Genomic DNA, 112,885 nt, shown 5'->3' on the forward strand with positions numbered 1-112,885 from the left:
AAGACCTTGCCCTGGGCGACCGCGACCCCGCGGTTCACGTTCCCGCAGCACAGCGACACGTCGAAGGGAACGGCGTGCTTGTACCGCCAGATCTCGTTGCCCGTTCGGGCGTCGAGGGCCCATGCCCAGCCGTCCCAGCCGCTGACGAACATCACGCCGTCGACGACGATCGGGGTGGCCTCGAACGCGTACGTGGACGCGCCGGCGATCATGCCGCTCGTGCCGGCCTGGAAGATCCACGCGGGCACGATGCGCTTGACGTTCTCCGTGTTGATCTGGTCGAGCGGGCTGTACCGCTGCCCGTCGTACGCCCCGTAGTAGGTCAGCCAGTTGTGGGGTTCCGAACGGGCGTTGCGGATGCGCTCGTAGTCGAGGCGGGCCGCCACCGGTGGAGCGGTACCGTGCTTGCCGCTCAGCGTTCCCTGGTCGATGGCCTCGCCCGCGTCGACGTAATCAGCAGTCGTCATGACCTCTCCTCCCTACGGCCGCGGCTGGTCGGGTCGGTCGAGCTTGGCCTCGGGTGGGACGTCGCCCAGCACGACGATGGCGCCGGTGAGTCCCCGGCCCTCGTCGTTGCCCGTGGGTGAGCTGTACCAGTAGTAGCCCGGCCCGTCGAGGTTGAGCGTCGCCCGGCCCCGGGAGTGGTTGACCAGCCAGATGAACTTCCGGTCGCCATTGCTCGGCAGCAGCGCGCAATGCGTGTTCCGGTCGTCGTTGATCAGCGTGAGCTCGAGATCGCCACCGTGGGGCAGGACCAGGATCTGGGGATCCCAGGTCAACTCGTCCTCGTTGATCCGGACGGTCGCCTCCATCCGGCCGTCGCCCCGTTCCGTGGCCTGTCCGATGTTGCCGGTCCCCAGCACGTGCCCCAGGGGCCCCTTGTTCTGCGCATCCAACCCGAGCTTGCTCAGCAGGGCGGACCGCTCCTGCGCGGTACTCGTCACCGACTCCTACCTCCTGTTGCGGTTGTCCTCGTCGACAATCCGACCGATCTCGATCTTTCGATGCCTCCTCCGATGGCTAGGTGGGGCACAAGATGCGCCGTCGCGTCGCGCGTTCAGCCCCTAGGAGGACCGTCACCCGGGTGGCTAGCCTGGTGTGCGGCTGGTCGTGCCGCACAGGATGTTGCCCATTCGGGTAATGGCCACTCGGTGCGCGCGCCCGATGATCCGATCCTGGATCGCGACATGCCGCGTCCAAAGGGGGATGGGGTGAACGGCGCACAGGAGCGAACGAGCGGGGCAGCACGCGCAACGAACGGCGTGGTGCTGTCCGACGACGCCCTCCGCACGACCATCGCCGCCTGGGAGCGCTTCGCAGCCGGAGCAGAGTCGGTGCGGGGGGTGCGGCCCGAGATCCTCATGTCCTGGTACCGGTGCCGCGAGGAGTACGCCGTCGACCCCGAGCTGGACCGGGCACCACCCGCGGCCGAGGTGGGCGCCCACTCGATGGACCACGACGTGGTGTACACCGAGCTGGGCGGTCAGGCCGCGTCCGCCGCCCGGGAGCTCGGCGGCATCGACGGCGTCGTCACCGTGACCGACGGCGACGGCCGGATCCTGGGCACCTGGGGCAGTAGCAAGTACATCCTCAACCTGGCGACGGAGAGCAACCTCGCCCCGTGGGCCACGTGGTCGGAGTGGGCGAGCGGCACCAACGGCATGGGCACGGCCCTGGAGAGCCACCGCCCGGTGCTGGTCCGCGGACCCGAGCACTGGTGTCGCGGCTTCCAGGGATGGGTGTGCGCCGGGGTCGCGGTGCGCGACGCCGTCACCCACGACCCGCTCGCCGTCCTCAACATCTCCAGCTGGCAGGCGTCGCTGTCGGACGCGGTGCTCCCCTGGCTCGGCCGGGTGGCCGCCACCACCGAGGCGAAGCTGCGGCAGCGGGCACACCTCAGCGGCACGCAGCTGGCGGCCGCCCTCACCGACTTCCGCGCCGCGCCCGCCACCGCAGTGGCCGCCGTGGACCTGGCCGGGAACGTCGTGCTCGCCAACAGCGAGGCCGCCATGCTGCTGGGCACGCCGGCCGACCAGCCCGCCTACTCCCCCACCCACCGCTGGACGCCCCAGCTCTCGACGCTGCCGCGCCTGGTGCGGCGCGCCGTCGAGCGGGCCCGCAAGGACCCGAGCTGGACGGGCTCGACGCTCGTGTTCGTACCGTTCCTCGGGGTCACGATCCCGGTGGCGGTGCACCCGGTCTTCACCGGCACCCAGCTGATCGGCGTCCTGCTCGCGTTCGGGGCCTCCGACGACGCCACCGCCATCGACGCGCCCCCGGCCGAGCCCGCCCCGGGCCTCCCACCCAGCCCGGTACCGAGCCGCGTCGTCGCCCAGCGGGACGACCGCTGGGTGCTGCTCGACCCGCGCGAGATCCGCTTCGCGGAGGCGGACCACAACACCGTCTGGTTGACCACCGACCAGGGGCGCCTGGTCGCCACCACCCGCGGCCTCGACCGCCTCGAGCAGCAGCTCGAGGACAAGGGCTTCCTCCGCGTCCACCGCCGCTTCCTGGTGAACCTCGGGCGGGTGCGCGAGGTCGAGCAGGGCTTCAAGGGCGCGCTGTTCCTCGCCACCGACGCACGCACGCGCGAGACCATCCCGGTCGCGCGCCGGCACGCCACGCGGCTGAAGCACGCGCTCGGCCTGTGACCTGGCGGCGCGCGCCGGTCACCTCGGCGTGGGCTCGCCCGGGTGCCGGGCAGGTCGGGCTGTACCTGGTCGGTGGGCCTCCGGTGGCGCCGCGCATCGTGCGGGGCCGCCGCCCCTCACCTCTGCGACCCCTACGGCAGGCTGCGCGGGTAGGCCGGGGCCTGCCCGGTGGGTGCGCGGCGCCACCGGAGGCGGCCTCTTCGTGATCAGCTGTGGCCGGGCGCCCTCGGGTGGGCGCTGCGGCGAATCTCGGACCGATCATGACGCGTTGATCGTTGCGAGGTCCCGCTCATGGCCCTCCCGGGGGCGGTCGCAAGCATGTGATCAATGGGAAGCGCTGTCCGCGGCACGCGGGTGCCCGCCTCGCAGGGCGGATGCCCAGGGGACGGTAGTGAACCCGACCCAGCCGGCCACCCGAGGCGGCGAACCGGAACCAGCCGGGGCGTACGCGCGCGACACCACGGCGAGACGGGGAATCAGGCCGCGACCGGCCGGGCACGGCGCGCCCACCGAAGCGAGAACGCCGGCTCGCTCGCGGATCCCAGGAGACCGCGCGGCCCCTTCAGCCCGCTCCGAGTGTCCCGAACCGGAAGTCCGGTGCATAAATCGGCGGACCAGGTTTCCGCCGGGTGCGCCGGCGGGGCGGCCTCGTACCGGGCGTACTCGGACGGTTCGCCGGTGCGGCCAGCGGGAAGCTGGATCCGCCGAGGTATGTGGTGGGCTTCCGGTTCGGATCGCTAGAGCTTGAGCAGCACGTTCGAGCAGGTCGAGAGGTCGATGCCCTTCTCGTCGACGTCCAGGCTGCTCAGCACGCCGTCCTCGATGATCGCGGCGTAGCGCTTCGAGCGCCGGCCGAGCCCGAAGCCGCTGCCGTCCAGCTCGAGGCCCATGGCCGCCGTGAACTCGCCGTTGCCGTCGGACAGCAGCAGGATGTCGTCGCCGACGCCGTAGGCCTTGCCCCACGCGTCCATCACGAACGGGTCGTTGACCGCGACGCACGCGATCCTGGTGACGCCCTTGGCCTTGAGCTCGTCCGCCCGCTCGACGAAGCCGGGGAGGTGGACGTTGGAGCAGCCCGGCGTGAACGCGCCCGGCACGGCGAAGAGCACGACCTTGCCGGTGCCGAGCACGTCGGCGCTCTTGACGACGGTGGGGCCGTCCGGGGTCATCGTGCGCAGCTCGGCGTCGGGGAGCCGGTCGCCAGCGGAGATCGTCATGCGTTCAACCTACGTCGTGCTCCGCGCGTTCTGCGAGCGCCTGTGCCGCACCGCGCGGCACCACGACCACCGGTACCGGTGAGTGCCGGACGATCCGCGACGAGCGCGAACCGATGAACACGCGCTCGAGGGGGCCCGCGACGCTGGAACCGACGGCGAGCAGCTCGCCGTCGCCCCACCCGATGTCCTCGATCGCGGTGGTCCAGTCGGTGCCGTGCCCCACCAGCGCCTCGATCCCGAGCGGCTGCCGAGGCAGCCGCTCCACCTCCTTCAGCACCGCGCGCTGGGCCCGCTCGACGTCCGCGGTCCACTCGCCCGCCACGGCGTCCTCGGCCCGGGAGCCGATCCCGGCGGTCAGCGGGGTGTGGGGCCGCACGGCGAACGACGCGACGCGCAGCGCGGCGGACGCCCGCGCGGCCACCCCGGCGACGGCGACCACGAGCTCGCCCGCGCCCTCGGTGGCGCCGAACGCCACCGTCACCCGGCGCACCGTGGTGTCGCTGCGGCAGCGGAACCCGCGGGGCCCGAGCACCACCGGGATCGGCGCGCTGTGCAGCAGCCGGTCCGCCACGCTGCCGAACGCGACCCGGCCGAGCACCCCCGCCGTGGACGAGCCGAGCACCAGCAGCCGGGCGCCGCGCTCCCGCGCGACCTGCAGGAGCCCCGCCGAGGTCGACCGCGCCCTGGCGGTCACGAACTCGGCGGGGCGGTCGCCGGGCACCATGCGCCGGGCCTGCTCGATGGCCTCCCGCGCGCTGCGGTCGAGGAACTCCTGGTACTCGGCGTCGATCCGGGCCATCCCGGGCGGCCACGGCGGCGGCACCACCGTGCAGACGACGAGCTCCCGGTCGAGCGAGCGGGCGAGCATCACCCCGAGCTGCACGGCCGCCGCGGCGCGCTCGTCGCGGGGCAGGCCTACGAGGACCGTCATGACACGTCCCCCGGAACGTCACCGGCGCGCAGCCGCGAATGCCGGATCCCGTAGGTGAAGTACCAGACCAGGACGATCGCCACCCAGATCCCGAACACCGCGATCGTGATCGGCCGCAGGTTGTTGATGATCCAGAGGCATCCCAGCACCGACAGGACCGGGACGACCGGGTAGCCGGGCACCCGGAACCCGCGCGGCAGGTCGGGCGCGGTGCGCCGCAGGACGATCACCCCGATGGAGACGACGAGGAACGCCACGAGGGTGCCGATGCTCGTCATCTCGGCGAGGAAGTTGATCGGCAGGAAACCGGCCAGCAGCGCGATGGCGACCGCGACGACGATCGTGTTGTTCACCGGCGTCCTGGTGCGGGCGTTCACCTGCTGGAAGAAGCCGGGCAGCAACCCGTCCCGGCCGATCGCGAACAGGATGCGGGTCTGGCCGTAGATCACCACGAGCGTGACGCTGAAGATCGAGACGATGGCCCCGGCCGCGAGCACGGTGCCCGGCCAGCTCGCCCCCACCACGTCCTCCAGGATGGCCGCGAGCCCCGCCTCCTGGCCCTCGAATCCCGCCTGCGGCTGCGCGGCGACCGCGACGAGCGCGACCGCCACGTAGACGAACGTGACGATGAGCAGCGCCAGGATGATGGCCATCGGCATCGTGCGGCGGGGGTTCTTGACCTCCTCCCCGGCCGTCGACACGGCATCGAGGCCGACGTAGGCGAAGAAGATGATGCCGGCGGCCCCGGTGACGCCCGTGACGCCGTAGGGGGCGAAGTCGGCGAGGTTGTCGCTGTTCCAGCCCGTGACGCCGATGAGGACGAACATCACCAGCACCGCGATCTTGATGATCACCATGACCGCGTTGACCGTGGCCGACTCGCTCGCCCCGCGGATGAGCAGCAGCGCGCACAGCGCGATGAGCACCACGGCCGGCAGGTTGATCAGCCCGCCGCCCTCCGGCGACTGGGACAGGAGCTCGGGGATCTGGAACCCGAACAGGTTGCCGAGCAGCTGGTTGAGGTACTGCGACCACCCGACCGCCACCGCCGCGCCCGACACGCCGTACTCGAGCAGCAGGCACGCCGCCACCGCCATGGCGACGACCTCCCCGAGCGTCGCGTACGCGTAGGAGTACGACGACCCCGACACCGGGACGGCGCTCGCCAGCTCCGCGTAACACAGCGCGGTGAGGCCCGCGACGACCCCGGCGATCACGAACGACCAGACCACGGCGGGCCCCGCGACCGGGACGGCCTCGGTCAGGATGAAGAAGATGCCCGTCCCGATCGTCGCGCCGACCCCGATCATCGTGAGCGGGAACAGCCCGATGGTGCGGGCCAGCTGCCCACCGCCGTGCCCGTCGGCACCGGTCTCCGCGGCCATCACCTCCACCGGCTTGCGCCGGAAGGCCTGCTGCAGCAACGGAGCCATCGCCATCTCCTCGGTCGCAGGGCTCCCCACGATCCAGGTCGGCGAGGCGGGAGGCGAGCCCCCGAACGGAGGTTGCGCCTGAGCGGCGGGCGTGCTCGGAACGATCACGGCGCCAACCACGCACCGGGCTTCTCCAGATCGGGCAACTCGAGGCCGCGTCGAGCGAGGTCGTGCAGCCGGCACGGCCAGAGGTGGTGGCCCGACTGGCCCCCGAGCGTGCAACGGCGGCAGCGCCCGCGCCCGTCGTCGAGGTGATCGGCGAGCAGGCGCTCCGCGGCTCCCGGCAGGGATGCGATCGCCGCTGCCAGCTCGTCGGTCATCGATCGGCGCGGGGTGGGACGCGCCCACCGCCGGATCGCCCTCGTGCGCGTGATCGCGGCCCGGAGACAAGACGGCGGAACCATCGAACCAGCAGATGCCGGCGGCGTGGGACCCGCTCCCGGACAAGCATGGCCGTCCTCCTAGTGTCGGATGACGGCGACTATGCATAGTTGAGCCGTGCATAGCAATGCGCCTTCTCAGTTGACTCACACGTTGAGGAGTGCCAGGCTCGGTCGACGAAGAGCGACGAGGGGGTCACCATGCGCATCACAGGCAGGCTTCGCGGCGAATGCGGGGACGGCAAGACCTGCCCGGCTGTCCACGAGACCGACAGCGCGGAGGACGTGCTGGTGCAAGGCCCTCGGGTCACGGATCACCCGGTGCTGGCGCAGGTGCGGCTGCCCGACCACGAAGCCCTGGTCCAGGTGCCGCGGGCGTTCTTCGGTGACCGGTTCATGGTGCCGGAGGAGTTCTCGCGCTGGTACGACGCGCACCTCACGCACGACATGCTGCGGCTGGAGACGCTCGGCTACTACGACGCGGACGCCCGGGAGTTCGACGCCTGGCAGCGGGGCGATCAGCAGCCGGACTGGGAGGCGAGGCAACCGTGGCTGGATCGCGTGCGCAGCGACAGCACCGCCGGCATCACGCGTCGTCGAGTGCGGATCGTCCGTGGCCCACTCACCGAGTACGAGCGCTACGAGTGCCAGTGGGGTTATATCCCGCTGATCGCACACGGGGAGGACATCCGCATCGTCGACCTCACCGAGACACCGTTCCCGCTGGCTCCGGTCGGCGACTTCTCGGCGTTCGACGACATCCACGTGATCCGGATGGATTACGGCCCGGCCGGCGCGTTCCGCGGGGCATGGGTGGTGGCGGAGCGGGATGCGCCCTACTACACGGCGCTGCGTGACCTGCTCTGGCATGCAGCCGAGCCGTTCCCGGACTGGTGGGCGCGCCACCCCGAGCACCACCGGAAGGGCGCATACCCTACGTGAGATGTCCCCGGACGACTCCGATCTCAGCGCGACCGAGCAGCTGACGGCGGCGCTGCGCCGACTGCGGGCCGATGCCGGGGTGTCGGGGGCCGATCTCGCCGCCCGGATCGGGACATCGCAGGCCACGATCTCGCGCTACGAGTCAGGCAGGCTGCAGCCGAGCATGCTCATCGCCGGCCGGATCGGCTGGGCATTGCGCGCGCCGAAGCAACAGCGCCAGCGGCTCGTGGAGCTGGCCAGGGCGGCCGCCGAGGAGCGGGCCGGGCTCGTGCCGAAGCGAGTGCTGCTGCAGCAGGGGGTGTCGCAGCTCCAGCGGCGGATCCGGCTGCAGGAACGCCGGGCGCGCCAGGTACAGACCTTTCACCCGTCGATCGTGCCGGGCCTGCTGCAGACCGAGGGCTACATGCGGGCGATCGTCAGCGGCCCACCCGCCACCTCGGACGCGGAGAACGAAGCCTGGATGCGGGAGCGGCTGGCTCGGCAGCTGCACATGTCACAACCCGGCCGGACAGCGGTGCAGATCGTCGCTGAAGCGGCGCTGCACTGGGGTGTGGCCGGGAGCGCGGTGATGGCGCAGCAATGCGCCCACCTCGCCGAGCTGGCCGTCAAGCGACCCGCATGGAAGGTCGGGGTCGTACCCCGGATGCCGGCCGACCCCACACCCCTCTTCGTCACCAACGGGTTCACCATCCACGACTCGACGAGCGTGCACATCGGAACGACGGCGGGGAACGCGCTGGTCACCGATCCCGAGGTGGTGGCCGACCACGTCGAGCTGTTCGACCGCATCGAGGCGATGGCCCGGTTCGGCGAGGACGCAGCGGCGATCTTCACCCGCGTCGCCGAGCTCTACCTCTCGTAGCCACCCCGACCCTCCCACTCGTCACGGAGGGTGGGAGCCTGATCACATGTCCGACCCGATCGCCGAGCTGTTCGACCGGATCGCCGACGGCTACGACGAAGAGGTGCCGTTCTACGCCACGATCGGTCGCCTGCTCGTGCAGTGGGCGGCACTGCCGCCGGGCGCGCGGGTGCTGGACATCGGGGCGGGCCGGGGCGCGATCACGCGGGCGCTGGTCGAGTCCCGCGGGCCGGACGTGTCGATCGTCGCGGGCGACATCTCGCCGAGGATGGTGGAGCGGCTGGCCGCGCTCCAGCTCCCCGGCGTGCAGACCCGGACGTTGGACGTCCGGCGGCTCGACCTGCCCGATGCCTCGTTCGACGTGGTGTTCGCCGGGTTCGTCCTCTCGGCCATCCCCGACTCCCCCACGGCCGTCTCCGAGCTGGCGAGGGTCCTGCGACCGGGCGGCGAGCTGGTGCTGTCGGCGCCCGGGCCGTGCACCGCGGACGGCTGGTGGGAGCGCTACGGGGAGATCGTCGACGACCTCGTCGGCCGCTCGGGCGGCGGCCCGGCACCCGCGCCGGAGCCGGTCCCGGCGGCCGACGCGGCGGCCGAGCTGGAGGGGATCGGGCTGCGACCGGCGGGCCACACCCACGTCGAGGTCGACCTCCCGATCGACGGTCCGGACGCGTACTGGCGGTGGCTGCAGATGCACGGCAACCAGTGGGTCCACGACGCGCTGCCCGAGCCGGACGGCGCCGAGTTCCGCCGGCGGGTGCTCGACAGCCTGCACGAGCACCACCCCGCGGCCGGCAAGCGCCTGATCGCCGGGGCCGTCTTCGAACGGCTGGTACGCCTTTGACCCCTCGGCCGCGGCACCCGGCTGCGCACCTGGCGAACCTCGACCTGAACCTGCTGGTCGCGCTGCGCGAGCTGCTGCGCGAGCGGAACGTGACGCGCGCGGCGGCGCGGATCGGTGTGTCCCAGCCGGCGGCGAGCGCCTCGCTGTCGAGGCTGCGCCGGCACTTCGACGACGAGCTGCTGATCCGGGCGCGCTCGGGCTACCGGCTCTCGCCCCTCGCGATGCAGCTGGCCGAGCAGGTCGAGACGGTGTGCGCCGCGGCCGAGCGGCTCTTCGCCACGGGCAGCAGGTTCGACCCGAGCACCTCGCGGCGGGAGTTCACGCTCCTCATGGCCGACTACACGATCGCCGTGCTCGGCAGGCACCTGTCGACGGCGATCGGCGCGCAGGCTCCGGGGGTCGACCTGCACGTGCGGCTCGTGCGGGAGGCGTTCGCGCTCGACTTCGCCGAGACGATCACCCTGATCGACGGGATGGTCTCGCCGCCCGTCGACCGGTTCGAGCTGTCGTCCGTGCACTCGGTCGAGCTGTTCACCGACCGCTGGGTCTGCATCGCCGACGCCGCCAACCCGGACGTCGGCGACGGGATCAGCGTCGAGCGGCTCGCCGAGCTGCCGTGGGTGGCGCCGTTCCAGCCCGACCGCGGCAACCCGTCGGGCGCCCCGATGAGCCGGCAGCTCTCGCTCTTCGGCATCCGTCCCGACATCCGTGTGCGCGTCGAGAGCTACCAGGCGGTGCCGTACCTGGTGGCCGGCACCGACCGCGTCGCCCTGTTGCAGGAGCGGCTCGCGAGGCAGGTCGCCGACCAGCTCGGGCTGCGGGTGCTGCCCTGCCCCGGCGACCCCGAGCCGATCGTGGAGCGCCTCTGGTGGCACGCCGACCGCGACGGCGACCCGGCGCACCAGTGGCTGCGCGAGACCGTGATCGCCGCGGCGGAGCTCGTCTGAGCTGCGCCTATCCGTTCAACTGATGGGGCGCAGACGGATTCACTATTTCCGCGCGCCCGCCGCGGGTTCCTACCGTGTGACGCATGCCGCACCCGCTCACGGACCTCCCGGTCCGCACCGTCACGCGCCCGCAGGCGAGCGCGACGCACGAGGTCACCGCCGACGTGTGCGTCGTCGGCGCCGGGATCGCCGGCCTCTCCGCGGCCGTCGAGTCGGCGCGGCTGGGCCGGTCCGTGGTGCTGGTCGACGCGCTCCCCGTGCTCGGTGGGCAGATGGTCAACTCGCTGATCGGCCTCTTCTGCGGCGTCTTCGGCAACGCCCCCGGCCACCGCCGGTTCACCCACGGCCTGTTCGACGACCTGTTCGCCGACCTCGAGGCCTCCGGCGACCTGTTCTACCGGCGCAGCCACACCACCACCGTCGGCTACGACGAGGTGCGCCTCGGCAGGTGGGTCGAGCAGACCGTCGCCGCCCACGGCATCCAGGCGATCACCGGCGCCGTGATCGCCGGCGTGACCCGCTCGGCCGACCGGGTCGACGCCGTCCGGTTCGCCACCCGCTACGGCAGCATCGACGTCACCGCCACCGGCTTCGTCGACGCGAGCGGTGACGCGGCGCTGGCCTGGGAGGCCGGCCTACCGTGCCGGCTGCCCGAACGGGAGATCTACGGCAGCCAGCAGCTCGTCGTCGAGGGCGTCGACGAGAGCCGCCGCCCCGACCCCGGCGAGCTGGCCGCGCGGATCGGCGCGAAGGCCGAGGGGTTCGGCCTGCACCGCCGGGACGGCCTCGCGTTCTTCTTCCCGGGCCGGGGCACCGCGGTGCTCAACATGACCCACATCGAGGCCCCGCTCGACCCGATCGCGGCCGCCGACGCGCAGATCCGCGGCAAGGAGCAGGCCGACCGCGCCGTCGCGCTGCTGCGCGCGGAGTACCCCGAGGTCTTCGGCGACGCGCGGGTGCGCAGCTACGGCTTCCCCGGGCGCCGCCAGACCCGGTGGGTGGCCGCGGTGCACCAGCTCACCGTCGACGAGATCCGCTCCGGCACCCGCTTCCCCGACGCGGTGGCCCGCACGGCGTGGCCGATCGAGCTGCACGACACCCGCCAGGGATACGTGTGGGAGACGTTCGGGCCCGACCACGTGCACTACGTGCCGCTGCGCGCGATGACCCCACCCGACGTGCACAACCTGCTCGTCGCGGGCCGGTGCATCGACGGCGACGCGGCAGCGCTGTCCAGCGTGCGGGTCATGGGCCCCTGCGGCGCCGAGGGCTTCGCCGCCGCGCACGTGCTCGACCTCGTCGGCAAGGACAGCGTGCACGACGTCGACCTCGGCGCCCTCGCCGAGCGCGTCGCCGAGAACGTCGAGGGCTGAGTCGTGAAGCTCACCGACGACGACAAGGCCATGCGCGACGGGGCCGAGGGTCCGGCCGTCGCGGCGGCGATGGACCTGCTGATCCGCTACGGCGAGGCACTGGACGCCGGGGAGCTCTGCGACGTGCGCAACGTCGCAGGCACCACCACCCAGCCCTCGCCGGCCAAGGCGAAGCTCGTGGCCGAGGGCGGCTGGGAGAAGGCGTTCTCGGTGATCAACCTGGACGCGGACGAGGCCCTTCCGGTCCCCGACATGAAGGTCCCCACCTGCCAGCTGCAGCAGGGCTTCGGGCCGGACTCCGTCGGCATCGCGCCCTACCCGGAGAAGTTCGTGGAGCTGCAGTCCGACGCGGAGGCCTTCTACGGCAGGCGCGGGGTGCACATCCTCGCCACCTGCACGCCCTACCAGGTGGGGAACCTGCCGACGCGGGGCGAGCACTGCGCGTGGATGGAGTCGTCCGCGGTCGTCTACGCCAACTCCGTGCTCGGGGCCCGCACGAACTGCGAGGGCGGGTCGTCGACGGGCGCCGCGAGCCTCACCGGGCGGATCCCGTGCTGGGGCAACCACCACGACGTCCACCGGCGCGGCACGCATCTCGTGCGCGCCGAGGTCCCCGTGTCCGGGTTCCGCGACTGGGGCATGTTCGGCTACTTCGTGGGCGAGCTCGTGCAGGAGGCGCGCCCGGTGGTGGTCGGCGACCTCGCCCGGCCGGACCTCACCGAGCTCAAGCACTTCGGCGCCGCCGCGGCGTCGTCGGGCGGTGTGGAGCTCTACCACGTACCCGGCGTCACGCCGGAGGCGCCGGACGTCGAGGCGGCGTTCGGCGGCGCCGTCCCCGAGGCGGTGGGCTACGGCGCGGCGGAGCGCAGGCGCGTCTACGAGACCCTCAACGACCAGGGCACCAGCACCGACGTCGACTTCGTGCTGCTGGGCTGCCCGCACGCGTCGCTGGACCAGATCCGGGCGGCCGCCCGTGCCCTGGAGGGCCGCCGCCTGCATTCCGGCACCCAGCTGTGGATCATGGCGCCGCGGGCGCTCAAGGACACGGCCGACCGCAGCGGCTACACCGCGGTCATCGAGGCGGCGGGCGGGAAGGTGCTGGCCGACTCGTGCCCCGCGATGTCGCGCTCCGCCCCGCCCGGCACGTTGGTCTTCGCCACCGACTCGGCCAAGCAGGCGCACTACCTGCCGGCGATCCTGGGCATCGAGGCCTGGTTCGGCACCCTCGACGAGTGCGTCGACGCCGCCGTCACCGGGCGTTGGAGGGGCGGGCTGTGACGGTGCCGACCGTGCTGCGTGGCCGGACCGTGGTGCCCGGCGTCGTCGAGGGCGAGGCGCTGGTCTCGCACGAGACGATCTCCGGCTGGGGCGGGATCGACCCGGCCACCGGCACGATCATCGAGCGCCGCCACGAGCTGTGCGGCGTGTGCTTCACCGGCAAGATCCTGGTGTTCCCCGGCGCGAAGGGGTCGTCGGGCTGGTCGGGCTTCTTCCAGACCACCCGGCTGCTCGGCACCGCGCCCATCGGGATGATCTTCACGGTCATGACGACGAAGGCCGCCCTGGGCGCGGTGGTCACGCGGGTGCCGGCGCTGTCGGACCTCGACCGGGACCCGACGGCGGTGATCGCGACGGGCGACCGCCTCCGGCTCGACGCGACCGCGGGGACGGTCGAGATCCTGCGCTAGTCCGTGTCCCGTGGATCTCGGGCTGTGTACTCGGCCGAACCGACGACGCAGCCTGGGGCCCGTGATCGAATAGCCATGGTGTCGACCTGACCATGACCGCCCTGCGGTGAGCGCGCCGTACCCGGCCGGCAACCCTCTGCCCCGCACACCTCGACCAGGCCCCGCGGCGCAGTCACCCGGTTCGACCCGCGGCAGAACCCGCTCACACACCAACATCCGCGCTCACACACCAACTGCAGTTGCTGTGCCGACCACCAAGTTGGTGTGCGACCGCCGTCCCGGCGCCGCGCAGCATGACGGGGGGCGGCTCAACCGCCGCTCGCCCGCACCAGCGTCCGGATCTCCCGGAGCGCGACCGAGACGGTGGCCAGGTTCGACCGGCCGCTCGCGGCGATCTCGTCGAGCAGCCGCAGGCAGCGCATCGCGGCGGTGTCGGTCGTCGCGATCCAGTCCCGCACCTGCTCCCGGCCGTCACCACCCGACCAGCCGGAGCGCACGACCTCAGCCGTGATCGCCGAGTGGACCACGTGCAGATCGTCCCGCAGCGCCGCCCGGGCGAGGGCGGGCCAGCGCTCGTCGCGTGGCAGGTCGAGGATCCGGCCGCGCAGCCAGCCGAGCCGCAGGTGGTCCTCCAGTGCGAAGTGGACCACCGCCACCTCCCGGACCGGACGCCCGGTCGAACGGGACACGCAGGTGATGTCGAGGGCCGAGATGAGGTCGGGCGCCGTCCGGACCGCCCTCGCCAGCTCCTCGGGCACGCCCGCCTCCACGTGGCCGCGGACGGTCCCCTCCAGGCTGCCCCGCCGGTCCTCGCCGACCAGCTCCGGGATCAGCGGCGTGAGCTCCCGCACCCCGGGCCCGATGTGCTCGACGGTCTCGGCGATGTCCAGCGGCTGCTCACGGTTGCGCAGCACCCACCGGGTGGCCCGCTCGGCCAGCCGGCGCAGCTCGAGGAAGAGCGAGATCTGCATGCGGGTGGCGATGACGCCGTCGAGGGCCTCGAGCCCGGCCCACAGCGCGTCCAGCCCGAAGATCTCCCGGGCGGCCGTGTGCGCGCGCACCACGTCGGGCGCCGAGAGGCCCGTCTCCTCCGTCAGTCGCGACACGAACGTCATGCCGACGCGGTCGACGACGCCGGTCGCGACGCGGGTCGCGATGATCTCCCGCCGCAGCGGGTGCTCCCGGATCTGCCGCCGGTACCGGTCGCGCAGCGCGGCGGGGAAGTACCGCTGGAGCTCCTCGCCGAGGAACGGGTCCTCCGGCACGTCGGAGACGAGCAGCTCGTCGTACAGCTCGATCCTGCTGTGGGCCAGGAGGAGCGCGAACTCCGGCAGCTGCAGCCCACCGTCGATCTCCGCCCGGTCCATGAGATCGGCCGTGCCGGGAAGCTCCCCTGCGGCCCGGTCGATCCGGCCCGAACGCTCCAGGGCGTCGAGGTAGCGGGCGTGGACGTCGCGCATCGCCGGGGCCTGCGCGGAGTCGAGGTGGACCGCCCGGGTCAGGCCGTCGCTGTCGGCCAGCACGTGGGCCGCGACGTCGTCGGTGACCGCCGCGAGCAGCTCGTCGCGCTGCTTGCCCGTGAGGTCGCCGGCGCGCACCACGCCGTCGAGCAGGATCTTGATGTTGACCTCGCGGTCGGAGCAGTTCACGCCGGCCGATCCGTCGACGACGTCGGCGTTGATCTGGCCGCCGAGCAGCGCGTACTCGGTGCGGCCACGCGCGGTGAACCCCCGCTTCCCACCCTCGCCGACCACGCGGCACCGCAGCCCGGCGGCGTCGACCCGGACGCTGACGTTGCGCTTGTCGCCGACATCGGCGTCCGGTTCGGCCGACGCCTTGACGTACGTGCCGGCGCCGCCGTTCCACAGCAGGTCGACCGGGGCTTCGAGGATCGCCCGGACGAGCTCGTCCGGGGAGACCACGTCGGCGTCGACGCCGAGGGCCCGCCGCATCGCGTCGGAGAGCTGCACCTCCTTCTCCGACCTGGAGAACACCCCGCCCCCGGGGGAGATGACCGCGCGGTCGTAGTCCGCCCAGGTCGACCCGGCCGCCCGGAACAGCCGGGCGCGTTCGTCGTGGCTGCGCGCCGGGTCGGGGTCCGGGTCGACGAAGACGTGCCGGTCGTCGAACGCGGCGACCAGCCTGATGCGCCGCGACAGCAACATGCCGTTGCCGAGGACGTCCCCTGCCACGTCCCCGATCCCGACGGCGGTGACGTCCTCGTTCTGCACGTCGATGCCGAGCGCCCGGAAGTGCCGGCACACCGAGACCCACGCGCCGCGGGCGGTGATCCCCATCGCCTTGTGGTCGTAGCCGGAGGAACCGCCGGAGACGAACGCGTCGCCGAGCCAGAAGCCGCACTCGTGGGAGATCGCGTTGGCGGCACCGGCGAACGTCTCGTCGGCCGCGACGACGAGGTACGGGTCGTCTCCGTCGTGCCGGACGACGCGTGCCGGCGGCACGACCCGGCCGTCGACCACGGTGTCGGTGACGTCGAGCAGCCCACGGACGAACGTGCGGTAGCACTCCACGACGTCGGCCTGCCGGCGCACGACGAACGCACCCGCCGCGCCGACGGGCACCGCGACCGCGTTCCCGACGGTCTGCGCCTCGACCAGACCGAGGATCTCCGCGCGGAAGTCCTCGGGCCGGTCCGACCAGCGCAGCGCACCCCTGGCGATGGGACCGCCGCGCAGGTACACACCCTCCACCCGCGGCGAGTAGACGAAGGTCTCGAACGCCGGCCTCGGCAGCGGCAGGTCCGGGACGGCCTTCGGATCGAGCTTGATGGCGAGCGAGGTGGCGCCGTCGGTGAAGAAGTTGGTGCGCAGCGTCGCCGTCACCAGGTGCAGGAGGCTGCGCAGGACGCGGTCCTCGTTCAACCGCGCCACCAGGTCGATGCGCCGCTCGATCTCGGCGACGGTCTGTTTTGCGGCGAGACCGCGATCCTCGCGCGCGTCGTGGTCGGGATCGAACCGGATGGCGAACAGCTCGACGAGCAGCCCCGCGATCCGGGGGTTGTCCGCGAGCGTCCTGGCCATGACGTCCCGGCTGAACGGCGTCCCGGCCTGCCGCAGGTACCGGACGTACGCCCGGAGGACGGTCACATCCGGCGCGCGCAGGCCGGCGCGCAGCACGAGCCGGTTGAACCGGTCGTTCTCGACCTCGCCGCGCCACACCGCGGAGAGGGTCTGCTCGAAGCGGTCTCGCACGGCGGCGACGTCCAACTCCCCCGCGTCCTCGTACCGCAACCCGAGGTCGTAGATCCACACCGGCTCGGCGCCCGCCGGCCTGATCTCGTACGGCCGCTCGTCGACGACCCGCGTACCCGTGTTCTCCAGCAGCGGCACGACGTCGGAGAGCATCAGCGGCTCGCCGTGCCGGTAGAGCTTCAGGCGGGGAACCGGCTCGATGCTGTCGAGCACGGAGTACAGGTGCATCGCGAGGCCGTCCGGCGGGTCGCCGGCGAGCAGGGACTCGAGCCGTCGGATGTCGCCGACCGCCGTCCGCGGCGTGTGGTCGTCCTGGTAGCCGGAGGGCAGCGCGCTCGCGTAGCGACCGAACAGCAGCAACCCCCGTTCCTCGCCGAGCTCCTCGACGAGCGCGTCGGCGAGGTCGTCGGTCCACGTGCGCAGCGCCGCGCCGAGCCGGGCCTCGATCGCGGAGGCGTCCAGGTCGGGAACCGTGCCGGGCTCCACGTGGACCACGTAGTGCAGGCGCGCCACCGCGGCGTCCGTGACGAGCGTCGACTCCTCCGCGTGCACGCCGTGGAACGTGCTCATCAAGGTGTCGCGGATGCACACCCGCGCCGCCTCGTCGAGCCGCCCGAGCGGCAGGTCGACGAAGCAGGAGAAGAACCTCCCGAACCCGTCCCGACGCACCCGCAACCGCAGCCGCTGCCGGTGCTGCAGCTCCAGGATCGCGATGGCGTCGCCGTACAGCTCGTCCGCCGTGGACTGCAGGATCTCGTCCCTCGGGTAGCCGTCGAGGATGTCGACGAGCACCTGCGCCTCGTAGGTGTGCCCGGGGTCGGCGGCGCGGTCGAGCACCGCCCGCAGCTTCCGCCGCACGATCGGGACGTCCGCGAGCGGGGCCTTCGCCACGCTCCTCGGGTAGAGCCCGAGGAAACGGCGCTCGCCGACCGCCCTCCCGTTCCCGTCGAACCGTTTGACCCCGACGTAGTCGAGGTGGCTGCCGCGCTGGACCGTCGCACGCGAGTTGGCCTTCGTGATGTTGAGCAGGACCGGTTCCTGCAGCTTCCGCCGCACGTCGGGCGGCAGCGTCGAGACCGGGTGGGCCGCGGCGTTGCGCCTGCCGGTGCGCAGGATGCCGAGACCCGACCCGTCGACCGCCCGCAACACCTCCTCGCCGGTCCCGCCGACCAGCTCGTACTCGCGGTACCCGAGGAACGTGAAGTGGTCGTCGGCGAGCCAGCGCAGGAACTCCGCCGCCTCCACCCGGTCGCCCGGATCGACGACCTGCGCCTCCCCCGGGAGGGCCTGCGCGATCTCGACCGCCCGCTCGCGCATCGCGGTCCGGTCCTCGTGCACCGCGCGTACGTCACCGAGGACGCGGTGCAGGTCCCGCCGGAGCCGGTCGAGCACGGCGGGGTCGGCCTGGCGGTCGATCTCGATGTGGTGGAACGACTCGCGGACGGTCTCGCCGCTCGCCCGCTCGTTCTCGCCGAGCACCGCGAGCAGCTCGCCACCCGCGCCACGCGCGACCTCGAAGACCGGGTGCAGCGCCAGGTGCACGCCGAACCCGTGCCGGGCGAGCTCGGTCTCGAGCGAGTCCGGGATGAACGGCATGTCGTCGGCAACGACCTGCACGACGGTGTGCGGGCACGCGAAGCCGTCCTCGTCGAACGTCGGCGAGCACACCGCCACCGCCGGCTCGCCGGGCCGGCGGCGACGCGCCAGCCGCAGGTGCGCGAGCGCCGCGCCGAACAGGTCGGGGACGGCGCGGGCGGCGAGGTCCTCGCCTGCGACCCGCTCGTAGTAACGGTCGACGAGCGGGAGGTACAGCCCGGCGTCCCCGCCCATCCGCCTCGACGCGTACTGCCGCACGCGTTCGATGACCTCGGACCGATCGTCGTGCGGGGTGGCACGCATGTCTCGCTCCTCCCGGCTCGCCTCGCCGAGAAGGCTCCACCTTCGAGGCCGCGCTCGGCTACCGGTAACCCCGCTTGAGCAGGTACCTGGCTCCTGCGTCGAAGCCCTCGCTGCTGAGCAGTTCGAACCCGAGGGCGTCGGCGAGCCGGTTGGTGGTGTTGAAGGCGGCGCAGACCGCCAGCGCGTCCCGGACCTGCTGGGGTGAGACACCGGCGGCCAGCACCTCCCGCATCTCCTCGGCACCCACCGTTCCCGCCCGGGTGAGGGTGCCGAGCATCCGCAGCGTCGCGCGCAGCGGCTCCGCGACGGGCGCCGACTCCAGGTCGGCCAGCACCGCCGCGACCCGGGGCCCGTCCCCGTACGCCTGCGTCGCGGTCGCGGTGTGGGCGCCGACGCAGAACGCGGACCCGTTCACCGTGGACACGTACGCCGCCATCAGCTCCCGATCGCCCACCGACCAGGCGGACGGCCCGCGCATCGCCTCGTGCGTGAGCTCCTTCGCCCGGGCGCCGTAGAAGTCGGGCCGGTAGAAGGTGACCTTGGCGGCGTCCGGGACCGGGTGCCCGGAGAACAGCCGGATGATCGCGAACAGCAGCTTCGTCCCGAGGCCGTAGCCGCGGTCGAGGACGTCAAGACGCATGGTCCGGCCTCCACTCGGCGGTCGCCTCCGCCAGGGCCGCCAGGCCGGCGTCGTACAGCCGGGTGGACGCGCCGACCGCGGCGCACACCACCAGCTCGAAGAGCTGGTCCTCGGTGCAGCCCGCCGCCTGCGCCGCAGCCAGGTCCGCCCCGGTGACCTGCGCGGGGTTCTCGACGACCTGGCCGATCAGCGCGTCCAACGGCGGTGGGAGACCGTCGTCGGCGAAGGCCCGGGCCCGCAGCTCCGCGGACACCTCGCCCTCCCCGTGCAGCACGCGATCCACCAGGTCCTGGTGCGCTGCTCGCTTCCTGTCCTCGTCCGGCACGGCGCTCGTCCGCCTCCCTCGTCCGCGGCTGGGCTGTCTGCCCTCGTGGAGAAGACGATCGGCAGGCCGCCGGATGCGACACGCTAGCGCTTGACGGCCCGCAACAGCGTGACGCCGAACCAGGGGCCGCCGTACCAGTACTCCGGACCGAGTGGGCGCAGCGCGCCATGGCCGATGTGCGCGGCGTATTTCCTGGCCATGGCCGAGATGTCGGCGACGAGCAGCTGCCCGCCCGGGCGCAGCACCCGCATGGCCTCGTCGACCGCGCGGTACCGCGCCGCGAGCGACGGGATGTTGTGGATCGCCAGCGCGCTCGTCACGACGTCGAACGAGTCGTCCGCGAACGGCAAGGCGGTCATGTCAGCGGTGCGGACCTCCACCCGGTCGGCGACCCCGGCCGCGGCGGCGTTCACGAGCGTGGCCTCGGGACCGTTGCCGCTCTGGTCCCTGGACCACAGGTCCACGCCGACCGCATGTCCCGACGGAAGCCGCTTGGCCGCCGCGATCAGCACGGCGCCGCGGCCGCAGCCCAGATCGAGCAGCTGCTCGTCCCCCTCCAGGCGGGCCCGGTCCAGCTCCCGCTCCCAGACCCGCAGCTTGCCGCGCAGCGTGGTGTGCAGGTACACGGCCGTGCTCGCCACCAGCGCCGCTCCCGCGGCCCCGAGCGGGATCCGGCCCCGCCGCCATCGGACGGCGGCCAGGGAGCCGGCCACCCCGGCGGCACCGAGGACCACCGGGACCGGTGGCGCGTCGACCCCGTACCGGGGCCGACTGAGCACTCTGTTCTCTGACATGATGTCAGTGTTAGTCAAACTTTGACAGCTTGTCAATTTTATTGCCGGCAGGTAGGTTCTCCTCGATGGCTGACACGCTCGACGGCGCCCCGCCGACCCGTCGCCGCCGGTCCGACGCCCGGCGCAGCATCGACGCCATCCTCAACGCGGCCCGCACCCTGCTCGGCGAGCGACCCGACACGAGCATGGAAGACATCGCCACCGCGGCCGGCGTCAGCCGCCAGACCGTCTACGCCCACTTCCCCTCACGCGACGGCCTGGTCGCCGCCCTCGTCGAAGCCGCGAGGACGGAAGGCCTCGCCGCCATCGACGCCGCCGGCCTCGACACCGCGCCGCCCACCGACGCGCTGAGCCAGTTCCTCCACATCAGCTGGCAACTGCTCCGCCGCTACCCCCTGCTGCTCGACCCCGCGGTCAACCGGATCCCACGACTCGACGGCAGCGACCCGCACCTCGCCGTCACCGACGTCCTCGAGCGGCTCATCCGGCGGGGCCAGCGCGCAGGCGAGTTCGACCGCGCGCTCTCCGCGAGCTGGCTGGCCGCCGCCATCCTCGAACTGGGCCACACCGCCGCCGAGCAGGTCGTCGCAGGCCGCCTCACCACCGGCGAGGCGACGGCCGTACTCCTGGAGAGCTCCCTGCGACTCTGCGGCGGGGTCGCTCGCTAGCGCGGTGACCGCATACGTTCGCCGGGTTCGGCCGGAGCGCAGCGAGCGGCACTTTGCCTGCCAGGTGCGTACCCGGGTTTCGCGCGGATCGGCGCCTGGTGATCGATCTGAGACGCCCTGAACTGCCCTCACGCGGACGCAAACCGTGGTCTCGCAACGATCAAGATCGCATGATCGGTCCGAACCGCGGTGGATCGCCCTGTGCCGCTGTGGTCGGCGCAACCGGCCACCGACGTGCTCCGCAAGGTCGTCGACGCGATCCACAACGACCCCGGCGGCCGCCACAGCATCGCCGACCTGGCGTCCGTGGCCGGGCTCTCCACACGCCACCTGCAGCGGCGGTTCACGAAGGAGATCGGCGTCCCTCCCGCCGCCTACGTCGAACGGGCCCGCATCGAGGCGGCGCAGCGCGCTCTCACCGAACGCGACGACCCGGTCGGGGCCATCGCGCGCCGCTACGGGTTCGGCACGGCCGAGACGCTCCGCCGCGCGTTCCACCGCCTCGTCGGCATCGCTCCCTCCGACTACCGGGACCGGTTCCGCACGGCGTACACGTAGACGTCAGCGCACGACCCCGCGGCGCGCCGCCACGTCCGCCCGCAACGCCTTCTTGTCGATCTTCCCGACCTTCGTGGTGGGCAGCTCGCCGACCAGCTCCAGGTGCTCGGGGAGCTTGAACCGGGCGACGCCGGCGGCGTCCATCGCGCCCCGCACCTCGTCGAGCGTGACCGTCGCGCCGGCGCGCGGCACGACGTACACGCAGACCCGCTCCCCCAGCACGGCGTCGGGCATCGCGACCGCAGCGACCTGGCTCACGGCCGGGAGCCGGTAGACGAGGTTCTCGACCTCCTCTGCGGAGATCTTCTCCCCACCACGGTTGATCATGTCCTTGTCCCGGCCCTCGACGAGGAGGTTGCCCTCCGGGGTGCGGCGGCAGATGTCGCCGGAGCGGTACCAGCCGTCCGCGGTGAACGCGCGGGTGTTCTGCTCGTCGGCGCGGAAGTAGCCGCGCGGGGTGTACGGGCCGCGGGTGAGCAGCGACCCCGGCTCGCCGTCGGGCACGTCCTCGTCGAGCTCGTCGACCAGCCGCACCTCGTCGTCGGGGGACAGGGGCCGGCCCTGCGTGGTACAGATGATCTCCTCGGGGTCGTCGAGGCGCGTGTAGTTGAGCAGACCCTCGGCCATGCCGAACACCTGCTGCAAGGTGGCGCCGAGCACCGGGCGCACCCGGCGGGCCAGCTCGTCGGCGAGCCGCGCTCCGCCCACCTGCAGCACCCGCAACGACGCGAGTGGGCCGTGCTCGGCGGCGTGCTCCAGCCAGCGCCCGGCCACCGCCGGCACCACCGCGGTGTGCGTGACGCCCTCGGCCGCGATCGTCGCGAACGCCCGCACCGGCTCGGGCGAAGGCAGCATCACGACGCGGCCGCCGGAGAGCAGCGTGCCGAGGATGCCGGGGCAGGCCAGCGGGAAGTTGTGCCCGGCCGGCAGGCTCACGAGGTACACCGTGCCGGCGTCCAGCCCGCACAGCCGCGCGCTGGCCAGCGCGTTGTAGGCGTAGTCGTCGTGGGTGCGGGCGATCAGCTTCGGCAGCCCGGTGGTGCCGCCGGACAGCAGGAAGACCGCGACGTCCCGGCTGTCCGGGTGCGGGCCCGGCCACGCGGGGCCGGGCGCGCCCAACGCGCGCAGGTCGTGGTGGCCGTCGGCGACGTCGTCGCCCGCCACGAGCACGTGCCGCAGCGACGGCACCTCGGCGACGAGCTCCGCGGCGAGCGCCTGGTGGTCGAAGTCGCGCAGCCGGTCCGGCACCGCGATCGCGGCCGCCTCCGCGTGCCCGGCGAGGTACCCGAGCTCCGCACGGCGGTGCGCCGGCAGGGCCATGATCGGCACGATCCCGGTGCGCAGGCAGGCCAGCGCGAGGACCACGAACTCCCAAGTGTTCGGCAGCTGCACCACGATCCGGTCGCCCGGCGCCAGGCCCAGGCCGATGAGGCGGGCAGCCATCGCGTCGGCGCGGCCGGCCAGCTCGGCGTGGGTGAGCCGCAGGTCGCCGTCGACCAGCGCGATCGCATCCGTCCGCGCGACCAGCAGCTCACCGAGCGCCCGGCCCTGCCAGTGGCCGGCCGCGACGTACCGCCGCGCGAACTCCTCCGGCCAGGGGACGACACCTTCGCGGACCATCACGTGGCCTCCGTATCGGCGGTGATCACGGCATCGAGCGCGACGAGACCGGCCGCGGTGACGCGCAGCGGGTTGACCTCGACGTCCTGCAGGTGCGGGTGCGCGTGCAGCAGCGCCCCGAGCGCGGCGACGAAGCGGCCGAGCGCGGCGCGGTCGAGCACGGGTCCGCCGCGCCGGCCGTCCAGGAGGGCGCGCCCGGCCAGCTCGTCGACCATGCCGGCCGCGGCCTCCGGGGTGACCGGCGCGACGCGGACCGCGACGTCGGCGAGCACCTCGGCCATGGTGCCGCCCAGCCCGACGAGCACGACGGGCCCGAACACCGGGTCCCGGCGGGCGCCCACGACGAGGTCCACCCCCGGCGGCGCCATCGCCTCGACGAGCACCCGCCCGGACCCGATCGCAGCCCCGATCGCGTCGAGCGCCTCGTCGAGCTCGGCGGGCGTGCGCACCCCGAGCCGCACGCCCCCGACCTCGGTCTTGTGCAGCACGGCCGCGTCGAGCACCTTGACGGCGACGGGCCCGCCCAGCGAGGCGAGCGCCCGATGCGCAGCGAGGCGGTCCGCGCAGACGCGCCGAGGAGGGACGTCGACGCCGAAGGCGGCCACGACGCCCTTGGCGAGGTCCTCGTCCCACGGCCCGCCCCCGACCCGTACCGCAGCATGGTGGCTTTGCTCCGGTTGAACCGGAGTATGGCCACCATGCTGCGGTCCGGCCGGGGAGCGGGTGACCGCGTCGGAGAGCAGGGCCGTCACCGCCGTCGCCACGCCCGTTCCGTCGGGCATCGCTGGGACGCCCCGGGCCAGCAGTGCCTCGCGGGCCGCCCTCGCCTCCCGGCCCGCGCCGCCCACGGCGACGACCAGCGGCACCTCCGGCCGGGCCTCGTCCACCGCCGCCGCGAGGTCGAGCGCGTCCGGTTCGTGCAGCGCGTAGCCGGCCACGACGTCCACGCCGGGGTCGGCGGCCACCGCCCGCAGCACACCCGCGAAGGCGGGGCCGGGTCGACCGGTGTCGACCGGGTTGCGCTGGTAGGTCAGCGGCGGGAGCAGCTCTCCCACGGCGGCCCGCGTCGCGGGCGTGAGCTCGGGGACGTCGATGCCGCGGCCGCGCAGGTCGTCGAGCAGCAGCAGGCCGGGCCCGGCCTGCGCCGTCAGCACCCCGACCCCGGACGCGCCCGCGGGCAGCCGCACGAGCGAGAGCGCCGCGACGGCGTCGACCAGCTCGCGCTCCGAGCCGGCGAGCACGGCGCCGGCCTGGCGCAGCGCGGCCCGGGTGGTGCGCCACGAGGTGGCGAGGGCCCCGGTGTGCGACCGCGCGAACGCGCCCACGTCGTGCCGGCCGACGACGAGCGCGACCACCGGTTTGCGGGCGGCCAGCCGGGCCACGGCGGCGAGCAGCCGCGGGCCGTCGGCCACCGACTCGACGTGCAGCGCCACCGCCGCGGTCGCGGGGTCGGCGGCGAGGTGGTCGAGCACGTCGGGCGCGTCGACGTCGACGGCGTTGCCGAGCCCGACCGCGAGGCTCACCCCGTGACCCGCCTCCGCCAGCAGGAACGCCAGCGCGTGGTTGACCCCGCCACTGGCCGCGACCACCGCGACCCGCCCCGCGGGCACGTCCGCGGCCCCCGGCACGAAGCTCGGCGTGAGCCCGCCCGCCGGTGCGAGGAAGCCGGAGGTGTTGGGGCCCAGCACCCGGATGCCCGTCTCGGCTGCGACGCGGGCGAGCGCGACCTGGTGCCGCTCCCCCTCCGGCCCCGCCTCGGCGAACCCGCCGCCGCACACGACGGCGGCGCGCGCTCCGCCCGCCGCCGCTTCCCGGAGCGCGACCGCGGAGACGGCGGCCGGCACGCACAGCACGGCGAGGTCGATCGGCCCGTGCCCGGCCGCCGCGGCGACGGACGGCGCCATCGCGGGATCCCGCGGGTTGACCAGCGCGAGGGCCCCGGGGAATCCGGCCAGGGACCGAGCCATGACGGCGCCGAGCTTGGAGGGGTCCCGAGAGGCCCCCACGACAGCGATGCCACGTGGCGAGAAGAGGCGCGTGATGGCTCCACGCTGCTCTTCCGACGGCCCCTCAACAGCAGCATGGCGCCACGACGTCCTCATCGGGGGGCCACCCCGTCCGCTCGGCCCGAGAGGACCATCGTCAGCGGGTCTGCCGTGTCGTCCACCAGTACCGCTGCTCGGCGGTGCACCAGGCGGATCTCCTCGCAGAGCAGGGTGCGGGTGAACGGCGCCCCTCCGTGGACGGCCACCAGCTCCGCTCCGCCGGCCACGACCTCGCGCACCCGGGCCAGGGCCGCCGGCAGGCCGGCCTCATCGGCCGGGGCCTGCACCCGCGCGGCGTCGGCCGGGACCTCGGTGAGCAGCCGGGCGCGGAGCCTCGTGCCGCCCGCCGCGAGCGGCGTGTCGAGCGGCTCGGCGCCGTACCGCTGCACCCACGCGCGGTGGGTGTCGGCGACGAACCGGGGGTCGCGGCGGGCGAGTCGCGCGTCGGTGATGCTGCGGGACAGGAAGTGGTAGGCGAACTGCCAGGGCTCGAACGCGTCGTGGTAGTGCCCGAAGTGCTCCCACCAGGACAGGGACGGGCGCGCGGAGCCCTGGATCGCGTCGACCGACGGCCGGGCCGCGGCCTCGTACGCGGTGAACGCGGCCGGCAGGTCGCCGGGGTGCGCGGTGAGCGCCTCCGCGAGCGCGACGGCGTCCTCCATCGCCATCTTGGTGCCCGAACCGACGGAGAAGTGCGCGGTGTGCGCCGCGTCGCCGAGCAGGGCCACCGGGCGGGGGTCGACCGTGGTCCAGCGGGCGGTGCGGCGGGTGCGGAAGTTGCCCCACCGCGAGTTGTTCACCAGCAGCTCGTGGCCTTCGATCTGCTCGGCGAACAGCTCTTCCAGGTACGCGCGGGACTTCTCGTCGCTGGGTCCCGGCGGCCGGGTCACGTCGAACTCGTCGAGGCCCGCCGCGCGCCAGGACGCCTCGTCGGTCTCCACGATGAACGTCGACGCCTTTGATCCGATCGGGTAGCCGTGCACCGCGAACACGCCGTGGGGCCCGCGCTCGTGGACGAACGTGAGGCCGTCGAACAGGTAGTCGGTGCCGAACCAGATGAACTTGGCCGTGGCGGTGTCGACGGTGGAGCCGAAGGCCGGTTCGAGCGCCGTGCGGATCTGGGACCCCGTGCCGTCGGCGGCGACGACGAGGTCGTACCCGTCGAGGTCGGCGAGGGCGACCTCGGTGGAGAACCGCAGGTCGGCGCCGAGCCCGCGGGCGCGCTCCTGCAGCAGCCCGAGCAGCGTGCGCCGCACGATCGCGGTCATGCCGTTGCCGCCGCAGCGGATCCGCTCCCCCTTGAGCCGCACCTCGATGGCGTCCCAGCGCCTGCCGTGCTCGTCCAGGGCCTCGCGCAGCACCGGGTCGGCCTCGAAGATCCCGGCGAGGGTGCGGTCGGAGAACACAACGCCGAACCCGAAGGTGTCGTCGGCCCGGTTGCGCTCGAACACGGTGACCTCGACGGACGGATCGAGCTTCCGGATCAACGCGGCGAGGAACAGCCCGCCCGGCCCCCCACCCGTGACGGCGACGCGCATCGGACCTCCGATCGTTCGTACCCCGCCGCAAAGCTACAACACTATATGGACGGCCGTCCAGGTTCTGTAATGCTTTGCCTAGGAGGCCTTTGCGAGCTCCTCCAGCACGCCGTCGACGAACGCCTCGGCCGGCGCGCGCAGCAGCCCGTGCGCCTCGAGGAACACCTCGTGGGCCGCCCGTCCCGACCAGCCCCCGGGCAGCAACTCCGGCGGCAGGTCCGGGTCGCGGAACGGGAACCGCCGGTAGTCCTGCACGAGGCGCATGCGCGCGACGAGGGCCTCCCGGCCCGCCGGCCCGCGGCGGTAGCCGGCCAGCCGGGGCCGGTACTCCTCCAGCAACACGGCGTAGTCGCGGTCGAGACCGGCGAGGTCCCAGGCCCGGCTCGCCATGTCCCGGTCGGCGGCAGGCCCCTCCGACCGGGACCGCAGGACGTCCAACCGCACCGAGGCGTGCTCCGCCAGGTGGCTGCGCACCTCGCCCGTGCGGTCGTGCGGGCTGATCCACACCGACGGCGCGAGCGGTCCGAACCCCAGCCAGGCCAGCTGCTTGCGCAGCCCCTCCCGCAGCGCGCGCTCGGTCTCGGGCACCTGGTAGATCACCGTGTGCCACTGCCCGTCCCACGGCCCGCCGGCCCGGTCGAAGATCCGGGAGCGACCCTCGTCGAGCAGCCGCCAGGCGGTGTCGGTGAGCACGTAGACGGTCTCGCGCCCGTCGCGGCGGCTGGCCAGCCAGCCCTCCTTGCGCAGCCGGGCGGCCACCACCCGCACCGTCGGCTCCGGCACGTCGAAGCAGGCCATGAGCGCCACGAGCGCGCGCAGCCGGACCTCGCCGCCCCGGTAGCGCAGGTAGTCGCCGAACAGGTCGAACACGAGCGAGCGCGCCTTCACGCAGGTCAGCATATCCGCGACAACAAGCGGACGGGCGTCGAGCGATCGTCCGGCCCGGCTAACCAGCCGGTGCTGCAGCGCTGTCCCGGACCACCAGGCGGGTCGGCATGGTCTCGAACGTGGGCGCGCCGTCGTCCCCCCCGAGCTGCGCCAACAGCAGCCGCATGGCCGCGCTCCCCATCTCGTAGGTCGGGATCGCCACGGTCGTGAGGGTGGGCCGGACGTACCGGGCGATGGGGGTGTCGTCGAACCCGACGACCGAGACGTCGTCCGGGATCCGGCGCGCGGTGTCGGCGGCCGCGGCGTAGGCGCCCAGCGCGACGCGGTCGTTGGCGCAGAGCAGCGCCGTCGGCGGCCGGAGCGACCTGAGGATCTCGCGGGCCAGCGCGTACCCGCTCTCCTCGGTGAAGTCGCCGTACCGCACGGCCGGCGCGAGCCCCTCCAGCCCGGACGCCTTCAGCGCGTCCCGGAAGCCCTGGGCGCGGTCCTGCACCGTGGTCGACGACGCGGGCCCGCCGACGAACGTGATCCGGCGGTGCCCGAGGCCGATCAGGTGCTCGGCCGCGGCGCGGCTCGCCGCCACGTTGTCGATGCGCACCGACGGGTGCGCGGTGAGGTGCCGGCCGACGGCCACCAGCCCGGTGCGGTACCTGCCGAGCACCGCGGTGTTGTCGGGCACGTCGGCCCACCCGCCGCCGGCCACCACGATCCCGTCGACGCGGGTCTTGATCAGGGTGTCGAGGTAGCCGGTGATCTTGGCCGGGTCCCGGTCGGTGTTGCAGAGCACCACCCGGTAGCCGTGGCTCGACGCCGCGTCCTCCACCCCGCGCACCAGGGGCGGGTAGTAGGGGTTGGAGATGTCCGGGACCACCAGCCCGATCGTGGCCGTCCGGTGCTGGAGCAGGGCGCGCGCGAGGTCGTTGGGCCGGTAGCCGAGCTCGTCGATGGCGCGCTGGACCTTGTCCCGGGTCTCCTTGCGCATCGGCACGTCCGCCGTGGCCGGGCTGAGCACGCGGGACACCGTGGCGACGGACACGCCCGCCGCGGCGGCCACATCCCTGATGCTGACCGCGCCCTTGCTCCTCGGCATCCCACGCGCTCCCTGTCGTTCCCCCGCTTAAGGAACGAGGACGACCTTCATCGGGTCACCCTCGCGCTCGCGAACGACTCGGAACGCGTCGGCGATGTCCTCGAGGGGGATCCGGTGCGTGATCAACTCCTCGCCGCGCAGACCGCCGGAGGCGGCCATCGCCATCGCGCGCTTGACGTTGTTGCCGCCCTCCCCCCGGGAGGTGAACATCGAGATGTCGCTGCGCACCGCGGCGGAGAGGTCGAGCGTCACCGGGCCGGGGTAGAACGCCACGAACACGATCTTCCCGGCGCGCTTGGTCATCGCGATGCACTGGTCGGGCACGCCCGGCCCGCCGGAGGTCTCGATCACCCAGTCGGCGCCGTCGCCGCCGGTCAGCTCGCGCACACGCTCCACCGGGTCGGTCTCCCGCGCGTTGATGATCTCGGTGGCGCCCAGCCGCTCGCCGAGCTCCAGGCGCGAGGCCCGGGTACCGACCAGCGTGACGCTGCGGGCGGCGAGCTGGCGGCACAGCTGCACGGTCATCAGGCCGATCGGGCCGGGCCCGACGACCACGACGTCCTGGCCCGCCATGTACCCGCCGGCCACGTCGATGCCGTAGAGGCCGGTGCCCGCGGTGGTCACGAGCACGGCGTCGGCGAACGAGATGTTGTCCGGCATCTTGTAGAGCGCCTTGACGTCGTGCACGGCGTACTGGGCGAACCCGCCGTCCACGGTGATGCCGCTGGCCCGCTGCCCCTTGCCGGGCTTGGCGTAGTTCAGGCAGGCGGTGTACTTGCCGATGATGCAGTTGTCGCAGCGGCCGCACCCGGCGTGCACCTCGATGGCCACGCGGTCACCGATCGCGAACTCGTCGACGGACTCGCCGAGGGCCACCACGGTGCCGGCCCACTCGTGGCCGGGGGTGAACTCGCCGAACGGCGGGGTCTGCGGGAAGTGGCCGTCGAAGATCTTCAAGTCGGTGCCGCAGGTGCCGCACATCGCGACCTCGACGAGCACCTGGTGCGGACCGGGCTGCGGCACCGGGCGGTCGACCACCCGGATGTCGCCGGGGCCGAAGAGCACGGCGGCGCGCATGGAGTCCGGGATCGGGCGAGTGCCGGTGGGGGCCGCTTGGACGTCGGCGGTCATGTCACTCCTCGGGTCGCGGTCGCGCGGTCGGTCGCGCTGGAGGGCAGGTGCCGCAGCAGGGCCTCGGCCGCCTCCACCGCGAACCGCGGATCGTTGATCGGCAGGTCCAGCTCGCGGTGGTCGACGTGCGGGCCGAGGTCGGACCGCAGCCGGGCGACGAGCGCGGCGTTCGCCTCAGGATCATGCAGGATGCCGCCGGGCGAGCCGATCTGGGACCAGCCCTGCATCGGGACCAGCACGGTGGTGGGCCCGGTGGCGGCGTTCGCGCGTTCGGCGAACAGGGCGCCGAGCCGGTCGAGCTCGGCCGACCCGGCGCGGACGTTCGTGTTGTGCGGGTTGTGGTGGTGCACGGGCCGGTCCCGAAGGTGCTGCGGGATCGTCTCCTCGGCACCGAAGCAGAAGTACTCGCACCCGCCGGGCACCAGGACCTGCGGGATGCCCCGCTCGCCCGCCGCAGTGAGCCGGCCCGGGCGGACCGGGGCGTAGATGTCGGCGGGCTCGATCTCGCCGAGCAGCTCGTGCGTGGTGAGGTCGAGCACCCCGGCGAACACGCCCTCGGCGACCAGCCGCTCCATCGCAGAGCCGCAGGCGCCGGAGGCGTGGAAGGCGACCGTGTCGACGCCGGCGACCTGCAGCCGCTCGATGGCGGTGGTGACCGCCGCGTGGGTGTTGCCGAACGCCGTGATCGCGACGAGCGGGCGGGCACCGGGGGGTGGTGCCGGCCTGCCCGCCGCGACCATCCCGGCGACCGCGGCCGCCGCCCCGCGCAGGACGGGGGCGGTGACCGCGTTGGGGCCGCCGAGCAGGTCCGCGACCGAGAACATCATCGTGACGTCACTGTCACCGACGTAGCCGCGGACGTTTCCGGAGGCGACCGTGGACACGATCACCTTGGGCACGCCGTACGGCAGCGGCCGCATCGCCGCGGCCGCCACCGCCGTGCCCTGGTTGCCGCCGACGGCGAGCACCCCGCTGAGCTGCCCGGCGTCGCGCCAGACGCGCAGCAGGAGTCCCGCGCCTGCGGCCATCTCCGCCATCGCCCGGTCCCGCCGGGTGTGCTCGCGGAGATCCGCGAGCGACGCCCCGGCGGCGTGCGCCACCACCTCGGCGGGAACGTCGCGCTCCGGGTCGGCGAGCTCGGTGGCCCGCAGCCCGATGTCGACGATCCGGGTGGGGTGCCCGAGCTCGGCGAGCACGTCGCGGAGGTAGTGCGCCTCGCCGGCCTTGGTGTCCAAGGTGGCGAGCACCGCGACGAACGGGTCCATCAGCGGACCTCCGCCAGGGGGTCGGTGTCGTCGGCGAGCGGGATCTTCGCCGGCGACGTGCCCCGGATGGCCGCCGCGAGCGACGCCACCTGCGCGCAGTCCTCCAGGTACTCCGTGCGGAAGTACGCCGTGCGCAGGTCCGGGCCGATCGTGATCGACCCGTGCTCACGCATGACGACCGCACGGACGTCCGGATCGGAGTACGCCCGGACCACCGCCTCGGCCAGCTCGGGAGAGCCGGCCGGCAGCAGCTCCACGTACCCGACCTTCTGGAGGTGACCCCGCGCCGCCGCGTGGACGAGCGGGAGCGGCTCGTCCGCCACGGCGAACGCCACGACGTGCGGCGGGTGCAGGTGCACCACCGCACCCGTCTCCGGCCGCGCCTGGTAGAGCGCGGCGTGCCAGCGCCACTCCTTGGAGGGCCGCCGGCCCGGGTCGAGAACCTCACCGTCGAGGGCCATCAGGACGGTGTCGGTGAGATCCATGTCCCCCTGGCACCCTCCCGTCGCCTTGATCAGAATGAGGTCGGTGCCCGGCACCCGCAGGCTGTTGTTCCCGCTGACGCCGGCCACCAGCCCCCGCTCGTAGCCGCGCCGGGACCAGGCGACCAGTTCCTCCCGCAGCAGCTGGAGGACCACCGGGTCCGGCTCGGTCATGGCAGCGCCCACTCCTCGGCGCCCCTCAGGCCCGCGACGGGTAGTCGCTGTTGGTGATCTCGACCTTGAACTGGCGTGCCTCGTTGACGAAGTCGGCGAGGTGGGCCGACATCCGGTCGAGCATCTTGAGCCCCTTCTCCCTGGAGGAGCGGAAGGGGTTGCCGATGGTGGCGGTGTCGCTGTACTCGTGGTGCTCCATCGGCACCCAGATGTTCTCCGAGCCCTGGAACTTCACCGTGGACGTGCCGTCGATCTTGGAGAACTTGTCGGTCATGTAGGCCGGCGCGTGCGCCCGGTCCTGCACGGCCCGATCCATGTGCACCAGTCCGTCGGCGGTGGCCATGAGTGCCGAGGTCTCGAGCTCGCTGGAGTGCCAGCCCGGGGTCTCCTCCGGCGGGTTCTCGAACAGGTCCTGCACCACCGACGCGTCCCGCTCGGTCGGGGTCTTGTAGTAGGAGATGAAGGCGCCGGTGTCGTAGCGCAGCTGACGCATCACCTCGTCGATCGGCTTGATGTTCGAGCCGTGGTGCGAGACGAAGATGATCTTGCGAAAGCCGTGGAAGATGAGGCTACGAGCGACATCGCTCATGATCCGCCGGTAGGTCTCGGCCCGCAGCGTGATCGTGCCCGAACCCTCGAGGTGACGGCCCATGTGGTGCGGCGAGTAGCCGAAGGGCACCAGCGGCGAGTACAGGACGTCGGCGGCCTTGGCGGCCCGCTCGACGACCTCCATCGTCACGTAGCTGTCGGTACCCAGCGGGATGTGGGCGCCGTGCTTCTCGGTGCTACCCAGCGGCACCATCACGACATCCTGGTCGCCACCCTCCGCGAGCCGCTCCTTCACCTCCGCGTAGGAGAGAGCGAGGATGTTGTGCTTGCGGTCGATGTTGGCGTCCGCGTCGACGTAGTCCTTCTCGCCAACCTTGTCGGTCATGAACCGTGCCTTTCTGTCGGGGTTCTCGTGGAGTCAGCGCCAGCGCGCGTCTCCGGTCTGCACGCCCAGCGAGTCGACGGCGTCGATCACGGGACCGGCGTCGACGAGCTGGTCGTAGTCGGGAGCCTGGTTCTCGAGGATCCCGAGCGCTTCCATCCGCCGCATCGTCGCCTTGATGCGGGCCTTGTCGAGCCCGGTGTTGACCGGGAAGGCGCCCTGCTTGCCCAGCAGGCGGTCGTACGCCTCCGAGATCACCGCCTCGTCGAACTCGGTGGTCTTGGCGACGATCTTGACGGTCTCGTCCTTGTTCTCGTACATGAACCGGTGGGCCCGGGTCAGCGCCGTCAGGAACTTGACAGCGGTGTCGCGGTTGGCCTCGAGCCACGGGCGCGACACGAAGTAGGTGCCGTAGTGGTACTCGGGCACGATGTCGGACATCTCGGCGATCACGTGCATGTCCGGGTGGTCGCGCTGGACCGCCACGGCCTGCTCGGTCTGCAGGATCGCGTTCTGGATCCGGCCGTCCACCAGCGCGGCGTTGTAGGACTGCGCGTCGACCGGGATGTACTCGACGTCGTCCGGGGTGAGCCCCGCCGACTGGAGCACGAGGCGGGTCATCACCTCGCGGAACGCACCGACCTCCTGCACGCCCACCTGGTGGCCGCGCAGGTCGGCCGGGGTCTGCACCGACGCGGGGGCGACCGAGGAGACCGTCAGCTTGTCGGTGTAGGCGCCGATGATCGCGACGTCGCCACCGCCCGCCGAGGCGTTCACGACGGGCTCGATGCTGGCGCCCCCGATGTCGAGGGCGTTGGCGACGACCCCCTGGACCACGGACACGCCGGAGCGGAGGTTCTGCGTCTCGACGTTCAGACCGACCTCGGAGAAGAAGCCCTTCTCGGTCGCGACGGCGATGTCGGAGTTGGCGAAGCTGGTGACCCCGGTGGGAAGGCCCACCCGGAGCGTCTGCTGCCCGTTCTCGTCGGGCCCTTCGGCACTGCTGGACGGGGAATCCCCGAAGGCGCCGCACCCGGCGAGCAGGCCGGTGACGGCAACGGCGGCGAGTAGAGGGCGGAGTCGTCTCATGGATCAGTCCTTTGCTGCCCACCGCACGACTCTGCGCTCGGCCCACTCGAGCAGCGCTGTCAGCGTGATGCCGAGCAGCGCGATCAGCAGGATCGGGACAAAGGTGCGGTCGGTCCGGAAGCTGTTGGCGTTGGTGACGATCAGATTGCCGAGGCCAGCGAAAGCCGTGAAGAACTCCGCGACGATCACACCGATCAACGCGCGTCCGATGGCCAGGCGCAAGCCGGTGACAACATACGGCAGCGCCGACGGCAAGATCAGGTCGATCCACATCCTGCTCTCTTTGGAGCAGAAGGACTGGGCCACCTCGATGAGGCCACGGTCCACTTCCTGGACCCCGCGCATGGTGTTGATCAGCACCGGGAACAGCACGAACAGCATCACGACGACCGTCTTCGCCGTGGGCCCGAACCCGAACCAGACGACGATCACCGGGATCAGGGCCACCGACGGGGTGGCGTAGAGCGCGTTGAGCGGCAGCTCGATGAACGCGCCGAAGGTCTGGCTGCGGCCCGCCACGAGCCCGATCGCCAGCCCCGCCCCGATCCCGATCAGCGAGCCGACGGTGAACACCACCATGCTCTCGCCGAACGCCTTCCACAGGCTGCCGTCGGCCATCATCTCGACCGACGCCACGACGATCTTGCTCGGCGAGGACAGCAGCACCGGGTTGATCGCGCTCCCGTACAGCTCCCACGCGACGGTGATGATGACCAGGGAGGACAGGCGCAGCGCCCAGCGCCGGGCGGGTGTCAGGCCGCGCCGCACCCGGACCGTCCTCTTCGGCGCGGCGGGCGGCGCCGCCGTCACGGCGGGGGCCGTCATGACCCGTCCCCGGCCTGGAGCGCGTTCCACAGGGTGTCGCGCAGCTGCGGGTAGTCGGGGTGGGTCCGCACGGAGCGGGCGCTGCGCGGCCGCGGGATGTCCACCGGCACCTCGAGCGAGATCCGCCCGGGCGGGCCCGCGATCACGACGACCCGGTCGGCCATGAGGATGGCCTCGTCGATGTCGTGGGTGATCAGCACGCCGGTCATGTCGGCACTGCGCTCCCAGAGCTCGAGCACCTCGTTCTGCAAGAGCTCGCGGGTGATCGCGTCGACGGCGCTGAACGGCTCGTCGAGCAGCAGCAGCTCGGGCTCGACGGCGAGCGCGCGGGCGATGCCGACGCGCTGCTTCATCCCGCCGGAGAGCTGGTGCGGGTAGTGATCCGCGCAGTGGCCGAGGTTCATGATCCGCAGCAGCCGGTCGACGCGCTCGCCCGTGTCGCCGGTGACGCGGCCCTGGACGCGCAGGCCGTACTCGACGTTGGTGCGCACCGTCTTCCACGGGAAGAGCCCGAAGTGCTGGAAGACCATCGCGATGCGCGGGGTGGGCCCCACGACCGGCTCGCCGTCGAGGCTGACCGCCCCGCCCGACAGCGGCAGGAGCCCGCCGACGCTGCGCAGGAGCGTGGTCTTCCCGCCCCCCGAGGTGCCGATGATGCAGACGAACTCGTGCGCGGCGACCTCGAGCGAGATCCCGTCGAGGATCTGGTTGCCCCCCAGGCGCACCGAGACGTTGTCGACGCACACCTTGGAGCCGTCTGGGGACCTGTCACCGGCGCTCTCCGGGTCGGGCGCCGGGTCTATCCCCGGCGCGGATGTCGTGTGCGTTGCGGGCGTACGGGGCGGCAAATCCGACCTCCCGAGGCTTCGTCGCCGTGGGTGTAACGCTTTTCAGTAACGCGTTACAGACCCTAGGGGCCGCCGCGGATCCATGTCAACCGCCGCATGTGGCGCCCCCGGCTCGCGGCCTACCCCGTCTGGGCGTATCGTCCGGTTCGACGCGGAAATGTCGTTCCGCTTAGCGGAACTGGCGCTCATCGGCGAGCACCGAGGGAGACGACATGACCACTCGTTCCACCGGCGAGGGACCCCGACCGGGCACCGGGGGAACCGGCGGGAAGACCGAGCCGCGTGGGCTGCGGAGAGTCGTCCTCGGCGCGCTCGTCGGCACGGCACTCGAGTGGTATGACTTCTTCATCTACGGCACCGCCGCGGCGCTCGTGTTCAACAAGCTGTTCTTCCCCCAGGCCGATCCGGTCATCGGCACGATCACCGCGTTCGCCACGTTCGGCGTCGGCTTCGTGTTCCGGCCGCTCGGCGGAATCCTGTTCGGGCACATCGGCGACCGCATCGGGCGCCGGGCCACGCTGATCCTGACCACGCTCGTCATGGGCCTGTCCACCGGCGTCATCGGGTTGCTGCCGACCTACGACACGATCGGCGTCTGGGCTCCGACCCTGCTCGTGCTGCTGCGCGTGCTGCAGGGGCTGGGCGCCGGGGCCGAGTTCGGTGGCGCCTCCACCCTGCTCGCCGAGCACGCGCCGCAGCACCGGCGCGGCTACTACTGCTCGTTCGCCCAGCTCGGGGTGCAGATCGGGCTGGTACTGGCCACCGTGTCGTTCCTGCTGGTCGGCCTGCTCCCCGAGGAACAGCTGCTGTCGTGGGGATGGCGGGTGCCGTTCCTGGCGAGCTTCCTGATGATCGGGGTGGCGCTGTACGTGCGCCTGCGCGTGGAGGAGTCGCCGGTGTTCCGGGCGATGGCCGCCGAACAGCAGGTGATCAAGCTGCCCGTCCTGGAGACGCTGCGCACCTACCCGCGCAACATGCTCATCGGCGTCGGCGCGCACATCGGCGACACGGCGTGCGCCTACCTGTACGCCACCTTCACCGTCTCCTACGCCACCAGCACGCTCGGCATCGACCGCAGCACCGTGCTGACCGGCGTGATCATCTTCGGGCTGATCGTGATCGCATTGCAACCCGTGTACGGGGCCCTGTCCGACCGCATCGGCCGCAAGCCGCTCAACGTGTTCTCCATGGTGTTCACCGCGGTGTTCATCTTCCCGTTCTTCCTGCTCCTGCAGACCGGGCAACCGGTGCTCATCGTGCTCGCGCTCGTCGTCGCCACCGCGTTCGGGTGGGCCCCGGTGATCGCGGTGCAGCCCGCGTTCTACGCGGAGCTCTTCGGCGCACGGGTGCGCTACAGCGGCTTCGCCACGTCCCGGGAGATCGGCGCCGCCCTGGCCGGGTTCACCCCGCTCATCGCGGCCGCGCTGGTGGCCGCGGCGGGCGGCGCACCGTGGGTCGTCGCCGCCTACATCGGCGCCCTCTGCCTGATCTCCCTGATCGCGTTCCTCGCCGCCCCGGAGAGCAAGGACATCGACATCGCGGCGGCAGGGCCGGCGCGGCTGCACGCGAACCGGTGACACCGAGTAGCGCCTCCGAACGAACGGCACCCTCGCCCCGCTCTATCGTACGAACGTGCCGCCCGTCCAGCAGATGAGGCGTTGAGCGGAGACGGGGCCTCAGGTCGTCGCCGCGTTCACCTGCTCCATGAACGCGTCGGCCGCCTGCTCCACCGACAGCTGGCCGAAGAGCACCTGCTCGTTGAGCTGCTGCATGATCCCCTGCACCTCCCCGGCGCCCTGCGGGGGCAGCGGCGGCGGGGGCGCGATGTCGGGCTCGATCTCCTCCAGGAACGCGGCGGCCTGCTGGTCGGCGGGCGTCAGCTTGGCGAGGATCCGCTCGCGCTGCTCGACGTTCACGGGCAGGCCGCGTTCGCTCAGCATGAGGTCGGCGACGCGGGGGTCGTTGAGGAGGAAGTCGATGAAGCGGGCGGCCTCCTCCGGGTGCTCGGTCTGCGCGCTCGCCGACCAGAACTGGGCGGGCTTGAAGTACATCCCGGCCTGCCGCTCGGCGTTCTCACCGGGGAACCGCAGCAGCTGCAGCTCGCGTCCGGACACCTCGTCGAGCGCGAGCAGCTGGTTGCTCCACGCGGTGCCGAGGGCGCCCTGGTGGGTCGAGAACAGCGAGCCGTCGATGTCCGCGGCCTCCAGCTCCACCGTCTGCGCGGCGGGCGGGGCACCGCCCGTCTCGTGGAACCGCAGCTGGTGGCCCCACCAGTCCACCAGCGTCTGCCGGGTGAACCCGAGGTCGCCCTGCTCGTTGAACAGGGCCTCCCCGCGCTGCCGGGCGAAGATCTCGAAGCTGGTGTCGATCGCCGTGGTCATCTGGTAGCCCCAGGTGCCGTCGGGGGCGGCGTTCGCCACCGCGGTGGCGGTGGCGATCATGTCGTCGTAGGTCCAGGTGGCGTCGTCCGGCATCGGCACGCCGGCATCCGCGAACACCTGCGGGTCCGCGACCACGGCGTGGGCGTTGATGCCGATCGGGATCGCGAACATCTCGCCCTCGATCACACCCGTCTGCATGACGGAGGGGTCGAGCGCCTCGGTGTGGATGGTGCCCGGCACGTACTGGTTGAGGTCGAGCAGCGCCCCGCGGTCGGCGTACTCGCGGACGTAGCGCGTCTCCTGCTGCATGACGTCCGGGGCGCCGCCGCCCGCGACCTCGGTGGCGAGCCGGTCCCAGTAGTCGCCGAACCCAGTGAAGGACGGCTCGATCGTGACGCCGGGGTGCTCGGACTGGTAGAGGTCGATGATCTTCTGCGTGTACTCGTGGCGCGGGTCGCTCCCCCACCACGAGAACCGCAACGTGACCGGGCCGCCCTCGTCGCCCCCGCCGCCGCAGCCGCTGAGCAGCAACGCGAAGGCCACCGCCGCGGCCCCGAGTGCTCGCCGTCCCCGCATGTCAGCTTCCCTTCTCACTTGAGGCCGGTGGTCGCGATGCCTCGGACGAGGTAGCGCTGCCCGGCGAGGAAGAACCCGAAGATCGGCCCGAGGGCCACGATGGACATCGCGAAGACCGGACCCCACGGGGTCTGGCTGGTGGCGTCGACGAACGTCCGCAGCGCCACCGGCACCGTGTACATGTCCGGGTCGGTCAGGAAGATCAGCTGGCTGAAGAAGTCGTTCCAGGTCCAGATGAACGTGAAGATCGCCGTGGTGGCCAGCGCCGGCAGCGACATCGGCATGATGATCCGCCAGAAGATGCCCGTGTGGCCACAGCCGTCGATGCGCGCGGCCTCGTCGAGCTCACGCGGGATGCCGCGGATGAACTGCACCATCAGGAACACGAAGAACGCGTCGGTGGCGAGCAGCTTCGGCACGATCAGCGGCCAGTAGGTGTTGATCCAGTCCAGCTGCGAGAACAGGATGTACTGCGGCACGATCACGACGTGGATCGGCAGCATGATCGTGCCGAGCATGACCGCGAACCACAGCCGCTTGTAGCGGAACTCCAGCCGCGCGAACGCGTACGCGGCCAGCGAGCACGCCAGCAGGTTGCCGATGATCGAGCCGGCCACCACCACGAGCGAGTTGAGGATGTAGCGGTGGAACGGGTGGGCGAGCGCCGTCCAGCCCTCGGCGTAGTTCGCGGCCGTGAAGTGGTCCGACCACAGGCCGGGGCTGGAGAAGATCTCGTTCGTCGGCTTGAACGAGCTCGACAGCGTCCAGATCAGCGGGTAGAGCATCACCAGGCCGAAGAGGATCAGGCCGAGGTGGGCCAGCAGCCGGGGCCGCCCGCGGGACCGCTCAGTCGTCGCCATAGAACACCCAGTACTTCGAGGCCAGGAAGTTCACGGCCGTGAGCAGCGCGACGATCATGAGCAGCACCCACGCGAGCGCCGACGCGTATCCCATGTCGAAGTTGCCGAAGCCGCGTTGGTAGAGGTAGAGCGTGTAGAACAGCGTCGAGTCGGCCGGGCCGCCGGAGCCGCCGCTCACGATGAACGCCTGCGTGAACGTCTGGAACGACCCGATCAGCTGCAGCACGAGGTTGAAGAAGATGATCGGCGACAGCAGCGGCAGCGTGATCGAGAAGAACCGGCGGGCGCGGCCTGCCCCGTCGATCGCCGCAGCCTCGTAGTACATCTGCGGGACCTGCCGAAGCCCGGCCAGGAAGATCACCATCGGCGAGCCGAACGTCCACACGTTGAGGACGATCAGGGTGCCCAGCGCGTACGCGGGCGTGGACACCCAGCCCGGCGGGTCGACCACGCCGACGGCCCGCAGCAGCGTGTTGACGAGCCCGTCGGTGCCGAACATCTGCCGCCAGAGCACCGCGACGGCCACGCTCGAGCCCAGCAGCGAGGGCAGGTAGTAGATGGACCGGTACAGCGCGAGCCCGCGCAGCCCCCTGTCCAGCACCATCGCGAGGCCGAGGGCGAACGCCAGTTGCAGCGGCACCGACACGAGCACGTAGGTGAACGTGACCTCGAGCGCCTTGTAGAAGCGCGGGTCGGACACCATGCGCGTGAAGTTGTCGAGCCCGACCCACTCCGGCGCGGCCAGCAGGCTGTAGTCGGTGAACGACAGGTAGAACGACGCCGCGATCGGCCCGGCCGTGATCAACCCGAGCCCGAGGAACCACGGCGCGAGGAACAGGTAGGCGGCCTTGCCGTCGGAGAGGTACGGGAGCCGGTCGAGCAGCCTCCGCCGCAACGACGGCGGGGCCGGAGGTGGCGCGGGGCCGGAAGCTGCCGGGGGACGGACGTCCTCACCTAGCGCCGTCACAGGGGCGCCTCCATCCAGATCCTCGTCGATCCCACCGGCCGGCCGGCTCGCGCCCATTAGGTCAAAGGGCCTGCCGCTGCGTCAACAACCCTTGCCGAACTTTTCAGGCATTTGCATCGCGGAGCCCTTCCGCGTACCGAAACGCGCAGCCTACGCAGGGGTCGACTCCTGCAACCCTTTGCAGATCGGGTCAGGGAGCGCGGTGACCGTCGCCGTCGAGGAGGGCGTCGCCCAGGGTGTGGTGCAGGTTCAGGTGCTCGTGGATGGCGGCCGCCTGGAAGGCGCGGGCCACCGCCGAGCCCCCGCCGTCGATCACGACCTTCAGCGCGATCCCCCGCTGCGTGGCGTGCTCGTGCGCGTCGACGAGCACCGCAAGGCCAGCCGAGGACAGGAAGCTCACCGCCGTCAGGTCGACCACGATGCCCTTCGGGGCCCGGGCACCCCGCTCGTCGAGGATCTCGTCCAGCGCGGCGCGCAGGCGCGGGCCCGAGGTGAGGTCGATCTCCCCGCTGACGGTCAGCACGCTGACCGTGCCGGCCCGCACCGGCGTGATCGTCACCATCCTCCGGTTGCTCCGCTCGACGTCGAGATTTCGGACGAACGAAGAACCATACCCCGAATGGGGGAGGGTGCGGGACGGTTCGCTACTCGCTCCCGTCCGCGAGGCGGGCGTAGACGTCGCCCGAACGCCCGAGGGGCCGGACCCGATCGAGGAGCGCGACCAGGTCCGGGGCCTCGAGCCAGTGGTCGGAGGCGAAGCGCATGGTCTCGACGGGCGAGTAGTTGTACCGATAGTCGCCCAGCTCCTGCACCCGAGCCAGCACGGCGAGGGACCGTTCGTGCGTGGGCGGCAGGTACTCGAACGACAGCGCGGGCAGCGGCCGGGAGAGCCCGGCCAGCACGTCCGCCTCGAAGCCCTCGACGTCGATCTTGCAGAAGGCCGGCATGCCGTACGTGGCGATCAGCTCGTCGAGGGTGCTGACCTCCACGTCGACGGAGCGGTCCCACCGCACCCGGGCGAAGCTGCGGTCGGCGACCACCGACTCCCGCCAGTCCTTCGACATCGACGACACCGTTGGCGTCGCCGTCGACACCCCGAGCCGGGCCCGACCCACCTCCGCGCCGACCGCGCGCGGCTCGATCGTCACCTCGCGGTCCCGCCCGAAGAGCAGCCGCAGCACGCGCAGGCAGTCCGGCTGGGGCTCGACGGCCACGACGCGCGCCCCCAGCCGCCGCCAGGTGCGCACCCGGCCGCCGACGTGGGCACCGATGTCGAAGGCGACATCGCCCGGGCCGAGGAACTCCCCGTAGAGACGCACCGCGCGGCGGTGCTTGGCGGGCTGCCCGTGGTAGATGACCAGCGAGCGCGCGATACCCAAGGCGCGGGCGAGCATCCGGAGACGGTACCGCGACCGCCGCGCTGCTCCGGTCCTCGGGCCACGGCGCTATCGTTCGCTCATACAACCGACCGCCCCCCTCGCCGACGTCATCGCGCGGCTCAGGGCCGCCGGCTGCGTCTTCGCCGAGGACGAGGCCCGGCTGCTCGTCGACGCCGCCCGCACCCCCACCGAGCTGGCCGACCTGGTCGAGCGGCGCGCCGCCGGGCTCCCCCTCGAGCACGTGCTGGGCTGGGCCGAGTTCGCCGGGCGGCGCGTGGCCGTCGACCCGGGTGTCTTCGTCCCCCGCCGACGCACCGAGCTCCTCGCCCGGGAGGCCGCCGCACGCGCGAGCCCGGGCGCCGTCGTCGTCGAGCTGTGCTGCGGTTCCGGCGCCGTCGGCGTCGCGGTGGCGGCCGCCGTGCCCGGGGTCGAACTGCACGCCGCTGACATCGACCCGGCGGCGGTGCGCTGCGCCCGCCGCAACGTCGGCGCCGTGGGCGGGCAGGTGTACGAGGGCGACCTCGACGCCCCGCTACCCCCCGCGCTGCTCGGCCGCGTCGACGTGCTCGTGGCCAACGCCCCCTACGTGCCGACGGACGCGGTCGGGCTGATGCCGCCCGAGGCCCGCCTGCACGAGCCCCGCGTCGCCCTCGACGGCGGCGCCGACGGGCTCGACATCCAACGCCGGGTTGCCGCCGCCGCTCCCCGCTGGCTCGCCCCCGGCAGGTACCTCCTGATCGAGACGAGCGATCGCCAGGCCCCGGACACGGCCGCGGCGATGGCGGAAGCGGGCCTCACGGCCCAGGTGGTGCGGGAGGCGGAGCTGGACGCGACGGTCGTGATCGGGCGGCTCGCACACCAACGGCGGTCCGGACAGCCGGCCCCGCCACTATGGTTCACCACGTGACGGACGGCTCCTCTGGCACTTTCCCGGTCGATAACACGGTTCCGCAGTCTGCTCGGGTGTGGAACTACTGGTCAGGCGGCAAGGACAACTACGCTGTCGACCGCGAGGTCGGCGATCAGATCAATAGGTTGAACCCGCACATCGTGGAGATCGCCCGCGCCCAGCGGCAGTTCCTCGTGCGTGCGGTGACGTATCTGGCCCGTGAGGCCGGGATACGCCAGTTCCTCGACGTCGGCACCGGTCTCCCCACCGCGAACAACACCCATGAGGTGGCGCAGTCGGTGGCGCCCGAATCGAGCATCGTCTACGTCGACCACGATCCGATGGTGCTCGCGCACGCCCGTGCGCTTCTGGTCGGTAGCCCGGAGGGCCGAACGGCCTACATCGACGCGGACCTGCGTGGACCCGACAAGATCCTTCGTACCGCCGCGGACACCCTGGATTTCAGCAAACCTGTCGCGCTGATCCTGCTGGGAATCCTCGCCCACATCACCGATGACGACGAGGCGTACGCACTCGTCGGGCGGCTGGTCGATGCGCTGCCCTCGGGTAGCCATCTCGTCGTGTGCGACGACACCGACGTCATCTACCCCGAGGCGATGGACGAGATGGTCCGGCAATGGAACGAGAGCGGTGAGAACCCGCGTGTGAACCGAACACCGGAGAGGATCGCGCGCTTCTTCGACGGGCTGGAGATCGTCGAACCCGGTGTGGTGTCGGTGTCGCGTTGGCGGCCGGGTCCCGTCGACGTCGGCGCCGTTCCCGAAGTGGACGACTTCGGTGGCGTCGGCATCAAACGCTGAGAGTCGGCGCTCTCGTCGACTCACCCGATACCGGCCGACCCGGCTCAGACCACGGCGTCCTCCCGGTACTCCCCGGCCGCGCGGCTGATCAGAGTGCGCACGTCGTCGTCGTAGACGGCCATCTTCTCGAGCTCGGTGAAGAGCGCGTCGTAGTCGGCGACGTCTCCTGGCTCGGTGGTCAATGCGGTCGCCGTCTTGGTACCGATGCACACGCCTCGCGAGTCGTACATGTCGAAGCCGTGAGGGGCGAAGACGCGCGCCCGCGCCCGCGTCGGGATGATCCCGAGCCGGACGTTCGGGAGTCGGCTGGCCTCGATCAGGTGCTCCATCTGCTCGGCCATCAAGGTCGGGGAGCCGACGTACCAGTTCAGGGCCGCCTCGGTCATGATCAGCCTCCATCGGCGGTGCTCTTCGTCGGCGATCTGCCGGTAGCGGGTGGCTCGGACGGCGGCCAGGTCTGCAGGCGGGTCGGCATCCGCGGGGCTGCTCGGCCGTGCGTTGTGGGCGGTGAACACTTCGAGCGCGTAACCGGGGGTCTGCAGGGCACCGAGGATCATGTGGGGCTGGTAGGCGCGGATCAGAGCGGACGACTGCTCGACCTCGGAGACCCGGGCCTGGAACCGCAGGTTCTTGCCCCGTTGCATGATCAGCCTGGAGTCCAGCCGAGCGGGCTTCATCACCGTCACGAGTTCGATCAACCGCCGCTGTTCCTCGGGCGTCGCCTTGTAGAGGAGAGCCAGCCTGCGCGCGGTGTCGATGTCAGGCACCCCGCGACCGGTTTCGGCCCGGGAGAGTTTCGACTGCGTGATATCAGCTCGCTTCGCCGCATCGGGCTGGATCAGCCCGGCGCGTTCGCGCAAGTCGAGAAGCAGGCGCGACAACTCGTCGAGCTCGGCCCTTGCCTTGCGCTTGCCACGTGCCATCAGTGATCAGGTGACCTTCCCGTCCGGATCTCGGCGCAGCTCAGGATGCCGCGACCACCAAGTCGCGAACTCCTCGGCCACTGGCTGGTCCTCGGTCCCCAGAACGAGTCGTCGGGCGGTTCGATACACCTCGACCTGCTCTGGCTCGACGCTCGCCCCGAGGAACTGCCCACTCTCGGAATAGTGCATCCGCACCGCGTGCTGGTCATCCAGCAGCCAGTAGTCGTGATCGACCAGGTCGTCCGGAATCCGGTGCTCGCCGGGGTGGAGTATGCGTACGTCCTCGCCGGCCGCGCTCGTCAAGGCGTAACCCCACTCGCACTCGTAGCGCTCATACGGGTGCAGGGGCTCGTGCAGGAGCCGGACGCGATGTCGATGCAGTCCGCGCGCCCGATCGTCCGTGAGATGGTCCAGCCACGGCCGGAGCCGCTCCCATGTGGGCTCCGGTTCGTTCGCGAGGTAGCGACCGTAATCGTTGCCGTCGGATGCGACCTCGTAGGCGGGCTGGCGTTCCCAGCGATAGGCGCTGTGGGTGAAGTGGGCGCGGATGTACGCGCTCAGCTCGGCAGCATCCATCACCGGCCGAACGCTCCCGCGAGGTCGCTCTTCTCGAACTCGACGAGAATCTCCCCGGACCCGATCTTGTGCCGGTACGCGTCGACCAGTCGCGGGTCGTCGACGATCTTCGCGACCGCCTGCACCTTGCCAGGACGGGCCAGCACCTCGCCGAGCACGAAGCAGGTGCCGTCGGTGGGACAGTCACCGGCCTCGGCCAGCACTCGGACCTTGTAGGCGTGGTCGGTCACGGGCCCCTCCTCAGCTGTCATGGACGCCCGGTCATGGTGCTCGCACCCGGGCGATGGAGTCAACCCAACGATTGACTATGTATTGCCATAGTCATCCCATCGATTGCATACTGACCGAGTGGCCACCGGTCGCCTGTCGACATGGATACGGCGGTGGACCTACCGAGGACGTCATCGGGCAGGCAGGGCAATGCGCGCACGGAAGGCAGGTCACGGTGAGCTCAGACTCGGCCGCCGACATCATCGAAGTACTCGCTGAGTTCCTGCTCGCGCAGCCCACCGCGCTGGCGAACCTGCTCGCTCTGCATGTGGACGACGGCAGCGGCGCCTGCCGCACGTGTGCGGTTGGCGGCCAGCACTGCAAGCTCGCCTGGCCGTGCTCCCTCCGCATCGCCGCGGACCGCGCGCTGGCACTCGGCGGCCGGCGTACCCCTCGTTGAGATCAGCAGCCGGCCGCGCGTCCCCTCAGTCCCGGTGCGCCGCCTCCAGGGCGAAGGCGGGCAGGCAGACCGCGACGTACTCGGCCCCCTCGGCCGCCGGGGAGCTGTAGCGCACCCACTCCCCCGCCGCGGTGTGCAGGGCCTGGCCCGCGGTCACGGTCAGCTCGCCGCCCTCGTGCTCCACCCGGAGCGCGCCGCGCAGCACGAGCGTGAACTCGTCGAACTCGGGGCGTTGCCCCGGCTCGGACCAGCCCGCCGGGCTGCGCATGTGGGCGACCGACAGCCTGGCCTCGCCGGTGTTCACCCGGCCCACGTACTCGTCGATCGTCTTCGGCGGCTCGCCCGCCGCCGTCACGCGGCTGGGGCTCTCGATCAGTTTGGGCACGTCCCGCATCCTCGTCCCGGCGCGTTCCGCGGAACGCGGCGGGTACCTTCGGCGGTGGGGGAGGCGAGCATGGCGAACGAGGCGTACTGGGCCCGTCACGAGTCCAGGATCGACGAGCAGATCCGGAAGGCCGAGGAGCGGGGCGACTTCGCCGACCTCCCCGGCAAGGGCAAGCCACTGCCCGGGCTCGACGCCCCGTACGACGAGAACTGGTGGATCAAGGGCTGGATCGAGCGCGAGAACGTGCCGTCCGATGCCCTGCTGCCCACCCCGCTGCAGCTGCGCAAGGAGGCCGAAGGGCTCCCGGAGAGCGTGGCCGACCTGCCCACCGAGGAGGCCGTGCGCGCCACGGTCTCCGACCTGAACCGGCGCATCGTGGAGTGGCTGCGCGCGCCGTCCGGGCCGGCGATCCCGGTGAAGCGGGTCGACCCCGAGGCGATCGTGCGGGGATGGCGGGCAGCGCGCCAGGCGCCGCCTCCCCCGCCCGCCGCGCCCACGTCCACGCGCACCCGCTGGTGGCGCCGGAAGTAGCGCGGCGCGCTACCGCCGCGGCTGCTCGCTCGGCCCCACGTGGTCGGCGAGCCACTCCGCGAGCGGCTGAAGCTCCCGCCAGGTGTGGGCGACCCGGTCCAGGGTGCCCGGCTCGTGCAGGACGTCGTCGGGTTCCCAGCCGCGCCAGGCGTACAGGCCCTTGTGCCGCAGCAGGTCGATGCGCGGGTGGTCCGGGTCGAACCCGCGGGGCCGGGTCTTGAGGGTCTCCCCCGCCAGGGTGAGCTCCCCGAACGCGGCGAGCCGCTTCTCGAGGTCGCCGCCGCGCCGGTCCTCGGCCACGGCCGTGCGGTAGCGGGCGACCTGGTCGGGCGCCATCCGGTAGTAGCCGCCCGCGACCAGCAGACCGTCGGAACCGACCTGCACGTAGAACGGCCCGACCGTGGCGCCGCAGTGCGTCTTGTACGGCGTCTTGTCGTGCGAGAACCGGACGTCCCGGTACGGCCGGAAGACCTTGCCCGGGCCGAACTCCGGCTCCAGCGCGGCGAGCAGCGCCTGCATCGGCGCGCGGACGTCCGACTCGTACACGGCCCGCTGGTCGGTCCAGTAGGCCTTCGAGTTGTCGGCGATCAGCCCGTCGTAGAACTCGACGGCGCCGTCCCCGAAACCGGTGAAGGAGGACGTCATGGTGCGCGGTCGCCCGCCTCGGCCGGGTCCTTCGCCGGCTTCTCGGCGTTCTCGTCGTCCTCGTCGTGCAGCTCCGGCTCCGGCTCGGCGTCCACGGCCGCCCCGTCCGGCGCCGGCTCCTCGACGGGCGCCGCCGCGGGGCCCTCAAGCACCTCCCGGGGCTTGCGGACCAGCGCGATGTAGAGCACCGCCGCCGCGAACACCACCGCGGCGACGACGACGTTGATCCGGATGTCGCCGAACACGCGCGTGGCGTGGTCGGTGCGCATCTGCTCGATGAAGAACCGGCCGGCGGTGTAGCCCGCGACGTACACGGCGAACGCCCGGCCGTGGCCCAGCCGGAACCGCCGGTCGGCCCACACCACGAGCCCGGCGACGGCCAGGTTCCACAGCAGCTCGTACAGGAACGTCGGGTGGACCACCTGGGTGGCGACGTGGCTCACCGCGACGCCGCCCAGGTCGTCGCGCAGCCCCGTGACCGGGTTGACCCGGTCGTAGATCTCCAGGCCCCACGGCAGCGTGGTGGGCGCGCCGTAGAGCTCCTGGTTGAACCAGTTGCCCAGCCGGCCGATCGCCTGCGCCGCGACGATGCCCGGCGCCACCGCGTCGGCGAAGAAGGCGAGCGGTACGCCGTGGCGCCGGCACCCGATCCAGGCACCGACGGCGCCGAGCGCGATCGCCCCCCAGATCCCGAGGCCGCCCTCCCAGATCCGGAGGGCACCGAGGGGGTCGCCGCCGGGGCCGAAGTAGGTGTACCAGTCCGTCATCACGTGGTAGAGCCGGCCGCCGACCAGCCCGAACGGCACCGCGAACACCGCGATGTCGGTGACGGTGCCCTGCTGCCCGCCGCGCGCCACGAACCGGCGCTCGCCCCACAGGACCGCGACGACGATGCCGGCGATGATGCAGAGCGCGTAGGCGCGGATCGGGATGGGGCCGAGCATCCAGACCCCCCGGTCCGGGCTCGGGATGTAGGCCAGCACGCTGCTGATGACCGGACTGACGACGGCAGGACTCACGCCGCCACGGTAGCGCCACGCTCCGGCGGCGGTGGGAGCGGTCGCGCTCCGATGGGCACGATCACCTGGTCGCGAAGCTCGGCGTGATGTCATTCGGTGCCATCACTAGGATGGAGGCATGGGTCGCTGGGAGCCGAACGCGAGCGGGCGGCTTCGCGAGGCCGCGCTGGACCTCTACGTCGAGCGCGGCTACGAGCAGACGACGGTGGCCGAGATCGCCGCGCGTGCCGGGCTCACCGCGAGGACGTTCTTCCGGCACTTCGCCGACAAGCGCGAGGTGCTCTTCGAGGGTTCCGGTTCGCTGCAGGAACGCCTCATGAGCGCCCTCGAGGGCGCCCCGGCATCCGCGACCCCGATGGAAGCCGTGGGGGCGGCCCTCGACGCCGCGGCCGAGGTGCTCGGGGACCACCGCGAGCACGCCCGGCGGCGCCAGCTCGTGATCGCCGCGAACGCGGAGCTGCAGGAGCGCGAACTGATCAAGATGGCCACGCTCTCCGCCCAGCTGACCGATGGCCTGCTCCGGCGCGGCGTCACCGACCCGACGGCCCGGCTCGCGGCCGAGGCGGGGATCGCCGTGTTCCGCGTGGCGTTCGAGCGCTGGGTCGCCGAGCCGCAGGACCGGGGCCTGGCGCGGGTCATGCGCGAGGTGCTCGACGAGCTCGGGACCCTCGCCGGCCGGTGACTCAGGCCGGCTGCGGGGCGGCGCGGCGCACGCCGCCCGCCAGCTCCCGTGCCAGCGCCCGCGCACCCTCCGCGCCGCCGTTCTCGGCCGCCGTGACGAACGCCGAGCCGACGACCACACCATCCGCGAACCCGGCGACCTCCGCGGCCTGGTCGGCCGACCGCACGCCGAGCCCGACCCCGATCGGCAGCGACGTGTGCGCGCGGCACCGCGCCACGAGCGCGGGGGCGGCGCTCGCGACGGCGTCCCGGGCACCGGTGACGCCCATCGTCGAGGTGGCGTAGAGGAACCCGCGGGTGGCGGCCGCCGTGGACGCGATGCGCTCCTCCGTGGACGAGGGCGCGACCAGGAAGATCCGGTCCAGGCCGTGGGCGTCGGAGGCGGCGAGCCACTCCTGCGCCTCGTCGGGGATCAGGTCGGGGGTGATCACGCCGAGCCCGCCTGCAGCGGCGAGGTCGCGGGCGAACGCGTCGACGCCGTAGCGCAGCACCGGGTTGTAGTAGGTCATCACGACCGCCCGGCCGCCCGCGGCGGAGACCCGCTCGACGACCGACAGCACGTCGCGCAGCCGGAAGCCGGCCCGCAGCGCGGTGTCGGCGGCCGCCTGGATCGTGGGCCCGTCCATCACCGGGTCCGAGTACGGGATCCCGACCTCGAGCAGGTCGCAGCCGCCCTCGACCATCGCGGAGAGCAGCTCGACCGAACCGTCGACGGTCGGGTAGCCGGCCGGCAGGTAGCCGACGAGGGCGCTCCGGCCCTCGGCGCGCGCGGCCTCGAAGATCCCCTGAACGCTCATCGCACGCCCTCGCTGGCGCTCGGCCGGCGCTGCGCGCAGGCGCTGTGTCGATGATTCGCTCGCTGACGCTCGCTCACCGCGGCCCCTCCGTCATGCTCGCCTCGGCGATGGCGGTGCCGCTCGCGTCGTCGGCGCTCTCGCCGTCGGCGATCATGCCGAACCACTTGGCGGCCGTGTCGACGTCCTTGTCGCCGCGCCCCGAGAGGTTCACGACGATCACCGCCTCCGGTCCGAGCTCCTGGCCGAGCTTCAGCACGCCCGCCACGGCGTGAGCCGACTCGATCGCCGGGATGATCCCCTCGGTGCGCGAGAGCAGCGCGAACGCGTCCATCGCCTCGGCGTCGGTGACCGGGCGGTACTCGGCCCGGCCCAGGTCCTTGAGCAGGGCGTGCTCCGGCCCGACGCCGGGGTAGTCGAGGCCGGCGGAGATCGAGTGCGACTCGACGGTCTGCCCGTCCTCGTCCTGCAGCAGGTAGGACAGCGCGCCGTGCAGCGCGCCGGGCGAGCCCGCCGTGAGGGTGGCGCCGTGCCGGCCGGTGGACACCCCGTCGCCGCCCGGCTCGAAGCCGACCAGCCGCACGCCGGGGTCGTCGATGAAGGCGTGGAAGATCCCGATCGCGTTGGAGCCACCACCGACGCACGCCGCCACCACGTCCGGCAGCCGCCCGACCCGCTCGAGCACCTGCTCGCGCGCCTCGAGGCCGATGATCCGGTGCAGGTCGCGGACCATCATCGGGAACGGGTGCGGCCCCGCGGCTGTGCCGAGCAGGTAGTGGGTGTCGTCGACGTTGGTGACCCAGTCGCGCAGCGCCTCGTTGATCGCGTCCTTGAGCGTGCGGGAGCCGGTCTTCACCGGCACCACCCGGGCGCCGAGCAGCCGCATCCGGGCGACGTTCAGGGCCTGCCGCTCGGTGTCGACCTCACCCATGTACACGACGCACTCGAGGCCCAGCAGCGCACAGGCCGTGGCGGTGGCCACGCCGTGCTGGCCCGCGCCGGTCTCGGCGATCACGCGCTTCTTGCCCATCCGCCTGGTGAGCAGCGCCTGCCCGAGCACATTGTTGATCTTGTGTGACCCGGTGTGGTTGAGGTCCTCGCGCTTGAGCAGGATCCGCGCGCCGCCCGCGTGCTCCGAGAGCTTCGGCACGTCCGTCAGCGGGGACGGCCGGCCGCTGTAGTCGCGGTGCAGGCGGTCGAGCTCGTCGAGGAAGTCGCGGTCACCGCGGGCCTTCTCGTAGACGGTGGCGAGCTCGTCCAGGGCCGCGATCAGCGCTTCGGGGACGAACCGGCCCCCGAAACGGCCGAAGTGGCCCCGCTCGTCCGGGTCGTGGTCCGACGGGTGCGCGACCCCGTCGCTCGCCTTGCTGTGTGTCACCGGACCATTCTCGAACACGACGGGTGGAAGCCGGCAGCCACCAGGCTGCGCACGGCGCCACCCGGGTCGCCGCTGGTGACGAGGCCCTCGCCGACGAGCACCGCGTCGGCGCCCCACCCGGCGTAGGTGAGCAGGTCACCGGGCCCGCGGACGCCGGACTCCGCCACCCGCATCACGTCGGTGGGCAGGCCGGGGGCGATCCGCCCGAAGATCGTGCGGTCGACCTCGAGGGTGTGCAGGTCGCGAGCGTTCACCCCGATGACCTTGGCGCCCGCCTCCAGCGCGCGGTCGGCCTCCTCCTCGGTGTGCACCTCGACGAGCGCGGTCATCCCGAGCGACTCGACCCGGTCGAGCAGGGAGTCCAGCGCGTTCTGCTCCAGCGCGGCGACGATCAGCAGCACCAGGTCGGCGCCGAAGGCCCTGGCCTCGTGCACCTGGTACGGACTCACCACGAAGTCCTTGCGCAACACCGGCACGTCGACGACGGCTCGCACCGCCGCGAGGTCCGCCAGGGACCCGCCGAAGCGCCGCCCCTCCGTCAGCACGCTGATCACCCGCGCGCCGTTGTCGGCGTAGGACGCGGCCAGGTCCGCCGGGTCGGCGATGTCCGCAAGGTCGCCCTTCGACGGGCTCCGCCGCTTCACCTCGGCGATCACCCCGATCCCCGGGGCGCGGAATGCGGCCATCACGTCCCGCGGGGACGGGGCCGCCGCTGCACGCCGCTTGATCTCCGCGAAGTCGACCTGCGCCTCACGCACCGCGAGATCGGCCCTGACACCGTCCACGATGGAATCGAGGACGCTGGCTCCGCCGTTCGCCATCGCAGCGGTCCTCCTCTCCGGATAGGGCCAGGCGCGAATCATGCTAGACAGGCGCGTTTCGCGGCCCGTCGCCAGGATCGTCCCCCGCGTCGCCGGGCGGTTCGTCGGGGGGGTCGACCGAGGGGTCCCGACCCTGATCGAGCTCCTCCCACGCGGCCCGGTCCGGGTCGCGCTCCACCCGCCGCTCCCCCGGCGCTGCGTACCGTGCGCCGAGCCGCGGCAGCCGGCGTTCCCGCACGAGCACGAGGGTCCCCACGGCCAGCAGCACGACCGCCCCCGCGATCACGAGCAGCGGCGCAGCGGTCGCGCCCGCCAGCGCCCGCACGCCGAGCACGGCCACCGCGATCCCGACCAGCGCGAGCAGCCCGCCCACGAGCCTGCGCAGCACTCCGCCGGTGGCCACCACGCCCGCCACCCCGGCGAGCGCGAGCAACGCCGTGCCGCCCAGCCACGGCGCCACCTGCGCCCCGGTGAGCTCGACAGGAGGTGAACCGGCCGGATGCACCCGCTGCCAGACCGTGGCCGAACCCGCCCACAGCAGCACCGCCGAGAGCACCAGACCCGCACACACCGCGCCCAGCAACTGTGCTGATCGGCCTCCGCTTCGCTCCGGCGAGCTTGCGGGACTCGGGCGGGCCGTCACCGCGGTGTGGTGGACGCCGACCCCGGCCCGGGCGCCGCGACCGGTTCCGGCACGGGAGCCGGTCGCGGCTCACCGCCCGGATCGGTGAGAGTGGCGGCGGTTGCCACCGCCGACAGCACCGCCCGCGCCTTGTTCAGGCACTCCGCGTCCTCCGCGACCGGGTCGGAGTCGGCCACGATCCCCCCGCCCGCCTGCACGTACGCCACCCCGTCCCGGACCAGGGCGGTGCGGATCGCGATCGCCGTGTCGGCGTCGCCCGCGAAGTCGAGGTAGCCGACGATCCCGCCGTAGAGCCCGCGCCGCGTCGGCTCCAGCTCCTCGATGATCGCCATGGCCCGCGGCTTCGGCGCACCGGACAGCGTGCCGGCCGGGAAGCAGGCCGTGACCGCGTCGAACGCGATGCGGTCGTCGCGCAGCCGCCCGGTGACCGTCGACACCAGGTGCATGACGTGGCTGTAGCGCTCCACCGAGAAGAAGCTGTGCACCTTCACCGTGCCCGGCTCGCAGACCCGGCCGAGGTCATTGCGCCCGAGGTCGACGAGCATGACGTGCTCGGCACGTTCCTTCTCGTCGCTGCGCAGCTCCTTCTCCAGGAGGAGGTCCTCCTCCTCGGTGGCCCCGCGCCAGCGGGTGCCGGCGATCGGGTGCGTGGTGGCCACGCCGTCCCGCACGGTGACCAGGGCCTCCGGGCTGGAGCCCACGATGTCGAAGCGTTCACCGGCCGCGGACTCGAGCCGCAGCAGGTACATGTACGGGCTCGGGTTGGTGGCCCGCAGCACGCGGTAGACGTCGAGCGGATCGGCCCGGCAGTCGGCCTCGAACCGCTGCGACACCACCACCTGGAACGCCTCACCCGCCCGGATCAGCTCCTTCGCCTCCTCCACCGCGGCGTGGTGCTCCGGCGCCGAGCGGCGGCGCGTGAACCGCGGCTCCGCGGGCCGGAACACCGCCACCGTGGACGGCGCGGGCGCGGCGAGGTCGGCCGTCATCCGATCGAGGCGGGCGACGGCGTCGTCGTAGGCCTCGTCCACCCGATCGTCGGTGGCGTCCCAGTTGATCGCGTTCGCGATCAGGGTGACCGTGCCCTCGTGGTGGTCCACCGCGGCGAGGTCGGTGGCCAGCAGCATCACCAGCTCGGGCAGCCGCAGGTCGTCGACGGTCAGCTCGGGCAGCCGCTCGAGCCGCCGCGCCACGTCGTAGGCGAGGTAGCCCACCATCCCGCCGGTGAGCGGGGGCAGCCCGGGCAGCCGCTCGCTGTGCAGCTCCTCCACGATCGTGCGCAGGGCCGCGAGCGGGTCGCCGGACGTCGGCAACCCGACCGGCACCTCACCGGTCCACACCAGCTCGCCGTCCACCGCCGTGAGCGTGGCCCGGCTGCGGGCCCCCACGAACGACCATCGCGACCAGGACCGCCCGTTCTCCGCCGACTCGAACAGGAACGTGCCGGGCCGGTCACCGGCCAGCTTGCGGTAGACCCCGAGTGGGGTCTCGTCGTCGGCGAGCAGCCGCCGGGTCACCGGGATCACCCGGTGCCCGACGGCCAGCGCGCGGAACTCCTCGCGGCTGGGGGTGACCGCTCCGAGGGCACCAGGCGGCGCGGAAACGGTCATGCCCCCATTATCTCGACCACCACCAGCGTGTTCCCGTCGGCGTCGCGGAACGCGAACATCGGCGGTACGCCCGGGTAGCGCAGCACCTCCGGGTCGACGTCCACGCCGGCGGCACGCAGGTGCGCGTGGTCGGCCGCCGCGTCGGCGGTGGCGAGGCGGATGCCGGTGTCCACGGCGGTCCGGTCGGCGGCGACCAGCGCGATCGACGTGCCCGCGCCCGCCGGGGCCACCGTCAGCCACCGCCCGCCGCCGAACGGGCCGTCGAGGCGCTTCTCGAAGCCGAGCGCGCCGACGTAGAACGCGAGCGCCCGGTCCTGGTCGCGGACCGGGATCCCCACGGCGGTGACGTCGGTGATGCGGGTGCCTGCCATCTCGTCCTCCTCGATCGATGAGCCTTTGCACCCGGGACGTCGACGCCGTGGCGGCGTTCTCGACACACCTGCAGAACGTTCTCAGTTCGGGGACGCGAAAATGGGCCTGTGAAGGATTGCGTTGGGGCAGGGTCCGACGACAGCGCCGCGCCGCGCCGCCGTGGACGCCGTCCCGGTGGCGGCGACACCCGCGCCGCGCTGCTCGACGCCGCCCGCACGGTGTTCGCCGAGCGCGGCTACGACGGCGCCACGGTCCGGGTGATCGCGGAACGCGCGGGGGTCGACCCGGCGATGGTCAACCACTGGTTCGGCGGCAAGGAGCCGCTGTTCGTGGCGGCCCTCGACCTGCCGGCCGACCCCGGCACCATCCTCGGCGAGGCGCTGCCGGGCGACCCCGAGCACCTCGCCGAGCGGATCATCGGCCGGCTCCTGCGGGTCTGGGACGAGACCGGGGGAGCCCAGCTCGCCACGCTGCTGCAGAGCATCGCCGGCCACGAGGTCGCGGCGAGCCTGCTGCGCGAGTTCATCGGGCGCGTGCTGGTGGGCAAGATCTTCGCGACCGTCGCGCCCGACCGGCCGGAGCTGCGCGCGACCCTCGCGGGGTCGCAGATGTTCGGGCTCGCCTTCGTCCGCTACGTGCTGAAGGTGGAGCCGCTCGCCTCCGCCGACCACGCCACGATCATCGCCGCGGTGGCGCCGAACCTGCAGCGCTACCTCACCGGGCCCCTGCCGTGAGCTCCGCCGTGAGGCCGTCGACGAAGCTGCCGAAGCGCTCCCTGCGGTCGGGGGAGCAGAGGAACGGGCAGGTCAGGCAGTACGCGTCGGAGGGCCGCTCGACCTCCGGCTCGGTCTTGTAGTAGAGGCAGCAGGCGGCCCGCACCGGCAGCGCGTAGGTCTCGGCGCCCCACTCCACCCGCTCGTGCCCACCCCGGTCGCGCAGGCGGGCCCCCTGGGCGGCGAGTTCGGCGACGAGCGCGGCGCCCACGGCGCGCGCCCGCTCCCGGTCCGCGCCCGCGTAGAGCGGCGCGTAGTGGGCCGCACTCCGCACGGCGTCGGCCGCGCTGTTCCACAGCGGCACGAGCCCGTAGCGGGTGGCGGCCCGCACCGCGTCCAGCAGCGGGCGCAGCGTCGCCACGGCGTCGGCCGCCACCCGGTGCAGCAGCGCGGGCAGGTCGGGCAGCACCTCGGCGTCCGGGTGACCGGCCGCCGGGTCGTCGCGCAGCACGAGGAGCGACGCGTCGCGCACGGCGAGCCGACCGGTGTCGGGGTGCAGGGCCAGGTGCGCGGCCCGCACGTCCCAGGCCCGGCGGTCGAGCACGAGCGCGGCCGTGACCCGGCCCAGGACCGCGTGCACGAGCGCGCCGCCCACCGTGGTGGCCGCCACCGAGGCCAGCCGCGCCGGGTTGTCCTGCTCCCGCGCCCGCGCGCACCACGCGCCGACGTGCGGCGCCACCTCGGCCATGGCCGACCAACCCGGCTCGGCCGGCACGCCGATGCGCGGTGCATAGGCGTCCGGGTACGCCGGCCGCAGCCCGCGCAACGTCTCGACGGTTGCCGCCAACGCGCTCATGAGGTGAGGCTAACCTGATCATCGCGGTCGGCGGAAGGGTGGCCTCAGACGGGCCGCCGCGGATCGATGAACCCGGACTCGTACGCCGCCACCACGGCCTGCGTGCGATCGCGGGCCCCGACCTTGGCGAGCACGTTGCCCACGTGGGTCTTCACCGTCTCCACACCGACCACCAGCTCGCGCGCGATCTCGGCGTTGGACAGGCCCCGCGCCATGAGGCGCAGCACCTCGCCCTCCCGCTCCGTGAGCCCGGCGCCGCGCAGCGCGTCGCCACCGCCCCGGCCGCGGGTGGCGACGAGGTCGCGCAGGGCCGCGGGGAACAGCAGCGACTCGCCCTCGGCGACGGTGCGCACCGCCTGCACGATCTCGGCGGGCCGCGCCCGCTTGAGCAGGAACCCGGTGGCACCGGCCTGCAGGGCGTCGTAGACGTAGCCGTCGTTGCCGAACGTCGTGAGCATCAGCACCCGGGGCCCGGCCGCCCCCCGCTGCGCCCCCTGGGACACCAGGTGCCGGGTGGCCGTGATCCCGTCGACCGCGGGCATCCGCACGTCCATCAGCACGACGTCGGGTTCGAGCCTGCGCACCAGCCCGGGCACCTCCGCGCCGTCCGACGCCTCGCCGAGCACCTCGATGTCCCGCTCGGCGTCGAGGATCGCCTTGAGCCCGGCACGCACCAGCTCCTCGTCGTCCACCAGCAGCACGCGGATCACCCGTGCATCCTGTCCGGTCCGAAGGGCAGACGGGCGGCGACGCGCCAGCGGTCGCCGTCGGGGCCTGCGGCGAGCTCGCCGCGCAGCACACCGACCCGCTCGCGCATCCCCGCGATCCCGCGCCCTCCCCCGTTCCGCGCGGGCCCGGGGCCCAGCGGGTTGGTGAGCTCCAGCACCACGGTGTCCTCCCCCACCGTGACGCGGACGGCGACCGGCACCGGTCCGGCGTGCCGCAGGGCGTTGGTGAGCCCCTCCTGCACGATCCGGTAGGCCTCCCGCGACACCGCGCGCGGCACGACCCCGGTCGCGCCGCCGCGGTGCAGCTCGACCACCACCCCGGCCGACCGCGCGCCGTCCACCAGCGCGTCGAGGTCGCCGAGGTCCGGTTGTGGCCTCCGGTCATCGCTCCCGCCGTCGCGGAGCAGGCCGAGCACGTGATCCAGGTCGGCCAGCGCGGTGCGGCCCGCCTCGGCGATGGCGTCGAGGGCCTTGGCGACGAACGCGGGGTCGGTGTCCAGCACCCTGGCTGCCGCGCCCGCCTGCAGCGTCGTCACCGTGAGGGCGTGGCCCACGGAGTCGTGCAGCTCCCGCGCGAGGCGGTTGCGCTCGGCCAGCGCGCGCTCCGCGGCGTGCGCCTCGACGAGCTCGGCCGCCATCCGCTCGGTGGGGGTCGGCCCCAGCACCCGCGGCGCGAGCCGCGCGAGCGCCGCACCCCCGGCCGACGCCGCCCGCAGCAGCAGGACCGGCAACACCGCGCCGACCACCGGCAGCCACCACGCCCGCCCACCCGTCGGGAACGGCTCCAGCACCAGCCACGGCGCGAAGAGGAAGCCGATGGTCGTGGGGAAGACGACCAGCGTCACCAGCGCGGTGAGCCCGCCCGCCGCGGCGTTGATCAGCAGCCAGAGCGCGGCGCGGCGCCGGCCCGGCCAGGAGTCGACGGTGGCCGGGTCCGGCTCGGGCACGTCGGCGGCGAGCAGCGTGCGGGCGGCGGTGATCGCCAGGGACCGCACGCCCGGGACGAGGGTGACGCCGACGGCGATCCCGATCGCCGGCACCACGATCAGGACCGACCCGAGCAGCTCCAGCCCACCGTTCGTCACCGTCGAGGCGATCAGCACGACGAGGGCGACGTACGGCAGCAGGATCACCGCACCCAGGAGCAGGTGCACGTACCGCCGGTAGGTCAGCCCGTCGGTGAGCGGGGCGAGGAGACGCCGGAACACGCGACGATCGTCGCAGAGGGGCCCGCACCCGCCCCTCCCCCGCGGGAGGGACCCGGATTCGTCCTGGCGCGGGAGTCCGCACGCCGCCCGCGGCGACATCGTTGCGGCCATGACGATCTCACCGGCCACCACCTCGGCCGATACGACACCGGCCGGCGTCCGGGTCCTGGGCTGGCTCGCCGCCGCGGGCACGCTGCCGTACCTGACGATCAAGCTCGTCTGGCTGGCCGGGGGCTCGATCGGGATGACCGACCCGGCGTTCCTCGCGCAGCCCGCGATCGTGGCCGCCAACGCCGTGACGCTGGCGATGGACCTCGTCGTGATCGGGCTCGCCCTCGCCCTGACGCACCGCTGGGGGGACCGGCTCCCCGCATGGCTCCTGCTGCTCCCGATGTGGGTGGGCACCGGGTTCCTCGTCCCGATGGCCGTGTCGATCATGCCGGCCATCACGGTGGAGACGCTGGCCGGCGGCTCGCACTCCGCCGCGTTCGAGCCGTGGCTGCAGCCGCTCGTGTACGGCGGGTTCGCCTGGCAGGGCGTGTTCCTGTGCGCCGCGTTCGCCGCGCACGCGGTCCGCAGGTGGTCCGGGGTGGTCACCGCGGACGCGCCACCCGCTGCGGGACTCGTGCCGTTCCTGCGGGTCGTGGCCGCAGGCGGCTGCGTCATGGCCGGGGCCGGCGCGCTCCTGCACCTGGTGGTCGGGCTCACCGCCGGGTCGGCGGTGGCGCTGGGCGTCGAGGCCGTCAACTCCGCGCTCGCGATCGTCGGCGCCGCCGGGGTGATCGCGCTCGTGCGGACCCGCCCGGCGCCCCGCTGGGCGGCCGTCGCCGCCGCCTGGACGGGCAGCGCCGCGATGTTCGCGTGGGGCCTGTACACGGTCACGATCGGGATGACGACCAGCGAGCTCGGCGGCGGCGGCACGGACGCCGCCGCCGGGGCGGCCCAGGTCACCGGGCTGCTCGGCGGGTTCGCCCTCGCCGTGGCCGGGATGCTCGCCCTCGTCGGCGCTGGGGAGAACCGGCAGGGGTGACGGGGGGATCGCGTCCCGGCCGCACAGGGGGGCGGCCGGGACGCGGCACCGTCAGCCGGGCGCGTCGACCACCTGGATGCGCACCCGCTTGTTGCCCTTGCCCTTCGACTCGGTGCCCGTCACGCGGACCGCGCCGACCTCGGCGGTGCTCGCCACGTGCGTGCCGCCGTCGGCCTGCTTGTCCAACCCGACGATGTCGATCACCCGCAGCGGGTCGATCTCCCGCGGGATGAGGTTGGCCGCGGTGCGGATCAGCGCCGGGTCGGCGTCGGCGGCGTCGCGACCGAGGAAGTCGACCACCACCGCCCTGGCCGCCGCCAGCTCCTCGTTGATCCGGGACTCGAGGCGCCTCCCCAGCTCGGCGGAGATCGACTCGAGCGGGAAGTCCAGCCGCCCCGACCCCGGCTCCATGTTGCCGCCGGTGACCGGGATCGCGAACTCGGACCACACCACCCCGCACAGCACGTGCAGCGCGGTGTGGGTGCGCATCAGCAGGTGCCGCCGCGACCAGTCGATCTCCCCGGCCAGCCCGGTGCCCGTACCCGGCAGCTCGGGCGTGTCCACCCAGTGCCAGATGCGGCCCGCCTCCCGCTTCGCCTTGGTGACCGCGACGGGCCCGTCGCCCCAGTCGAGCGTGCCGACATCGTGCGGCTGGCCGCCCCCGCCCGGGTAGAACGCGGTGCGCGCGAGCGCCACGCGCCCGCCGTCCCGGTCGACCTCGGCGATCTCGGCCTCGAACGAGCGGAGGTAAGAATCGGTGGCGAAGAGCTCCTCTGTCACAGATCCGACAGTAGGACGTCCGCGCACCCCCACCGCCGCGGGGCCGGACGCTCACACACCAACTGTGGAGCCGGCACATGAACTGCAGTTGCTGTGCGAGCGCCGAAGTTGGTGTGTCAGCTACCGCCGGCGAGCAGGACGTCGGCGTCGAAGCAGCTGTGGGTCCCCGTGTGGCAGGCCGGGCCGGTCTGGTCGACGACCACGAGCAGGGCGTCGCCGTCGCAGTCGAGGCGCACCTCCTGCACGTGCTGGACGTGACCCGAGGTCTCGCCCTTCACCCAGTACTCCTCCCGCGACCGCGACCAGTACGTGGCCCGGCCGGTGGTGAGCGTGCGGTGCAGCGCCTCGTCGTCCATCCATGCCACCATCAGCACGTCACCGGTGCCGCGCTCCTGCACCACCGCGCAGACCAGGCCGTCGGGGGTGCGCTTGAGCCGGGCGGCGATCGCGGGATCGAGCGCCGACTCCACCACGCGTGTCATCTGACCTCCACGTGCGCGGCCTGCAGGCCGTCCTTCACGTCCTTGATCCGCAGCTGCCCGAAGTGGAACACGCTGGCGGCGAGCACCGCGTCGGCCCCGGCGCTGATCGCCGGCGGGAAGTGCTCCACCGCGCCCGCTCCCCCGCTCGCGATCACCGGGACGTCCACCACCGCCCGCACCGCACTGATCATCTTCAGGTCGAAGCCGGCCCGGGTGCCGTCGGCGTCCATCGAGTTGAGCAGGATCTCCCCCACCCCGAGCTCCTGGCCGCGCGCGGCCCACTCGACGGCGTCGATCCCGGTGCCGCGGCGCCCGCCGTGGGTGGTGACCTCCCAGCCGGACGCCGTGGGCGGGCCGCCCTCCGGCACCGTGCGCGCGTCGACCGACAGCACGATGCACTGCGCGCCGAACCGCCTGCTCGCCTCGTGCAGCAGCTCCGGGCGCTGGATGGCTGCGGTGTTGATGCCGACCTTGTCGGCGCCCGCCCGCAGCAGCGTGTCGACGTCGTCGGTGGTGCGGATGCCGCCGCCCACCGTGAGCGGGATGAACACCTGCTCCGCGGTGCGCCGCACGACGTCCAGCATCGTGGCGCGCCCCCCGGACGACGCCGTGACGTCGAGGAACGTCAGCTCGTCGGCGCCCTCCGCGTCGTAGACGCGGGCCATCTCCACCGGGTCGCCCGCGTCGCGCAGGTCGGTGAAGTTGACGCCCTTCACCACCCGCCCGGCGTCGACGTCCAGGCACGGGATGACCCGAACCGCGACCCCCATCAGCCGGCCGCCCGATCCGCGGGCCGCACCGCCCGCACCGCGTCGAGCGCCTCGGGGAGGGTGAACCGGCCGGCGTAGAGCGCCTTGCCGACGATCGAACCCTCCACGTTGACACCCGTGGCGGCGAGCTCGGCCAGCGCGACCAGGTCGGCCACCTCGGAGATGCCGCCGGAAGCGATCACCGGGGCCTTGGTGGCGGTGGCGACCTCTCGCATGAGGTCCAGGTTGGGGCCGCGCAGCATGCCGTCCTTGCCGACGTCGGTGACGACGTAGCGCGCGCAGCCGTCGCGGTCGAGCCGCTCCAGGACCTCCCAGAGGTCGCCGCCGTCGCGGGTCCAGCCGCGGGCCGCGAGCCGGTGCTGCCCGTCCGCGATCCGCACGTCCAGCCCGACGGCGATGCGCTCCCCGTGCTCCGCGATGGCCCGCGCGCACCACTCCGGGTCCTCGAGCGCGGCCGTGCCCAGGTTCACCCGGGCGCACCCGGTGGACAGGGCCCGTTCGAGGGACGCGTCGTCGCGGATGCCACCGGACAGCTCCACCGCCACGTCCAGCTCACCGACGACTCCGGCCAGCAGCTCGGCGTTGGTCCCGCGGCCGAACGCGGCGTCGAGGTCGACGAGGTGGATCCACTCGGCGCCGTCGCGCTGCCACTGCAGCGCCGCCTCGCGGGGGGCGCCGTAGCCGGTCTCGGTGCCGGCCTCGCCCTGGACCAGCCGGACGGCCTGGCCGTCGGCGACGTCGACGGCGGGAAGGAGCGTGAAACTCACCGGTCCAGCCTACCGAGCGTGCACGGACGGTCGCGGCGCAGCCGCCGACGCTGCGCGCAGCGGAACGTCCCCGCTGGACGAGCGGCACGCCCGTACGAACCTATCGGACCAGGGTGCCGTTCGTCCGATCTGGACGGCTATCCGACGACGTCGCGCAGCCAGTTGCGCAGCACCGTGGCGCCGGCGTCGCCGGACTTCTCCGGGTGGAACTGGGTGGCCGCGAGCGCGCCGTTCTCGACGGCCGCCACGAAGTCCTCGCCGTGGTGGGCCCAGGTGACGAGCGGGGGCTTCAGCACGTCCGACTCCTCCAGCTCCCAGCGCCGCACGCCGAAGGAGTGCACGAAGTAGAAGCGCGTGTCGGCGTCGAGGCCGGCGAAGAGCGTGGTGGCGGCCGGGGCGCGCACGGTGTTCCAACCCATGTGCGGGAGCACGTCGGCCTTGAGCCGCTCGACGGTGCCGGGCCACTGCCCGCACCCGGCCGTGCGCTGGTCCCACTCCACGCCGAGGTCGAACAGCACCTGCATCCCCACGCAGATGCCCAGCACCGGACGGCCCCCCGCCAGCCGGCGCTCGATGATCCGCGGGCCGTCGACACCGGAGAGCCCGGCCATGCATGCGGCGAAGGCGCCCACGCCCGGCACGACGAGCCCGTCGGCCTCGAGCGCGGCCTGCGGGTCGGCCGTGACCGTGACGTCGGCGCCCACCCGCTGCAACGCGCGTTCCGCGGAACGCAGGTTGCCCGATCCGTAGTCCAGCACGACGATCCGACTCACGGCGCCAGGATACCGGCGGCTCGCTCGCGCTCCTGGTTCAGGAAAGCCACATTCATGTACTGCCGGTTCATGAATGTGGCTTTCCTGAACCGGCGGGGCACGACCACAGGTCGGTCGGGTCTGCACCGGGCTGATAGCCGCAGCTCAGGGCCATCTCCGCCGCCTCCGCGAAGCCGTTGGCCAGATCCCGTGGCCGGTGCGCGTCGCTGCCGAACGAGACCGCCCCGCCGCCGGCGTCCCCCCACCACCGCACCAGCTCCGGCGCCAGCGGGACCCGGGTGTTGATCTCCAGCGCGCGCCCGCTCGCGGCGAGCACCGTGAGCACCTCGCGGAACTCGTCCTCGAAGTCGGCGGGCCGGAACGGCGCCCCGGACGCGGGCCAGTGCCGCACCGGGTAGTCGATGTGGGCGAGCACCGCGAACGGCGCGTCGGAGGCGACCATCCGGCGGGCCTCGGCCAGGTAGTCGCGCAGGACGTCGGCGGCGGGCCGGGCCCGCATGGCGTGGTCGACGAGCCGCGGCTCGTCCCGCCCGCCCACCGAGTGCACCGACCCGAGCACGCGCTCGAACCGCCCGCCCGCGAGCAGCGCCGCCGTGCGCTCCGGATGCCAGTGCGGCTCGGACAGCTCGACGCCGGACAGCACGCGCAGGCCCGGGTACCGGTCCCGGCAGTGCTGCACGCAGGTGAGGTAGCCCTCGACATCCAGGTCGCGCGGGGCGATCCGCCCGTCGGGGCGCAGCCACCGGCGCAGCACGGCCGACATCGGGTCACCCTCCCGCACGACCCACGGCGTCAGGTCCGCGTGCTCGGTGAACGCCACCGAGGGCAGCCGAAGCCGCGCCGCCCGCGCACACGTGGCCGCCATGTCGCCCTTGGCGGCGTCCCAGGACCATTCGGTGTGGACGTGGTTGTCGCCGGGGAACGCGGGTCCGTCGGCCGCGTCGTTCGCAGTCACGTCACGAGCGTGCCGTTCGTCGAGGTGATCCCGGCACCACCGGTCGCACCGAGAACCCGGGAGGTGGGTGAACTGCGTCACAAACAGCGGTTGCGGCCAACGTCGCGAACCGCGGTGGGGTCGTACGCGTCGTTCCGAAACACCGGAGGACGCGATGGAATCGATGATCATCGGTATCCCCGTCGCGATGTGGCTCGTGCTGATCGCCGTCGTCGTCATCGCGCGGTCGAGGAAACGTGAACGCCTGCGGCGGATCGCGGGATGGGCGACCGCGCACGGCTGGTCGATCGCGCAGGACCCGGCCGTCGGCTGGACCCGTCAGCTACCCGCCCGGCCTGGCCGGGTCCCGCTCCTCGTGCACACCCGGCTCGGTGACCTCACCGTCTGCGTGGCCGAGTACACCTACACCACCGTGACGTCCTCACCGAGCCCGAACGGAACCTCCACGACGACCACCACGACGCACGCCCTGCTCGTCACCGCCGTTCGGCTCCCCCACCGGTACCCCGCCATCGCTGTCGTCGGACGGCGCGCGCTGTCGCGTTGGGGCCGCGCGATGTTCGGCGACGACGCCGCCGCGACCGGGCATGCGGAGTTCGATCGCCGGTTCCGGATCCGGACCCGCCACCCCGACATCGCCCGCACCGTCGTCGGACCGACGTTGATCGCCGAGCACCTCGCCGGGTCCGTACCGACGTGGAGCCTTGCCGATCAGGACCTCCTCACCTGGCAGCAGGGCAGGATCACCGACCCCGAACAGATCCCGGTGCTCATCGAACCGATGCTGCGGGTGGCCCACCTGCTCGCGCCGCCGTCACGGTGAACGACCGTGCCGGAGGTACCCGGCTCGGCCGCGCGCCCGCAGTGCCGTCAGAGGGTGCCCTTCGTCGACGCGATCCCGGTGATCCGCGCGTCCGGCTCCACCGCGGCCCGCAACGCCCTGGCGAGCGCCTTGAACTCGGCCTCGGTGACGTGGTGCGGGTCGCGCCCGTCCAGCACGCGGACGTGCAGCGCGAGGTGCCCGTGGAAGGCGAGCGACTCGAACACGTGCCGGTTGAGCACCGTGGGGTAGTGGCCGCCGACGACGAAGCCCTGCATGACGTCCGGCTCCCCCGTGTGCACGGTGTACGGGCGGCCGGACACGTCGACGACGGCCTGGGCGAGCGCCTCGTCCATCGGGATCCACGCGTCGCCGAAGCGGCGGATGCCCGACTTGTCGCCGAGCGCTTGGCGGATCGCCTGCCCGAGCACGATCGCGACGTCCTCGACCGTGTGGTGCACGTCGATGTGGACGTCACCGGACGCGCGGACCGTCAGGTCGAACGCGCCGTGCTTGCCGAACGCGTCGAGCATGTGGTCGTAGAACGGGACCCCGGTGGCGATCTCGGTGGTGCCGGAGCCGTCGAGGTCGATCTCGACGAGCACCTTCGACTCCTTGGTGATCCGCTCCACGCGGCCGACACGTGTCATCGACTCAGCTCCTGGTCCGCGACGTCCGCTGCGATCTGCAGGAACGCGTCGTTCTCCTCCGGCGTGCCGATCGTGACCCGCAGGTGCTCCGGGATCCCGACGTCGCGGATCAGAACCCCGCGGTCGAGGAAGGCCCGCCACGCGCGTGGGGCGTCGGCGAACCGGCCGAACAGCACGAAGTTGGAGTCGCTGGGCACGACGTCGTACCCGGCGGCCGCGAGCGCCGGCATGACGCGGTCGCGCTCGGCCCGCAGCAGCGCCACCGAGCCGAGGGTCGCGCCGGCGTGGCGCAGGGCGGCGCGCGCGGCGGCCTGGGTGAGCGCGGACAGGTGGTACGGCAGGCGCACCAGCTGCAGCGCGTCGACCACCGCCGGCGCCGCCGCGAGGTAGCCGAGGCGGCCGCCGGCGAACGCGAACGCCTTGCTCATCGTGCGGCACACCACGAGCTTGTGCCCGTGGGTGCCGAGCAGGCCGATCGCGCTGGGCCGGTCGGAGAACTCGGCGTACGCCTCGTCGACCACCACCACCCCCGGCGCGGCGTCGACCAGGACGGCCAGCTCGTCGGGGTCGATGCTCTGCCCGGTGGGGTTGTTCGGGCTCGTCAGGAACGTGAGGTCGGGGCTCTGCTCGCGCAGCACCGACGCGGCCTCCCGGACGTCGAGCGAGAAGTCCGGGCGCCGCGGCGCGGGCAGCCACTCGGTGCGCGTGCCCGAGGCGATGATCGGGTGCATCGAGTACGACGGCTCGAACCCGACCGCGACGCGACCCGGCCCGCCGAACGCCTGCATGATCTGCTGCAGCACCTCGTTGGAGCCGTTGGCGGCCCACAGGTTGGCGCAGGTCAGCGGCACGCCGGTGGACGTGGAGAGGTAGTCGGCGAGGTCGGCGCGCAGCCCCACCGCGTTCCGGTCCGGGTAGCGGTGCAGCTCCTCCGCGGCCGTGTGCACGGCCTTGGTGACGTCGGCCACCAGCTCGGGCGGCGGCGGGTACGGGTTCTCGTTGGTGTTGAGCCGCACCGGGACGTCCAGCTGGGGGGCGCCGTAGGGACTGCGGCCGCGCAGGTCCTCGCGCAGCGGCAGGTCGTCGAGCGTGACGGCTCCGCCGACCGTGTCGTGAACCGCTGTCATCGGGCGAACCTCGCAGTGACCGCTTCGCCGTGCGCCGGCAGGTCCTCGGCCCCGGCGAGCGTGACCACGTCGTCGGCCACCGCCCGCAGCGCGTCCTCGCCGTACTCGACCACGTGCACACCCTTCAGGAACGTCTGCACCGACAGACCGGCCGAGTGCCGGGCGCAGCCCCCGGTGGGGAGCACGTGGTTGGAGCCCGCGCAGTAGTCGCCGAGCGACACCGGCGCGTACGGCCCGACGAAGATCGCCCCCGCGTTGCGGACGCGCAGCGCGATCTCGCGGGCGTCGCGGGTCTGGATTTCCAGGTGCTCGGCGGCGTAGGCGTCGACGACGGTGAGCCCGGCGTCGAGGTCGTCGACGAGCACGACACCCGACTGCGGCCCGGTGAGCGCGGTGCGGATGCGCTCGCCGTGCTTGGTGGCCGCCACCCGCAGCTCCAGCTCGCGGTCGACCGCTTCGACGAGCACCTCGGACGGGGTGACCAGCACCGACGCCGCGGCCGGGTCGTGCTCGGCCTGGCTGATCAGGTCGACCGCGACGTGCACCGGGTCGGCGGTGTCGTCGGCGAGCACGGCGATCTCGGTGGTGCCCGCCTCGGCGTCGATCCCGATCAGGCCGCGCAGCAGGCGCTTGGCGGCGGTGACGTAGATGTTGCCCGGCCCGGTGACCATGTCGACCGGCTCCAGCTCGGCGCCGTCGGTGTCGGTGCCGCCGAACGCGAGCAGCGCGACGGCCTGCGCGCCCCCGACCGCCCACACCTCCTCGACGCCCAGCAGCGCGGCCGCCGCCAGCACCGTGGGGTGCGGCAGGCCGCCGTGCTCGGCCTGCGGCGGCGAGGCCAGCACGATCGACCCGACGCCCGCGGCCTGGGCGGGCACCACGTTCATCACCACGCTGGACGGGTAGACGGCCAGCCCACCCGGGGCGTAGAGACCCACCCGCTGCACCGGCAGGAACCGTTCGGTGACGGTGCCGCCGGGCGCGACCTGCGTGACCAGGTCGGCGCGCCGCTGGTCGGCGTGCACGCGGCGGGCGCGCTCGATCGAGGTCTCCAGCGCCGCCCGCACGGCCGGGTCGATCGCGGCGAGCGCACCGTGGCAGGTCTGCGCCGGCACCCGGACACCGGTCGGGCGCACCCGCTCGAACCGCTCCGCGAACTCCAGCGCCGCCTCGACGCCCCGCTCGCGCACCGCGTCGACGATCGGCCGCACCTGGTGCAGCGCCGCATCGACGTCCTGCTCGGCCCGCGGCAGCAGGCCGCGCAGGCGAGCGGTACGAGGCAGGGGTGCACCACGCAGGTCGAGTCGCCGAAGCATGGGGACCAGCCTAATCCGCCCCGCCGGCTACTCGACCGGCATCCCGAGCGCCGCCGCGGCCGCGGCCTGCCGGTGGTCCCGGGTCACGAGCACGACGGGCTCGCCCGCCGCGAGCTCCGCCGCGGTGCTGCGGGCCACGGCGAGATGCAGCGCGTCGACGCTGCGCAGCGGGTGCTCCGCGACGAGGGCGGCGGCGAGCCCGAACACGACCTCGGGCTGCAGGCGCAGCAGGAGGATCGGGCCGTCCTCGCCGCAGTCGGCGTCGACCACGGCGAGCAGCTCCGCCGGGTCCGGCAGCCGACCTGCCCGGTGCGCCGCGTGCACGGCGCTCGCCAGCTCCAACCGGGTCAGCTCGCTCGTCACGACCGGTTCGGCCCCCTCGAGCAGCAGCCCGCGCAGTTGCTCGTGGTCCGGCTCGTCGGCGAAGTAGCAGCGCACGAACGCCGAGGTGTCGACGTAACGCAGCATCAGCGGCCGTCGCGGTCGGCCGCGAGCGCATCGCTGACCGGCGTCCCCAGCCCCTCCAGACGACGGATCACGTCCTGCCGGGAGCGCACCGCTACGGGCCGCGGCGGCACGACCCGCAGCCCGGACCGGTCGATCCGGCGCCGCACGGACTCCGCATCGTCCTCCACGGCGGCGGCGAGCACGCCGGTGACGAGGTCGTTCAGGGAGCGGTCCTGCTCCGCGGCGCGCTCTTTGAGCCGGCGGTGCAGATCGTCGTCGATCCGGGCGATGAGCTGTTTCACGGCGACAATGATAGCACTTTCACGATATCCTGCTATCATGATGCGAACGCCGCCATCACCCCCGCCGCCACGGCGGCGCGTTCCACCATCCCGTCGACGCTCACGTGTTCGTGCCTCGCGTGTGCCCCGGCGCCCACGGCCCCGAGCCCGTCGAGCACCGGCACGCCGAGGGCGGCGGCGAAGTTGCCGTCGCTGGCCCCGCCCACCGCGGTCTCGCGCAGGTCAACGCCGAGCTGGGCGGCCGCCGCGCGAGCGAGGTCGTACATCGCAGCGACCGGGGCGCTGCGCTCCATCACCGGCCGGTTCCAGCCGCCGCTCACGGTGACCTCCGCGCGCGGGTCGTGCGCGTGCAGGCCGGCGAGGAGCGCGTCGATCCGGTCCTGCGCCGCCGACGAGGACACGCGCACGTCGATCCGCGCCTCCGCCGAGCCCGCGACCACGTTCGGCCGGGTGCCGCCCCGCAGCACCCCGACGTTGACGCTGGTGCCCTCGGCGAGGTCGGTGCCGTCGTGCAGGACGCGGACGGCGCGGGCGATCTCGTCGATCGCGCTCGCCCCGGCCGCCGGGTCGAGGCCGGCGTGGGACTCGACGCCGCGCGCGTGCACGTCGAAGAGGCCGACCCCCTTGCGCGCGGTCTTCACCGCGCCGTCGGCGCTCGCCTCGAACACCAGCACCGCCGCCGCATCCGCGCAGGCGGCCTCGATGTGCGGCCGGGAGAACGGGCTGCCGATCTCCTCGTCGCCGTTGAGCAGCAGCCGCAGCGGCGGGTGCGCCACCCCGGCCGCGCGCAGCGTCCGGACCGCCCAGACGGCCTGCACGAGCCCGGCCTTCATGTCGAACACGCCGGGGCCGCTGATGCGGTCCTGCTCGACCCGCACCGGCCACGCGTCGAGCGTGCCGGCGCTCCACACGGTGTCGTAGTGCGCGAGCATCGTGAGGCGCTCCCCCACGCCGTCGTAGTCCAGCACAACGACGTCCCCGTGCGCGGCGGACTCGTGGTGGGTGCGCCCGGCGGGTGGGCCGAGCCGGTCGGTCAACCACTCCTCCAGGTACGCGAGGCCCTTGGCGAGCAGTTCCGGCTCGTCGCTCGGGGTCTCCCGCCCGGCGTAGGCGACGAGGTCGGCGACCATCTCGGCGCGCCGCGCGGCGAGCAGCCCGTGCAACGCAGGCATGTCGACGGCGGTCAGCGCCGTCTTTGCGGGCACGGTCATCGCAGGGCTCCCGCGAGGTCGGCGATGCGCTGCTCGGACATGGCTGCCCCATCCTCCAGCTCGGTGATCTGTGCGACGAGCCGCTCCAGCCCCGGCGCGGCGATGCCGAGCCGCCCGGCCCGGTCGAGCACCGGCCCGTAGTGGGTGGGCACCTCGGTGGGCCGGCGGCGCACGGCGATGTCACGCCAGATGCCGCTGCGGTCCTTGGCCTGCGTGCGCAGCCAGGCCACCAGGCCGTCGGTGGCGGCATCCTTCGCGGCGGCGTCGCTTCCCGCGTAAGGAGCGGGGTCGAACGCGTCGAACGGCTCCAGGGCGATCCCCTCCGCCGCGGACACCGCGTAGACCTCGGCGGCGAGCGCGTGCATGACGGCGCGGTGCCGGTCGATCAGCTCGGCCATCGGCGCGTCGGCGAGAGCGGTGGCCACGAGCATCGCGCCGAACCCGAGCTTCGACCACAGGTACCCGGCGACGTTCCCGGTGGCCCGCGCCGGCCCCCACGCCTGCAGGTCCGCCACGACGTCGCGCACCCGCGCCGAGTCGCGCCCGTCCAACTCGCCGACGACGAGCGCGCCGAGCCCGCCGTCGCGGATCTCCCCCGGCGCGACGACGTCGGCGAACAGGTTGACGAACGCGCCGACCGTCCGCTCCGGGCCGACGCGCGCGGCGATCGCCTGCTCGTTCAACCCGTTCTGCACGGAGACGACGAACCCGCCCGGCGCGAGCCGGGGCGCGATCCAGTCCAGCGCGCGGTCGGTGGCCTGCGCCTTCACCGCGAGCAGCACGCGTTCGACGCGCGCAGGGCCCGGCTCGTCCGGCGGGTACGCGGCGGCGACCGGCGCGGCGGTGCGCTCGTCCCCGCGGCGGACGACGATCCCGTGCTCGCGGATCGATCGCAGGTGCCCGGCGTCGGCGTCCACGACGGTGACCTCGTGCCCGGCGCGGGCCAGGTGGTGTCCCAGCGTGCCGCCGATGGCCCCGGCGCCGACGACCACATAACCCCGCTTCATGTGAGCTCCTTGCCCCTGGTCTCGGGCATCGTCGCGTAGACGGCGACGCCGACCAGCGCGCCCGCCGCCACGTACAACCACACGTAGCCGCCCAGCCCGTTCGCGTTCATCCACGTGGTGATGTAGGGCGCCGTGCCGCCGAAGATCGCCACCGCGAGCGCGTAGGGCAGCCCGATCCCGGTGCTGCGCACCTCGGCGGGGAACTGCTCGGCCATCACCACGGCGCAGTTGGCCGAGTAGCCGGAGATCAGGGTGACGCCGATCAGCTCCACCACCAGCAGCGCCCAGAACCCGCCGACCGAGAGCAGCTCGAACAACGGCCAGGACAGCACGACGAACCCGATCGCGAACGCGAGCAGGGTGGGCTTTCGCCCGTACCGGTCGGACAGCAGGGCGACGAACGGCAGCAGGCACAGGAAGTACGCGATCGCGATGGTGTTGGCGAGGAGCGCCTCCTGCAGCGGGATGCCGATGGCCTTGCTGGCGTAGCCGGGCATGTAACTGATCCACACGTAGTAGGTCAGCGTGCCGGCGATCGTGATGCCGACGACGCGCAGCGCGGCAGCCGGGTGCTCGGTGAGCATGCCGACGATCGGGTGCCGGCCCCCGGTGCGGCCCTCGCCGCTCGCGCGCCGGAAGCTCTCCGTCTCGTCCACGCTCACGCGCAGCCACAGCCCGACCAGCCCGAGCAGGCCGCCGACCGCGAAGGCGACCCGCCAGCCCCACGACTGCATCGCCGCCTCGCTGAGCGAGGAGGTGAGCACGAAGCCCATGAGCGACGCGATGAGCGCGCCCGCGCCGACCGAGACCTGCTGCCACGACCCGGCGAAGGCCCGCCGCCGCGGCGCGGCCGACTCCACGAGGAACGACGAGGACGAGCCGAACTCCCCGCCCGCCGAGAACCCCTGCACGAGCCGGGCGAGCAGCAGGATCAGCGGTGCGACGAGCCCGATCGTGGAGTACGTCGGCGTGATCGCGATGACGAACGCCGCCCCGGCCATCAGGCTGATCGTGAGCATCAGCCCCTTCTTGCGGCCGTGCCGGTCGGCGTACGCGCCGAGCACCGCGCCGCCGATGGGCCGCATCACGAACCCCACGGCGAACACCGCGAGCGTGGACAGCAGCGCGACGGTCTCGTTGCCCGGCGCGAAGAACTGGCTCGCGAACACCGGCGCGAGCGTGGCGTAGACCGCCCAGTCCACCCATTCGACGGTGTTGCCGATCGAGCCGGCGAGGATCGCCTTGCGCTGCGCCGGCGTGAGCCGGGTGCCGAGAGCCGATTCGGTCACGACCGGGGCTCCTCTGCACCGGTGAGCTCATCACGAGCCAGCTCGGCGACCTCGGCGTGGGTGGCGAACCAGACGTCAGGCTTCCCGGCGATGTGCGCCACCAGGTCGCGCAGTGCGACCAGGCGGGACCGGTGCCCGATGACGTGCGGGTGCAGGGTGAGCTGGAAGAGCCCGCCCTCGGCGTGGGCGGCGTCGAACTCGTCGCGCCAGATCTCGAAGAGCGCCCGCGGCGGGGTGTAGGGCCGCAGCGCGCCGTAGCGCTCCATCATCAGGTACGGGGCGTCGTCGCGGATCCACTCCACCGGGATCTCCACGATGCCGGTGCGCCTGCCGTCGGCCAGCAGCTCGTAGGGCTCGTCGTCGGCCATGAGCGACGAGTCGTAGCGCAGCCCGAGCTGCTCGATGATCGAGAGCGTGTTGTCGGAGAAGTCCCAGCTCGGCGTGCGGATGCCGACCGGCCGCGTGCCGGAGAGCTTCTCGAGGGTCTCGATCGCACGGCCGGTGAGGTCGAGCTCGTCGGCGCGCTCGAGCTGCATGTTGCGCTCGTGGATCCAGCCGTGGACGGCCACCTCGTGCCCGCCCGCGGCGTAGGACTCCACCTCGTCGGGGTGCAGCAGCGCCGACACGGCGGGCATGAAGAAGCTGGCGCGCACGCCGTACTCCGCGAGCAGCGCGAGGATCTTCGGCGCCGCCACGCGGGAGCCGTACTCGCCCTGCGCGAGCTTGCCCGGCCGGGTCTCGCCGTCACGCAGCGGGATCGTCTCGTGGTCCGAGTCGAACGAGAGCGCGACGGCCACGCGCGCCCCTCCCGGCCAGCTCGCGGGCACGAGCCGCCGCCCGGCGCGGACGCGGTGCACGTGGCCCCGCCAGGTCGGCTCGTCCCACTGCCATGGTTCGGTCATGCGCTGCGCTCCCTCGTCCCGTCGGGTTGATCCGCACCGTAGGCCCGCTCGAGGGTGCGGGCTCGCTCCGAGTTGCAGCAGAAAGTTGCAGCAAAGTGGCTTTGCTGCAATCCGGCGGTGCGCCATCGTGCGGGGATGGCGATCACCGCTCCCCCGCACGTCGCTCTCGTCACCGGCGCCAACCAGGGCATCGGCGCCGCCACCGCCATCGAGCTGGGCCGCCGGGGCTGCGCCGTGCTCGTGGCCTACCTCCGGCCCGGCGACGACGAGGGCCAGCCCGCCGAGTACAACCGCCTGCGGAGCGGCGACGCGGCCGACGTCGTCGCGGAGATCGAGCGGGCCGGCGGGCAGGCCCACGCGGTGGAGGCCGACCTGCGCGAGCCGGCCGCTCCCACCCGGCTGTTCGACGCCGCCGAGGAGCGGCTCGGGCCCGTCGACATCCTGGTCAACAACGCCAGCGGCTGGGTGCAGGACACCTTCAAGCCTGCGGAGGTGGACGGGTTCGGCCGGCCGATGCGGCCGGTCACCGCGGAGACCTTCCAGCAGCAGTTCGCCGTCGACGCGATGGCCCCCGCGCTGCTGATCTCGGAGTTCGCGCGCAGGTTGCAGGCCCGCGGCGGTTCCTGGGGGCGCATCGTCGGCCTCACCTCCGGCGGGCAGCACGGGTTCCCCGACGAGGTGTCCTACGGCGCCGCCAAGGCCGCACAGGAGAACTACACGATGTCCGCGTCCGTGGAGCTGGCGTCCCACGGCGTGACCGCCAACATCGTCTACCCGCCGGTCACCGACACCGGGTGGGTCAACGACGAGGTCCGCGCCGCCGTCTCGGCGAGCACCGAGCACACCCACGTCGCCACGCCCGACGAGGTGGCCGAGGTGATCGCCTGGGTCGTGTCGGAGGAGGCCCGCCTGCTCAACGGCAGCGTCGTGCGCCTGCGTTAGAGCCTCGGCCACGGGATCCACCGTCGACAAGAAGCCGGCCGAGAAGCCGCTCGACGGCCCGGAGATTGCTGGTGGCCTCGTGCTGTTCGGAGTGCGGGACGTCGTAGAACTCGGTGAGGGCCTTGTGGATCAGGACCCCCTGCACGGTCAGCTGCAGATCCGGGACGGAGCGCGGGAATTCGCGAAGAGCCCGCTCGTGGATCCCTCCCGAGGTCAGCAGGCCGGGGCGGGCGTAGAACGCGAGATCACCCTCAGTGGTCACGTCAGCTCCCCGCCGTGTCGGTTGTCATGGGCAACGTACCGAGACACCGGCGTGCAGCGGGCAGGCAGCGGGCAGTAATTGATCATCCGAAGCACGACGCGAACTTCGAGTACCCACCGTCCACAAGCCGAGACGATCGTCGATCCGGAGATCGGCGTCGAGCGCCGGGCCGACCCGTGGTCAGAACGGTGCCGGATCTGCCGGGTCGGCGGGGATGGTGTACCCGGCCCAGAGGGCGTCGGTGATCTCGCCCTGCCGCTGTGCGGCGCGCACCGGGGGTTCCGGTGGAAGCGGTGGGTCGGTGGCCGGTGGCGCGGGGTCGGGTCGGTAGTCGTGGGGGTCGCTGCGGTACCTGTGTCCGGTGGGGGTGATCCACTCGATCCGGCCGTCGGGCCGGGTGCGGACCCGCCAGCCTGGGGCGTGTTTGGCGTGGTGGTCGTGCCCGCAGCCGGCCATCAGGTTCTTGTCGCCGGTGGGGCCCTTCGGGTAGGGGATGATGTGGTCGAGGTCCGAGTCGATGGCGCGGCGGCGGCACAGGGGGCCGCGGCAGTGTTGGTCGCGGGCGCGGACGAAGTCGGCCAGCGCGGCGGGGGGCCGGTAGCTGGTGCGGCCGTGGTCGAGCAGGGCACCCGACAGCGGGTCGTAGATCAGGCGCTTGAGGGTGGCGTCGGCGGCGATCTCGCGGGCCAGCCCGGCGGGGATGGGTCCGTGCCCGGCCAGTTCGCATGCCTGCTCGTCGAGTCCGAGCAGGGTGGTGAACGGCATCAACACCTGTACGAGTGGTTTGCCGGGGTTCACCGGTCGGGGTGCGGGAACCCGCGCGCCGGGGTCGGTCTCCGCGGCGCCATCGGCGTCCCCGCCACCATCGGTGCCGGTGCCGGTGCCGGTGCCGGCTCGGCCGCCCCGGTCGCGGCTGCCCCGGTCGCGGCCTGCCGGGCCGAGATCTGCCCGGCGGTCGAGGTCACCGTCGTCGGTGCCCGGGTCGCCAACTTCCCCGACTTCTCCGCGCTCGGACCCGGAGCCGGTGTCGGACCCGGACTCGGACTCGGGGGCGGGGTCGGGCGACTGGATGTCGGGGTCGGGCGGCTCGGGGTCGGCGTGGGCGAGGGTGCCGGTCAGCAGGCTGACCAGGAGGTCGGCGCGGCGGGCGTCGATGCCGCGGGGGTCGTCGGAGTCGCAGCCCTGGGCGAGGCGGGTCAGCCACTGGAAACAGGATCGGGCGTCGGGAGCCGACAGCAGCGCCCACAGCGAGGCCATGCCTTCCTGTTCGTCCCCGACCGCGACGCGGCGGTCGCGGCGGGCGGCGCGGTGCCGGTCGCGGGACCCGTCGGGGTCGGCGTGCAGCACCGCCCGCTTCAGCGCGGCCTTGAGTTGGGCGAGGGTCTGTTCGGGTGCGCGGTGCAGCACCCGCTGCTGCACCGCGCGGGCCTTCGCTACGGGCAGGTAGTGGGTGGCGTCGCAGATCGCGGTGACCCGCCGCTCATCCAACCGACCCCGTTGCCAGGCGTGCAGGGTGTGCGGCAGCACCTGGCTCAGCTGCACCGCCCGCCCCAGCCGGGCCTTGGCGGTGAGCCGGGACAGTTTCAGTGCGAGCCCGATCTCGTCGGGGGCGAACCGTCCGATGCTGCACGGTTTGCCGGTGGCCACCATGGTGGGGTCGTCGCCGGGGCGGCGGCGGGCGAACTCGGCCAGCAGCCGCGCCTGGCGGGCTTGGGCCCATCCGGTGATCCGCTCGAACCCGACGATGGCCTCGATCAGCCCGGCGTCGGACAGGGTGGTGGGGTCGGTGGTGGCTGCGTCCAGCCCGACCGCGGTGTCCTCGCCGGGTACCGCGTCACCCCAGGGCCATTCCTCGGGGGCCAGCCGCACCCTGGGCTCCGGTTCGCGGTGTCCGGGTGGGCCGAGTAGTTCGTCGAGTTCCAGCAGATCGAGCGGGTCGAGCACGTCCTCGCCGATCCAGCCTTCCGGCCGGTCGATCTCGACAACCTGCTCGAACATGCGTTCGAATATAGCGCGCACCTGCGGAGCGAGGGCGCGTTCTGGGGTCATCTGTTCGCCCGAGAACCGAAGGCCTTCCCGGTCGCGGGCATCGCGCCCGGACCGGCCGGGGAGGTCCAGAGCGTGGTGCCGAATCGCAACCTTCCCAACGTGGGTGCGCCGGCGCGGCGGACGATCCGCTGCGGTTGAGCGCACCGTGCCCGACCGGTCGCGGCCTGCCCCCACCCCTCACCCGGGCCCGGCGTGTGATCACTCCGGTCGGTCCCGGGCCGCACCGCTCGGGGGTGGCCGGGTTGGATTCACTACCGGACCTGGGGTGGCGTGGGGCGGCCGTCCCCGGCTGGCCGGCACGCCCGTTCCGGACGAGACCGCTTCTGCTGGGTGCCTACGCAACTATCCTGTGGTCCCGTCGCCCCACCCTGACCGCGCCGACCCCAGGGTGCGTTCCGCTGGGACGCGCCCGGGGTCGTCCACAGCCTCGAGATCGATCCCCGAAGGTACGCGGCTCCGAGCGGGGTCCGGCCGAAGGCCGTGCCCGGGAAGGCAGCGATCTCCCGGGAATGGCGGCGGTCCGAATCAGGACCACCGGACAGTGGCGTGGACACCCAGCGGTGACGGACTCGTCGCAGACGGGCGTGCCGGACAGCCGGGGACGGCCGCCCACACAACCCCGGATTCGGTGGTGAACCCAACCCCGCCATCCACCCGGACGACGGGCTCGACGCGACCGGGCTGCTCGCCCGCGACACCCGGGCGGGTGTGGATCGCATCCCGCTGCGAGGTGAGCGGGCTCGCCCAACCGCAAGCCGAACTTGCACCGACCCAGCCGGGCAGCGCCACCGAACCGGTCTCGGCGGCGGCCGACAGCGGATGGCCGCTGATGGAGAACCGTGTCCTTGGCCGCGCAGCAGCGCCTCGGGCCCGACCACGTGCTCTACTGCCACCCCACGCAGCCGCGGCGACGTCCGCATCCCCACCAGACCCCCAGCCGATACGACGACGAGCCGTGGCGTATGCGCAGTCGCGCTGATCCCGGCCAGTGCGTGCATCCGCTCACGAGGACTCGAGGTCCAGCCCAAGGTCCAGGGCACGCACGGAGTGGGTGAGCGCGCCGACCGACAGGTAGTCCACCCCGGTCTCGGCGTAGGCCCGCGCGCTCGCCAGCGCCAGCCCGCCGGAGGACTCCAGCAGCGTCGGCCGGTCGCCCCTGCGCCGCACGGCCTCCCGCGTCTGCCCGACGTCGAAGTTGTCCAGCAGCACCAGCTCGGCCCCGAGCGCGAGCACCTCGTCGAGCTGGTCGAGGGTGTCCACCTCCACCTCGTACGGGAGGTCGGGCGCCGCGGCCCGGGCCGCGGCCAGCGCGGCCCCCACCGAGCCCGCGGCGGCCACGTGGTTGTCCTTGATCAGGACGGCGTCGCCGAGGCCGAGCCGGTGGTTCACGCCCCCACCGCAGCGCACGGCGTACTTCTCGAGCAGCCGCAGCCCGGGCAGCGTCTTGCGGGTGTCCCGGATGCGGGCGCCGGTGCCGGCCACGGCGTCCACCCACGCCGCGGTGGCGGTCGCGACGCCGGAGAGGTGGCAGAGCAGGTTCAGCGCGGTCCGCTCGGCGGTGAGCAGCCCGCGCACCGGAGCCCGGACGGTCAGGACCACATCGCCCATCGCGAGCCGGTCGCCGTCGGTGCGGGTCTCCAGGACCTCGTAGTCGCCCACCGCCTCGTCGAGCACGGCGCACACCGCGGGCAGGCCGGCCAGGACGCCCGCCTCGCGCGCGCCGAACGCCGCCACGGCGACGGCATCGGCCGGCACGGTGGCCGCGGTGGTGGCGTCCGGGCCGTAGCGCAGGTCCTCCTCGAGGGCGGTCGCCACGACCCGCCGCAGGTCGGCGAGGTCGGGTCCGAGCAGAGTGCCGGTCATGCCGCTACCACCGTTCCGGTCCGCACGACCGGTCGGCCGGCCGTGTCGAGGGTGAGTTCGAGGCTGGAGCGCTGCCACCGCTCGTCGCGCTCGGGGAAGTCGGTGCGGACGTGGCAGCCGCGGCTCTCGGTGCGGGTGCCGGCCGCGGCGAGCACGGCCTGCGCGAGCAGGGTGAGCGCCGCGTCCTCCACGGCCGCCCGGTCCGCCGGGACGGCCACCGCGGTGGCGGCCTCGACCCGGTCGGACGCCGCGGCGAGGCCGGCCGCGTCGCGACCGATGCCGGCCGCCGCCGCCATCGCCTGCTGCACGACCGCGCGCGGCGCGAGCGGCACGGCGGGTGAGGTGAGAAGACACGGGTCCGCCGGCCGGACCGCAGGCCGGTCGGCGGCCACCGCCCGCGCCGCCCGGGCCCCGACGACGAGCCCCTCGAGCAGCGAGTTGGACGCGAGCCGGTTCGCCCCGTGCAGGCCGGTGCGCGCCACCTCACCCGCGGCGTAGAGCCCGCTGACGGCGGTGCGCCCGTGCACGTCGGTGACGACGCCGCCGCAGGCGAAGTGCGCGGCGGGGGTGACCGGGATCGGCTCGCGCGCCGGGTCGATCCCGGCGTCCCGGCACGCGGCGTGGACGGTGGGGAATCGGTGGGCGAAGTCCGGGATCGCGGTGGCGTCCAGGTGCACGCAGTCGGCGCCGGTGGCGGCGAGCGTGTGGGTGATGGCCTTGGCCACCACGTCGCGCGGGGCGAGGTCGGCGAGCGGGTGCACGCCGGTCATGAACCGGCGGCCCGCGCGGTCGAGCAGCACCCCGCCCTCACCGCGCACGGCCTCGGTGACCAGGGGCCGCCGGCCCATCGCGGGCCCGGTGTAGAGGACGGTGGGGTGGAACTGCACGAACTCGATGTCGGCCACCGTGGCACCGGCCCGCAGCGCGAGCGCCACGCCGTCGCCGGTGGCCGTCGCCGGGTTCGTGGTGCTCGAGTACAGCTGCCCGTACCCGCCGCTCGCCAGCAGCACCGCGGGCGTGCGCAGCACGCCGGGGTGGCCCTCGTCGTCGAGCACGGCGAGCCCGGTGACCGCGCCGCGCTCGTCGCGCAGCACGTCGACGGCGACGTGGCCGGCGAGCAGCGGGAGCCTGCGGTCGGTGGCCGTGGCGATGAGCGCCCGTTCCACCTCCGCACCGGTGGCGTCGCCGCCGGCGGGCACCACGCGGAACGCCGAGTGCCCGCCCTCGCGGGCGCGGGCGAGCGTCCCGTCGGCCCGCCGGTCGAACACCGCGCCCCGGGCCCGCAGCCGCGCGACGGCGGCCGGTCCGTCGGTGAGGATCTCGGTGACGGCCGCGGCGTCGGAGAGGCCCGCCCCGGCGACGATCGTGTCGGCGACGTGCGCCTCCATGGTGTCACCGGGCACGTCCCCCAGCACCACGGCGACCCCGCCCTGCGCGAAGCGGGTGGAGCCGGCGTCGGCGACGTCCTTCGTCACGACGACGACCCGCAGGCCGAGCTCGGCGGCGTCCAGCGCCGCGGTGAGCCCGGCGACCCCCGACCCGATGACGACCAGGTCGGCATCGGCTTCCCACCGCGACGTCATTCGCCACCCCCCGGCTTCCCGATCTCGATCATCCGCTGGACCGCGGCCCGGCCGCGCGCGGCGAGGTCGGGTTCGACGTGGACCTCGTCGCGGCCCTCGCGCAGCGCGCGCAGCAGCTTCTCGGGCGTGATCATCTTCATGAAGCGGCAGGACGCGCGGTCGTTGACGGCGCGGAAGTCGATCTCCGGTGCGGCGCGGCGGAGCTGGTGGAGCATGCCGACCTCGGTGGCCACCAGCACCGAACGCGCCTGCGACGTGCGGGCGGCGTCGAGCATCCCGCCCGTCGAGAGGATCTTGACCCGGTCGGCCGGCACCGTGCCCGCTCCGGCGAGGTAGAGCGCCGAGGTGGCGCAGCCGCACTCGGGGTGGACGAACAGCTCGGCGTCCGGGTTCGCCTCGACCTGCGCGGTGAGGGTGGCGCCGTTGATTCCGGCGTGCACGTGGCACTCCCCCGCCCAGACGTGCATGTTCTCGCGCTGCAGCACGCGGCGGACGTGCGCTCCGAGGAACTGGTCGGGCAGGAACAGGACCTCGCGGTCGGCCGGGACCTGTGCGACGACCTCCACCGCGTTCGACGAGGTGCAGCAGATGTCGGTCTCCGCCTTCACCGCGGCCGTCGTGTTGACGTAGCTCACGACGACGGCGTCCGGGTGCTCGGCCTTCCACTCCCGCAGCTGGTCGGCCGTGATCGAGTCGGCCAGCGAGCACCCCGCGGCGGCGTCCGGGATCAGCACCGTCTTCTCGGGGCTGAGGATCTTGGCCGTCTCGGCCATGAAGTGGACGCCGCAGAACACGATCGTCGACGCGTCCGACTCGGCCGCGATCCGTGAGAGCGCGAGCGAGTCGCCGGTGTGGTCCGCGACGTCCTGGATCTCCGGCAGCTGGTAGTTGTGCGCGAGCAGCACGGCGTCCCGGCGGCGGGCCAGCGCGCGCACCTCGTCGGCCCATCCGGGTTCGAGCGACGCGCCGAGCAGGGGCTCGGCGATCGTCGGGCTTGCGGTCATGACCCCTCCTAGTTTTCGACTATCAGTCGGAAACAGGTCGGATATTAACAGCGGGACCGCGGCCGCACACCCTGCTCGTGACCGGGACCTCATCCCGGCGCAACCCGGTGTTCACGCAGGGCGTCGACCCCGGCACCCTACGATCCGGAGCATGGCGCGCCCGACCGAGCACGAGGTGCTCGCCGCGGTGCTCCAGATCCGCTGCGGGTCGCTCCAGGTGCTCGCCTGGCAGCGCGCGCTGCCCCCCGACTCCGGGCGCTGGTCCCTGCCCGGCGGCCTGCTCGGCGACGACGAGGACGTCGAGCGATCGGTGCGCCGCCAGCTCGCGGAGAAGGTCGACCTGCGCGAGGTCACCCACGTCGAGCAGCTCGGGGTCTTCAGCCGCCCGGACCGGGTGCCGGACGTGCGGCGGGTCGCCACCGCGTTCCTCGGGCTCGTGCGCTCCGACGCCGACCCCGCCGTGCCCCCGGACACGCAGTGGCATCCACTGGCCGCACTCCCGCCCACGGCCTTCGACCACGCCGCGATCGTCGCCGACGCCCGCGACCGGCTCCGGGCCAAGCTGTCCTACACCAACCTGGGTTTCGCGCTCGCCCCGCGCGAGTTCACGATCTCCGCGCTGCGCGACCTGTACGGCGCCGCCCTCGGCCACCCGGTCTCGGCCACCAACCTGCAGCGCGTGCTGACCCGGCGCCAGGTCCTCGAACCGACCGGCGTCCTCGCCCCGCCGGGACCCGCGGGCGGCCGGCCGGCGGCGCTCTTCCGCTTCACCGAACCCACCCTGCGCGTGACCGACGCGTTCGCCGTGCTGCGCCCGCCGAGCGGACCGGGCGAAGCGGCCCGTGGAGTCGTACCGTAACGCCGTGGCCGAGACGCTCCCCGAGACGCTCCCACTGTTCCCGCTGGGCACGGTGTTGCTGCCCGGAGCCACGCTGCCACTGCACGTGTTCGAGCCGCGCTACCGGCAGCTCACCGTCGACCTGGTCACCGGTGTGGTGCCCGGCCGCGAGTTCGGCGTCGTCGCGGTCCGGGAGGGTTGGGCCCCCGACGACGACGGGATGTCGGGCCTGCACGCCGTCGGCTGCACCGCGGTGCTGGACGACGTCGAGCGGCTGCCCGACGGCCGCTTCGACCTCGTCACGCGCGGTGCCCGCCGCTTCCGGCTGCTCGACGTGGACGCCGACTCCAAGCCGTACCTGGTGGGCTCGGTGGAGCCGCTCCCGGACGAGCCCATCGACGACGCGGCCGTCGGCGAGCTCACCAGAATCCTGGCCGCGGCCGCCCGCGCCGCCCACCACCGCTACTGCAGCACCGCGTGGAAGACGGGCGACTGGGCGGAACCGGAACCCGACGTCGAACCGGGCACGCTCCCGCACGTCCTCGCCGCCGACTGCCTGCTCCCCATCGGCGACCGCCAGCGCCTGCTCGAGCTGACCTCACCCATCGGGCGGCTGCGGCTGGTGCGCGCCCTGCTGGCCCGCGAGACCAGCCTGCTCGCCGAGCTCCGCGCGGTGCCCGCGCCGATCACGACCTACGCGGTGGACCACAGCGTGAACTGACGGCATCAACCGAGGCGTTTGACCGGCACCACGTTGGCGAGCTGGTCGGCACCGAGGAAGTCGGCCGGGTTCGTGGTGAGCAGCGGCACCCGGGCCGCCGCAGCGGTGGCGGCGATCTGCAGGTCGAGGCGGCGGGGCCGCGGGTTGCGGCCGGCGGCCCGCACGAGCGTCGAGAGGACACCGTAGAGCTTGGCCTCCTCGACTCCGAACGGAAGGATTTCGTAGTCCGCCAGGACCCGGCGCAGGCGAGCCTCACGAAACCCGTGGTCGGTACCGATGTTCAGACCGAAAGCCAGTTCGCCAACGCTCACCGCGCTCACCAGGGCCACGTGGTCTTCGTAGTCGGAGAGATCCAGCTCCTCGGCGCCGACGAGTACGGACGTGTCCAGCAGGGCGTACATCTCAGTACTCGATGCGATCATCACCGAAGATCAGGTCGTCGGCCTCGCGGTCGCGGTACCACTGCTCGACGTCGATCGACGGGAGCTGCCGAAACTCCTCCTGCATCTCCCGGACGGTGCGGCGCCGCTTCTTCACGTTGTCACCGTGCGGCACCAGGTCGGCGACGGGCTTGCCGTTGCGGGTGATGACGAAGCTCTCACCCGCCTCGACCCGGCGCATGATCGCGCCGCTGTCGTTGCGCAGCTCCCGCTGGGGAATGGTCTCGGGCACGCACCAAATGTAGCATCTTTCTGCTACGGAACCGCTACAGGGCCTCCGTCGCTGGTGCGTTCACCGTGCCGGCTGCAGCGCGCCGTCCAGCGCGTCGGCGTCACCTGCACCACCATGCGACGCGCGCAGTCCGGGCAGAACCGCGGAGGCTCCAGCGCGCGCCGGGCCGCGCAGCGCGCGTGCCCACCCTCGGTCGCCGGCTTCCCGCACTGGTCGCAGAACACCGCTAGATCGTCTCGTTCAAGGCCTTGATCGGCATCTGCAGCTCGCCGAGCAGGTCGATGTCGGACTCCGCGGGCCGGCCGAGCGTGGTCAGGTAGTTCCCGACGATCACCGCGTTGATGCCGCCGAGCAGGCCCTGGCGCGCCCCCAGGTCGCCGAGCGTGATCTCCCGTCCACCCGCGAACCGCAGCACGGTGCGCGGCATCGCCAGCCGGAACGCCGCGACCGCGCGCAGCGCGTCCCGCCCGTCGAGCGGCTCCAGGTCACCGAACGGCGTGCCGGGGCGCGGGTTGAGGAAGTTCAACGGCACCTCGTCCGGGGTGAGCGCGGCCAGCTGGGCGGCGAACTCGGCCCGCTGCTCGACGGACTCCCCCATGCCGAGGATCCCGCCGCAGCAGACCTCCATCCCGGCCTCGCGCACCAGGCGCAGCGTCTCCCAGCGCTCCTCCCAGGTGTGCGTCGTGACGACGTTCGGGAAGTGCGTTCGGGCGGTCTCCAGGTTGTGGTTGTAGCGGTGCACGCCCATCGCGGCGAGCTCCTCGACCTGCTCGGGCGTGAGCATCCCCAGCGAGCAGGCGATGTTGATGTCGATCTCGTCCTTGATCGCCGCGATGCCGGCGGCCACCTGCGCCATCAGCCGCTCGTTCGGCCCGCGCACGGCCGCGACGATGCAGAACTCGGTGGCCCCGGTCTTGGCCGTCTGCTTCGCCGCCTCCACCAGCGACGGCACGTCCAGCCATGCAGAGCGCACCGGCGACTCGAACAGGCCCGACTGCGAGCAGAAGTGGCAGTCCTCCGGGCAGCCACCGGTCTTCAGCGAGATGATCCCCTCGACCTCGACCTCCGGCCCGCACCAGCGCATCCGCACCTCGTGCGCCAGCTCCAGCAGCGGTTCGAGCGCCTCGTCGGGGAGCCGCAGGACGTCGAGCACCTGCGCCTCGGTGAGGCCGACACCCTCCTCCAGGACCTGGGAGCGGGCGGTGTCGAGGATGGCAGTGTCGAAGATCCCTGGCCGCGTCGTCGTCACGCGTCGGGAGTCTGCCATCCGCCACCCAGATCGGGCGCCAGACTGTGATGCGCAACCGTGGCGAACTCGCCGGGTGCCAGTGCACCCGCCCCCTCCGGCACGGCGCCGAGCAGCGCGGACCCGGTGACGGCGGGCAGATCGCCCAGGTTGCACCGCGCCGCCAGGTCCGGCTCGGCGGGCCAGCTGCCGACGACGAACCCCGTGCAGCCGATGTCCCGGCGCGCGAGCGCCTCGGCGGTCAGGGCCGCCGTGTTGAGCGTGCCCAACCCCGCGGGCGCGACGACGAGAACCGGGGCGCGCAGCTGTCCGGCGACGTCGGCGAGGGTGTCGCCACCGTCGGTCAACCGGACCAGCAGCCCGCCCGCGCCCTCGACGAGCACGAGGTCGGCGTCGGCCTGCAACTCGCGGGCGGCCGCAGCAGCAGCGGCCGCGGTCACCGGTGCGGCCCCCGCGCGGCGCGCGGCCGTCGCCGGAGCGAGCGGCTCCGGGTAGCGCGCCAGCTCGCGGGTCGCGACGCCCGGGACGAGCCGCGCGACGTCGGTGAGATCGCCGGGCTCGTCCGGGGTCACGCCGGTCTGCGCCGGCTTGAGCACGGCGACCCGCGCACCGCGGGCGACGGCCAGGGCGGCGACGGCGGCGGTGACGACGGTCTTGCCGACGCCGGTCCCCGTCCCCGTCACGACGAGGATCATGCGTTGGCCGGAGCGAGCACGTCCGCGAGCACGGTGCGGACGTGCGCGAGCTCGGCGGCGGTCACCGTGGCGCGGGCGGTGAGCCGCAGCCTGCTGGTGCCCTCCGGCACCGACGGCGGGCGGAAGCACCCGACGCGCAGGCCCCGCTCGGCGCACCGGCGCGCGGCGGCCACGGCGACGTCCGGGTCACCGAGCACGACGGCCACGACCGCGGACGGCGGCGCCGGTACCCCGGCGGCGTCCGCCAGCTCGGCGGCCACCCGCAGCACGGCGCCGGGCCGTTCCGGCTCGGACCGCAGCACGGCCAGCGCCGCGCGCGCCGCGCCCACCGCCGCGGGCGCGAGCCCGGTGTCGAAGATGAACGAGCGCGCCGTGTCCACCAGGTGCGCGGTGACCGCGGCCGGCCCGAGCACCGCGCCGCCCTGGGCCCCGAGCGACTTCGACAGCGTCACCGTGGCGACCACGTCGTCCGCGCCCGCCAACCCGGCGGCGGCGAGCAGCCCGCGCCCGCCGGGCCCGGCCACGCCGAGCCCGTGCGCCTCGTCCACGACGAGCAGCGCGCCCCGGCGCCGGCAGACGGCGTGCAGGTCCGCCAGCGGCGCGAGCCCGCCGTCCACGCTGTTCACGCTCTCGGTGACGACGATCGCCCGCTGCTGCGTGCGCGCGGCGAGCGCGGCGTCGACCGCGCCGGGGTCGTCGTGGGGCACGATCGCGACATGGGCGCGGGAGAGGCGGCACGCGTCCACGAGCGACGCGTGGTTGGCCGCGTCGGACACCACCAGCGTGTCCCGGCCGGAGAGCGCCGTGACCACACCCAGGTTGGCGGTGTACCCGGAGGAGAACACGAGCGCGGACTCGGCGCCGCAGAACGCCGCGAGCTCGGCCTCGAGCTCGGCGTGCAACGCGGTCGTGCCGGTGACCAGCCGGGATCCGGTGGAGCCCGCTCCCCACGTCCGCACCGCCCGCACCGCGCCCTCGACGACCCGGGGGTCGGTGGCGAGCCCGAGGTAGTCGTTGCCCGCGAGGTCGAGCAGGGGCTCCGCGGGGGTGCGCGGGCGCAGTTCCCGGTGCAGTCCTTGCGCGTGTCGGCGGGCGGCGTGCGGTTCGAGCCAGGCGAGCGGGTGGGCGGGATCGGGGGACGTCACGAGCGGAGACCGTAACCCGCGTACCAGGATGAGCGCATGACTGCGATCCGGTGGGCGACGTTCGACTGCTTCGGCACGCTCGTGGACTGGCGGCACGGCATCGCGAACGGCATCGAGCTGCTGTTCCCCGGGCAGGGCTGGAAGCTGCTCGAGGTCTACAACGGCCACGAGCCCGCGGTGCAGGCCGAGTTCCCCGGCATGCGCTACCGCGACGTGATGGCCGAGGCACTGCGCCGCACCGCCCGCGGCGCCGGCCTCGACCTGCGTGAGGTCGATGCCCACGTGCTCGGCGACACGATCCCCTTCTGGCCGGTCTTCCCCGAGGTCGCGACGAACCTGACCAGGCTGCGCGAGGCCGGGTGGCGGATCGCCCTGCTCACCAACTGCGACCAGGACATCATCGGCGAGACCCAGCGCCGGCTCGGCGCCCCGGTCGACACGGTCGTGACCGCGGAGATGGTCGGCTCGTACAAGCCGAACCACAACCACTTCACCCGCTTCGGCGAGTCCTTCGGGGCCACGCGGGACCGGTGGGTCCACGTGGCGCAGAGCTACTTCCACGACATGGAGCCCGCGAAGGCCCTCGACGTGCCGCGGGTGTGGGTCAACCGTCAGGCCGAGGGGCGCGACGCCTCGATCGCGGACGCCGTCCTGCCCGACCTCCACGGCCTCCTCGCGACGGTGGAGAGCGTGAACCGGAAAGCGCGGCCGTGAACGCACAACCGGGCATCTTCGCGCTGGGCACGCCGGAGCACGGCTACCTGGAGTTCGACCTCGCGCCCGACGCCGAGGCGGTCGACCTCGTCGCCGCGGCGGCCGGTCTCGTCGGCCCGCTGTCGACCACCGGCGGGGTCAACCTCGTCGTCGGGTTCCGGCCCGAGCTGTGGGCGGAGGTGGCCGGCGCGGCCGACGTGCCCGCGTCCGCCAGCGGCTTCGACCGGCCGCTCGTCGGGGCGGGCGGCTGGACGATGCCGGCCACGCAGCACGATGCGTGGCTGTGGGTGGCGGGCGGCGACCGGACGGCCGTGTTCGACAACGGGCGCGCCATCGTCGCGGGTCTCGCGCCGGTGGCGCTCCTGCGCCGCGAGACGACGGGGTGGCTCTACCGCCACGACCGCGACCTCACCGGCTTCATCGACGGCACCGAGAACCCGTCGCTGCTGGAGGCGCCCGAGGCCGCGCTCGTGCCCGCGGGCGAGCCGGGCGCGGGCAGCAGCGTCGTGCTCGTGCAGATGTGGGACCACGACGGCGACAGCTGGGAGAGCCTGCCCACGCCGGCGCAGGAGAACGTCATGGGCCGCACCAAGCCCGACAGCATCGAGCTGGACGACGACTCCAAGCCCGCCGACAGCCACGTGGCCCGCACCGTGCTCGAGGTCGACCGAGGTGACGGAGAACGCGAGGAGCTGCCGATCTTCCGCCGCAACGTGGCCTTCGGCAGCGTCTCGCACCACGGCACCGCGTTCGTCGGTTTCAGCTGCGACCAGTGGCGCCTGGAGGAGATGCTGCGCCGGATGGCCGGCGTCGGCGACGGCGTGCGCGACGCGCTGACCCGCTACACGCAGCCCGTGACGGGCGCCTACTACACGGTGCCCTCGGTCGAAGCGCTCGCCCGCTTCGCGCCGCCCGAGGAGGACTGACCGTCCGGCCGGCGGAACTCCTGCGCGTCCTCGTCGAGCACGAGGACGCGTGCCGTCGGGATGTCGAAGAACAGGCCGACCAGCGCCGCGTCGACGCCCCGCTCCCGCAACGCCGCCAGCTGCTCCGCGACGTTCACCATGGCCAGGGCATCGACCTCGCCGTGGCCGGCGGCGAGCGCGGCCCGCCCGACCGGGTGCCCGGCCCGCAGCGCCTCCAGGCTGCCGGCTGCCGACGCGAGCCAGTCGCCGAGCGGGTCGCCGGGCCGCCGCGCACCGTCGAGCAGCCCGCGCATCGCACCGCACGCCGAATGGCCGCAGACGGCGATCAGCGGCACGTGCAGTACCTCGGTGGCGTAGTGCAGCGCGGCGCGCATCGACGTCCCGGCCACCAGGTTGCCCACGTTCTGCACGGTGAACAGATCGCCCGGGCCGCTGCGGGTGATCAGGTTGGGCTGCACGCGGGAGTCGGCGCAGCACAGCAGCAGGCCCTTGGGCGCCTGGCCGTGGGCGAGCTTCTGCAGGGTCGGTCGGATGAGCTCCGCCGCCTGCGCGTGGTAGGCCGCGACGCCGGCGAGCAACGGCGCGTGCGGCGCGTGGTCGACCTCCTGCCCCGGTGACCTCTGCCATTGCGACCAGGTCGCGTACCCGTGCCGCGGCCGGTCGCCCGGCACGCGGGCCTCCGGCTCGGTCACGTCGACCTCGGCACCGCCGGCGCGCCGCATCGCCGTCCACGCGTCGAGGTGGTCGAACGCCGTGTGGTCGAGGTAGTCGACGACCAGTTCGAGGCGCACCGGCGCGGCGGCCGGCACGGTGGCGAGGGTGCGGGCGAGCGCCGGCACCGCGAGGAAGCTCAGGCTGCCCTCGACGATGATCCGCCATGGGGCGTCGGCATCGGGTTCGACGACCCGGACGCGTGCGCGCACCGCGCGGCGCAGCATCACGAGGCCCGCGAGCACGAACCCGATCGCGACCCCCTCGAGGAGGTTCAGCAGGAGCACGCCCGCGACCGTGCCGAGGTAGACGACCAGCTCACCGTGTGACCGGGCCGCGCGGACGTCGACGAGCTTCACCAGCTGCGAACCGACCACCACGAGCAGCCCGGCGAGCGCGGCGAGCGGGATCAGCTCGACGACCCCGACGAGCGCGATCGCGAAGACCGCGACCCACAGGCCGTGCAGCACGGCGGACGCCCGGGTCCGCGCCCCGGCCTCGACGTTGGTGGCGCTGCGCACGATGACGCCGGTGACGGGCAGCCCGCCCAGCAGGCCGGAGATCGTGTTCGCGGTGCCCTGGCCGATCAGCTCGCGGTTCGGGTTCCCCCGCGGGCCGGGGCGGCCGGACGCGCGCCGCAGCCGGTCCACCGCCACGGCCGAGAGCAGGCTCTCGATGCTCGCGACCAGCGCGATCGTGAACATCCCGCCGAGCATCGCCAGCCAGGGCAGGTCCGGGAGCAGCGTCGGCGGCGCGATCGCCTCGAGCAGGTTGCCCGGCAGCTCGACGCGCGGGACGTCGGGTGTCAGCAGGGCGACCGCGGTGGCCGCGATGACGGCGGCGAGCGCGCCGGGGAGCAGTCGCACCCGGCGCGGCAATCGCGGCCAGAGCAGGAGCAGCGCGACCGTGGCGGCGCCGATCAGCACCGCGTCCGGACGGGCCGCCGCGATCTGGGCAGGGAGCTCGACGAACGCACGGACCGCGCCGGCGGGCGGGCTCCCGCCGAGCACGACGTGCAGCTGCGACAGCGCGATCGTGACGCCGATGCCGGCGAGCATCCCCTGCACGACCGCCGGCGGGATGGCCTGGCTGAACCGGGCTATCCGGGCGCAGCCGAACGCGATCTGCAGCAGCCCGGCGCCCGCGGTGATCAGGCAGGTGGTCTGCCAGCCGAACCGGGTCACGAGCTCGGCCATCACGACGGTCAGCCCGGCGGCGGGCCCGCTGACCTGCAGCGGTGAGCCGCCGAGCAGGCCGGCGACCACGCCGCCGACGACCGCTGCGATCAACCCGGCCATGAGCGGTGCGCCCGAGGCGAGGGCGATGCCCAGGGACAGCGGTACGGCGACGAGGAAGACGACGAGCGAGGCGAGCACGTCGGCCCGCAGCGCGTCGCCGCGGCGGGGCGGGGCGTGCTGGGCGGGGCGGGGAGGAGAGGTGGTCATCGGGCACTCCGAACGGTCGGCGGACGGGACAGCCGGCGGCAGTGATCGGGAGAACGACCTCCTCGGTCTGTCCGTTCCGCCGGTTTCGTCCGGTCCGAGGTCGTCGGACCCGGCTTAACCCGGTATTCATGTTCATCTGCAAACGTGTGGTCCATCCTGGTCGGAGGCTCGCCCGTTCGGACCATCCGCGGCCCGCTTTGCCCCATTCGTGGGTATCTGCGAACCACACGATCCGGGGATCCGTCGTCGAGGTGCGCGCAGATGGGACCGACCGGATCGCCCCCATTACCCTCGGCCGCCATGGGCACCGCTGCCGACACCGATCACCCGGCGCTCTCCCGGCGCCGCGAGCTCGGCGCCACCAGCGCCCGCTCGCTGCTGCTCACCGTGCTCGGCGAGTTCGTGCTCCCCCGCGACGAGCCCATCTGGACACAGGTGCTCATCGACGCGCTCGGCGGCCTCGGCGTGGAACCGAAGTCGGCCCGCCAGGCGCTCGCCCGCACCGCGGCCGAAGGGCTGCTCGAGTCCGACCGCGAAGGCCGCCGCGTCCGGTGGTCGCTCACCGAGCAGGGCCGCGAGCTGCTCTCCGCCGGCGCCGCCCGGATCTACGGCTTCGGCACCTCCGTCCCCCCGTGGGACGGGCGCTGGCTGGTGCTGCTCGTCAGCGTGCCGGAGGCCCGGCGCCAGCTGCGGCACCGCCTGCGCACCCGGCTCGCCTGGGCCGGCCTCGGCTCGCCCGCCCCGGGCGTCTGGCTCACCCCGGACCCGGGCAAGCAGGCCGAGGCGGCCGACGTGATCGCCGACCTCGGGCTCACCACCGCCACGAGCTCCTTCGTCGGGCCCTTCGGCGCGATCGGCACGCCGCGGCAGGTGGTGGAGCAGGCCTGGGACCTCGCCGAGGTCGAAGCGGCCTACGAGGAGTTCATCGCCACGTTCTCCGATGCCACCCCGGACGGCCCGGCCGAGACCCTCGCCCACCAGATCCACCTCGTGCACGCCTGGCGGCGGTTCCCGTTCCTCGACCCGAAGCTGCCCGGCGAGCTGCTCCCCGACGGGTGGGCGGGCGCCAGGGCGGCGAACCTGTTCGAACGCCGGCACGATCGGTGGACGCCCGTCGCGCAGCAGGAGTGGCGCCGGCTCACCGGCGCGTGACGGACCTCCACCGGGGGGACGCGGTCAGCCGGCGGCACGCACGTCGCTGGGCCGCGTCCCGTACACGCGTTTGAACGCGACGCTCAGCGCGAACGCGTTGCTGTAGCCGACCTGCCGCGCGACGGCGTCCACGGTCGCGTCGCTGCGGGCGAGCAGGTCGGCGGCGAGCGCGAGGCGCCAACCGGCCAGGTAGGTCATCGGCGGCTCTCCGAGCAGCTCGGTGAACCGCCGGGCGAACGTCGCCCGCGACACACCCGCCTCGTCGGCGAGCGCGGCAACCGTCCACGGCCGGGCCGGCCCGTCGTGCAGCAGGCGCAGCGCGGCCCCGACGACCGGGTCGCCCAGCGCCCGGTACCACGCGGGCGGCTCGACGTCGGGGCGGGCGAGCCACTCCCGCAACGCGATGAGCAGCAGCAGGTCCAGCAGCCGGTCCAGCACCGCCTGCTGGCCGGGGTGATCGCGCTCGACCTCGGCCACCGCCAGGTCGAGCACGGGACACAGCTGGCCGCTGTTCGGGACCACGAGGACCCGGGGCAGCGCGCTCACCAGCCGCTCGGAGACCCGGCCGCGCACCTGGTAGCTGCCGGTGAGCAGGACGTTCGGGCCGTCGAGGCTCTCCCCCCACGTGCGGACACCGAGGACCAGGTCCTCGTTGAACGCGGTGCCGTCCGCCGCCGTGCACCGCCCGGGGGCGTACTGGACGAAGAACGGCTCCGCGGTGGCGGCGGGCGAGTCGGCCACCGTGAACGGCCCGGGCCCGACCACGATGGCCACGTCGGTCTCCGCGAGCCGCACGGGGTCGGCGCCGTCCGGGACGACCCAGCCCCGGCCCCGGAGCATCGAGAGCAGGGTGAGCGGCACGCCGTCGGCGAAGCGGATCGACCACGGCGCCGTGACGATGCTGCGCCCGAAGAGCGCCCCGCTCGAGCGCACCTCCGCCAGGAGATCCGTGAGCACATCCACGTCGGTGAGGTTAGACGCCCGGACATCGCTCTGAGCGCTCGCGCCATTCTCCCGCTCGCGCAGCGCGGGTTCACTGATCGACATGACGCTGCCGACCACCCGCACCAGAATCGCCCGGGAGTTCCGGCTCGCCGCACGCCCGGTCGGCGAGCCGCGGTCCGGGGATCTCGAACTGGTCACCGCCGAGGTTCCGGATCCGGCCGACGGGCAGGTCCTCGTCCGCAACACGTGGATGTCGGTCGATCCGTACATGCGCGGCCGCATGGACGACGCCCCCTCCTACATCGAGCCGTTCGCGCTCGGCGAGCCCCTCGAAGGCAGCGCGCTCGGGGAGGTCGTGGTCAGCCGGGCGCCCGGGCTTCCCGTCGGCACGACGGTGCGGCACTTCCTCGGCTGGCGCGAGTACGCCGTCCTCGACGCCGCGGCGGCGACCGTCGTCGACCTCGCGCTCGCGCCGCCCCAGGCCTGGCTCGGCCTGCTCGACATCGCGGGCCTGACCGCCCACCTCGCGGTCACCGAGATCGCGCCGGTCCGCGCGGGCGACGTCGTGGTCGTCTCCGCGGCGGCTGGCGCGGTCGGCAGCGTCGCCGGCCAGCTCGCGCGCGCCCTCGGTGCGTCCCGCGTGATCGGGATCGCCGGCGGGCCGCTCAAGACGGAGAAGCTGGTCACCGACTTCGGCTTCGACGCGGCCATCGACCACCGGGTCGGTCCGATCGGCGAGCAGCTCCCGGTGGTGGCGCCGGACGGCATCGACGTGTACGTCGACCACGTCGGCGGCGAGCACCTGGAGGCCGCCATCGCCGCGCTGCGCGTCGGGGGCACGGCGGCGCTGGTCGGGGCGATCAGCGGCTACAACGACGTCGAGCCCGCCCCGGGTCCGCGCAACCTGTACGAGGTGGTCAAGAAGCGGCTGACGCTGCGGGGCCTGCTCGTGACCGATCACCTCGACCGGTTCGACACCTGGATCCCGCATGCCGCACGCCTTCTCGCCGACGGCGGGCTGCGGACCGCCGAGACCGTCGTCGACGGGCTCGAGGCGGCCCCCGAGGCGCTGTTCGGTGTCCTGCGCGGCGCCAACATCGGGAAGATGCTGGTGCGGCTCACCTGAGTCCTTAGCAAGGCTAAAGTCGGAGCGTCCGGACCCCGATCACGGAGCGCCCGCGCATGACCTCACCGCCCGACGCCACCGCCGGCACCCCGGCCGCCACCGCGGGGAGCCGGCGCTGGGTGATCCTCGCGATCGGGGTGTGCGCGCAGGCCTCGGCCTGCGCCTACGTCTACGGCCTCCCCTTCCTCGTGCCGCAGCTGCGCGACTCGCTGGGGCTGTCCCTCGCGTCCGTCGGCCGGTACGTCGCGGCGCCCGTGGTCGGGCTGCTGCTGGCGCTCGTGGCCTGGGGCGCGGCCGCCGACCGGTTCGGCGAGCGCCGCGTGATGTCGACCGGGCTGCTGCTCGGATCGGCGGCCATGGGCGCGGCGGCCATGGCGCCGGTCGGCGACTCGGTGGCGCGACTGCTCCTGCTGGCACTCGGTGGAGCCATGGCGGCGTCGGTGTTCGCGGCCAGCGGGCGGCTCGTCATGGGCTGGTTCCCCCGCCACGAGCGCGGCGTCGCGATGGGCGTGCGCCAGACCGCGCAACCACTGGGCGTCGCCATCGCGGGGTTCACGCTCCCCACCCTCGCCGCGACCGCGGGCACGTTCGCCTCGCTGGCGCTCCCCGCCGTGCTCTGCCTCGTCATGGGTGTGCTCGTCGCCGCGTTCGCCGCGGACCCGCCGCGGGCGGGGCTCGCCGGGGCGGCGGCCGCGGGGTCGCCGTACGGGACGGCGTTGCTGTGGCGCGTGCACGCGGCGAGCGCCCTGCTCGTGATGCCCCAGTTCGCCGTCAGCACCTTCACCGTCGAGTACCTCGTGCGCGAGCAGGGTTTCGCCGCGGCCGCCGCCGGTGTGCTCGTGGGCGTGGTGCAGGTCGTCGGGGCCGCCGGCCGGATCGGCATCGGTTGGTGGTCCGACCGCGTGGGCTCCCGCATGCGGCCGATGCGCCAGGTCTCGGTGGCCACCGTGGCCGTCCTGGTCGCGTTCGCCGTCGGCGACCTGGTCGCGCCGTGGCTCGCGGTCACGGCACTGGTCGTGGGCGGGCTCGTGACCGTCGCGCACAACGGCCTCGGCTACACGGCGACGGCCGAGATCGCCGGCCCCGCCTGGTCGGGCCGGGCGCTCGGCGTCCAGAACACCGGGCAGAACGTGTTCTCCGCACTCACCCCGCCGGTGCTGGGCGCCGTGATCGGGACCGTCGGCTACGCCGCGGGCTTCCTCCTCGCCGCCGTCGCCCCCGTCGTCGCGACCGCCGTGACACCCGTGCGCCAGGAGCGCTCACCGGAGTGGTGAGCAGATCATTGCCAACATTATTGTGCACAATCTCGTAGGAGGTTAGGCTGGCGCGGCCCCCGTCCACCAGCACCCTCAGGTCGTTCCGTACAGCGCGGTATCGGACATCCAGCGAGGTCATGTGTCCACGTCCGGCAGCACTCCCCCATCCAGGACAGGCAGCTCGTCGAGGTGGCGACGCCCCCTCTGGGCGGTCGCCCTCGCGGCGGCCCTGGTCGCCGCCGCGGCCTGCGGCAAGGCCGGCCCGGGCATCGAGGAGGTCCCGACCGCCCTCGACACCTCGAAGCCGTTCGGGGGCGACCCCGCGGCCGAGGGCACGCCCGCCACCGGCGGCACGCTCCGGGTCGGCATGTACACCGAGGCCCGCTCGTTCGACCCGACCATCGGGTCGAACCTGATGGCGTCGGCGGTGTACGACTCGCTGCTGAAGCTGGACCAGAAGGGTGAGGCGCAGCCCTACCTCGCCGAGTCCATGACCACGCCGGACGAGGGCACGACGTGGCTCCTGACGCTGCGGCCCGGCCTCACCTTCCACGACGACACCCCGCTCGACGCCGACGCGGTGATCTTCAACGTGTCCCGGCAGCGGGACAAACCGACCGCGCTCGGCAACCTCTACACCGAGCCGATCGCCGGCATGCGCGCGGTCGACCCGCTCACCGTCGAGTTCACGCTGAAGCGCCCGACCGGGTCGTTCCCGATGGCGTTCGCGCTGCCGTTCTCCTCCGGCAACCTCGGCACGGTCGCCTCGCCGGCCGCCGTGCAGAAGTGGGGGGCCGACTACGGGCGCCACCCCGTCGGCGCGGGCCCGTTCGAGTTCGTCGAGTGGATCCCCAACAACAAGATCGTCGTCAAGCGGTTCGACCGATACTGGCAGCAGGGCAGGCCCTACCTCGACGGCATCGAGTTCCGCCCGCTCCCCGACACCGAGACCCGCTACGCGTCCGTCGCGAACGGCGACATCGACCTCGACATCGCCGGGTTCCACACCGAGGTGCACCGCTCCTCCCAGGACCCCGGCCTCGAGACGTACTACGGGCCGGGCGGCGACGGCGAGTTCCTCTACTTCAACTTCAACCGCCCGCCGTTCGACGACCCCCGCATGCGCGAGGCCGCGATCCGCGCGATCGACCCGGCCGCGCTCTCCGCCACCCAGTACCGGGGCGCGATGGACGGGGCGACCACCGCGTTCGCCGAGGGCGACCCCTACTACAGCGCCGAGGCGGCACAGGCCTACCCGTCCTACGACCCGGAGCGGGCCGAGCAGCTGATCGCCGAGTACCGCGCCTCCGGCGGAGACCCGAACTTCACCTTCCAGGACGCCAACTCGCCCAACAACGTCCAGTACGCCACGTTCCTGCAGGCGCAGTGGGCCGCGGTCGGCCTGGACGTGAAGCTCCAGCTCGACGACATCGCCACCGTCGTCACCCAGATCGTGCAGGGCGGCAACTTCCAGATGCTGCACTGGATCAGCGGGCCGTACGAGAACGCCTACCCGTTCATGTACAACCAGTTCCGCACGGGCGGGATCAACAACTACGGCAGCTACTCCAGCCCGCAGGTGGACGCCGCCCTCGACGAGGCCGCGAGCACCACGGACCCGGCCCGGCGCATCGCCGCCTACCAGCGGGCCCAGCTCCTGCTCAACCAGGACATGGGCGTCGTCTGGCTCGCCCGGGCGGCCAAGGCGGCGATCGCGCGGCCGAACGTGAAGGGCGTGTCCCGGTACCTGTCCAGCGAGCTGTTCTGGGGAGGCACCTGGCTCGCGCCCTGACCCGCCACCCCGCCCGTCACCAAGGAGGAACGTGGACGACCCCCTCGCCGACAAGGTCTGCCCGTCGCCCGCCGACGCCGTCGCCGACATCCCGGACGGCGCGAAGGTCGCGATCTCCGGCTTCGGCGTCACCCACCGGTTCCCGTCGAGCCTGATCACCGCCCTGCGCGACCAGGGCGCGAAGGGGCTCACGGTCTACTGCAACGGGCTCGGGCAGCCCGGGCACCCGACCGCCCAGATGCTCGCCGAGAACGGTCAGATCGCCACGCTCGTGGCCTCGTTCTCGTCGCGGCCGGGCCCGCCCACCACCTCCGAGGACCAGATCCTCGCCGGCACGCTGGACTTCGAGATCGTGCCGCAGGGCACCCTCGTCGAGCGGATGCGGGCGGGCGGCGCGGGCATCGCGGCGTTCTACACCCCGGCCGGGGTGGGCACCGTGGTCGGCGAGGGCAAGGAGGTGCGGGAGTTCGACGGCGTCCCGCACATCCTGGAGCACGGCATCCGCACCGACTACGCCCTGCTGCGCGGGCACCGCGCGGACCGGATCGGGAACGTGTCCTTCCGGGGCGCGAGCCGCAACTTCAACGACAGCTTCGCGAAGGCCGCGCGGGTGGCGATCGTCGAGGTGGACGAGATCGTGGAGGTCGGCGAGATCGCGCCGGAGGACGTCGACCTGCCGGCCGCGTTCGTCGCGCGGGTCGCGCCGACCACCGTCCACATCGACGTCGCCACCCTCCCCCGTCGCGCCGCCCGACGCGCGGACACCGGCCGCGAGTACGGGGGCAAACCGGCGCTGGCCCGCCAGGAGATCGGGCACCGGGTCGCGATGCTGTTGCCGCCCGGGGGCCTCGTGAACCTCGGCGCCGGCCTGCCCAACCTCGCCGCCAACTTCCTCGGCGGCCGCGGTGTCGTGCTGCACGGCGAGAACGGGGTGCTGAAGTACGGCGGGTTCGTCACCGACGGCGAGCGCGACCCGGACCTCCACGACGCCGGCGGCAACTTCATCACCCTGGAACCGGGCGCGTCGTTCTTCGACAGCGTCACGTCGTTCGAGATCGCCCGCTCCGGCCGGCTCGACGCCGTGGTGCTGGGGGCCTACCAGGTGAGCGGCCGGGGCGACCTCGCGAACTGGGCCGTCCCCGGACGCCCGGGCGGCGGCATCGGCGGCGCGATGGACCTCGCGGTCGGCGCGAGGCAGGTGATCGCGATGCTCGAACACGTCGACAGCTCGGGCCGCCCGAAGCTCGTCGAGACCTGCAGCTACCCCCTCACCGCGCCGGGGTGCGTCGACGTCGTCGTCACCGACCTCGCCCTGCTCCGGCGCACGACCGACGGCCGGTTCCGGCTCGATGAGGTCGCCCGCGGCTTCACCGTGGACGAGGTGCTGGCCCTGACCGACATGCGGGTGGACGTCGCCGAGCACGTCGGCGTGATGCAGGAGGCCTGGTGAACGTGATGAGCGACAGCGCCGCGACCGATCGGGGCGAGGTCCGGTTCGTCGACACGACCTTCCGGGACGGTTCGCAGAGCCTGTGGGCGATGGGGATCCGCCACGGGATGATGGAGGCCCTCGGCGGCGACCTCGACCGGGCCGGCTTCGACGTGATCGAGGTGCCGGCCAACCCGATCTTCTTCAAGAAGATGGTGCGGGACCTCAAGGAGGACCCGTGGGAGACCATGCGCATGCTCGCGCGCACGATCACCCGCACCCCGAAGGCGTGCATGGGCGGCGCGGGCGGCAACCTCAACGGGTTCGGCACGCCGACCCCGGCCGTGCTCAACGAGCTGTACTCCCGCCGGCTCGCCGAGATCGGGGTGCTCAACCGGGCCCAGCTCATGGCCAACACCGGCGACCAGATCACCCGGATGCTCCCGACGGCCGTCCCGTTCGCCCGTGAGCTCGGGCTGAAGGTCGCGATCGCCGTCGCCTACACGATCTCGCCGCGGCACACCGACGAGCACTTCGCCGAGACCACCCGGCAGTGCACGGCGTTCCGGCCCGACGTCATCTACCTCAAGGACCAGGGCGGGCTGCTCACCGTCGACCGGCTCCGCACCCTGCTGCCCGCGATGCTGCAGGCGGCGGGCGACGTCCCCGTGGAGCTGCACTCGCACTGCACCACCGGGCTCGCCCCGCTCGTCTACCTGGAGGCCCTGGAGCTGGGCGTGCGGTCCGTGCACTGCGGGGTGCCGCCGCTGGCGAACGGGTCGGCGCAGCCGTCGGTGCTCGAGGTGGCGCGCAACGCCCGGCTGATGGGCTTCACCCCGGTGGTCGACGAGGACCTCGTCACGTCGGTGTCGCAGCGGCTCGCCGGGTTCGCGGCCGCCGACGGGCTGCCGGCCGGCGCGCCGCTGCGCCACGACCTGAACCACTACCGGCATCAGATCCCGGGCGGGGTGATCTCGAACCTGCGGTTCCAGCTCGCCGAGATCCGCATGGACCACCGCCTCGACGAGGTGCTCGAGGAGTGCGTGCAGATCCGCGCCGACCTCGGCTACCCCATCATGATCACGCCGTACTCGCAGTACGTCGCGACCCAGGCGGCGCTCAACGTCGCATCGGGCGAGCGGTACGGGGTCGTCATCGACGAGCTGGTCCGCCTCGCCCGCGGCGTCTACGGCGAGGACTCCGGCTACACGTGGATGGACGAGAACCTGCGCGACCGGTTCCTGTCGCTGCCCCGGGCCCGCGAGCTGGAGGAGCTCGACCGGCGGCCCGTCAACGACATGACCCTCGCCGACGCCCGGCAGGTGTACGGGGCTCCGGGCATCTCCGACGACGAGCTCCTGCTGCGGGCGATCGTGCAGGGCGCCGGCGAGATCGACACCATGCGCGCCGCCGGCCCGCCGCGGCGCTACAGCTCGACGGGTCTCCCGCTGCTCACGCTCGTGGAGCGGCTGCGGGAGACCTCGGCGATCCGGTACGTGCGCGTGCAGCGCGGAAGCGACTCGGTGCTCCTGGGCAACCGGGCGACCACAGGGGGGCAGGCATGACCGAGACGACCAACGGATCCGTGCAGGGAGCGCTGAGCGACGCGGACGTCGAGCAGGTGGTCCGGCTGGTCGAGAGCCTCGACCGGTCCGGCTTCGACTTCCTGGAGGTGCAGGTCGGCGACCTGAAGGTGACGATCGGCAAGGGCGAGCCGCCGGCACCGGTGCAGGCGGCCGTCCCGGCGCCGGAACCCGCACCGCAGGCCGCGGCGGCACCCGCGGTCACGGCACCCGCCGTCTCGGCACCCGCCGTCACCGCACCCGAGGTCACGGCGGCACCGGCCCCGGCGACCCCGGGCCTCCTCGAGATCACCGCCCCGACCATGGGGATCTTCTACGCCCAGCCCGAGCCGGGGAAACCCCCGTTCGTGACGGCCGGGGCGCTGGTCGAGGAGTCGACGACGGTGGCGCTGGTGGAGGTCATGAAGACCTACCACGCGGTCGCGGCGGGCGTCCGCGGCACGGTGGTGGAGGTCTGCGTGTCCGACGCGGACCTCGTCGAGTTCGGGCAGGTCCTGTTCCGGGTGGACCCGGAGGTGGCGAGCTGACCCGCGACGACCTCCGCGCCCTCCACACGCTGCTCTTCGGCGACGTCCCGCCCGACGACGAGCTCGACGCCCTGCTCCCCCACGTCCGGGAGAACGGCGAGCTCGCCGCCGCCCTGCGGGCCCTGCCGCTCGGCGAGGTGCCGAACGCGCTGGTGCTCGCCGCGGGCGGCCGGAAATGACGGACCCGCTCACCGGCCTGACGTTGGTGGGGGTCCGGCGCGCGCTCGCCTGCGGCGACGTCTCGGCGGCGGAGGTCGTCGACGCGGCGCTGGCGCGCGCGGGCCGGTTCGCCGGCTCGAACGTGTTCGTCACGCCGCTCGCCGACCGGGCGCGGGAGGCCGCGGCGGCCGCCGACCGGGCCCGGTCATCCGGCGTGCCACCGGGCCCGCTGCACGGCGTGCCGGTCACTGTGAAGGACAACATCGACATGGCCGGCCTGCCGACCACGGCGGGATCGCCGGTGCTCGCCGGCCGGGTCGCCACGGCCGACGCCCCGGCCGTGGCCCGCGGCGAGGCCGCCGGGGCGATCGTGCTCGGCAAGACCAACCTGCACGAGCTGGCCTTCGGCTCCACCTCGATCAACCCGTTCCACGGCACCGTGCCGAACCCGTGGTGCCCCGACCGGATCGCCGGCGGGTCCAGCGGCGGGTCGGCGGCGGCCGTCGCACACGGGATCGGCTACGCCTCCCTCGGCACCGACGCGGCCGGCTCGGTCCGCATGCCGGCGAGCTGCTGCGGGCTGGTCGGGCTGAAACCCACCCACGGGCTCGTGCCGCTGCGCGGGGTCGTGCCGACCAGCATGGAGCACATCGACCACGTCGGGGTGCTGTCCCGCACCGTGGCCGACGCGCGCGCGGTGCTCGAGGTGCTGGCCGGGCCCGACCCGGACGACCCGCACTCGTCCTCCCGGCCTGCCGCGCCCGCCGCCGTCCGCGACGACCTGCGCGGCGTGCGCGTCGGCGTGCCGGAGGACTGGTTCTGGTCCGACCTCGACCCGCGGGTGGAGGCGGCGGCCCGAGGCGTGCTGGACCTCGCCGCAGGGGCCGGGGCGCTACTCGTGCCGGTACCGATGGAGATCGGGCACCTCGTGCCGCTCCTGCGGGTGGCGATGTTCGCCGAGGCCTACGTGTTCCACCAGCCGACGCTCGACGCCCACCCGGAGCGCTACTCCCCCGAGCTGCGGCAGCGGCTGCTCGCCGGTCGGTACGTGCTCGCGCAGGACTACATCCGGGCGCTGCGGGCGCGCCGGCTCGTCGTCGAGGCGATGCGCACCGCACTCACCGAGGCGGACGTGCTCGCGATGCCGACGCTCCCGGTCCTGCCGCCGCTGCGCGCCGACAGCGAACCCGGCTCCCCCGCCGTGGCGCCGCTCGCCCGCAACACGGCGGTGGTGAACCAGTCCGGGCACCCCGCGATCAGCCTGCCGATGGGCCTGGCGGAAGGTGTGCCCATGGGTGTCCAGCTCGTCGGCCGCGACCACGACGACCACGGCTTGCTCGCCGTCGCCGAGGTGGTGGAGCGCCTCGTCGGGTTCACGCAGGCGCGGGAACCCCGGTGATCACCGACCCGGCGATCCTCCGGATCGGCCAGGCGGTGCAGCTCGGCCACCAGGGCGAACGGGAGGCTGCTCGGCTCCTCTTCGCGGAGATCTGGGACGAGATCGGCGCGGAGCAGGGGGATCCCCTGCACCGGTGCACGCTCGCGCACGCCATGGCCGACGTGCAGGACGACGTGCACGAGGAGCTGGTCTGGGACCAGCGGGCCCTGGCCGCGGCCGGCCTGCTCACCGATGCGCGGCTGGCGGAGGCCGGAGTGCCGCTCCCGGCGGCCGGCCTGTACCCGTCGCTGCACCTGAACCTGAGCGAGTGCTACTACAAGCTCGGCGATCTCGACCGCGCCCGCGAGCACCTCCAGCACGCGCGGGCCACGATCGGCGTGCTGGGCGATGACGATTACGGGCAGCTGATCAGGGACGGCCTGGAGAAGGTGTCCGAACGGCTGAGCTGACCCGCCAACCGGCGCGCTCCTAACGCGGCGCGCCGGGCTGCCCGGGCGATGGCGGGATCCGCTGTGCCTGCGGAGCAGTGGCCAGCGTGGCGTGCACCTGCGCGATGCCCAGCAGGATCTGGATCTCCTCGGCCGCGAAGCGGTCGTCCTTCTCCAGCTGCGACGTGCGCCGCTTCGCCTCCTCCAGGTAGCGGTGGGCGTTGCGGAAGTGCTCGTCCGCGTTCATCCCCTGCTGCGGCCCGGTCATCCGACGCACCCCGGTCCCAGCAGCGCCTTGAGGTCCCCCATCAGCGCCGACGACTGGGTGACCTTGAGCCCGTCGTCGAGCTTCCACGTGGTGGTCCTGGTGCCGTAGAGGAGGTTGAGGTGCACCTCGGACGTGCCGGGGTGGTGGGACAGGACCTCCTTGAGCCTCGACACCCGCTGCGGGGTGACGAGCTCGGTGCGGATGCTCACCATCACCGGGGCACCGGCACCGCCGGCCCCGGCCGAGAGGTCCGGGACGGCGAGGTCGGCCACGATCAGCGACACCCGGTCGTCGCGCTTGTTGACCCTGGCCTTGACCAGCACGATCGCGTCCTCGGCCACGTCGACGCCGACCACCTGGTAGCACCGCGGGAAGAACAGCACCTCGATGCCGCCCGCGAGGTCCTCCAGCTGCGCGGACGCCCACGGCTCACCGTTCTTGTTCACCCGGCGGTTCACACCGGTGAGGATGCCGCCGATCGTGACCTGGTGGCCGTCGGACATCCGGCCGTCGGTGGAGCCCTCGAGGATCGAGGAGATCGACATGTCCGACTTGGACAGCAGCACCTGCTCCAGCCCCTGCAGCGGGTGGCCGGACACGTAGAGGCCCAGCATCTCCCGCTCCACGGCGAGCCGGTGCTTCTTGTCCCACTCGTCGTCGGGCACCTTCACGTCGAACACGGCGTCCAGCTCGGACGGGCCGGAGCCGTCCATCGACCCGAACAGGTCGAACTGCCCCATCGAGGCGGCCTTCTTGGTGGTCATCACCGCGTCGATCGCGTCGGCGTGCACCAGCAGAAGGCCCTTGCGCGGGTGGCCGAGCGAGTCGAACGCCCCGGCCTTGACCAGCGACTCGATGACCTTCTTGTTGCAGACGACGGCGTCGACCTTGCGCAGGAAGTCGGAGAAGTCGGTGAACGCCCCCTTCTCCCGGCGGGCCGCGACGATCGCGTCGACGACGTTCACCCCGACGTTGCGGATGCCGCCGAGCCCGAACCGGATGTCGTCCCCGACCGGCGCGAAGTTGCGCACCGAGTCGTTGACGTCCGGCGGCAGCACCGTGATGCCCATGCGGCGGCACTCGGCCAGGTAGATCGCGGCCTTGTCCTTGTCGTCGCGCACCGACGTGAGCACGGCGGCCATGTACTCGGCCCGGTAGTTGGCCTTGAGGTAGGCCGTCCAGTACGAGACCACGCCGTACGCCGCGGAGTGGGCGCGGTTGAACGCGTAGTCGGAGAACGGCAGCAGAATGTCCCACAGCGTCTTGACCGCGTCGGCCGAGTAGCCGTGGTCCTTCATGCCCTGGGCGAAACCCTCGTACTCCTTGTCGAGGATCTCCTTCTTCTTCTTGCCCATGGCGCGGCGCAGCAGGTCGGCCTTGCCGAGCGAGTAGCCCGCGAGCTTCTGGGCGATCGCCATGACCTGTTCCTGGTAGACGATCAGGCCGTACGTCTCGCCGAGGACGTCCTTCAGGGGTTCGGCCAGCTCCGGGTGGATCGGCGTGACCTCTTGGCGCCTGTTCTTGCGGTCGGCGTAGTCGTTGTGGGCGTTGGCGCCCATCGGGCCGGGCCGGTACAGCGCGCCGACGGCCGAGATGTCGTCGAACTCGGTGGGGGCCATGCGCCGCAGCAGGTCGCGCATCGGCCCGCCGTCGAGCTGGAACACCCCGAGCGTGTCGCCGCGCCCGAGCAGCTCGTAGGTCTTCGGATCGTCGAGCGGGACGGACTCGATCTCGAGCTTCGGCTTGCCGTTGAGCTCGATGTTGTCCAGGGCGTCGTCGATGATCGTGAGGTTGCGGAGGCCGAGGAAGTCCATCTTCAGCAGCCCGAGCGTCTCGCAGGCGCCCATGTCGAACTGCGTGATGATGGCGCCGTCGGCCTCGCGGCGCTGGATCGGGATGACGTCGATCAGCGGCTTGCTCGACATGATCACGCCGGCGGCGTGCACGCCCCACTGCCGCTTGAGGCCCTCCAGGCCGCGCGCGGTGTCGATGATCTCCTTGACCTGGGCGTCGGCCTCGTAGAGCGCCCGGACCTCGGTGGCCTCCGAGTAGCGCTTGTGCGCCGGGTCGAAGACGCCCGAGAGCGGGATGTCCTTGCCCATCACGGCCGGCGGCATCGCCTTGGAGATGCGGTCGGCCACCGCGTAGCCGGGCTGCCCGTAGAGCACCCGCGCCGAGTCCTTGATCGCGGCCTTCGCCTTGATCGTGGAGTACGTGATGATCTGCGCGATTCGGTCCTCGCCGTACTTCTCCGTGGTGTAGCGGATCATCTCGCCACGCCGGCGCTCGTCGAAGTCCATGTCGATGTCGGGCATCGAGATGCGCTCGGGGTTGAGGAACCGCTCGAAGATCAGCTTGTGCTCGATCGGGTCGAGGTCGGTGATCCCCAGGACGTACGCGACGAGCGAGCCCGCCGCCGAACCGCGGCCGGGGCCGCACCGGATGCCGACGGACTTGGCGTGCTGGATGAGGTCGGCCACCACGAGGAAGTAGCCCGGGAACCCCATCTGGATGATGACGCCGACCTCGTACTCGGCCTGCTTGCGGTACCGCTCGGTGATCCCCTTCGGGAACCGCATGTGGAGGCCGCGCTCGACCTCCTTGACCAGCCAGCTCTCCTCCGTCTCCCCCTCGGGGACGGGCGCGCGCGGCATGAGGTCCTGGCCCTCGGTGAACCCGAGGTCCACCCGCTCCGCGACCAGCAGCGTGTTGTCGCACGCCTCGGGGAACTGCGGGTCCCACTGGGCGCGCATCTCGGCGGCCGACTTCAGGTAGAAGTCCTGCGCGTCGAACTTGAACCGGCCCGGGTCGGCGAGGGTCTTGCCGGTCTGCACGCACAGCAGCACCTCGTGCGGCTTGGCGTCCTCCGCGTAGGTGTAGTGCAGGTCGTTGGTGGCCAGCCCCGGCAGGTCGAGCTTCTTCTTGAGGTCGAACAGGTCCTTCTGGACCCGCTTCTCGATCTCGATGCCGTGGTCCATCAGCTCGCAGAAGAAGTTGTCCTTGCCGAAGATGTCGCGGTAGTCGCTCGCGGCCTGCACGGCGTCGTCGAAGCGGCCCTGCTGCAGCAGCCGCTGCACCTCACCGGACGGGCACCCGGTGGTGGCGATGATCCCCTTGCCGTAGGTCTCCAGCAGCTCCCGGTCCATGCGGGGCTTGTAGTAGTAGCCCTCGAGCGACGCGAGGGACGAGAGCCGGAAGAGGTTGTGCATCCCCTCCGTGTTCTCGGCCAGCAACGTCATGTGGGTGTACATCTCACCCGGGTTGTCGTCGCTGACCTGCTGGCCACCCAGCGTGGCCCGCTTGCGCTCGTGGCGGCTGCCCGGGGCGAGGTAGCCCTCCATCCCGATGATCGGCTTGACGCCGTGCGCCTTGGCCTTGCGCCAGAACTCGTAGGCCCCGTACACGTTGCCGTGGTCGGTCATCGCCAGCGCCGGCATCTCCATGCGCGCGGCCTCTTTGAACAGGTCGTCCAGCCGCGCCGCCCCGTCGAGCATGGAGAACTCGGTGTGGGTGTGCAGGTGGACGAAGCTGTCACCACCGGATCCGCTGGCCGCCATGGGGTGGGAAGCTCCCTCCTGGCGCCGCCGGGGCGGCGCGCGAACATGCAGGACCTGACCGAGCCCCCCGGGCCTCGAAACCGCGGGTCGACGAGGGCGCTGGGGACGGCCCAGATTAGCTCCGGCCCCCGACAGTTCCGAGAACCCGGTCCCACCCCCGTCGAACCCCCTGCTCCTGGTCCACTTCGCACATCGAGCCCCGACTTCGCACAGAGCGCGCGGTGTGCGAAGTCGGGGCTGGGTGTGCGAAGTCGGGGCTCGGGCCGTGGTCCGAGCGAGTGAGCGGGCACGGGTGCGTGAGCGGCGATCTCTAGACTCCTGTTCGATGGCCGCCTCTCCCTACGCCGAGCTCGTCGCGCGGGTGCCCGTGCGCACGTCGTCGCTCGCGCTGCGGGGCGGGCGCACGCGGCTGTGGGTGTACGGGCCCGACGACGCCGCCCACCGGATCGTGTTCGTCCACGGGCTGCGCGGCGACCACCACGGCCTCGAACCGATCGTCGCCCATCTCTCGGGTGTGCAGGTCGTCGTGCCCGACCTGCCCGGGTTCGGGGCGTCCCCGCCGCTGCCGTCCGACCCGCACGACATCGGCGGCTACTCGGCGTGGACGCGCGACCTGCTCGCCGCCCTCGCGCCGGCAGGCGACGCGGTGCTCGCCGGCCACTCCTTCGGCTCGATCGTCACGGCCGCCACGGTCGCGGGAGGCGCGAACGTGCGGGGCCTCGTGCTCGTCAACCCGATCGCGGCGTCGGCGCTCGCGGGGCCGCGCCGGTTCCTGACCGGGCTCACCGTGCTCTACCACCGGTTCGCCGGCGCGCTCCCGGAGAGCGCCGGCACGTGGCTGCTGCGCCACCCGCTCATGACCCGGATCGCGAGCGCCGCCATGGCCACCACCCCGGACGCCGCGCTGCGCCGCTGGATCCACGCCGAGCACGACCGGTACTTCTCCACGTTCGCCGACCGGCGCACGCTCCTGGAGGCGTTCCACGCGTCGGTGCGCCACGACGTCGCCGAGTCGGCGGCCGCGGTCGGCGTGCCGACGCTCCTCGTGGCCGCCGAGCGCGACGACATCGCCCCGCTCCCCGCCCAGCGCGCGCTGGCCGGCCGGTTCCCCGACGCCCGCCTCGCCGTGGTGCCCGGCACCGGGCACCTCGCCCACTACGAGGCGCCCGCCGCCGTCGCCCGCGAGATCACGTCGTTCGTCGCGGCCCTGCACCCCGCCCCATGAGAACGGGCGCCGTGAAGATCCTCCTCGACTGCCGGTACGTCCGCACCGGCCACCACGACGGCATCAGCCGCTACACCGTGGGCCTGGCCACCGAGCTCGCGAAGCTGCACCCTGGCGTCGAGCTGCTCGTGAGCGACGAACGCCAGCTCGCCGCCCTGCCGGACCTGCCGCGGCACCGGGTGAGCGCGCCGACGAGCATCCGGGAGCCCCTCGTCGCGCGGCAGGTGCGCAGGCTCGGCGCCGACGTCGTGTTCTCCCCGATGCAGACGATGGGCGGCTGGGGCCGCGACTACGCGCTGGTCCTCACGCTGCACGACCTCATCTACTACCGCAACCGCACCCCGCCGCCGGAGTTCGCGCTGCCGATCCGGCTGCTGTGGCGGCTCTACCACCTCGCGTGGTGGCCGCAGCGGGTGCTGCTGGACCGGGCCGACGCCGTCGTCACCGTCTCGGAGACGACAGCAGCCCTGATCGCGCAGCACCGCCTCACCCGCCGGCCCGTCACGGTCGTGCCGAACGCACCCGACCCGGCCCCCGACCTCCCACGCCTCCCACGCACCGGTGCGCTGGTCTACATGGGCTCGTTCATGCCCTACAAGAACGTCGGCACGCTCGCCGGCGCGATGCCGGCGCTCCCCCGCCACGAGCTGCACCTCATGAGCCGCATCAGCCCGGAAGAGCGGGCCCGGCTCACCGCCCTCGCTCCCGGCGGCCGGATCGTGTTCCACGACGGTGCGAGCGACGAGACCTACCGGGACGTGCTGCGGGGCGCCACCGCGCTCGTCTCCACCTCCCGCGACGAGGGCTTCGGCATCCCGCTGGTCGAGGCGATGGCGCTGGGCACGCCGCTCGTGGTGAGCGACATCCCGGTGTTCCGCGAGGTCGGCGGCGACGCCGCGGCCTACGTCGACCCGGACGACGTGCACGGCGTCGTCCGCGCGGTGCAGGCTCTCGACGACCCCGACGTCTGGCAGCAGCGCTCCGAGGCCGCCCGGACCCGCGCGGAGCACTACAGCTGGGAGGCCTCGGCCCGCGTGCTCCTGGCCCTCCTGGAACGCGTGGCGTCCACCGGCCCCTGACGCGAGGGCGGTCGGTGGCTGGGGCCGCGAGTCGGTGGGGTTGGCGCGATTCTCCGGTGCGCCTCGCGCTGGATCATGGGGCATTGATCGCTCCGAGACCACACTCAGCGCCCTCGGCAGGACGACTTCCTTCCCCTCAGATCGATCATGTCGCGTTGATCGTTGCGAGACCACCCGGAGCGCCCTCGTGAGGGCGCATGCGCGGATCTCGGACCGATCAGCACCGGGCCTCAGGCCGCCCGGCGCATCCCCACCGGCTCGCGGCCGAGCGCCTGGGCGTAGATGCCCTCGAACCGGTCGAGGGTGGCCTCCGACCCGTGGGCCGCCACGATCTCACGGCTCGCGGCACCCATCCGGCGCCGGGTGGCGGCGTCGCCGAGCAGCGCGGCGAGGCGCGTGGTGAGTTCCTGGAGGTCGCCCGGGGTGTAGAGCCAGCCGTTGCGGCCGGGGCGGACGAGGTGGGGCAGCGCCATCGCGTTGGCGGCCACCACCGGCAGGCCGGCGGCCATCGCCTCCAGGGTGACGAGGCTCTGCAGCTCGGCGATGCCGGGCATGCAGAACACGTCGGCACCCGCGTACGCCTCGAGCAGTTCCTGCTCGGAGACGAACCCGCGGAAGCGCACCCGTTCCCCGATCCCGAGTCCGGCCGCGAGCGCGGTCCACTCCTCGCGGCGCGCGCCGTCGCCGACGATCTCCAGCCGGCCGGGCACGCCCTCGGGGAGGGCGGCGAACGCCCTGATCAGCTCGTCGACGCGCTTCTCCTGGTCGAGGCGGCCGACGAACAGGACGGTGGGGACGGGCCCCGAGCTGTGCGGGATGGCCCGGTAGCGGTCCGCGTCGATCCCGCACGAGACCGGGAGCGCGTCGACGAGGCCGGCGTGGCGCACCAGCAGTTCCACCGCGCGTGGGGTCGGTGCCGTGACGACCCGCGCCTTGCCGAAGACCCGGCCGAGGTCGCGCCACGCCCACGTGTTGAACATGCGCCGCAGCGGCCGGGGGATCGGGCTGTAGCCGATGAGGTTCTCCGGCATGAGGTGGTTGGTGGCGACGAGCGGGCGGCCGGTGCGGTGCGCGGCCCGGACGACCCCGCGCCCGACGACCATGTGCGCGTTGGTGTGCACGACGTCGGGGTCGATCTCGTCCACCAGCGCCGCCGTGGCCGGGAACGCTTCCCACGGCATGCAGACCTGGAAGCCTTCGTGCTGGTAGTAGCGGTGTGATCGGACGCCGTGCACGACGACGCCGTCGCGGACCTCGCGCGAGGCGGGCCCGGTGGGTGACGGGGCGACGACGTGGACCTGGTGTCCCCGCCCGACGAGCCCGGTGGCGAGGCGTTCGACGAAGCGGGCCGCGCCGTTGACGTCGGGCGGGTAGGTCTCTGCGCCGATCACGATCCGGAGCGGCTTCACGACATGTGTCCTCTCGAGTGGAAAGGTGCCGGCGCTGGGGATCACCGGCGGTGCACGGGGTCGGCCGGGCGCAGCTGCGCGGCCGGCGGGGACGGTTGGGGCGGTGGGGCCGGCGGCGGCGATGCCGTGGCCTCCTGGCCGCCGGGACGGGCGGCGCGCACGGCCGCCGCGTCGGGGTGGTGGCGGGCGAGTGCGATCACGCCCGCGGTGGCGGTGATCGCGGCGCCGGCCAGCAGGAACCACGTCTCGGCCGGCGTGGCCACGCCCTCACCCAGCAGGACCGCACCGAGCAGCACGGCCACGATCGGGTCGACGACGGTGAGGCAGGCGATGACGACCTCGGGCGGCCCGGACGCGAAGGCCTGCTGCACGAGCCATCCGCCGACGAGCACGGCGGCGGCGATCCCGGCCACCGCGGCGAGCACGGGCAGCTCGAGCAGCCCGACGTCGCCTGCGACGACGGACTGCGACACGGCCCGGACGAGCGCCGAGACCAGGCCGAACGCCGTGGCCCCCGCCATCGCGCAGGCGACGCAGCGGACCCAGCCGGAGCGGGCGAGGCCCAGCCCGGCGAGCACGAGGACGGCGGCGGCGACGATGAGGCTCGCGATCAGGGTGGCCTGGTCGGGTGGTGGCGAGCTGACGGCGGTGCCGGCTGCGGCGCCGACGAACACGGCGACCCCCGCGACGCTGAGCAGGACCCCCACGACGACACCCGGCGCCGGCCTGCGGTCGGTGCGCATCGAGGTGAGCAGCACCGCGGTCGGGACGGCCAGCACGCCGAGCGGCTGCACCACCGACAGCGGTGCGAGGACGAGCGCCGTGGCGTGCAGCGCGGAGCCGCCTCCGGCGAGGGCGAGACCGGCGAGCCAGCCGGGCCGTCGGGTGATCTCGCGCAGGCCGCGCAGCGACAGCACCTCGTCGGGCCGGTCGTCCTCGTCGCGGGGCGAACCCGCGGTGACGGCGCTGTGCTGCAGCACCGCGGCCCCGGCGAAGCATCCGGCGCCGAGGAGGGCGAGGACGATCGCGAGACCGGGTCCGGCGAGATCGCCGATCATGCTGATCATGCGGCACTCCGCAATGTCCGGGGGACGGCCACCGGGCTCTCGACGCGCTCCACCGCGAGCCGGGTCGCCCGGGCCGTCATCACCAGCACCACCATCACCGCTACACAGAGAACACGCTGCACCCCGCCGAGGAAGGGAAAACCCGGTGAACCGGCGATAACGATCGGAACATGATTCAGCAGGAAGAACGCGCTGACCGCGCCCGCGGTCCCGGCCGCCCAGGTCAGCGGCACGGCGGCGGGCCGCCACGGGTCCGCCGACCGGGCGCGCGCGGCCACCAGCCCTGTGGCCAGCGGCAGCGCCGCGAACGCCCAGCCGCCCGCGGCGCGGTGCACGGTGGAGACCAGGCCGGGTGTGGTGCCCGGGGTGTGGGTCGGGAAGAGCGCCACGAGCACGAGCGACACCGCGGCGCTGACGAACAACGCCGCGGGGAGGCGCGCGGCGGGCAGGGCGGCGCGGCGCAGGCCGGTGGCGAGCGCGACGCACGCCACCGCAAGGCTGATCGCGGCGGCACCGAGGAGCGCATACCCACCGGGCTCGAAGACGTAGTCGCTGATCACGGAGGTGAGCGGGTCGAGCGACCCGATGCTGCTCACGTGCAGGAACCCGAGGGGGAGCACCGCGACGATGACGGATGCCGTCACGACCGTCTCCCCCGTCCACGCCACTCCCGCGAGCTCGCGCCCGCTCCCCCCGGTCGACGTCATGGGCATACCGTGCCAGCCCAGCTCTGCGACGGACATCAGGATCTCCACCGAGTCCATCCGGGGGTATACCCCCACCCACCGGTCGGCTCAGGTCTGCTCATGACGGGACCGCCCCGTCGTCGGGGAGCGGGTCGGCGCGCCCGACCTGCTCCGGCAGCAGCGGGGCGATCGCCAGTTCGCGCGCGGTGACCCCGGCGGGCGCGGCGTGCACCGCCCGCACGTCGGGTCGCGCGGCCACCGTGTCCAGGCCCGCCCGCTGGGCGCGGACGACGACCGCGAGCACGCACGGCGCGCCCGGGTCGGCGAGCGTCCTGGCCTCCACCGCGGCCACCTCCGCCGCCCGTCCGGTCTGCCGCTGCGCGTCGGCGGCGGCCGCCTGCTCCGCCCGCTGCCGGGCGGCGTCGAGGGCGGCCGGCACCGGCACGCCCGGCTCGAGGGCTTCGAAGCGCAGGGCGGTCTGCACGCGGGGCAGCGGCACGCGCAGCACCGCCGTGACGGGCACCGTGCCCGCGAGGGCCGGCACCGCGGCGGCCGCCGACGACTCGGCGGCGAGCTGGACGAGCGCGAGCGCCTCCACCCCGGGTGCGGGCAGCTCGGCGGGCAATCGGTGCAGGTACGCGCCGACGTCCTCCCCCGGTTCCGGGCCGAGCCGCACGGATCCGGGGGCGGGCGCCGGGGCGGAGGCCGGCTGCCGCGACCCGGCGTACCAGGCGGTGAGCAGCACGACGGCCGCGCACGCCAACAGCACCCCCGTCCTGGCCCGCCCGGTCACATTCACCCCTTGTCCCCGATCCCGTCCGGCCGTCCAGTGTCCAACCGGCGCACCCGACCGGCACCGCCGGGGGGTTGGGCCGGCTAGTCACGCAGGAGATCGAGGGCATGCTCCAGGTCGGGCGGGTAGGGGCTGGTGAACTCCACCCGATGCCCGTCGGCCGGGTGCTCGAAACCGAGCGAGCGGGCGTGCAGCCACTGCCGCTGCAGCCCCAGCCGCTTCGCGAGCGCCGGGTCGGCGCCGTAGGTGAGGTCGCCGACGCAGGGGTGGCGCAGCGCCGCGAGGTGCACCCGGATCTGGTGGGTGCGCCCGGTCTCCAGCCGCACGTCGAGGAGGGACGCCGCGCGGAACGCCTCGACCGTGTCGTAGTGCGTGACGCTGGGCTTGCCGCCCGCGACGACCGCGAACCGGTAGTCGTGGCGCGGGTGGCGGTCGATGGGGGCGTCGATGGTGCCGCTGGACGGGTCGGGGTGGCCCTGGGCGACCGCGTGGTAGCGCTTGTCGACGGTGCGCTCCTTGAACGCGCGCTTCAGCACGGTGTACGCGTGCTCGGCGGCCGCGACGACCATCACCCCGGTGGTGCCGACGTCCAGCCGGTGCACGATGCCCTGCCGCTCGGCGGCGCCCGACGTGGAGACGCGGTACCCGAGCGCGGCCAGCCCGCCCAGCACGGTGGGGCCGGTCCAGCCGGGGCTCGCGTGCGCCGCCACGCCGACCGGCTTGTCGACGACGATGATCTCGTCGTCGGCGTGCAGCACGGTGAGCCCGGCCACCACCTCCTCCGGCCCGGTGATGGGGGTGGCCGGCGCCGGGTCGGGCAGCTGCACCTCGAGCCAGGCGCCCGCGGTCAGCCGGTCGGACTTGCCGGCGGCACGCCCGTCGACGGCGACGCGGCCGTCCTCGGTGAGCGCGGCCGCCGCGGTGCGGGAGAGGCCGAGGAGGCGGGACAGGCCGGCGTCGACGCGCATGCCGTCGAGGCCGTCGGGCACCGGGAGCTGTCGGGTGTCACTCACCGGCCGGCTCGTCCGTATCCCCGGACCGCTTGCGGCCAGGCTGTTTCGAGGCGCTGCGCGTGCCGTCGAGCTCCCGTCCGAGCAGGGCGAGCAGCACGAGCAGCACGCCGCCGGAGACGATCGAGGAGTCGGCGACGTTGAACACCGGCCACACCCGCCCGTCCGGGGCGAGGAGCGACACGATGTCGACGACGTGCCCGTGCAGCGGGCCGGGCGAGCGGAACAGGCGGTCGGTGAGGTTGCCAAGGGCGCCGCCGAGCACGAGCCCGAGCGCGACGGCCCACCCCGTGGACCGCAGCCGCCGGGCCACCCGCACGATCACCACGACCACCGCGATCGCGACGATCGTGAGCACCCACGTGTAGCCGGTGGCGAGGGAGAAGGCGGCGCCGGGGTTGCGCACGAGCTGCAGGTAGACCAGGCCACCGAGGATCTCGACGGGCTCGCGGTCCTCGAGCTGCGCGACCGCGACCACCTTCGTGACGATGTCGAGGGCGAGCACGGCCACGGCGATCAGGGACAGCAGCCGCACCGTGGGCGCGGTCGGGTTCGCCGGCACCTCACCGGGCTCCGATCCGGGTTCTGACCCCGGTTCTGATCGCGCGCTCGCGTGCTCACTCACACCATCCATCATCCCCTACCGTCCGGCGCCTCCCGCCCGGCCTGCCAACGCGCCAGGCGGCCGTGCTGGTCGACGGCCCGGATCCGCTCCTCCGCGGCCCGTCTGGCACGGGTCGTGGTGACGACGAGCAGCTGGTCGTGCTCGCGCAGCCGGGTGTCCCCGGAGGGGGTGAAGCCCTGCCCGTTCCGCACGACGAGGCTGACGACGGCGCCC

114 protein-coding genes (2 of these 114 only partly in view) are annotated in these 112,885 nt (G+C 73.2%); 35 read left to right on the plus strand and 79 right to left on the minus strand.

Annotated elements, in window-relative coordinates:
* Positions 1–467: the start of a PQQ-dependent dehydrogenase, methanol/ethanol family gene (locus ACU436_RS33010; protein WP_459030961.1), read on the minus strand. The gene continues 1,225 nt to the left of window position 1, outside the view; 467 of the gene's 1,692 nt are visible here — the first part of the coding sequence; the start codon lies at positions 465–467; its stop codon lies beyond the left edge, outside the window.
* Positions 468–479: 12 nt separating this feature from the next.
* On the minus strand, positions 480–944 hold the full coding sequence (locus tag ACU436_RS33015; RefSeq protein ID WP_459030962.1) for an MSMEG_3727 family PQQ-associated protein: 465 nt from the start codon (positions 942–944) through the stop codon (positions 480–482).
* Positions 945–1,211: 267 nt separating this feature from the next.
* Between ACU436_RS33015 and ACU436_RS33020 the strand changes: the two genes are divergently transcribed.
* Positions 1,212–2,651, plus strand: a complete 1,440-nt coding sequence (locus ACU436_RS33020; RefSeq protein WP_459030963.1) for a LytTR family transcriptional regulator DNA-binding domain-containing protein — start codon at positions 1,212–1,214, stop codon at positions 2,649–2,651.
* 737 nt (positions 2,652–3,388) lie between these two features.
* On the opposite strand, the gene ACU436_RS33025 is transcribed toward ACU436_RS33020, so the two are convergent.
* From ACU436_RS33025 to ACU436_RS33040, 4 genes are all read right to left on the minus strand, one after another.
* Positions 3,389–3,868: a redoxin family protein gene (locus ACU436_RS33025; RefSeq protein ID WP_459030964.1), complete on the minus strand. Its 480-nt coding sequence runs from the start codon at positions 3,866–3,868 to the stop codon at positions 3,389–3,391.
* A 4-nt stretch (positions 3,869–3,872) separates the two neighbouring features.
* On the minus strand, positions 3,873–4,799 hold the full coding sequence (locus tag ACU436_RS33030; protein ID WP_459030966.1) for a universal stress protein: 927 nt from the start codon (positions 4,797–4,799) through the stop codon (positions 3,873–3,875).
* Entirely contained in the window at positions 4,796–6,232 is a 1,437-nt protein-coding gene (locus ACU436_RS33035) for an APC family permease (RefSeq protein WP_459030967.1), read from the minus strand. The genes ACU436_RS33030 and ACU436_RS33035 overlap by 4 nt, the downstream gene beginning before the upstream one ends.
* Before the next feature lie 104 nt (positions 6,233–6,336).
* The gene (locus ACU436_RS33040) at positions 6,337–6,552 is read right to left on the minus strand and encodes a hypothetical protein (protein ID WP_459030968.1); all 216 of its coding nucleotides are present in this window, start codon (positions 6,550–6,552) and stop codon (positions 6,337–6,339) included.
* A gap of 261 nt (positions 6,553–6,813) precedes the next feature.
* On the opposite strand from ACU436_RS33040, the gene ACU436_RS33045 reads away from it, so the two are divergent.
* The 7 genes from ACU436_RS33045 (at position 6,814) to ACU436_RS33075 (ending at position 13,265) form a co-directional block, all read left to right on the plus strand.
* Positions 6,814–7,554, plus strand: a complete 741-nt coding sequence (locus tag ACU436_RS33045) for a DUF6879 family protein (RefSeq protein WP_459030970.1) — start codon at positions 6,814–6,816, stop codon at positions 7,552–7,554.
* A 1-nt stretch (position 7,555) separates the two neighbouring features.
* A complete protein-coding gene (locus tag ACU436_RS33050; RefSeq protein ID WP_459030971.1) occupies positions 7,556–8,416 on the plus strand; it encodes a helix-turn-helix domain-containing protein in 861 nt (286 codons plus the stop codon).
* Between the two features lie 46 nt (positions 8,417–8,462).
* A complete protein-coding gene (locus tag ACU436_RS33055; RefSeq protein WP_459030972.1) occupies positions 8,463–9,257 on the plus strand; it encodes a class I SAM-dependent methyltransferase in 795 nt (264 codons plus the stop codon).
* Entirely contained in the window at positions 9,254–10,204 is a 951-nt protein-coding gene (locus tag ACU436_RS33060; RefSeq protein WP_459030973.1) for a LysR substrate-binding domain-containing protein, read from the plus strand. The genes ACU436_RS33055 and ACU436_RS33060 overlap by 4 nt, the downstream gene beginning before the upstream one ends.
* 83 nt (positions 10,205–10,287) lie before the next feature.
* Positions 10,288–11,577, plus strand: a complete 1,290-nt coding sequence (locus ACU436_RS33065; RefSeq protein ID WP_459030974.1) for an FAD-dependent oxidoreductase — start codon at positions 10,288–10,290, stop codon at positions 11,575–11,577.
* Positions 11,578–11,580: 3 nt separating this feature from the next.
* Positions 11,581–12,855 (plus strand): aconitase X, encoded by a 1,275-nt coding sequence (locus tag ACU436_RS33070; protein WP_459030975.1) that lies wholly within the window; start codon positions 11,581–11,583, stop codon positions 12,853–12,855.
* Positions 12,852–13,265 carry an aconitase X swivel domain-containing protein gene (locus ACU436_RS33075; RefSeq protein WP_459030976.1) on the plus strand — a complete coding sequence of 138 codons (414 nt, stop codon included), beginning with the start codon at positions 12,852–12,854 and terminating at the stop codon, positions 13,263–13,265. Before ACU436_RS33070 ends, ACU436_RS33075 begins: the two co-directional genes overlap by 4 nt.
* Positions 13,266–13,573: 308 nt before the next feature.
* On the opposite strand, the gene ACU436_RS33080 is transcribed toward ACU436_RS33075, so the two are convergent.
* The 4 genes from ACU436_RS33080 to ACU436_RS33095 all read right to left on the minus strand — a co-directional run bounded on the left by ACU436_RS33080 (position 13,574) and on the right by ACU436_RS33095 (position 20,135).
* Positions 13,574–18,376, minus strand: a complete 4,803-nt coding sequence (locus ACU436_RS33080) for an NAD-glutamate dehydrogenase (RefSeq protein ID WP_459030977.1) — start codon at positions 18,374–18,376, stop codon at positions 13,574–13,576.
* 58 nt (positions 18,377–18,434) lie between these two features.
* Positions 18,435–19,016 carry a carboxymuconolactone decarboxylase family protein gene (locus ACU436_RS33085; protein WP_459030978.1) on the minus strand — a complete coding sequence of 194 codons (582 nt, stop codon included), beginning with the start codon at positions 19,014–19,016 and terminating at the stop codon, positions 18,435–18,437.
* Complete coding sequence (locus tag ACU436_RS33090; protein WP_459030979.1) at positions 19,006–19,341, minus strand: hypothetical protein; 336 nt, start codon at positions 19,339–19,341, stop codon at positions 19,006–19,008. The genes ACU436_RS33085 and ACU436_RS33090 overlap by 11 nt, the downstream gene beginning before the upstream one ends.
* Before the next feature lie 83 nt (positions 19,342–19,424).
* On the minus strand, positions 19,425–20,135 hold the full coding sequence (locus tag ACU436_RS33095) for a class I SAM-dependent methyltransferase (RefSeq protein ID WP_459030980.1): 711 nt from the start codon (positions 20,133–20,135) through the stop codon (positions 19,425–19,427).
* Positions 20,136–20,200: 65 nt separating this feature from the next.
* On the opposite strand from ACU436_RS33095, the gene ACU436_RS33100 reads away from it, so the two are divergent.
* Both ACU436_RS33100 and ACU436_RS33105 read left to right on the plus strand, forming a co-directional pair.
* Complete coding sequence (locus ACU436_RS33100) at positions 20,201–20,803, plus strand: TetR/AcrR family transcriptional regulator (protein ID WP_459030981.1); 603 nt, start codon at positions 20,201–20,203, stop codon at positions 20,801–20,803.
* A gap of 201 nt (positions 20,804–21,004) precedes the next feature.
* Entirely contained in the window at positions 21,005–21,361 is a 357-nt protein-coding gene (locus tag ACU436_RS33105) for a helix-turn-helix domain-containing protein (RefSeq protein ID WP_459030982.1), read from the plus strand.
* 3 nt (positions 21,362–21,364) lie between these two features.
* Here ACU436_RS33105 and ACU436_RS33110 read toward each other — a convergent pair whose 3' ends face one another.
* The 12 genes from ACU436_RS33110 to ACU436_RS33165 form a co-directional block, all read right to left on the minus strand.
* On the minus strand, positions 21,365–22,981 hold the full coding sequence (locus ACU436_RS33110; protein WP_459031134.1) for a (2,3-dihydroxybenzoyl)adenylate synthase: 1,617 nt from the start codon (positions 22,979–22,981) through the stop codon (positions 21,365–21,367).
* Positions 22,981–25,083: an acetate--CoA ligase family protein gene (locus ACU436_RS33115; RefSeq protein WP_459030983.1), complete on the minus strand. Its 2,103-nt coding sequence runs from the start codon at positions 25,081–25,083 to the stop codon at positions 22,981–22,983. Before ACU436_RS33115 ends, ACU436_RS33110 begins: the two co-directional genes overlap by 1 nt.
* Positions 25,080–26,564, minus strand: coding sequence for an FAD-dependent monooxygenase (locus ACU436_RS33120; RefSeq protein WP_459030984.1), 1,485 nt, complete (start codon positions 26,562–26,564; stop codon positions 25,080–25,082). Before ACU436_RS33120 ends, ACU436_RS33115 begins: the two co-directional genes overlap by 4 nt.
* 78 nt (positions 26,565–26,642) lie before the next feature.
* The gene (locus tag ACU436_RS33125; protein ID WP_459030985.1) at positions 26,643–27,452 is read right to left on the minus strand and encodes a PaaX family transcriptional regulator; all 810 of its coding nucleotides are present in this window, start codon (positions 27,450–27,452) and stop codon (positions 26,643–26,645) included.
* A gap of 58 nt (positions 27,453–27,510) precedes the next feature.
* The gene (locus ACU436_RS33130; protein ID WP_459030986.1) at positions 27,511–28,542 is read right to left on the minus strand and encodes a LacI family DNA-binding transcriptional regulator; all 1,032 of its coding nucleotides are present in this window, start codon (positions 28,540–28,542) and stop codon (positions 27,511–27,513) included.
* A 27-nt stretch (positions 28,543–28,569) separates the two neighbouring features.
* Positions 28,570–29,673, minus strand: coding sequence for a zinc-dependent alcohol dehydrogenase (locus ACU436_RS33135; protein WP_459030987.1), 1,104 nt, complete (start codon positions 29,671–29,673; stop codon positions 28,570–28,572).
* A complete protein-coding gene (locus ACU436_RS33140; RefSeq protein WP_459030988.1) occupies positions 29,670–30,938 on the minus strand; it encodes a Tm-1-like ATP-binding domain-containing protein in 1,269 nt (422 codons plus the stop codon). The genes ACU436_RS33135 and ACU436_RS33140 overlap by 4 nt, the downstream gene beginning before the upstream one ends.
* A complete protein-coding gene (locus tag ACU436_RS33145) occupies positions 30,938–31,594 on the minus strand; it encodes a class II aldolase/adducin family protein (RefSeq protein WP_459030989.1) in 657 nt (218 codons plus the stop codon). The genes ACU436_RS33140 and ACU436_RS33145 overlap by 1 nt, the downstream gene beginning before the upstream one ends.
* Before the next feature lie 25 nt (positions 31,595–31,619).
* The gene (locus ACU436_RS33150) at positions 31,620–32,528 is read right to left on the minus strand and encodes a creatininase family protein (protein WP_459030990.1); all 909 of its coding nucleotides are present in this window, start codon (positions 32,526–32,528) and stop codon (positions 31,620–31,622) included.
* Positions 32,529–32,561: 33 nt separating this feature from the next.
* Positions 32,562–33,614: an ABC transporter substrate-binding protein gene (locus ACU436_RS33155; protein ID WP_459030991.1), complete on the minus strand. Its 1,053-nt coding sequence runs from the start codon at positions 33,612–33,614 to the stop codon at positions 32,562–32,564.
* Between the two features lie 3 nt (positions 33,615–33,617).
* Positions 33,618–34,439, minus strand: coding sequence for an ABC transporter permease (locus ACU436_RS33160; protein WP_459030992.1), 822 nt, complete (start codon positions 34,437–34,439; stop codon positions 33,618–33,620).
* The gene (locus tag ACU436_RS33165) at positions 34,436–35,185 is read right to left on the minus strand and encodes an ABC transporter ATP-binding protein (RefSeq protein ID WP_459030993.1); all 750 of its coding nucleotides are present in this window, start codon (positions 35,183–35,185) and stop codon (positions 34,436–34,438) included. Before ACU436_RS33165 ends, ACU436_RS33160 begins: the two co-directional genes overlap by 4 nt.
* 314 nt (positions 35,186–35,499) lie before the next feature.
* On the opposite strand from ACU436_RS33165, the gene ACU436_RS33170 reads away from it, so the two are divergent.
* Complete coding sequence (locus ACU436_RS33170) at positions 35,500–36,864, plus strand: MFS transporter (protein WP_459030994.1); 1,365 nt, start codon at positions 35,500–35,502, stop codon at positions 36,862–36,864.
* A gap of 99 nt (positions 36,865–36,963) precedes the next feature.
* Here the strand turns inward: ACU436_RS33170 and ACU436_RS33175 are convergent, their stop codons facing one another.
* The 5 genes from ACU436_RS33175 to ACU436_RS33195 all read right to left on the minus strand — a co-directional run bounded on the left by ACU436_RS33175 (position 36,964) and on the right by ACU436_RS33195 (position 41,465).
* Positions 36,964–38,244, minus strand: coding sequence for an ABC transporter substrate-binding protein (locus ACU436_RS33175; RefSeq protein WP_459030995.1), 1,281 nt, complete (start codon positions 38,242–38,244; stop codon positions 36,964–36,966).
* 14 nt (positions 38,245–38,258) lie between these two features.
* Positions 38,259–39,104: a carbohydrate ABC transporter permease gene (locus tag ACU436_RS33180; protein ID WP_459030996.1), complete on the minus strand. Its 846-nt coding sequence runs from the start codon at positions 39,102–39,104 to the stop codon at positions 38,259–38,261.
* Positions 39,091–40,071 (minus strand): carbohydrate ABC transporter permease, encoded by a 981-nt coding sequence (locus ACU436_RS33185; RefSeq protein ID WP_459030997.1) that lies wholly within the window; start codon positions 40,069–40,071, stop codon positions 39,091–39,093. The genes ACU436_RS33180 and ACU436_RS33185 overlap by 14 nt, the downstream gene beginning before the upstream one ends.
* 190 nt (positions 40,072–40,261) lie before the next feature.
* Positions 40,262–40,633 (minus strand): STAS domain-containing protein, encoded by a 372-nt coding sequence (locus ACU436_RS33190; protein WP_459030998.1) that lies wholly within the window; start codon positions 40,631–40,633, stop codon positions 40,262–40,264.
* 82 nt (positions 40,634–40,715) lie between these two features.
* Positions 40,716–41,465 carry an FkbM family methyltransferase gene (locus ACU436_RS33195; RefSeq protein ID WP_459030999.1) on the minus strand — a complete coding sequence of 250 codons (750 nt, stop codon included), beginning with the start codon at positions 41,463–41,465 and terminating at the stop codon, positions 40,716–40,718.
* On the opposite strand from ACU436_RS33195, the gene ACU436_RS33200 reads away from it, so the two are divergent.
* Together ACU436_RS33200 and ACU436_RS33205 are read left to right on the plus strand one after the other, a co-directional pair.
* A complete protein-coding gene (locus ACU436_RS33200) occupies positions 41,425–42,357 on the plus strand; it encodes a putative protein N(5)-glutamine methyltransferase (RefSeq protein WP_459031000.1) in 933 nt (310 codons plus the stop codon). The two genes, ACU436_RS33195 and ACU436_RS33200, sit on opposite strands and share 41 nt — an antisense overlap.
* Entirely contained in the window at positions 42,354–43,160 is an 807-nt protein-coding gene (locus ACU436_RS33205; protein ID WP_459031001.1) for an SAM-dependent methyltransferase, read from the plus strand. Before ACU436_RS33200 ends, ACU436_RS33205 begins: the two co-directional genes overlap by 4 nt.
* 44 nt (positions 43,161–43,204) lie before the next feature.
* On the opposite strand, the gene ACU436_RS33210 is transcribed toward ACU436_RS33205, so the two are convergent.
* Genes ACU436_RS33210 through ACU436_RS33220 form a run of 3 tightly spaced genes read right to left on the minus strand, consistent with a single transcriptional unit; the run spans position 43,205 to position 44,889 of the window.
* Entirely contained in the window at positions 43,205–44,083 is an 879-nt protein-coding gene (locus tag ACU436_RS33210; RefSeq protein WP_459031002.1) for a helix-turn-helix domain-containing protein, read from the minus strand.
* 6 nt (positions 44,084–44,089) lie between these two features.
* Positions 44,090–44,659 carry a DUF6879 family protein gene (locus ACU436_RS33215; RefSeq protein WP_459031135.1) on the minus strand — a complete coding sequence of 190 codons (570 nt, stop codon included), beginning with the start codon at positions 44,657–44,659 and terminating at the stop codon, positions 44,090–44,092.
* Positions 44,659–44,889, minus strand: coding sequence for a hypothetical protein (locus ACU436_RS33220; RefSeq protein WP_459031003.1), 231 nt, complete (start codon positions 44,887–44,889; stop codon positions 44,659–44,661). The genes ACU436_RS33215 and ACU436_RS33220 overlap by 1 nt, the downstream gene beginning before the upstream one ends.
* Before the next feature lie 215 nt (positions 44,890–45,104).
* Here ACU436_RS33220 and ACU436_RS33225 point away from each other — a divergent pair, with 215 nt between their 5' ends.
* On the plus strand, positions 45,105–45,329 hold the full coding sequence (locus ACU436_RS33225) for a hypothetical protein (protein ID WP_459031004.1): 225 nt from the start codon (positions 45,105–45,107) through the stop codon (positions 45,327–45,329).
* 25 nt (positions 45,330–45,354) lie between these two features.
* Here the strand turns inward: ACU436_RS33225 and ACU436_RS33230 are convergent, their stop codons facing one another.
* Entirely contained in the window at positions 45,355–45,723 is a 369-nt protein-coding gene (locus ACU436_RS33230; RefSeq protein ID WP_459031005.1) for a cupin domain-containing protein, read from the minus strand.
* Between the two features lie 60 nt (positions 45,724–45,783).
* On the opposite strand from ACU436_RS33230, the gene ACU436_RS33235 reads away from it, so the two are divergent.
* Positions 45,784–46,245: a DnaJ family domain-containing protein gene (locus tag ACU436_RS33235; protein ID WP_459031006.1), complete on the plus strand. Its 462-nt coding sequence runs from the start codon at positions 45,784–45,786 to the stop codon at positions 46,243–46,245.
* Positions 46,246–46,254: 9 nt separating this feature from the next.
* On the opposite strand, the gene ACU436_RS33240 is transcribed toward ACU436_RS33235, so the two are convergent.
* Positions 46,255–46,890, minus strand: a complete 636-nt coding sequence (locus tag ACU436_RS33240) for a DUF2461 domain-containing protein (RefSeq protein ID WP_459031007.1) — start codon at positions 46,888–46,890, stop codon at positions 46,255–46,257.
* Positions 46,887–47,909, minus strand: a complete 1,023-nt coding sequence (gene lgt / locus ACU436_RS33245) for a prolipoprotein diacylglyceryl transferase (protein ID WP_459031008.1) — start codon at positions 47,907–47,909, stop codon at positions 46,887–46,889. The genes ACU436_RS33240 and lgt overlap by 4 nt, the downstream gene beginning before the upstream one ends.
* Positions 47,910–48,027: 118 nt before the next feature.
* Between lgt and ACU436_RS33250 the strand changes: the two genes are divergently transcribed.
* Positions 48,028–48,591, plus strand: a complete 564-nt coding sequence (locus ACU436_RS33250) for a TetR/AcrR family transcriptional regulator (RefSeq protein ID WP_459031009.1) — start codon at positions 48,028–48,030, stop codon at positions 48,589–48,591.
* 1 nt (position 48,592) lies between these two features.
* Here the strand turns inward: ACU436_RS33250 and trpA are convergent, their stop codons facing one another.
* The 6 genes from trpA to ACU436_RS33280 form a co-directional block, all read right to left on the minus strand.
* Complete coding sequence (gene trpA / locus ACU436_RS33255; protein WP_459031010.1) at positions 48,593–49,387, minus strand: tryptophan synthase subunit alpha; 795 nt, start codon at positions 49,385–49,387, stop codon at positions 48,593–48,595.
* A 73-nt stretch (positions 49,388–49,460) separates the two neighbouring features.
* Positions 49,461–50,762: a tryptophan synthase subunit beta gene (trpB, locus tag ACU436_RS33260; RefSeq protein ID WP_459031011.1), complete on the minus strand. Its 1,302-nt coding sequence runs from the start codon at positions 50,760–50,762 to the stop codon at positions 49,461–49,463.
* On the minus strand, positions 50,759–51,583 hold the full coding sequence (trpC, locus tag ACU436_RS33265) for an indole-3-glycerol phosphate synthase TrpC (RefSeq protein WP_459031012.1): 825 nt from the start codon (positions 51,581–51,583) through the stop codon (positions 50,759–50,761). Before trpC ends, trpB begins: the two co-directional genes overlap by 4 nt.
* 43 nt (positions 51,584–51,626) lie before the next feature.
* Positions 51,627–52,154, minus strand: coding sequence for a Trp biosynthesis-associated membrane protein (locus ACU436_RS33270; protein ID WP_459031013.1), 528 nt, complete (start codon positions 52,152–52,154; stop codon positions 51,627–51,629).
* A gap of 68 nt (positions 52,155–52,222) precedes the next feature.
* Complete coding sequence (locus ACU436_RS33275) at positions 52,223–53,836, minus strand: anthranilate synthase component I (protein ID WP_459031014.1); 1,614 nt, start codon at positions 53,834–53,836, stop codon at positions 52,223–52,225.
* A complete protein-coding gene (locus tag ACU436_RS33280) occupies positions 53,833–54,207 on the minus strand; it encodes a VOC family protein (protein ID WP_459031015.1) in 375 nt (124 codons plus the stop codon). Before ACU436_RS33280 ends, ACU436_RS33275 begins: the two co-directional genes overlap by 4 nt.
* A gap of 108 nt (positions 54,208–54,315) precedes the next feature.
* On the opposite strand from ACU436_RS33280, the gene ACU436_RS33285 reads away from it, so the two are divergent.
* A complete protein-coding gene (locus ACU436_RS33285; RefSeq protein WP_459031016.1) occupies positions 54,316–54,942 on the plus strand; it encodes a TetR/AcrR family transcriptional regulator in 627 nt (208 codons plus the stop codon).
* Here ACU436_RS33285 and ACU436_RS33290 read toward each other — a convergent pair.
* The 3 genes from ACU436_RS33290 to ACU436_RS33300 are packed head-to-tail and all read right to left on the minus strand — an operon-like array spanning position 54,923 to position 57,713.
* Positions 54,923–55,777 (minus strand): hypothetical protein, encoded by an 855-nt coding sequence (locus ACU436_RS33290; RefSeq protein WP_459031017.1) that lies wholly within the window; start codon positions 55,775–55,777, stop codon positions 54,923–54,925. The genes ACU436_RS33285 and ACU436_RS33290 overlap by 20 nt on opposite strands.
* A 44-nt stretch (positions 55,778–55,821) precedes the next feature.
* Positions 55,822–56,487, minus strand: coding sequence for a response regulator (locus ACU436_RS33295; RefSeq protein WP_459031018.1), 666 nt, complete (start codon positions 56,485–56,487; stop codon positions 55,822–55,824).
* Positions 56,484–57,713, minus strand: coding sequence for a sensor histidine kinase (locus ACU436_RS33300; protein WP_459031019.1), 1,230 nt, complete (start codon positions 57,711–57,713; stop codon positions 56,484–56,486). The genes ACU436_RS33295 and ACU436_RS33300 overlap by 4 nt, the downstream gene beginning before the upstream one ends.
* 109 nt (positions 57,714–57,822) lie before the next feature.
* Between ACU436_RS33300 and ACU436_RS33305 the strand changes: the two genes are divergently transcribed.
* Positions 57,823–58,743 (plus strand): hypothetical protein, encoded by a 921-nt coding sequence (locus tag ACU436_RS33305; protein ID WP_459031020.1) that lies wholly within the window; start codon positions 57,823–57,825, stop codon positions 58,741–58,743.
* A gap of 51 nt (positions 58,744–58,794) precedes the next feature.
* Here the strand turns inward: ACU436_RS33305 and ACU436_RS33310 are convergent, their stop codons facing one another.
* From ACU436_RS33310 to ACU436_RS33335, 6 genes are all read right to left on the minus strand, one after another.
* Complete coding sequence (locus ACU436_RS33310; protein WP_459031021.1) at positions 58,795–59,523, minus strand: alanyl-tRNA editing protein; 729 nt, start codon at positions 59,521–59,523, stop codon at positions 58,795–58,797.
* Between the two features lie 116 nt (positions 59,524–59,639).
* Entirely contained in the window at positions 59,640–59,993 is a 354-nt protein-coding gene (gene hisI, locus ACU436_RS33315; protein WP_459031136.1) for a phosphoribosyl-AMP cyclohydrolase, read from the minus strand.
* An 8-nt stretch (positions 59,994–60,001) separates the two neighbouring features.
* Positions 60,002–60,775, minus strand: a complete 774-nt coding sequence (hisF, locus tag ACU436_RS33320) for an imidazole glycerol phosphate synthase subunit HisF (protein WP_459031022.1) — start codon at positions 60,773–60,775, stop codon at positions 60,002–60,004.
* The gene (priA, locus tag ACU436_RS33325) at positions 60,775–61,542 is read right to left on the minus strand and encodes a bifunctional 1-(5-phosphoribosyl)-5-((5-phosphoribosylamino)methylideneamino)imidazole-4-carboxamide isomerase/phosphoribosylanthranilate isomerase PriA (RefSeq protein ID WP_459031023.1); all 768 of its coding nucleotides are present in this window, start codon (positions 61,540–61,542) and stop codon (positions 60,775–60,777) included. Before priA ends, hisF begins: the two co-directional genes overlap by 1 nt.
* A gap of 137 nt (positions 61,543–61,679) precedes the next feature.
* Positions 61,680–62,315 carry an imidazole glycerol phosphate synthase subunit HisH gene (gene hisH, locus ACU436_RS33330; RefSeq protein WP_459031024.1) on the minus strand — a complete coding sequence of 212 codons (636 nt, stop codon included), beginning with the start codon at positions 62,313–62,315 and terminating at the stop codon, positions 61,680–61,682.
* A 67-nt stretch (positions 62,316–62,382) separates the two neighbouring features.
* On the minus strand, positions 62,383–63,270 hold the full coding sequence (locus ACU436_RS33335) for a PHP domain-containing protein (RefSeq protein ID WP_459031025.1): 888 nt from the start codon (positions 63,268–63,270) through the stop codon (positions 62,383–62,385).
* A 154-nt stretch (positions 63,271–63,424) separates the two neighbouring features.
* Here ACU436_RS33335 and ACU436_RS33340 point away from each other — a divergent pair, with 154 nt between their 5' ends.
* Positions 63,425–64,093, plus strand: a complete 669-nt coding sequence (locus ACU436_RS33340; RefSeq protein ID WP_459031026.1) for a hypothetical protein — start codon at positions 63,425–63,427, stop codon at positions 64,091–64,093.
* Between the two features lie 47 nt (positions 64,094–64,140).
* Here ACU436_RS33340 and hisB read toward each other — a convergent pair whose 3' ends face one another.
* The 9 genes from hisB to ACU436_RS33385 are packed head-to-tail and all read right to left on the minus strand — an operon-like array spanning position 64,141 to position 72,341.
* Entirely contained in the window at positions 64,141–64,740 is a 600-nt protein-coding gene (gene hisB, locus ACU436_RS33345) for an imidazoleglycerol-phosphate dehydratase HisB (RefSeq protein ID WP_459031027.1), read from the minus strand.
* On the minus strand, positions 64,737–65,867 hold the full coding sequence (locus ACU436_RS33350) for a histidinol-phosphate transaminase (RefSeq protein ID WP_459031028.1): 1,131 nt from the start codon (positions 65,865–65,867) through the stop codon (positions 64,737–64,739). Before ACU436_RS33350 ends, hisB begins: the two co-directional genes overlap by 4 nt.
* Positions 65,864–67,183: a histidinol dehydrogenase gene (gene hisD, locus ACU436_RS33355; RefSeq protein WP_459031029.1), complete on the minus strand. Its 1,320-nt coding sequence runs from the start codon at positions 67,181–67,183 to the stop codon at positions 65,864–65,866. Before hisD ends, ACU436_RS33350 begins: the two co-directional genes overlap by 4 nt.
* Positions 67,184–67,210: 27 nt before the next feature.
* Positions 67,211–67,651 carry a type II toxin-antitoxin system VapC family toxin gene (locus tag ACU436_RS33360; protein ID WP_459031030.1) on the minus strand — a complete coding sequence of 147 codons (441 nt, stop codon included), beginning with the start codon at positions 67,649–67,651 and terminating at the stop codon, positions 67,211–67,213.
* Positions 67,651–67,932, minus strand: coding sequence for a FitA-like ribbon-helix-helix domain-containing protein (locus ACU436_RS33365; protein WP_459031031.1), 282 nt, complete (start codon positions 67,930–67,932; stop codon positions 67,651–67,653). The genes ACU436_RS33360 and ACU436_RS33365 overlap by 1 nt, the downstream gene beginning before the upstream one ends.
* Before the next feature lie 35 nt (positions 67,933–67,967).
* Positions 67,968–69,143: a M20 family metallopeptidase gene (locus tag ACU436_RS33370; protein WP_459031032.1), complete on the minus strand. Its 1,176-nt coding sequence runs from the start codon at positions 69,141–69,143 to the stop codon at positions 67,968–67,970.
* A complete protein-coding gene (locus tag ACU436_RS33375) occupies positions 69,140–70,150 on the minus strand; it encodes a ketopantoate reductase family protein (protein ID WP_459031033.1) in 1,011 nt (336 codons plus the stop codon). Before ACU436_RS33375 ends, ACU436_RS33370 begins: the two co-directional genes overlap by 4 nt.
* Entirely contained in the window at positions 70,147–71,439 is a 1,293-nt protein-coding gene (locus ACU436_RS33380) for an MFS transporter (protein ID WP_459031034.1), read from the minus strand. Before ACU436_RS33380 ends, ACU436_RS33375 begins: the two co-directional genes overlap by 4 nt.
* Positions 71,436–72,341: a polysaccharide deacetylase family protein gene (locus tag ACU436_RS33385; protein ID WP_459031035.1), complete on the minus strand. Its 906-nt coding sequence runs from the start codon at positions 72,339–72,341 to the stop codon at positions 71,436–71,438. Before ACU436_RS33385 ends, ACU436_RS33380 begins: the two co-directional genes overlap by 4 nt.
* Before the next feature lie 135 nt (positions 72,342–72,476).
* On the opposite strand from ACU436_RS33385, the gene ACU436_RS33390 reads away from it, so the two are divergent.
* Positions 72,477–73,283 carry an SDR family NAD(P)-dependent oxidoreductase gene (locus ACU436_RS33390; RefSeq protein WP_459031036.1) on the plus strand — a complete coding sequence of 269 codons (807 nt, stop codon included), beginning with the start codon at positions 72,477–72,479 and terminating at the stop codon, positions 73,281–73,283.
* Here the strand turns inward: ACU436_RS33390 and ACU436_RS33395 are convergent.
* From ACU436_RS33395 to nadA, 5 genes are all read right to left on the minus strand, one after another.
* On the minus strand, positions 73,255–73,545 hold the full coding sequence (locus ACU436_RS33395; RefSeq protein WP_459031037.1) for a hypothetical protein: 291 nt from the start codon (positions 73,543–73,545) through the stop codon (positions 73,255–73,257). The two genes, ACU436_RS33390 and ACU436_RS33395, sit on opposite strands and share 29 nt — an antisense overlap.
* Positions 73,546–73,725: 180 nt before the next feature.
* The gene (locus ACU436_RS33400; RefSeq protein WP_459031038.1) at positions 73,726–75,543 is read right to left on the minus strand and encodes an HNH endonuclease signature motif containing protein; all 1,818 of its coding nucleotides are present in this window, start codon (positions 75,541–75,543) and stop codon (positions 73,726–73,728) included.
* Between the two features lie 1,053 nt (positions 75,544–76,596).
* A complete protein-coding gene (gene nadC / locus ACU436_RS33405) occupies positions 76,597–77,457 on the minus strand; it encodes a carboxylating nicotinate-nucleotide diphosphorylase (RefSeq protein WP_459031039.1) in 861 nt (286 codons plus the stop codon).
* Complete coding sequence (locus tag ACU436_RS33410) at positions 77,454–79,040, minus strand: L-aspartate oxidase (RefSeq protein ID WP_459031041.1); 1,587 nt, start codon at positions 79,038–79,040, stop codon at positions 77,454–77,456. The genes nadC and ACU436_RS33410 overlap by 4 nt, the downstream gene beginning before the upstream one ends.
* On the minus strand, positions 79,037–80,044 hold the full coding sequence (gene nadA / locus ACU436_RS33415) for a quinolinate synthase NadA (protein WP_459031042.1): 1,008 nt from the start codon (positions 80,042–80,044) through the stop codon (positions 79,037–79,039). Before nadA ends, ACU436_RS33410 begins: the two co-directional genes overlap by 4 nt.
* A gap of 151 nt (positions 80,045–80,195) precedes the next feature.
* Between nadA and ACU436_RS33420 the strand changes: the two genes are divergently transcribed.
* On the plus strand, positions 80,196–80,903 hold the full coding sequence (locus ACU436_RS33420; RefSeq protein WP_459031043.1) for an NUDIX hydrolase: 708 nt from the start codon (positions 80,196–80,198) through the stop codon (positions 80,901–80,903).
* Positions 80,904–80,907: 4 nt separating this feature from the next.
* Entirely contained in the window at positions 80,908–81,603 is a 696-nt protein-coding gene (locus tag ACU436_RS33425) for an LON peptidase substrate-binding domain-containing protein (RefSeq protein WP_459031044.1), read from the plus strand.
* A gap of 5 nt (positions 81,604–81,608) precedes the next feature.
* On the opposite strand, the gene ACU436_RS33430 is transcribed toward ACU436_RS33425, so the two are convergent.
* Genes ACU436_RS33430 through ACU436_RS33455 form a run of 6 tightly spaced genes read right to left on the minus strand, consistent with a single transcriptional unit; the run spans position 81,609 to position 85,361 of the window.
* Positions 81,609–82,004 carry a PIN domain-containing protein gene (locus tag ACU436_RS33430; protein ID WP_459031045.1) on the minus strand — a complete coding sequence of 132 codons (396 nt, stop codon included), beginning with the start codon at positions 82,002–82,004 and terminating at the stop codon, positions 81,609–81,611.
* A gap of 1 nt (position 82,005) precedes the next feature.
* Entirely contained in the window at positions 82,006–82,275 is a 270-nt protein-coding gene (locus tag ACU436_RS33435; RefSeq protein ID WP_459031046.1) for a type II toxin-antitoxin system Phd/YefM family antitoxin, read from the minus strand.
* Positions 82,276–82,298: 23 nt separating this feature from the next.
* Entirely contained in the window at positions 82,299–82,499 is a 201-nt protein-coding gene (gene bsaP / locus ACU436_RS33440) for a biotin synthase auxiliary protein BsaP (RefSeq protein ID WP_459031047.1), read from the minus strand.
* Between the two features lie 2 nt (positions 82,500–82,501).
* Complete coding sequence (gene bioB, locus ACU436_RS33445) at positions 82,502–83,524, minus strand: biotin synthase BioB (RefSeq protein WP_459031048.1); 1,023 nt, start codon at positions 83,522–83,524, stop codon at positions 82,502–82,504.
* Positions 83,521–84,216: a dethiobiotin synthase gene (gene bioD / locus ACU436_RS33450; protein ID WP_459031049.1), complete on the minus strand. Its 696-nt coding sequence runs from the start codon at positions 84,214–84,216 to the stop codon at positions 83,521–83,523. Before bioD ends, bioB begins: the two co-directional genes overlap by 4 nt.
* Positions 84,213–85,361 (minus strand): 8-amino-7-oxononanoate synthase, encoded by a 1,149-nt coding sequence (locus ACU436_RS33455; RefSeq protein WP_459031051.1) that lies wholly within the window; start codon positions 85,359–85,361, stop codon positions 84,213–84,215. The genes bioD and ACU436_RS33455 overlap by 4 nt, the downstream gene beginning before the upstream one ends.
* 36 nt (positions 85,362–85,397) lie before the next feature.
* Here ACU436_RS33455 and ACU436_RS33460 point away from each other — a divergent pair, with 36 nt between their 5' ends.
* Complete coding sequence (locus ACU436_RS33460; protein WP_459031052.1) at positions 85,398–86,075, plus strand: HAD family hydrolase; 678 nt, start codon at positions 85,398–85,400, stop codon at positions 86,073–86,075.
* Positions 86,072–87,001, plus strand: coding sequence for a Dyp-type peroxidase (locus tag ACU436_RS33465; RefSeq protein WP_459031053.1), 930 nt, complete (start codon positions 86,072–86,074; stop codon positions 86,999–87,001). The genes ACU436_RS33460 and ACU436_RS33465 overlap by 4 nt, the downstream gene beginning before the upstream one ends.
* Here ACU436_RS33465 and ACU436_RS33470 read toward each other — a convergent pair.
* Complete coding sequence (locus tag ACU436_RS33470) at positions 86,944–89,157, minus strand: SulP family inorganic anion transporter (protein ID WP_459031054.1); 2,214 nt, start codon at positions 89,155–89,157, stop codon at positions 86,944–86,946. The two genes, ACU436_RS33465 and ACU436_RS33470, sit on opposite strands and share 58 nt — an antisense overlap.
* 300 nt (positions 89,158–89,457) lie before the next feature.
* Between ACU436_RS33470 and ACU436_RS33475 the strand changes: the two genes are divergently transcribed.
* Complete coding sequence (locus ACU436_RS33475; RefSeq protein WP_459031055.1) at positions 89,458–90,309, plus strand: PaaX family transcriptional regulator; 852 nt, start codon at positions 89,458–89,460, stop codon at positions 90,307–90,309.
* Positions 90,310–90,333: 24 nt separating this feature from the next.
* On the opposite strand, the gene ACU436_RS33480 is transcribed toward ACU436_RS33475, so the two are convergent.
* A complete protein-coding gene (locus ACU436_RS33480) occupies positions 90,334–91,272 on the minus strand; it encodes an AraC family transcriptional regulator (RefSeq protein WP_459031056.1) in 939 nt (312 codons plus the stop codon).
* An 82-nt stretch (positions 91,273–91,354) separates the two neighbouring features.
* Here ACU436_RS33480 and ACU436_RS33485 point away from each other — a divergent pair, with 82 nt between their 5' ends.
* From ACU436_RS33485 to ACU436_RS33520, 8 genes are all read left to right on the plus strand, one after another.
* The gene (locus tag ACU436_RS33485) at positions 91,355–92,380 is read left to right on the plus strand and encodes an NADP-dependent oxidoreductase (RefSeq protein WP_459031057.1); all 1,026 of its coding nucleotides are present in this window, start codon (positions 91,355–91,357) and stop codon (positions 92,378–92,380) included.
* A gap of 56 nt (positions 92,381–92,436) precedes the next feature.
* Entirely contained in the window at positions 92,437–93,654 is a 1,218-nt protein-coding gene (locus ACU436_RS33490; RefSeq protein ID WP_459031058.1) for an MFS transporter, read from the plus strand.
* A 121-nt stretch (positions 93,655–93,775) separates the two neighbouring features.
* Positions 93,776–95,428 (plus strand): ABC transporter substrate-binding protein, encoded by a 1,653-nt coding sequence (locus ACU436_RS33495; protein WP_459031059.1) that lies wholly within the window; start codon positions 93,776–93,778, stop codon positions 95,426–95,428.
* A gap of 31 nt (positions 95,429–95,459) precedes the next feature.
* Positions 95,460–96,878 (plus strand): 3-oxoacid CoA-transferase, encoded by a 1,419-nt coding sequence (locus ACU436_RS33500; protein ID WP_459031060.1) that lies wholly within the window; start codon positions 95,460–95,462, stop codon positions 96,876–96,878.
* 5 nt (positions 96,879–96,883) lie between these two features.
* A complete protein-coding gene (locus tag ACU436_RS33505) occupies positions 96,884–98,422 on the plus strand; it encodes a hypothetical protein (protein WP_459031137.1) in 1,539 nt (512 codons plus the stop codon).
* The gene (locus tag ACU436_RS33510) at positions 98,419–98,967 is read left to right on the plus strand and encodes an acetyl-CoA carboxylase biotin carboxyl carrier protein (protein ID WP_459031061.1); all 549 of its coding nucleotides are present in this window, start codon (positions 98,419–98,421) and stop codon (positions 98,965–98,967) included. The genes ACU436_RS33505 and ACU436_RS33510 overlap by 4 nt, the downstream gene beginning before the upstream one ends.
* A gap of 175 nt (positions 98,968–99,142) precedes the next feature.
* On the plus strand, positions 99,143–100,525 hold the full coding sequence (locus tag ACU436_RS33515; protein WP_459031062.1) for an amidase: 1,383 nt from the start codon (positions 99,143–99,145) through the stop codon (positions 100,523–100,525).
* Complete coding sequence (locus ACU436_RS33520) at positions 100,522–100,974, plus strand: hypothetical protein (protein ID WP_459031063.1); 453 nt, start codon at positions 100,522–100,524, stop codon at positions 100,972–100,974. Before ACU436_RS33515 ends, ACU436_RS33520 begins: the two co-directional genes overlap by 4 nt.
* Positions 100,975–100,993: 19 nt before the next feature.
* Here the strand turns inward: ACU436_RS33520 and ACU436_RS33525 are convergent, their stop codons facing one another.
* Both ACU436_RS33525 and dnaE read right to left on the minus strand, forming a co-directional pair.
* Complete coding sequence (locus ACU436_RS33525; RefSeq protein WP_459031064.1) at positions 100,994–101,221, minus strand: hypothetical protein; 228 nt, start codon at positions 101,219–101,221, stop codon at positions 100,994–100,996.
* Positions 101,218–104,778 (minus strand): DNA polymerase III subunit alpha, encoded by a 3,561-nt coding sequence (dnaE, locus tag ACU436_RS33530; protein WP_459031065.1) that lies wholly within the window; start codon positions 104,776–104,778, stop codon positions 101,218–101,220. The genes ACU436_RS33525 and dnaE overlap by 4 nt, the downstream gene beginning before the upstream one ends.
* A gap of 325 nt (positions 104,779–105,103) precedes the next feature.
* Between dnaE and ACU436_RS33535 the strand changes: the two genes are divergently transcribed.
* Positions 105,104–106,003: an alpha/beta fold hydrolase gene (locus tag ACU436_RS33535; protein ID WP_459031066.1), complete on the plus strand. Its 900-nt coding sequence runs from the start codon at positions 105,104–105,106 to the stop codon at positions 106,001–106,003.
* Between the two features lie 11 nt (positions 106,004–106,014).
* Positions 106,015–107,082: a glycosyltransferase family 4 protein gene (locus ACU436_RS33540; protein WP_459031067.1), complete on the plus strand. Its 1,068-nt coding sequence runs from the start codon at positions 106,015–106,017 to the stop codon at positions 107,080–107,082.
* 230 nt (positions 107,083–107,312) lie between these two features.
* Here the strand turns inward: ACU436_RS33540 and ACU436_RS33545 are convergent, their stop codons facing one another.
* From ACU436_RS33545 to ACU436_RS33575, 7 genes are all read right to left on the minus strand, one after another.
* Entirely contained in the window at positions 107,313–108,491 is a 1,179-nt protein-coding gene (locus tag ACU436_RS33545) for a glycosyltransferase (protein ID WP_459031068.1), read from the minus strand.
* Positions 108,492–108,532: 41 nt separating this feature from the next.
* Positions 108,533–109,558 (minus strand): DMT family protein, encoded by a 1,026-nt coding sequence (locus ACU436_RS33550; RefSeq protein ID WP_459031069.1) that lies wholly within the window; start codon positions 109,556–109,558, stop codon positions 108,533–108,535.
* Positions 109,555–110,265, minus strand: a complete 711-nt coding sequence (locus ACU436_RS33555; RefSeq protein ID WP_459031070.1) for a DUF998 domain-containing protein — start codon at positions 110,263–110,265, stop codon at positions 109,555–109,557. The genes ACU436_RS33550 and ACU436_RS33555 overlap by 4 nt, the downstream gene beginning before the upstream one ends.
* 97 nt (positions 110,266–110,362) lie before the next feature.
* Entirely contained in the window at positions 110,363–111,037 is a 675-nt protein-coding gene (locus tag ACU436_RS33560) for a hypothetical protein (protein ID WP_459031071.1), read from the minus strand.
* Positions 111,038–111,120: 83 nt separating this feature from the next.
* Entirely contained in the window at positions 111,121–112,005 is an 885-nt protein-coding gene (locus ACU436_RS33565) for an RluA family pseudouridine synthase (protein ID WP_459031138.1), read from the minus strand.
* Positions 112,006–112,042: 37 nt separating this feature from the next.
* Positions 112,043–112,609 (minus strand): signal peptidase II, encoded by a 567-nt coding sequence (gene lspA, locus ACU436_RS33570; protein WP_459031073.1) that lies wholly within the window; start codon positions 112,607–112,609, stop codon positions 112,043–112,045.
* Between the two features lie 71 nt (positions 112,610–112,680).
* Positions 112,681–112,885, minus strand: partial view of a potassium/proton antiporter gene (locus ACU436_RS33575; RefSeq protein WP_459031074.1) — the end only. Its footprint extends 1,289 nt past the window's final position; 205 of the gene's 1,494 nt are visible here — the last part of the coding sequence; its start codon lies beyond the right edge, outside the window; the stop codon is at positions 112,681–112,683.

Source organism: Pseudonocardia wallangbongensis (assembly GCF_054486945.1).

Coding starts and splice junctions, on each gene's coding strand:
- ACU436_RS33025 (WP_459030964.1), bottom strand. CDS start 3,868: ATGACGATCTCCGCTGGCGACCGGCTCCCCGACGCCGAGCTGCGCACG.
- ACU436_RS33030 (WP_459030966.1), bottom strand. CDS start 4,799: ATGACGGTCCTCGTAGGCCTGCCCCGCGACGAGCGCGCCGCGGCGGCC.
- ACU436_RS33035 (WP_459030967.1), bottom strand. CDS start 6,232: ATGGCTCCGTTGCTGCAGCAGGCCTTCCGGCGCAAGCCGGTGGAGGTG.
- ACU436_RS33040 (WP_459030968.1), bottom strand. CDS start 6,552: ATGACCGACGAGCTGGCAGCGGCGATCGCATCCCTGCCGGGAGCCGCG.
- ACU436_RS33045 (WP_459030970.1), top strand. CDS start 6,814: ATGCGCATCACAGGCAGGCTTCGCGGCGAATGCGGGGACGGCAAGACC.
- ACU436_RS33050 (WP_459030971.1), top strand. CDS start 7,556: ATGTCCCCGGACGACTCCGATCTCAGCGCGACCGAGCAGCTGACGGCG.
- ACU436_RS33055 (WP_459030972.1), top strand. CDS start 8,463: ATGTCCGACCCGATCGCCGAGCTGTTCGACCGGATCGCCGACGGCTAC.
- ACU436_RS33065 (WP_459030974.1), top strand. CDS start 10,288: ATGCCGCACCCGCTCACGGACCTCCCGGTCCGCACCGTCACGCGCCCG.
- ACU436_RS33080 (WP_459030977.1), bottom strand. CDS start 18,376: ATGCGTGCCACCCCGCACGACGATCGGTCCGAGGTCATCGAACGCGTG.
- ACU436_RS33085 (WP_459030978.1), bottom strand. CDS start 19,016: ATGCGTCTTGACGTCCTCGACCGCGGCTACGGCCTCGGGACGAAGCTG.
- ACU436_RS33095 (WP_459030980.1), bottom strand. CDS start 20,135: ATGTCAGAGAACAGAGTGCTCAGTCGGCCCCGGTACGGGGTCGACGCG.
- ACU436_RS33100 (WP_459030981.1), top strand. CDS start 20,201: ATGGCTGACACGCTCGACGGCGCCCCGCCGACCCGTCGCCGCCGGTCC.
- ACU436_RS33110 (WP_459031134.1), bottom strand. CDS start 22,981: ATGGTCCGCGAAGGTGTCGTCCCCTGGCCGGAGGAGTTCGCGCGGCGG.
- ACU436_RS33115 (WP_459030983.1), bottom strand. CDS start 25,083: ATGAGGACGTCGTGGCGCCATGCTGCTGTTGAGGGGCCGTCGGAAGAG.
- ACU436_RS33120 (WP_459030984.1), bottom strand. CDS start 26,564: ATGCGCGTCGCCGTCACGGGTGGGGGGCCGGGCGGGCTGTTCCTCGCC.
- ACU436_RS33130 (WP_459030986.1), bottom strand. CDS start 28,542: ATGCCGAGGAGCAAGGGCGCGGTCAGCATCAGGGATGTGGCCGCCGCG.
- ACU436_RS33135 (WP_459030987.1), bottom strand. CDS start 29,673: ATGACCGCCGACGTCCAAGCGGCCCCCACCGGCACTCGCCCGATCCCG.
- ACU436_RS33140 (WP_459030988.1), bottom strand. CDS start 30,938: ATGGACCCGTTCGTCGCGGTGCTCGCCACCTTGGACACCAAGGCCGGC.
- ACU436_RS33145 (WP_459030989.1), bottom strand. CDS start 31,594: ATGACCGAGCCGGACCCGGTGGTCCTCCAGCTGCTGCGGGAGGAACTG.
- ACU436_RS33150 (WP_459030990.1), bottom strand. CDS start 32,528: ATGACCGACAAGGTTGGCGAGAAGGACTACGTCGACGCGGACGCCAAC.
- ACU436_RS33155 (WP_459030991.1), bottom strand. CDS start 33,614: ATGAGACGACTCCGCCCTCTACTCGCCGCCGTTGCCGTCACCGGCCTG.
- ACU436_RS33160 (WP_459030992.1), bottom strand. CDS start 34,439: ATGACGGCCCCCGCCGTGACGGCGGCGCCGCCCGCCGCGCCGAAGAGG.
- ACU436_RS33170 (WP_459030994.1), top strand. CDS start 35,500: ATGACCACTCGTTCCACCGGCGAGGGACCCCGACCGGGCACCGGGGGA.
- ACU436_RS33175 (WP_459030995.1), bottom strand. CDS start 38,244: ATGCGGGGACGGCGAGCACTCGGGGCCGCGGCGGTGGCCTTCGCGTTG.
- ACU436_RS33180 (WP_459030996.1), bottom strand. CDS start 39,104: ATGGCGACGACTGAGCGGTCCCGCGGGCGGCCCCGGCTGCTGGCCCAC.
- ACU436_RS33190 (WP_459030998.1), bottom strand. CDS start 40,633: ATGGTGACGATCACGCCGGTGCGGGCCGGCACGGTCAGCGTGCTGACC.
- ACU436_RS33200 (WP_459031000.1), top strand. CDS start 41,425: ATGACCAGCGAGCGCGCGATACCCAAGGCGCGGGCGAGCATCCGGAGA.
- ACU436_RS33195 (WP_459030999.1), bottom strand. CDS start 41,465: ATGCTCGCCCGCGCCTTGGGTATCGCGCGCTCGCTGGTCATCTACCAC.
- ACU436_RS33210 (WP_459031002.1), bottom strand. CDS start 44,083: ATGGCACGTGGCAAGCGCAAGGCAAGGGCCGAGCTCGACGAGTTGTCG.
- ACU436_RS33215 (WP_459031135.1), bottom strand. CDS start 44,659: ATGGATGCTGCCGAGCTGAGCGCGTACATCCGCGCCCACTTCACCCAC.
- ACU436_RS33230 (WP_459031005.1), bottom strand. CDS start 45,723: ATGCGGGACGTGCCCAAACTGATCGAGAGCCCCAGCCGCGTGACGGCG.
- ACU436_RS33235 (WP_459031006.1), top strand. CDS start 45,784: ATGGCGAACGAGGCGTACTGGGCCCGTCACGAGTCCAGGATCGACGAG.
- ACU436_RS33240 (WP_459031007.1), bottom strand. CDS start 46,890: ATGACGTCCTCCTTCACCGGTTTCGGGGACGGCGCCGTCGAGTTCTAC.
- ACU436_RS33250 (WP_459031009.1), top strand. CDS start 48,028: ATGGGTCGCTGGGAGCCGAACGCGAGCGGGCGGCTTCGCGAGGCCGCG.
- trpA (WP_459031010.1), bottom strand. CDS start 49,387: ATGAGCGTTCAGGGGATCTTCGAGGCCGCGCGCGCCGAGGGCCGGAGC.
- trpC (WP_459031012.1), bottom strand. CDS start 51,583: ATGGCGAACGGCGGAGCCAGCGTCCTCGATTCCATCGTGGACGGTGTC.
- ACU436_RS33275 (WP_459031014.1), bottom strand. CDS start 53,836: ATGACCGTTTCCGCGCCGCCTGGTGCCCTCGGAGCGGTCACCCCCAGC.
- ACU436_RS33280 (WP_459031015.1), bottom strand. CDS start 54,207: ATGGCAGGCACCCGCATCACCGACGTCACCGCCGTGGGGATCCCGGTC.
- ACU436_RS33290 (WP_459031017.1), bottom strand. CDS start 55,777: ATGAGCGCGTTGGCGGCAACCGTCGAGACGTTGCGCGGGCTGCGGCCG.
- ACU436_RS33305 (WP_459031020.1), top strand. CDS start 57,823: ATGACGATCTCACCGGCCACCACCTCGGCCGATACGACACCGGCCGGC.
- hisF (WP_459031022.1), bottom strand. CDS start 60,775: ATGGGGGTCGCGGTTCGGGTCATCCCGTGCCTGGACGTCGACGCCGGG.
- ACU436_RS33340 (WP_459031026.1), top strand. CDS start 63,425: ATGGAATCGATGATCATCGGTATCCCCGTCGCGATGTGGCTCGTGCTG.
- hisB (WP_459031027.1), bottom strand. CDS start 64,740: ATGACACGTGTCGGCCGCGTGGAGCGGATCACCAAGGAGTCGAAGGTG.
- ACU436_RS33350 (WP_459031028.1), bottom strand. CDS start 65,867: ATGACAGCGGTTCACGACACGGTCGGCGGAGCCGTCACGCTCGACGAC.
- hisD (WP_459031029.1), bottom strand. CDS start 67,183: ATGCTTCGGCGACTCGACCTGCGTGGTGCACCCCTGCCTCGTACCGCT.
- ACU436_RS33360 (WP_459031030.1), bottom strand. CDS start 67,651: ATGCTGCGTTACGTCGACACCTCGGCGTTCGTGCGCTGCTACTTCGCC.
- ACU436_RS33370 (WP_459031032.1), bottom strand. CDS start 69,143: ATGACCGTGCCCGCAAAGACGGCGCTGACCGCCGTCGACATGCCTGCG.
- ACU436_RS33375 (WP_459031033.1), bottom strand. CDS start 70,150: ATGAAGCGGGGTTATGTGGTCGTCGGCGCCGGGGCCATCGGCGGCACG.
- ACU436_RS33385 (WP_459031035.1), bottom strand. CDS start 72,341: ATGACCGAACCATGGCAGTGGGACGAGCCGACCTGGCGGGGCCACGTG.
- ACU436_RS33390 (WP_459031036.1), top strand. CDS start 72,477: ATGGCGATCACCGCTCCCCCGCACGTCGCTCTCGTCACCGGCGCCAAC.
- ACU436_RS33400 (WP_459031038.1), bottom strand. CDS start 75,543: ATGTTCGAGCAGGTTGTCGAGATCGACCGGCCGGAAGGCTGGATCGGC.
- nadC (WP_459031039.1), bottom strand. CDS start 77,457: ATGACCGGCACTCTGCTCGGACCCGACCTCGCCGACCTGCGGCGGGTC.
- ACU436_RS33410 (WP_459031041.1), bottom strand. CDS start 79,040: ATGACGTCGCGGTGGGAAGCCGATGCCGACCTGGTCGTCATCGGGTCG.
- nadA (WP_459031042.1), bottom strand. CDS start 80,044: ATGACCGCAAGCCCGACGATCGCCGAGCCCCTGCTCGGCGCGTCGCTC.
- ACU436_RS33420 (WP_459031043.1), top strand. CDS start 80,196: ATGGCGCGCCCGACCGAGCACGAGGTGCTCGCCGCGGTGCTCCAGATC.
- ACU436_RS33430 (WP_459031045.1), bottom strand. CDS start 82,004: ATGTACGCCCTGCTGGACACGTCCGTACTCGTCGGCGCCGAGGAGCTG.
- bioD (WP_459031049.1), bottom strand. CDS start 84,216: ATGATCCTCGTCGTGACGGGGACGGGGACCGGCGTCGGCAAGACCGTC.
- ACU436_RS33460 (WP_459031052.1), top strand. CDS start 85,398: ATGACTGCGATCCGGTGGGCGACGTTCGACTGCTTCGGCACGCTCGTG.
- ACU436_RS33470 (WP_459031054.1), bottom strand. CDS start 89,157: ATGACCACCTCTCCTCCCCGCCCCGCCCAGCACGCCCCGCCCCGCCGC.
- ACU436_RS33475 (WP_459031055.1), top strand. CDS start 89,458: ATGGGCACCGCTGCCGACACCGATCACCCGGCGCTCTCCCGGCGCCGC.
- ACU436_RS33485 (WP_459031057.1), top strand. CDS start 91,355: ATGACGCTGCCGACCACCCGCACCAGAATCGCCCGGGAGTTCCGGCTC.
- ACU436_RS33490 (WP_459031058.1), top strand. CDS start 92,437: ATGACCTCACCGCCCGACGCCACCGCCGGCACCCCGGCCGCCACCGCG.
- ACU436_RS33505 (WP_459031137.1), top strand. CDS start 96,884: ATGAGCGACAGCGCCGCGACCGATCGGGGCGAGGTCCGGTTCGTCGAC.
- ACU436_RS33510 (WP_459031061.1), top strand. CDS start 98,419: ATGACCGAGACGACCAACGGATCCGTGCAGGGAGCGCTGAGCGACGCG.
- ACU436_RS33515 (WP_459031062.1), top strand. CDS start 99,143: ATGACGGACCCGCTCACCGGCCTGACGTTGGTGGGGGTCCGGCGCGCG.
- ACU436_RS33525 (WP_459031064.1), bottom strand. CDS start 101,221: ATGACCGGGCCGCAGCAGGGGATGAACGCGGACGAGCACTTCCGCAAC.
- dnaE (WP_459031065.1), bottom strand. CDS start 104,778: ATGGCGGCCAGCGGATCCGGTGGTGACAGCTTCGTCCACCTGCACACC.
- ACU436_RS33535 (WP_459031066.1), top strand. CDS start 105,104: ATGGCCGCCTCTCCCTACGCCGAGCTCGTCGCGCGGGTGCCCGTGCGC.
- ACU436_RS33550 (WP_459031069.1), bottom strand. CDS start 109,558: ATGATCAGCATGATCGGCGATCTCGCCGGACCCGGTCTCGCGATCGTC.
- ACU436_RS33555 (WP_459031070.1), bottom strand. CDS start 110,265: ATGACGTCGACCGGGGGGAGCGGGCGCGAGCTCGCGGGAGTGGCGTGG.
- ACU436_RS33565 (WP_459031138.1), bottom strand. CDS start 112,005: ATGCGCGTCGACGCCGGCCTGTCCCGCCTCCTCGGCCTCTCCCGCACC.